This window comes from Shewanella decolorationis (assembly GCF_004354305.1).
GTDB lineage: Bacteria > Pseudomonadota > Gammaproteobacteria > Enterobacterales > Shewanellaceae > Shewanella > Shewanella decolorationis.
Genome location: NZ_CP037898.1, coordinates 1,038,086 through 1,153,428 on the forward strand (window position 1 = coordinate 1,038,086; position 115,343 = coordinate 1,153,428).

Here is a 115,343-nt window from a genome sequence, read left to right on the forward strand (position 1 = left end):
TTCATACATTGAAACGCTAATTATTGCAATTTTGCACGGATCATAGCGCCGATAGCGCCCATGTCTGCACGTCCTTGAACTTTAGGTTTTAATGCTCCCATTACTTTGCCCATATCCGCCATGGAGGATGCGCCTATTTCAGCAATAGCGGCATCGATGAACGCAGCAATTTCCGCCTCAGAGAGGGGAGTCGGCAGGAAAGTTTCAATAACTTGAATCTCTTCTGCTTCTGCTGCGGCCAACTCGCTACGACCCGCTGCTTCATATTGAGCAATCGAATCGCGACGTTGTTTCACCATTTTGGTTAAGACAGCTATAACCTGCTCATCATTCAGAGTTTCGCGGGTATCCACTTCAATCTGTTTGATGGCTGCAAGTGCCATACGAATAGTGCTCAATCTCGCCTTCTCTTTGGCGATCATGGCCTGTTTCATATGGTCTTTTAGCTGATCAATTAGGCTCATAAGAGATTAGTATAAACGTACGCGACGTGCGTTTTCGCGAGAAAGCTTTTTAGCTAAACGTTTAACTGCAGCTGCTTTAGCGCGCTTACGTGCAGTAGTTGGCTTCTCGTAGAATTCACGAGCACGCACGTCAGCTAAAATACCAGCTTTTTCACAAGAGCGCTTGAAACGACGCAGAGCTACGTCGAATGGTTCGTTTTCACGTACTTTAATAATTGGCATACGCCATCACCCCTTAGGTGTAGGTTGTGTGGTTCAATTGCTTGAACCAAGTGTATTTAAAATGGTGCGGAATTTTATACCGAGACAACTAGGCTTGTAAAGCCCTAATCCTTTGTGGCGGGTTTTGCCACGGGAATATGATGATCGGCGACTGGAGTAATTGCCATCATACAGGTAGAATTAGCGCCCTTTGGTAATTTGGATATGAGGCACCATGCGGGTTCTAGGTATTGAGACATCTTGTGACGAGACAGGTATTGCCGTCTATGACGATAAGCTGGGATTGCTCTCCCATGCTTTATATAGTCAGGTTAAGTTGCATGCGGATTATGGTGGGGTTGTGCCTGAACTGGCTTCCCGCGACCATGTGCGCAAAATTGTCCCGCTGGTCCGCCAAGCGCTGAAAAATGCCAATACCGAGATTGCCGATTTAGATGGGATTGCCTACACCAAAGGCCCAGGCCTTATCGGTGCTTTATTGGTGGGCGCCTGTGTTGGTCGCTCACTTGCCTTTGCTTGGAACAAACCTGCCATCGGTGTGCACCATATGGAAGGGCATCTGCTGGCGCCAATGCTGGAAGACGATGCGCCTGAATTTCCCTTTGTGGCACTGTTAGTGTCTGGCGGCCACTCCATGTTAGTAAAGGTCGATGGTATCGGCCTTTACGAAGTCTTAGGTGAGTCGGTGGATGACGCCGCCGGTGAAGCCTTTGATAAAACTGCTAAGTTAATGGGACTTGATTATCCTGGCGGCCCACGGCTTGCAAAACTGGCCGCCAAAGGTGAGCCAGCAGGTTATCAATTTCCGCGGCCAATGACCGACAGACCCGGACTCGATTTTAGTTTCTCAGGCCTGAAAACCTTTACCGCCAATACCATTGCCGCCGAGCCCGATGATGAGCAAACCCGCGCGAACATCGCCCGCGCCTTTGAAGAAGCGGTCGTCGATACGCTCGCGATTAAATGTCGCCGCGCGTTAAAACAAACCGGCTATAACCGTTTAGTGATTGCCGGTGGCGTGAGTGCCAACACGCGCTTACGTGAAACCTTGGCCGAGATGATGACCTCTATCGGTGGCCGAGTTTATTATCCTCGTGGTGAATTCTGTACTGACAATGGTGCCATGATTGCCTTTGCTGGCCTGCAGCGTTTAAAGGCGGGGCAACAGGAAGACCTGGCAGTCAAAGGTCAACCGAGATGGCCACTTGATACCTTACCGCCAGTCGAATGAGTTATCGCCAGCCAAATAAGCAAATAAAAACAGCGCATTATGCGCTGTTTTTATTGGTCACTTGAATGCTAGTCCCTCGAATGAGTTATCAAGCCATTTCTCTGCGTTGCGATGGTATTGCGCGGCTAGGGGGTTTTAGGACGTTTTTTACGTGACACTTTAGACTCCTCGCCTTTCAGCAACCGCTGAATATTTTCTTTATGACGGATGATAATAAGCGTTGAGAGCATGGCGACAGGAATCGTAAATCTATCATCCAGCCACCAAGTATAAAGTGGCGCTAGTAATGCGGTAATTATGGCTGCAAGGGAAGAGTAGCGGCTGATCAGGACTAAGACGACCCAAGAAGCCATCAAGCAGATGGCTAAGTCATCACCAATCGGTGCCATAGCACCAAAAGCGGTAGCCACGCCTTTGCCACCTTTAAAACCAAAAAATATCGGATAGATATGGCCAAGACAGGCGGCGATTGCGATCAAACCGAGGGAAATGGCGTCAATTCCCATTAAATAGGCAAGATAAGTGGGTAAGGCGCCCTTAAGCATATCGAAAAATAACACCATGGCAGCCGAGCTTGCGCCGCCAATGCGCAGCACATTGGTGGCTCCAGGGTTGCCTGAGCCTTGCGATCTTGGGTCGGGTAGGCCTCTCATCCTACACACTAGCACAGCACTTGAGACAGAACCGGCTAAATAGGCGGCCACAATCATCAAAAGTGTCAGTGTTAATTGACTCACATTGGTTTCCTTACACGTCTTAAGGTATTATCGCGCCACAATTAAACAGCCTCTTGGCAAGCATTCAGTCATAAGCGATAGCGATAACGCGACTTATCAAGTTGCGATAGTTTCTGAACGAACAAATCCATTTGGGCGTTATCCTACTTCGGATTGGTCCGAGTAGAAAGTAAATTAGTCGTTCCATCGAACGGCGGATTATACAGACTCTATCGCGTTTAGCTTATCAGACCTCATTGGCATGAGTTAGTAGGAATTAGTATGGATAAAGTGCTTATTCGACAATTACGTATTGATACTGTGATTGGCGTCTATGAATGGGAAAAGAAAATCCAGCAGAGCCTGTTTTTGGATCTCGATATGGCTTGGGATAATAAAGCCGCCGCGGCAACCGACGACTATCAATACGCGCTTTGCTATGAGACGGTTTCAAACCGTCTGACTCAGCTCGTCACCGAAAAGCCCATTGAGTTAATCGAAACTGTTGCCGAGCGAGTGGCCGAATGTGTGCTCAACGAGTTTAAGGTCAATTGGGTGAAAGTCGTGGTGATGAAACCCGGCGCGGTGCCTTCGGCTGCTGCCGTTGGGGTTGAGATTGAACGCTCACGCTAATCGTTACTGTAGATTCGGGTTTTAGCTTAGTTAGGCAGACGGTTCGGACATGGGTATGGCACGTATATACATTAGTTTAGGCAGTAATATAGAACCTTCTCGCTATCTAAAGGCGGGTTTGCAGTCATTACGAGAGCACTTTGGTGCACTGCAACTTTCCTCCATGTATGAGAGTGAAGCCGTAGGGTTTGATGGCACTAACTTTTTAAACATGGTGGCCTGTGCACAAACGAGCCTGAATATTGCTGAGGTAGTTGCGCAGTTTAAGCAAATCGAGCAAAATCACGGCCGGTTGGTGGGGGCCAAAAAGTTTAGTCCAAGAACCTTAGATATTGACCTATTGCTTTACGATGATGTCGTTTGTCAGACACCAGTCGTCCTGCCCCGCGCCGAAATTGTCACTAATGCTTTTGTGCTTTGGCCTTTAGCGGAAATCGCCCCTAATTTGGTTCACCCATTGCAGCAGAAAACCTATGCCGTAATGTGGGATGAATATGATAAGGCGTCGCAGAAGCTGTGGCCGGTAGCCTTTGAATGGCCTCATGGGCTCACTTTTTAATTGATAGGATTGTAATGGATACGTTTCAGGTAATTATTTTAGCGTTAATCCAAGGATTAACAGAGTTCCTCCCCATTTCAAGTTCGGCGCACCTTATCCTACCCGCACAGCTTTTAGGCTGGGAAGACCAAGGCTTATCCTTCGATGTTGCCGTGAACACGGGCTCATTATTCGCCGTTGTGATTTATTTTCGCAATGAACTCTGGGCCATGTTCAAGGCCTGGATTGCCAGCATGGTGAAAGGTCAGCATTCCGATGACAGTAAGTTAGCCTGGTGGATCATTCTTGCCACTTTACCCGCAGTGTTTTTTGGCTTTATGGCCAAAGACTTTATCGAAACCCATCTGCGCAGCGCCGGCGTGATCGCCGTGACGACTGTGGTCTTTGGTTTACTGCTTTGGTGGGCGGATAAGATGTCACGCCGTGACTTAACGGTTTATCAAACGGGTTGGCGCAAGGCGCTATTAATTGGTTTTGCTCAGGCGCTAGCGTTAATTCCTGGTACTTCACGCTCGGGCGCGACGATGACTGCCGCGCTGATGTTAGGTCTTAGCCGTGATGCCGCTGCGCGTTTCTCGTTCTTAATGTCTGTGCCTGTCAGCTTGGGCGCGGCTATTCTAGTGGGTAAAGATTTGGCTGAAAGCCCGCTTCCTATTGATTATCAAGCACTAACACTCGGCACAGTGATTTCATTTGTGGCCGCTTATCTGTGTATTCACTATTTCTTAAAAATCATCAGCCGTATGGGTATGACGCCATTTGTGATTTACCGCCTCATCCTCGGTGCTGTGTTATGTGGATTTATCTTCCTATAATGCAGGGGCGCCATGGCTAAAAAAATCGGGTCTAGTACCCGATTTTTGTGTTTTTAGGTGCGGATTTTCGTTAACGGAGTAAGTTATGGGCCTTCAATTTCAATGTCCTACCTGTGGTTTGGCACTGATGCAACATCAGGCATCCCAAGGTTTTTACTGTGCGAATAAGCATCATTTTGATAAAAGCGAAGCGGGTTATTGGATTTTCACTAAACCAGCACGACAGAAGCCGACTGGCGACTCCCGTCAGCAAGTGCGTGCAAAGCGTTTCTTGCTTGAGTCGGGGATTTTTTCACCTTTAGTTGAAAAAATGGCGGTGATGATCGCTCCCCATTTGAAAGCGGATGATTGTCTATTGGACTACGAGTGCGCTGACGGCTTCTATTTGCGTGCTTTAGCTTCTGCGCTATCTAATCTCACAAACGAGCTAAACGTCCAGTACAGTGGCGTAGCGGACGCAGAAAATACTATTTTTGCTGCGGCCAAAGCGCAAACCCCTGCAACACTGTGCTTAAGCACCTCAAAAGTGCTGCCTTTTGCTGACAATTGCATTGACCTTATCACTGTGGTCGATAAGCCGTTGAAGGGGAAGGAATGCGTTCGGGTACTGAAAGATCAGGGCTTGATGTTACAGGTAATCCCGGGGGCGCGGCATTTGTGGCAAATCAGGGAGTGTATTTATCCGGAACTGACTGAAAAAACTCCCCAAATTAATTTGCCTTCAGGATTAATTGTCAAAGAGCAGCAGCGATTGCAATTTAGTTTGTCCGTTACGGGTGAACAAGCGCTTGTCTTGCTGGATATGACTCCCTATGCGTGGCGAGCCTCTGAACAAGTCAAACACCTTATTCGGATGAAATCCTTCGATGTGCTGGAAATTGATTTTGTATTGGTCTTAGCGCAAAAGACTTTTATTGAGTCTTAACGGGCCAAAATATCAAATATAATAGGATGTTTTTTAGTCTATTCATTGACTTAGGGGAAGTGTTTTTTGATGCTTAAATAGTTGTAGTTTTGCAAGTATATGATACTAATCGAGCTTTTTATGTTGTTTTAATGTAAATGCGAAACTACCCGCCTCAAACTTTATCTTTATTGTTCTTCATTTGGTTACAGATATAACTTATTTGTTGCCTTAGTCGCCTAAATAGCCTTGATTTTAGGTTATTGCACTTTCTTTAAAATGCGAGTTAAAAGATTTTATAAAAAATAAAGTTTTCAGCGAAAATTTGGGAAAGGATTAAACAACTAAATGAGCGGTTTTATTGCAGAGATAAAATTTAAAAAACATTATAAAACTATCGCGTCCTTTTCTTGCGCTAAAAGTTAATCTCGACCTGTTGTGATGAAAGTTTTATATCGAGGGGAAATCCAGAAATAGCAGAAATTGGCATGCCGAGCGATAACGTTAGTCTGTTTCTAAAGGGCGTAATTTGTCAAACGTTAAATATAGGCCATAAAAAAAGGCTTGGATGGATGTGCTATTCGCTTTCATCTCTCTCAAGCCTTTTATCTTAACCTACTGAATTGTAGGTTAATTACCTATCATTACTTCTTGTAACGAGAAGCAACGTTGTCTAGACGGTCGTTAGCGCGTTTAGCTTCTGCTTGTGCGTCCATAGCTGCTGCTTTAGCATCTTTAACGTCTGCAGACAGTTTGCTTTGCTCTGATTTCAGAGAGCTAACATCAGCTGACAATTGATCAACTTTGTTGCCCAGAGTTGCAACGCTTTCTTCCAGAGCAGTAGTGTTTGCACAACCACCTAGTAGGGCAGTCATTGCTAAACCAGCAATCATCAGTACTTTTTTGTTCATTGTAAAAAATCCCTTAAAATAGGTTGGATTTGAATGTTTCGTCACTTTGGAATCGAAACTGCCTAATTATGACATAGCTATTTTAATTTGCTACGAATATTAATGCGTTTAACCACTATAGACATATAAATTTTTTTTAAAAGCGTTTTTTCACGGTTATATCGGCCTTTTTCATCGAAAAATGGCACTGTATTTACCAGAAAGTGCGGCCGCATTTACAAAAACATTACAATTTTATGGCGTTTGTTTGGCTTCGGATTGCTGCCAGTTGAGTTTCAGTTGCTCAACGACCTCTATCCGCTTCGAATTGAGCGCCTGTTTTATCTGTGCACCTTGAAAACCTGCCGCAATAATAGCCTTTACATCGACCATATTGGCGGCTAAAAAACAAGCAGAAAGATAATCGCCTTGTGGATAGGCATGATGCTCGAATCCGGTTCGGCCACGCATATCGGCGATGCAGGCTAATAGTAGTTGCTCCAGCCGTTCTGGTTTACGCCAAAAATCGGCTTTATCGAAGAGCTTGATGATGGTCTCGGCCCTCAACTCAAAAGCTTGGTGCACATTCTGATGCTGATCGCTCACTAAGAGCGCCAGATCGCGATATTCGTTGGGGATCCGCAAGCGTTCACACAGACTTTTTATGACGGGTAAGCCCTTCTGTCCATGACCATGGTGTTTAGGCCAATGCTCTTTAGGGCTTAATGCTTTACCCAAATCATGCACTAAGGCAGCAAAGCGCACGGCTTTTTCCTCTGTCAGAGAGCTGGCTTGGGCTAACACCAACATAGTATGTAACCCCGTGTCTATTTCTGGATGCCATTTTTCCGGTTGTGGCACACCAAAAAGCGCCCCAATCTCAGGGAATAGAATATTCAAGGCGCCACATTGGCGTAGTACTTCGAAAAAGACTTCTGGGTGAGGGCCGCCAAGACTCTTATCGACTTCTTGCCAGACGCGCTCAGGCGTCAGCGCTGTTAATTCCTCGGTTTGGCTCATGTGCTGCATTAACGCCATGGTTTCAGCGGCAATCTCGAAACCTAAGTCATGAAAACGTGCGGCAAAGCGGGCCACCCTTAATACTCTGAGCGGATCTTCAGCAAAGGCGGCCGACACATGTCGCAGCTGACGCGCGTTGATATCTGCGATGCCATGGTAGGGATCGTACAAGTTACCCGCCTCATCTTGGGCGATGGCATTAATGGTTAAATCGCGTCTCAGCAGGTCTTGCTCTAGGGTGACGTCCGGACTGGCATAACAGCTAAAGCCGCCATAGCCGAGGCCGACTTTGCGCTCCGTTCGCGCTAAGGCATATTCTTGTTGGGTTTTAGGGTGTAAAAAGACGGGGAAGTCTTTACCCACCTGGCGATAGCCTAACTGCTGCATTTGCTCAGGAGTGGCACCGACAACCATAAAATCTTTATCTTTTATTGGGAGATTGAGCAGGCTGTCTCGTACAGCGCCGCCCACTAAATAAATTTTCACAGGAATATTTTAGCTAGTGTGTCATAAAGCTAGCTTAACATGATGAGGCGATGGCGAGGCGAATTTGGATGCAGATATTTATTGGGATGTCACATCCATGTTGCGGATGTTTTGACAATATCCCTGGGACGTTTTAACGTGGGGCGTTATTTTTAGCTTAGGATGATTGGTGGTATGTACAAGGCCTTTTATGGACTCAGTGATAACCCTTTTTCGATTGCACCCAATCCCCATTATTTATTTTTGAGTGACAGGCACAGAGAGGCCTTAGCCCATTTGACCTATGGACTGGGAGAAACTGGGGGCTTTGTGTTGTTGACGGGGGAGGTCGGCACGGGGAAGACGACAGTATCTCGTTGTTTGCTTGGGCAATTACCCGATCATACCGATACGGCGTTTATCTTAAATCCTTCGCTGACGGAGTTGGAATTACTCGCCACACTCTGTGATGAATTGAAGATTAGCTATGGTGAAAATCCAACCCTTAAACAGCTCACTGACCATCTGAGTCGTTTCTTACTGGCCAATCATGAGAAAGGCCGTAATACGGTACTCATCATCGATGAGGCGCAGCATCTGCGCCCCGAAGTATTAGAGCAGTTAAGGCTGCTCACCAATCTTGAGACCGATACTAAAAAACTGCTGCAGGTGATCTTAATTGGTCAGCCTGAGTTGCAATTGTTGCTTAAACGGCAAGAGCTTAGACAGTTAGCCCAGCGTATTACCGCTCGTTATCATCTATTGCCTCTTAATGAAGATGAAATCGCACTCTATGTGTTGCACCGTTTACAGGTGGCGGGTCGTTTTGAACCGCTATTTACCCGTAAAGCCATTAAAGTGCTGCACAAATACAGTGGCGGCATTCCGCGGTTAATTAACTTGCTGTGTGAACGTGCTTTGATGGCGGGTTATGCACAATCTAAGGTGCCAATCGATCACCATATGGTAAGACAAGCGGCGGCCGAGGTGCTCGGCGAAGAAGAACCACAGCCAAATAAACTCTTGTGGCCGAGTGCTATCGCGGCGGCATTGGTTGTGGCTTTCGGTGTGTCTTATTGGTTATTTACCGAAAGTCCAGCGGTTGCCAATGTGGCCAATTCGCCTGTGACACTAGCGAGCCAAACGACACCAGAAGTGACTCAAGCATCGATTCAAGAGAAGAGTATTCAGCCTGAGCAAACACTGGCTTCGATACCTAGTGCGTCAGTGACTAGCGAGCCGCAAACGCTTGCAGCGCCGGATCCGAGTGTGCGGGTGTTGCAGGAGGCCATTAAACAAAGCCGCAGTATCGATACCGCCTTTGCAGGCCTCTTTAATGTGTGGGGAAAAGTCCCTTTCAAAGGTCTTACCGCATGTCAGTCTGCCCTTGAACAAGGACTTTCCTGCTATCAACAGCAGGGCAATTGGATGTCGCTCACAAGGCTCAATTACCCCGCGGTTGTGTATTTAGTGGATGATAATCAACAAGATTTTTATGGCGCCGTGATAGCTGTCGATGGTGATCAGCTATTGATGCAGTTGGGCGAGCAGCAGCTTTGGGTCGATAGGGCTTGGTTCAATCAACACTTTAGCGGCACCTTTGAAATTCTCTGGCAGGCGCCTAATTTACCTATGCTGGAAATCAGCCAGAAATCGAGCCCTGGGCAATTACAATGGCTTGAAAACGCCCTTGCCCATGTCGCTAACCGACCTTCGCGCCGTGTGTCTCAATTCGATCTGAAATTAGAGAACGATCTGAAAGCCTTCCAAAGCCAACATGGTTTAAAGGCCGACGGTATTGCAGGTAATCAAACCTTAGTGAGACTGAATTTGTATTTAAGCGATCAGGGACCGCGCCTCACCGATAAGGGAGCGCAGAGTTAATGTCCATTTTACTCGATGCGGTAACCCGTAATAAGCAGCAACAAACCTCGCCCTTACCGGATGCGGTATTAACACCAAGGGCAAGTTATCCTACGGCGCGTAAACCTGCATTCCCCGTGGCCAAGTTATCCTTACTCGCCGTTGCTGTGGCGCTGGGTGTGGGCGTGGCGTGGGGCGTGGCGAATTGGCAACAGCAAAATGCGATGTCGATAGTGAATGCGGCGCCTAGCACTATCAATTCAAGCATGGCTGATAGAAAGGCTGAAAACTCGCCACAGACAGCCTCTATTGTGCAGCCATCTGCCGACGGTGTTCGCGCCTTATCAGGTGTAGTTACTCGCGCTGCGTTGCAAGCAGGTGTATCAGAGCATACCTCTGCAGAATCGTCAGGATTTCGATTAGCGGGCAAAGTGGCACTGCCAAGAGAGCAGGTATTAAATGAGGTGCCTGCAAACGTGCAGCCTTATCTGAACTCGAACATGAGTTCGACTCAGGCTGCTACGGCATCCGCTTCTGCGAGTGCGGACCCGAGCTATGACGACTATCTGGCAACCTCTGCCGCCTTAGATGAAACGAACCGAACGCAGCAATCCTCAGTCGAAAACGTTGCGCCACAGGATACGAGCGAGTCAGAGCCTATTATGCTGGGCGCTAATGCAAATCGTCAGGGCTTAGCGACACTCGAGGCATTGCGTGAGCAAGTCAATGCAGCGGCGGCCGATGTGGGCTTAGAGACGGCGCAGAGCCGCAAAGAGGATGAGTTAGTCGCGAATTTCCAGGATGCGCTCAAGGATGTGGAATATGTTAAAGCAGCTAAGACGCCGGTAACAGAGCCCAAGCTTGATCCTATTCCTAAGGTCGAAAACGACGACATTCCTAAATATGGGCAACTGCCTGCAGGGTTGCAGCTACAAGTGCCTGAATTTAATATTGTTGCCCACGTTTATTCGACGGATGCGAGTCAGCGTTGGTTGAATGTCGATGGCGCAGAGTTACAGGAAGGTGACCAGATTGGGGGCAAGTTAAAGATTATTGCGATTCGTCCACGGGATGTGGTGCTTGAAATCCAAGGTACACAGTTTAGAGTACCTGCGATTTAACTTGCTCAGTTACCAATATAAAAGGCGCCGATGGGCGCCTTTCGTTTATGGCTTAAGATAAAAGCTTAAGCGAAGAAGTTGTAAGCTAGGAATAAGGTCAGGGCGTAACCCACGGTGTAGCATAGGAACAGGGCTGGCACATATTTCAGGTAGCTTACGAAAGTCAGCTCTTTTACTTTGCTCATGGCGACGATACCCGCAGCCGAACCAATCACTAACAACGAACCGCCTACGCCCACACTGTAGGTTAAGCCTAACCATTCTGGGGTGTTGAGTACTGGTTCTGCTTTAAGCAGCGCAGCCGTCAATGGCACGTTATCGATCAGGGCTGAACCCATACCTGTAACGAAGTTAGAGATGTTTGGATTAAACAGGCTGTAAGCTTCGGTCAGCATATCTAAGGTGCCGATTTCTTTAAGCATACCCACCAGCAGTAAAATCCCTAAGAAGAACAACAGGGTGTCGTATTCGACTTGGCGAATATATTCGAGGATCTTGATTTCTTCTTTATCACTGCGGGTGGTGTGGCCGATAAGGAACATAATCGACAGACCAGTTAGGAAGGTCAGTACCGGTGGAATACCGAAGAGAATGTTCAGCAGCATGGTCATCAGAATTGTGCAGAAGAACACTAAGGCAATTAGCAGATCCACGGTTTGATAGCTGTGCTTAATTGGAGTGGTGGAAACCACGCCTTCAGCCTTCAGCGAAAACAGCGTCGCCAGTAAAACTACACTCACGGCAGATGGGATAAACAGCATCAACAGTTCGGAGATGTGCACGTGGCCGCCTAAGAAGATCATCAGGGTGGTAACGTCACCGGTGATCAGAGCCACACCGCCAGAGTTGACGGCGAAAATAATCAACACTGCCATTCTGCGGCGCATTTGCTTTTCGAGCTTAAAGGTTGTTAACAAGCCTAAAGACACTAAGGTCGCGGTGACGTTATCACAGAAAGCCGACAGGATAAGCGCGAATAAGGCCACTTGGATCATTAACAAGCGTACAGAAACCTTCTGCGGAAACAGCTTCTGCACCATGATTTGGATCATACCTTTGGCGTTAAGATAGGCCACAAAGGTCATTGTCGACATCAAAAACAGCCACAGGGTGGCAATTTCTAGCAAGTTTTCATTGAGTTGATGGGCAACGAGTTTTTCGTGGTTAGCATCTCCGGCTGCCATAAAAAGTGCTACCCAGGAAATACAGCCAAAGAATAAGGTGGTTTTTGCTTTATTAAGATGGGTGACTTCTTCGAAAATAATACTGAGCAATGCGAGCACCGCCAGTATGATCAGAAAGGTATATAACATAACTGCAATTCCAACTGCTGTTTTAATGTCGTGGCAAGCCAAAGGCGAGCTATTGAGTGGCATTATCAAGGCTAAATTAAGCTTGCCGTGTTAACGCGTGCGGATCAGAACATAATGGGGCGAATAACGCAACTGTTAGCTGTAACTCGGTTTTGCGTCATTTTGTGATATTGCTCTCAGTGAAATTGGTTTGATTTTAGCGTTAACCGCTGTTTTTATTTTGATTGCTAGTTAATTATCTTGTTTGCTTGAGATTGCCAAAGGACTGTAAAGTAAGATCTACGATTAAAGTCTAAGCAGTTATTTTGCCGATCCCGCAATTAATTTTTCTTTATGAAGCAAATCTTGAACGAAAATGCAGTCAATCAAGTAAAGGATTGGATTTCGTGCTGATTACGGAGCTGTGTACGGGAATCTCTAGCCGTGTCACAAATATGACGTAGTCAAAAGATTGACTGAGCATAAAGTGGGCGGTATCTTGTGTCTCTGAAATGTTTTAGACACTGGATGTTGTATTTTGAGGATGATGCAAAATGAACTTTGTACTCCGGAGTCTCTTACTATTAGGCTCTTTAGTTTGGCTGATCTACAGCGGGAAACAATTACTTGCTTTGGGAGTATTCCATAATCCTAGCTTAGTTATTGATCACCTTACGTTAACTCTACAGGCTTTAGTCGCAGCGATTATATTTAAGTCTGCTTTAGGCTCAAAAAAGTCTGATAGCTATTAACGGGGGCTATGTTTCCCCATACGGCATTTAATACGATTGGTATAAAAGCTAAGCAATAAAAAGGGACGCTAATGCGTCCCTTAGTGTTTTAAGCTCTCGCTTACATTGCCGCTTTCATACGACCTAATACACGGTCCGCCGCTTCTAGCGTGAGACGCAGTTCTTCTTCGCCATGGGCCATCGACAGGAAGCCTGCTTCATAGGCACTCGGCGCTAAGTAAACGCCTTCATCTAACATGCCGTGATAGAAAGTACGGAAGTGTTCAATATTGCACTTAGTCACTTGGTCGAAGCGCGTGATCTGCTCTTGCTCGGTAAAGAAGAAACCGAACATGCCACCGACATAGTTGATGGCCATTGGAATACCGTGTTTATCGGCCGCGGCTTTAAAGCCTTCGGCGATACGTTTGGTTTTCGCGCTTAGCGCTTCGTACAGACCTTCTTCACACAGGGCTTCCATTTGCGCTAGACCCGCTGACATCGCAATGGGGTTACCTGACAGGGTACCTGCTTGGTACACTGGACCCGTTGGAGCGATAAACTGCATCACATCTTTACGGCCACCAAATGCACCCACAGGCATGCCGCCGCCGATGACTTTACCCAGTGTGGTTAAGTCAGGAGTAACGCCATAGTGGCCTTGAGCACCGCTTCTTGATACACGGAAACCTGTCATCACTTCGTCGATAATGAGCAGCGCACCAAACTCATCACACAGGCTACGCAGACCTTCGAGGAAGCCTGGGATAGGTGGGATACAGTTCATGTTGCCAGCAACAGGCTCGATGATGATACAAGAGATTTCGGTCGGATATTGTTCGAACAGGCTACGAACAGAATCAAGATCGTTATACACAGCGGTTAAGGTGTGCTTGGCGAAATCTTCTGGGATACCTGGAGAGCTTGGTTGGCCTAAGGTCAAAGCACCAGAACCAGCTTTAACTAATAGGCAGTCCGCGTGACCGTGGTAGCAGCCTTCAAACTTTAAGATCTTGTCGCGATTGGTAAAACCACGCGCTAAACGAATTGCACTCATGGTGGCTTCAGTGCCTGAGCTTACCATGCGTACTTGTTCGATAGAAGGCACCATGGCGATGACTTTCTCAGCCATTTGCACTTCCAGCTCGGTTGGTGCACCAAAAGACAGACCATTGTGCACCGCAGCTAATACGGCTTCACGGATCTTCGGATGGTTGTGGCCTAAAATCATCGGGCCCCAAGAGCCAACATAGTCGATATACGCTTTACCATCGGCATCGTAAATATAAGCGCCATCAGCTTTTTCAATAAACAGCGGCGAACCACCTACACCGTTAAATGCACGAACCGGAGAGTTAACACCGCCGGGGATGGTTTTTTTAGCCTGTTCAAATAGCGCTTCGGAACGGGTCATGTTAAGTCCTTAAAGTAAGTAGCCGATTAGCGATCGGCTTTACGTGAATACCAATTAACGGGACACTCATATTTTTCGAGTTGCGAGTCAACCCCGAGTGTCAATGCAAACAGTGCCATACGAATTAGCAGTCCATTGTCCGCCTGTCTGAAGATGGCGAGATTAGGATGGCTGTTCAAATCATTATCTAACTCATTAGCTTGCGCACGCGAATCCCGTGGCAGCGGGTGCATGATCACAGTGTTAGATTTGCAATGTTGGGTGTAAATACTGCGATTCAAACGGAATTTACCGCGGTATTTGTTCGCTTCTTCCTGGGATGGGAAGCGCTCTTCTTGAATGCGTGTCAGATAAAGAATGTCGGCTTTATCTAAGTGGCCTTCAAGCTGGTCTGTTATTTTGATGCTATGGCCAGCATTTTCAATGTCGGAGATCACATAGTCAGGCATTGCTAATTCAGTTGGCGAAATCAGTGTGAAGCTGATGTTCTTATACATGCACAGCAGGCGCGACAGAGAATGAACAGTACGACCAAATTTTAAGTCGCCGACCATAGCGATATGCATGCCATCGATACCGCGGCCAGCATGGCCTAACTCTTTTTGAATGGTGAATAAATCGAGCAGGGCTTGAGTCGGATGCTCGTTTGAACCATCACCACCGTTGATTACCGGCACGCGGCTACCTTCAGCAAACTCTTTCACCGAATAAGAGTCGGGGTGGCGCATCGCAATCACATCGGAATAGGTTGAGAGTACACGCGCGGTATCGTACAGTGACTCGCCCTTAGATAAGGACGAAGAGGCCATGCCTGTGGTTTCACGCACATGGCCGCCGAGTAAGTTAAAGGCACAGCCAAAACTTACGCGGGTACGGGTACTAGGCTCGAAAAACAGGTTACCTAAAATGGCGCCTTCGAGCACCTTAGTGCGCTTCTCACGAAGTGCATAGGGCATCATACGATTGGCAACATTAAAAATAGTTTGGATTGAATCAAGATCTAACTGGTTTACGGAGAGGATATGAGATCCTTCGAACTGGTTCATCAGCCTGTTTTCCAATTGCTAGGGGGCGTTAAAGTGCAATGTCGCGCTTTGTGCCCTGATGTATATGTAGGGTGGCTGAGGCGCGATTGTAACAGATGCACAGGGGCAGCGAAATAGTCGCCGTGCCCTCCCATGGATTTTTTAAGCAGCTAATACAGGATTTTGTGAATCTAAGCCCATCTTTGCAGGGCTTAGACTTGGCCGGAGCGAATTTCCTGTTGTAGGTTCGACCAACTGACTACTCCCACCACATTGTCTGGGGTGTCTTGGTAGATAAATACCTCACCGCTGCGCTTGGGCGACAACAAGTTATACACCTCATCGAGGGTTTTAGTGTCACTCAAGCCCTGCATCGGATGGCGCGAGAGGGTGATGTTGTCATCGTAGGATTGCATCTCGAGGCTGAGCATTTCAATCACCCCATCGGCGTTACGCACTAACACTGGGCGACCTTCGGCGCGTTTTAACACTTCGAGCAGCAGCTCGTCGTTGTTGTTGACGATAACAAAGCGCTTATCCATCAGGGCGCGCACGCCTTTTTTCTGTAGCGCTAGATTTACCGGGGCGACTTTATAGCCTAAGCCCATAATCTCTAACTGCTTGAAGAAAATAGAGTTGGTTTTAAACCCTTGATAGGCAATCAAGAAGGCGGGAATGGTCACAAACATTGCCGGCAGAATGATACTGGCATCGTTGGTCATCTCAAGTAGCGCCACTAGGGCGGCGAGCGGCGCACTGAGGCAAACCCCCATCATCGCTGTCATGCCGATAACCGTATAGAGGCCAACATAAGGCGCAATCGAAGGGAATAGAATGGCGCTAACTAAAGCTAAGATGGCACCGATCAAGGCGCCAATGCCGTAGAGCGGACCAATCAAGCCGCCCGGGATCCCAAGTCCGATTGCCGCTATGGTGGCGATAATCTTGGCCGCAAGCAGGGCGATGAGTAGTAATAAACTAGGGTGCTCGCTAATGGCTTCACTGATGGCCAAATCCCCAGTGCCGAGGGCTTGGGGCAAGATTAAGCCAATCAGTGTAGTGATACTGCCCGCCAGTAATAGCCGATAAATCAGTGGCCAGTTTTGCCCTGTTGCGGTGACTTTAAGGAGCGCGTAGTTGAAGAAGGCGGCGGCGCAGCCCAGTGCAATGCCGCCCAAGGCTAAAATGGGATAGTGATCCAATGGAATATGGATTACTTGAATACGGTCAAACTCGTGCACATTACCAAAAACCAACTGGCTGGAAACTGCGCCACAAATCGCGGACAGCATAATCGGGAAGAAGTAATGCACCTTGTACTCGCGCACTATCACTTCGAGTACAAATATCACTGCCGCGAGCGGTGCGTTAAAGGTGGCGGCAATCCCAGCGGCAATGCCGCTCGCGCACATTATCCGCACACTATTATCGGGAAGATTAAATTTTTCGGCCAAAACGCTGGCACTTACGGCGCCAAGGTGAATGGCTGGCCCTTCGCGTCCTACCGAGAAATTGGTGCCTAAGGCAAACAGGGCTTGAAAAAATTGCCCTGTGGCAGATTGCAGCGGAATTTTGCCATAGTGCAATTTAACTCTATGTAATACATAGGCAATCCCCATACGCTTGTAACGTTTGGAGCCGAGTTTGGCGACAATCCAGATCAACAAGGCACCAAAAAGTGGCAACAGGGCTCGCCAGTCGGCGATGTTACCCGTAAAATCCAGCGTCTCGATTTGGGTGTAATGGTTCGCCCACAGGAGCAAGAGTCGAAACAATAGGATCACGCAGGAGGCGAAGATGGCGAATAGCAAGGCCAGTAAGCACAACTGCGCACTGATCTTGGCTTGGGATAAATGATCGCGCAGCTCGTTAGTTAAGTACTTTTTAGCTGTGCTGATGGCGTCTTGAATCGCGGCTTTATTTATCGTTAATTGCACTGCATTGGCCTGAGTTGTATTGTATCGAACTCGTTCTTGAGTTGATTGTATTTTATATAAGGGGCTGTTACCTAATGCCAAATTATCATCGTTGGCTAGATCGGCTGCAAGTCATGGATTTAAAGTATCGTCCATCGACCAAGTATTTATTGTCGTTAGTCTTAGTGGCATTTCTATTAGGGGCTTGGGTGAGCTTTATTGTGCTCAACAGTGACGAGCCCGTCGTAAAGCATATTGGCGGCGGTAAGCTGCAACGTGTTACCGCCGAACTTGAGGCGCAAACCCAGGAACTTGCAACACGCAATTTAGAATTATCTGTCGAGCGCGAAGCCAATGCGCAAATGCAAGATATGTTTGCACAGCAGATGAAGAAGCAAAAAGAGCTAGAGCACGAATTAGCCTTTTATCGCAGTATTATGTCGCCGGATGACAATGCCGAAGGGGTGGCTATCCACGGTTTGGAGATGACACCGGGTGCCTTGGCAGACGAGTATAATTTCAAACTGATTTTGACTCAGCTGCAAAAGCGTAAGCAGGCGATTCAAGGTCGTACCGAAATCACCCTTATCGGTGTGCAAGACGGAAAATCCGTTGAGCTAAGTGTGAACAAACTCACGGGTTCTAAGCTCGAATTTGATTTTCGCTATTTTCAGGTCATAGATACCAAAGTTACTGTGCCTGCAGGGTTTAATGTGGTGCAGGTCAAAGTCAAAGTGGTGGTGCCTTCGAGCCGTTGGACCAAAAATTCGCAGACAGAACATGTCTATAGTGTCCCTGAGCTTTTACAGGGTGAAAAAGAACCGCGGGTAATACTTGAACAAAATAGTCAGGTAACGGATAATTTGCCCCAGAAAACTGATGTAAGAGGTAGTAATGACTGATCAAGCTGACGCAGCAATGCCTATCAAATTTACCGATGCGGCAGCCGCTAAGGTAAAAGGCTTGTTGGAAGAAGAGCAAAATCCTGCACTTAAGCTACGTGTGTACGTGACGGGTGGTGGTTGTTCTGGATTTCAGTACGGCTTTACCTTTGATGAAAAGGTCAACGAAGGCGACTTCACCGTTGAGAAGCAAGGCGTCCAATTGGTCGTCGATCCCATGAGCTTACAATACCTCGTTGGCGGTGAAGTGGATTATACTTCTGGCCTCGAAGGTTCGCGTTTCTTTGTGAAGAACCCAAATGCGACAACAACTTGTGGTTGTGGCGCAAGTTTCTCTGTGTAAGTTTGTTCTACGAATGTAGTGAACTGATATAGAAGATAAAAAAGCCGTCGAGATGACGGCTTTTTTGTTGGTCTTGCAAGCGTTGCAAGTATTGGCAAAGCAAGGCGTAAGCGCGTTGCTTTGGAGTTAATTCATAATATTCAGATTAAGCTTAGGTTTAAACCAAGCCTTCACTTTCTTATCGAATGCCACCCACACCTGCAATAAAGATAAGACAATTAACACGATAAAAATCACGTAATCGGGTAGCTTTTCTTGCCACTCGCCAAGGTGCACTGTGGTTGGCCCTGCGACTAGGTTATCAGGATCATAAAGGATCACAGGTAACATGCTGACTAGCGCCAATTGCACTAAGGTGTAACCCCTTAACATAATCAACCCTGCCTTTTGGCGACCGATAATCCCGAGCACCATCAATAGGGTTAACAGGCAGAAAAGTACTCCTTGTTTAGCAATTAAGCCGCTAACCGATGCTGCGACATAGAGTAGCAGTAAGGCAATTAAGCGTTTAGGTAAACGGGCTTTTGCCAAGGGCGGCGTAGCCTGTGTTGCCAAAGAGGATTCTTGCTCGTTCAGCGACATTGTGGTTTGCCCTTATGGATTAGTGGCTTTGTTTAGTGACTAAACGTTGATCTAATTCATAGGGTGGAATGACCACACCTAGGTCATCTTGTACTGGGAATACGGCCACAAATAGATCGTCTTCTTCCATGCCAGGCACCCATCTTTCATGCCATTCATCATAGGGAATCGCTAAGGTTTGGCAGTCACTCCAGTCATCGACGGCCCAAGATTCGGCCGCTTCTTCGGTTGGCCACATTGGGATGCAATCTTCATCTTCTGTGGTCAGCATGACGCAACCATCTTGGTCCTGTAGTGTCCATAACACTTTGTGTTGTTTAACTTGTTCAACGAGGTAATCGTAACGACCTTCTGGAGTCATGCCAGCGGCTTCTGCAAAGGTTTTAACAGTCTTGCTCATGAAAATATCTCTTATGCGTGAATAGGGCGAAGCCTGTTGTGCCACTCATGTATAGCGTCAGCACAGCAAAACTCACCAGTTGGCAAGATAGTAACATTAGAGCGGGGTTTGAAAAAGCACAACAGCGCCGCGAAGGCGCTGTTGCTAGCGGGGAATTACTCAGCTGCGTTGAAATAACGGTAAATCACACCAGCGAGAATAGCGCCTACGATAGGAGCAACCCAGAAAATCCACAGTTGTGATACGGCCCAATCGCCGACAAAGAGCGCAGGGCCAGTACTGCGGGCAGGATTCACTGAGGTGTTTGATACGGGAATACTGATCAAGTGAATAAGGGTTAAACATAGACCAATTGCAATCGGCGCAAAGCCTTTAGGTGCGCGCTCATCGGTCGCCCCTAAAATCACCAATAAGAAGAACAAGGTCATCACGATTTCACAGATCAACACCGACATCATGCTGTAACCACCGGGGGAATGTTCGCCAAAGCCGTTAGAAGCAAAGCCCGCCGCGAGACTAAAGCCTTCTTGCCCTGAGGCGATTGCGTACAATATTCCCGCGCCGACAATACCGCCCGCCACTTGGGCAATGATATAAGGCAGCAGTTCCGAGGCTGGAAAACGTCCGCCAGCCCAGAGTCCAAAGGATACGGCGGGGTTTAAGTGGCAACCTGAAATATGACCAATGGCAAACGCCATGGTCAGAACCGTTAAACCAAAGGCTAACGCTACCCCGAGTAAGCCTATTCCGACTTCCGGAAAGGCCGCCGCGAGCACAGCGCTGCCGCAGCCGCCGAGAACGAGCCACAGAGTGCCCAAAAATTCTGCCGCCATTTTTTGTGACATATTCATTGATTGATTTCCTATTCAGACGATTTATGCGGACAAACGCTTCACGCTTTTTGCATAAACCCTTGTTTATCTTGCTAGTTAAGTTGAGCTAGATAAATAACCACTCCCTTAATTGATATGTTTGTGCGCCCAGAATGTGCAGGCACGAGTTGGCCTTCACAGTGAGTCAGTTGTGTATTTACTGCTTAGTTAACAATCACTTTAGCGAGTTTAGATGACACAACTGTGATCAAGCATAGATGGGTTTTTATATTGTGCATTTTTGAGCGAGTGTCATTGGCGCTATTTAAAGCATTTTTAGGCATAGTCTCTGTTGTTTTGTTATGCCTTATCTTGTCACTGTTCGGTAAAAGTACAGTGGTTCTCTTACCACCCAACGAAGATTTTTTCGCATATTCAATAGTCGATTTATTCTCTTTGTTTATCTTTAATATATTGAAAATAAATGAATAGATATTTAATAGATATAAAACGGGGAAAGAAACGAGGGACAGATGATTGCCGCTCTTCACTTGGCAAAGTACAAGGTCTTGGTTGCTGAAATGTTAATTGTGTTTTTGTGGTGTTGCTACCTCATATTCAAAGAACTTGATGGATTAGAAAAACACTGTTAGCGAGACGAAGTAACAGCTTTAAATAACAACAAGAATGGCTTGCGCTGTAAAAGTGAAGGTGGGAAGGATGAAGAAGAAATTATTGACCTTGGCAATCCAAGCTTCGATGTTTGGTATTGCTCCTTCGGTAGCTTGGGCTGCCGATCCAATTGAAGTGAATGCGGTGAATGAGAGCGCTAATCGGGTTGAAGTCGAGGTAGCGGATAAGCAAGACAGCATTGAAAAAGTCACTGTCACGGGCTCGCGGATTAAGCGCGACAGCTTTTCCCTTAGTACTCCATTACAGGGCTTAGATGCCAAGGATATCGCTGATAGCGGTATTGGTTCATTGGCGGATATTTTAGTTGATCAAATTCCTGCCTTGGCCGAAGGGGTTAGCAGCACCAATAGCCAATCGAGTGTGCAAAATACCGGCCTATCAACCATTGACCTACGTAACTTAGGCACGGATCGTACCTTAACCCTTATCGATGGTCGTCGTGTTGTTTCTAATAGTTATAGTGGTAACTATGTCAGCTTAAGCACGATTCCTGCCGCTATGGTCGATAAGGTCGAAATCATTACCGGCGGGGCGTCGGCTGTGTATGGTTCGGATGCTATTGCAGGTGTGGTCAATATTATCACTCAGCAGAATAAGACTGGGTTTGAGATTAACGCCCGTGGCGGCGAAACCACCGAAGGTGGTGGCCGAGAAACCACAGTCGATGTAGGTTATGGCACTGATTTTAATAGCGATAAAGGTTATATCTTTGCCAGTGCGACTTACGATAAGCAGCATGGGTTATTTGCAACCGACAGGGAAAGAGCCCTGTATGAGTCAAGTTTTGCCTACGACGAAAAGCAAATGTGTAATACCATGAATACCGCCGATGGTTATCAGTGTATGCGGGATATTACTCCAGAAGATTGGCGTGAGCGCAGCAACGATATTGTCGGTGGCCGTTTTAAATCGAACTCTTGGTGGTACGATGGCTCTGAGCTTAAAACTGACTTTAAAGAAGAGCGCGATGGTTATAACGGTTATACCACAGGCTTATTAAAGGTTCCCGAGGATACCTTAGCCGCTGCGGTCAAAATAAATTATGACCTTAGTGAAAGTGTTCGTGCGAATGCACAAGTTCAATTTAGCCGTAATACTGCGTTTCGTCGTACCGATGCTGAAGGCCAAGACTATAACGACGCTGAGCTGTATATCGATCCCATCACTGGATTACCTGGGATGATTGATGCGGGCAGTATTTTAGCCAATAACCCTTATATACCCGCTGAAATTGCTGCAACAGCAGGCAAGAGCATTACTTGGGACCGTCGCTTCGAAGAAGTGGGGCCAGTTGAAAGTGACAACGAGCGTACCACGTTACGTACTTGGGCGGGATTACAGGGGGATTTGTTTGAAACTTGGACTTGGGATGCCTCACTGGGTTACGGTAAGTTTGAACAGCGTCAACGTCGCAGCAATGAGATCAGCATTCGTCGTTTAAGAAATGCCTTGAATGCCGTATATGCCGCCGATGGTGTCACGATTCAATGTGCCAGCGAAGCCGCCAGAGCCGAGGGCTGTGTGCCCGTCAATATCTTTGGTGAAGGCTCCATCAGCAAGGAAGGAGCGGACTATATTCGCGCAAATCCCTATATCAACACAGATATCACGCAATTTAATGCCCTAGGATTTATCTCAGGAGAATTATTTGAATTACCTGCGGGTGGTGTGCAATCGGCATTTGGGATGGAGTATCGCCGAGATACCCAAGCTGTGGATACCGATAAGGCGATGCGTGGTGATGCGATTACTTTTAACGATGTTCCTCCCTTCGAAGGTGATGTCACTGTCTGGGAAGCCTTTGGTGAGGCGAGTCTTCCGTTATTAAGAGATGCGAGTTTTGCCAATAAACTTGACCTTGATGTGTCATTACGTCTTGCGGATTACAGCCAGAAAAACATCGACTTAATGTCGAGTTATCGCGCAGGTCTACTTTGGGAGCCTATCGCCAACTATGCACTGCGTGCAAACTACTCTCGCTCACAACGTGCGCCAAATATCACAGAGCTTATTTCTCCCCCCCGTGGTGATTACGACAGTATTCGCGATATTTGTAATGGTGTAACGGCAACCTCAACAGGCGCTGGGCATGATAGTTGCCGTCTCGATCCTGGGATTGCAGCGGCCATTGCTAGCACTGGCATTTTCAAAGCGGTAAGTGGTTCAAAGTATTCTCCTAACGCGGGTAATGAAAACCTGACCGAAGAAACCGCAGATACCTATACCTTAGGCTTTACCATGGCGCCAGCCTTCCTTGAAGGTTTCAATCTGGCGGTTGATTACTACGATATCAAAGTTGCCGATGCGATTGGTTCATTAAGTAACGAGGATATTCTGGCCGAATGTTATAACTCGAGTAACCCTTATGGAGCTGATAATGAGTACTGTCAGGATATCACTCGTGATACTGAGGGCCAAATCACCCAGGTTATTCAGCAGGAATTGAACTTAAATGACATAGTCACTCGTGGTATCGATTTCGCCATGGCCTACGAGTGGCAATTAGACGGATACGGTGAACTCAGCTTAAAAACTAACTGGACCCATGTGTTGGAATACAGCTCAAGTTACTACGGCGCTGATGGCTTAGTGGAGGAGGATTATGTGGGTGAACTTGCCAGTGGAATTTTTGAAGACCGAGGTGCAATTTCATTAAGCTGGAGTAACGATGATTGGCGTGTGCGTTGGAGCGCGAGGTATAAGAGCGCCATGGTTGATAGTCATGACCGAGTTGAAGAATGGAATGTGTTGAAAGCCGAAAACCAAGCCAAACTTGATGCGGGTGATGCCAGTGCAGTGGCGAACCCAGAAACGCCAGAGTTCTTGTTCTATGGCTCGTATATCACTCATGATTTGTCGGTGTCTTACACTATGGACGTGAGTCAGGCTGAATTACGTTTATACGGCGGTGTGCGTAATATTTTCGACAATCAGGGTCCTTGGGTGGCCGATACTGGTGATTTAGTCGAAACCGGTAACGGTAACTACAGCAGTGCCTATGGCGGTGGTGTAGGGCGCTATGCCTACTTAGGTGCAGAGCTTAAGTTCTAATATCATTGAACTGATACTAATCACTTAAGTTTGCTCAACCGCATGTGGTTCTCTGCATGCGGTTTTTTATTGCCATTATCCGCAAGATATTCACATCAATAGGTTTGTCGCAATAGGTTAGGCACAATCATCAAGCCTTTATTGGATAGTCTGATACAGACCTTTGATACTTCCTCTCTAGAGAAGCGCTTAACGTTAACTCTTTCAGCCAGAGCTTGAATAAGTGCTGACTTGAAGTGAGTAGCTAACGGGGAATAGTAAAAAGGCAAAGCTTCGGCGTAATAAGTTAGAGGGGGATACTTTCTTAAATTGAACAGAGTGTATAGGGCTCAGTGATAGCAGTAACTTGTTAAGCGATTGGCGACTTATTATGCCGCCAATCATCTGATGATGTGTTCTTGTGGAATGCTAAGCGCTGATTTTTACAGGTTCGTGGTCGGCAGATTTGCCTTTAAGAACTGGCTTTGTTCCCAGAGCAAGTGTTCTAGGGATTCCTTAGCCGCATAACCGTGTCCTTCAAAGGGCAAGATAACTAATCTTGCTTTACCGCCAAGGCCTTGAATGGCATCGAACAAACGCTCCGATTGTAGCGGGAAAGTGCCTGAGTTTTGATCCATCTCGCCATGAACTAATAGCAAGGGCGATTTGATGTTATCAGCATAATTAAATGGTGACATTTGCTGATAAATATCATTGGCTTGCCAGTAGTAACGCTCCTCATTTTGAAAGCCAAAAGGCGTTAGACTGCGATTATAGGCACCGCTACGGGCAATGCCTGCATAGAATAAGTCCGTATGGGCGAGCAAGTTTGCCACCATAAAGGCCCCGTAGGAGTGTCCGCCTACGGCGATTTGTTTGCGATCGGCAATGCCTAAATCGACCAAGGTATCGACAGCCGCCTGCGCGTTGGCGACGAGTTGTTCGCGAAAGCTGTCATTGGGCGCTTTATCCCCTTGAGCGATGATGGGCATAGAGACTTTATCAAATACCGCAAAGCCTTCGGCGACTAAAGGAATTGGGCCCCTTGGGCTGATGCTGGGATATTGATTGGCGCTAAAGCTGATTTGGCCCGCGACATCGGGATCGTTAAATTCCCGCGGATAAGCCCACATCAACACGGGTAAGGTGCCTTGCTCCTTGGTGTAATTAGCGGGTAAGTAGAGAGTGCCTGACAGGGGCACGCCATCGGCTCTTTTGTAGGTGATCAGCTGCTTCTGCATCCCCCGATACGCACTCAGTTCATCGGCCTGTTGGTAGAGCACTCGTTCTTTGGCGCCATCGATTAAGACAAGACTCGGTGCTTCAGTCGGGCTTTCACGGTTGATAATCAGTTGTAAGGGCTCAATATTGAGCACGTAGCGCACCGACTCTAATTGGTTGGCTGCAGATTGCCATAACAGTGAGGATTCTCCTGTAGCGAGTGAGGTGTGTTTTAAGAATGGCTTATCGCCTTGAGGCGATGCCCCCTGGCCGTAGTGCATAACCCCTGCGGTTTGTGCCTGCACGCGGATCACTTGCCCTTTGCCTTGGGTATATTCTCTGGGGAATGTTCCAAGCTCTTGATATTTATCGCGCAGATTACGCTCGTTCAAGGTATACAACGAAGTTTCCCCAAGCTGGGTGTCTAGGCGACTCAGTCGCAGTAACTGTGCTTTGCTATTGCGCTGGCTCACTAAGGCGATGTTATTTTCCGCCCAGTCGATATCGATGATCCGCCAAGGGGTTTTGGCGATGAGTTTGGCCTTTTGGGTAAAGGGCGCATCAAGTTGCCATAGGCTATCCCGCAGCGGCGCCTCTTGCTGGCTATCGCCCTGATCTAAAGCCTCGGTAAAGGCTAAGGTTGCGCCTTGCCCTTGAACCCAATGGAACATGCGAGGGCCGGGTAAAACAGAGTCTTTTCCTTGAGGTTTGGATTCACCACTTTGGCTGTGATGTAACTGAGCAATCCTTTGCCCCTTGAGATTATAAACCTCTATTAAAGTTGGAAAATCATAATACTTTACTTGGGTTGAAAACGGCGTGGTGAGCTGATGGGTTAAGATATATTGACCATCTGGCGACAGCGAAAAATCCTCAAAGATACCCGGCGCGGCGATATTTGTCAGCTTGCCATCTAAATCCACAAGTGCCAGTTGACTGGTCGTCAGTTGGCTAAAGCGTTGTTTGTCAGCGCTGGTTTTCAACAAGTCTTGATAGGTGCGTTGCGGGCTTTGTTTGCCGGAGGTTTCCTTGGTTTTCGGTGCGTAAACGGTAGGAGCTATGCTTGCGTTGGTATTGGGGGCAATGACAAAGCGAGCAAGCAGACTACTATTATTAGCCCATTGATAATCAAGGCTAATCGTGCCATTTAATCGGTTGTCTGACAGGCGCTTGTGGCGGTCTTGAGCGATGTTGTATACATATAAGTAACCGCCCACTGGCGTTAGGCTGACATAGGACAAATAGCGACTGTCGGGGGAAAATTGCACTTCGGTGATATCGTGGCCACCTGGCAAGCTTATCAGCCGCTGTCGATTATCCTGAATATTAATCAGCCTGAGTTGGTGGTAGCGTTGGGTGATACGGCTCGGTAAATATTGCTCGGCGGCGATGCGTAATCCTGCCAACTTCTGCTCAGGCTGGGCTAGCGTGGCAATACTCGGTGCTGCAATGGGGCTGAGTAACGCCAGCCACTGATGATCATTTGAGAGTCGAGTCGTGAGATCCGCGTTATGCGCAATGGTTTGTTGCAGTGCGGGGGAAGGTTTCTGGTAGTCCTGCGCGAAGGTGTTGGGGATAAAAATCAGGCATAGCATAGTCCAGATGCCAATTAAGGTTAAGCGAAGCATACTTGGGTTCCTTGCAAAGAAACTACCCCTGCTGAGATGAGTTGACCGCAGGAGTAAGGCTTTGACTCTTATGTTGTTATTGGTCAATCAGTTGTAAGTAATCTGTTGCCGTATCGCAATCTATCTTGGCTCGTTTCTATATTGTTTAAATCTCTATTTTAGATTTGTTACTTACTAATCTTTTGAATTTTAAATAGTTAGTTGAACTCATTCGTTTGCTAACTAGGCTCAGTCTTAGGTAGTATCTAGCCTGATGATGTACTCATTCCCGTAACCATAAAAAGACGAATAGCGAAGGTGTGAGAAAAATGAAGGATAAGAGTAAGTTGGGTTTCAGCTTGGGGAGTTGCCATATTGACCCTTCCGATAACTCAATTTTATTTCAAACGCAGGGGGATGAATCATCCTCAAATGAATCGGCTAAAGTGTCGCTTCAACCTAAGTTTATTGAAGTACTTAGCTATCTCGCCCTGCGTTATCCTAATGTGGTTACCCGCGATGAGTTGATAACTCAAGTGTGGGAAGGCAATGCCTATGTTGGCACTAAGGCGCTCACCAACGCGATTTGGCATTTACGGCAGCAATTATCGCCTCTAGATGTTGAGGGAGGTGTGATTGAGACAGTGCGTAAGGCTGGCTATCGTCTGTTGTTACCGCCTATCTACGATCAACTCGACGATACCGAAGAAGATTTACTGCAGACCACTGAGACTAAATTGCAACATGCCAATCAGCGTTTGCGCTTAACGGCGATGGTGCTGGGTGCTGTGGCTGTTGTCGGTTGTTTATTTATAGGTATGCATTTATATCAAGATAAACGGCGGATGACGGATACCCAAATGACGGTGCTGACTCGAGATCCGGGTTCGGAGCGTTATCCAAGGTTATCCCACGATAGGCGTTGGCTTGTGTATGGGGCGAGTCGTCCTGGGGTGACATCTAGTCTGTATCTTAAAGATTTTAAACGTGAAGATGTGCCCGCCCGTCAGTTAACCCCTTCCTCCTCATCTGAGTTGCGTGCTGTGTGGAGCTTAGATGATACCAAGTTGTTTTTTGCCTCCCGCAGCCATGCGACGGGAAAGTGCACCATTACCCAATTGACTTTAGCAACCAATGAGATGCTAGCCCTAGCCCCCTGTAGCACTGATATGGCGGCGATAGATATTTCCCCCGATGGTCAATATCTTGCTTATATCTCCTCTCATGAGACGGATAAAGTGGGTGGTATTTACCGCTTACCTTTGGCAAAAGCAGACGCTAAGTCTGAAAGATTATCCTGCGAAAGCCAGTGTAATTATGAAGATAGAGATTTAGCCTTTAGCCCCGATGGTAAATGGCTTGCGATAGCGAGGCGCTTTAGTAATATCTCTGAGGATATTTTTATTCGCGACTTAGCCAATGCCAATGAAACACGCTTAACCCAAGGACTAGAAGATATTCGCGGCTTAAGTTGGACGCCCAACAGCCAGGCGTTAGTGTTTGCTACGGAAGACTCTGGTAGTCGCAATGGTTTTACTATCGATATTGAAACTACTCAGATTCGGCCGCTTGATGTGGAGGGTATGAGTTATCCCAGTAGCGTATCCGATGAGGGCGAGTTGGTTTATCACCAGTATCGCCGGCAGTTCCAAATGGCGTATTTTTCCCTCGGGGATAAAGTGCCGGGCAGTTTGTTTCCACTGTTATATTCGGGCGTGAGTCACCGTAATCCCGATTATTCCCCTGAGGCGGGGCGAATCGTGTTCGTCTCTAGCGATACTGGCTATAACGAGATTTGGACCTCGGATATCAAGGGGCAAAAACTTGAGCAACACACTCAGCTTAAGTCGCGTGTTGCTTATCCGCGTTGGTCACCCGACGGTTCTAAAATTGCTTTTATCGCCCCCGATGATCGTAATGAAGGCAATCGCATTTTTATTTTAGATTTAACCAATAAGAACATTACCGCCTTAGCCTCGAGTTACCACAACCATGGTCGCCCCTGCTGGAATTGGCAGGGTACAGCCGTATTGGCATCGACCAGCGACGGTATCACCGAGTTTTATTTAGATAACAGTGCGCCCAAGGTGATAAGCCCTCTGAGTATGGCGGTGGGTTTTGCCAAGTCGGCAACTGAATTGGTGTTTAGTCGCTATGGGGGAAATGGACTATGGCAGCTTGATCTGACTCAGCCTGAGCAAGTTGAAGAATTAATCTCCAGCAAAGTATTCCGCGCGGGCAATAACTGGGTGCTTACGGCGGACGGGGTGTATTTCAAATCCAGTAATGGTAATGAGCAGCGATTGAATTACTGGGAGGCGAGCAGCCAGCAAGTCACGCCACTCCTCAGGGTGCCACGCTCGAGCCTAAGCGGGTTTGGCTCTATGACCTATATTCCGGAGTCAAACCGCTTAGTGATGACGCTCGATGGCTTTCCGCAGCGGGATATCATCTTACTTAAACACAAACTACTTAAGTCGTTTTGAGTTTTACTTGGCGCTAAAGCGTCCGCCTAATACAGCTTCGCGGGAGGCGCCTGTGACTGCTGGCAGGTTGGCGGGCAAACCTAAATGGTGGCGCATTGCGAGCCATGCAAAGGCGATGCCTTCGGCCCATTTAGGGTCGACGCCTAGTGCAGAGGTGGTATCGATGTGATAATCCGGTAGTAGCGCCGCTAAACGCTGCATCAACTCGGTATTAAAGGCGCCGCCACCGCAGACAAATAATTCCCCAGCTTGGGCGAGTCCAAGAATGTCGCGGGCGATGCTGTGGCAGGTTAAATCGAGTAACGTTGATTGGATGTCTTCTTCATCTAATTGATTAAATGGAGATAATTGCTGTTCTAACCAAGCCTGATTAAATAACTCGCGCCCCGTGCTTTTAGGATAGGCGAGGGAGAAATAAGGATGCGACAGCAATTGCGCCAGCAGCTGTTGATCGGTTTTGCCCGAAGCGGCCCATTCACCGCCTTTGTCATAGGGCTCATTTTTCACTTGCTGGATCCAAGCATCAATCAGCGTATTGCCAGGCCCAGTATCGAATCCTAAGACCTCTTCACGATTCCCAGTCAGATAGGTGATATTGGCAATGCCGCCGATATTGAGGATCACGCGCTTTTTACCCACTTGGGCAAAGGTTTGCTGGTGGAAGGCGGGTACTAAGGGCGCGCCTTGGCCGCCTAAGGCAATGTCTTTACGTCGAAAATCGGCAATCACATCGATGCCAGTCTCGGTTGCTATGGTATTGGGGTCGCCAATTTGCAGGGTAAAACCCACCTCAAGGTTTGGCATGTGGCGCACGGTCTGGCCATGGCTACCAATGGCAATGATCTCTTCTTTGGCTATCTGGGCTTTGGCGAGCAAGTTGTTGACCGCAAGAGCAAATAATTTACCGACACTACGATCGAGACGGCCAAGGCGGTTGATTTCATCATTGCCGGGCAGGCACAAGCGTTGCAATCCCTTAAGCAAATGGCTGGGGATCGCCTCGGTATGCGTTGCGATAAGCTGTGGCTGCTCGCCCGCAAAGTCAACTAACACCGCATCGACGCCGTCCATGCTGGTGCCAGACATCAGTCCAATATAATAAGCCTTGTTCATGTGAGGGGATCCGTCCGTCGTTATTGCATCGCCAATTGGGTTTGCTTGTTCTGTGAAATGCTGGCCATCAACTGTTTGCTAAGCGCATCGAATTGTGGCTTTTCTTTACGGGCAATCGATTCGGCCTTAGGTAAATCAACCGTTCTTGGATTACGGTGTACGCCATTGACGATAAATTCATAGTGTAGGTGAGCGCCTGTGACGCGTCCTGTCTTACCTAAGGTGCCGATAATTTGCCCCTGCTTAACGCTGGCCCCTTTACTGACGTTGCGTTTGGTCAAATGCAAATATTTAGTCGTGTAGGTATCGTTGTGCTTAATGAACACATAGTTACCATTAAATTGATTGTAGCCGGATTCGATAACTCGGCCATTACCCGCCGCCTTAATGGGGGTACCAATGGCGGCAACATAGTCAACGCCGCGGTGAGCCTTAACTTGCCCCGTCACAGGGTGTAAGCGTTTGGGGTTGAAGTTTGAGCTGACATATTTAAAGTCAACCGGTGAGCGCAGGAAGGCCTTACGCATGCTGGTGCCGTTTTCGGAGTAATAGTTGCCGTCGGTATAGCGAATCGCGGTATAGCGCTCATCTTGGTTGATAAACTCTGCGGCGAGGATATTGCCGTTACGTAAAAACTCGCCTTCGGCATATTCCTGCTCGTAGATAATGGCGAAGCTGTCGCCCTCACGTAAATCCAAGGCAAAGTCGATATCCCAGCCAAACACGGTCGATAGCTGCATAATTTGGTTCGCGTTTAAACCCGCATCAACAGCGGCATTCCAGAAGTTACTCTTGATTTTCGCGCTGGTGAATTGAGTGCGGATTTCAATGTCTTTTTCGGAGATTTTCTCGGAATACTTATCCTGATCCTTAGTGATCACTAAGGTCGATACCGCATCGACACGGTAGCGTACTTCGGTTAAATCACCCTTGGCATCTTTCGATATCACAATTTCTTCGCCGGGGATGATTTTTAACAGATTCTGTTTGGCGAGTGGCAGCTGGGTAATTTCGTACACATCTTTGCTGGTGAGTCCCGCGCGCTCAAAAACTGCGGCTAAGGTATCACCATTTTTCACATTAAAATGTTCAACATCTTGGTGATGGGCGCTCTCTAAGGTTTCGCTGGCGGGCACATTGCCTGCGGCTAAGGCATCGGCCGAAGATAATGGCGTGGTGTTGGTGGATGAATCTTGCGATTGGCCCTCAACCCCTTCAGGACGCTCTGGGGAGCGAAAGGCTAAAGGAACATCGTAACGGGTATTAACTTGGGCTTGGTTTGCAACACCTTGAGTTTGTCTTGAAGCTTGGGCTTCTTCAGAGGGAAAAAGCAAGGTTATCGTAGTGATAACAGAAAGAATGCTGAGGAGAATTTGATGCTTTTTAGGCAACAATTTAAATAACGTTATAACCTTTCCCATGTGACGCCGATACCGATTACCTAAGGCCTGAATAATCCATTAGTTTACACACTTTCAATTGTGGTGGCTAACAAGTAACATAAGTCTCCTCATTTTATGATCATGGCCTTAGGAGTCCCCGCCGAGATGGCTGATTTAGACCAAGTATTAGCAGAAATTAGACGTGGTACCGATGAGATCCTACTCGAATCGGATCTGCTGGAAAAACTCAAAGAAGGACGTCCACTTCGTATCAAGTTAGGCGCTGATCCTACCGCACCGGATATCCATCTTGGACACACAGTAATTTTAAATAAATTAAGATTATTCCAAGAGTTAGGTCATGAAGTCATTTTCTTAATTGGTGACTTTACCGGTATGGTGGGTGATCCAAGTGGTAAAAACAGCACGCGTCCACCACTCACCCGTGAGCAAGTATTAGCCAACGCTGAGACCTACAAAGAGCAGGTCTATAAAATTTTGGATCCTGCAAAAACCCGTATCGAGTTCAATTCGAGCTGGTTAGAGACATTAGGCGCGGCGGGGATGATTCGTTTAGCCTCGCAGCAAACTGTTGCTCGTATGATGGAACGTGACGACTTTAAGAAGCGTTATGCTTCGGGTCAGTCGATTGCTATCCACGAATTTATGTATCCACTTTTACAGGGCTATGACTCTGTAGCCCTGAAGGCTGACGTTGAATTAGGGGGAACCGACCAGAAGTTCAACCTGCTGATGGGCCGTGAGTTACAAAAAGCCGAAGGCCAAAAGCCACAAGCCGTGATTATGATGCCCCTGCTTGAAGGTTTAGACGGCGTGAAGAAAATGTCTAAATCGGCGCACAACTACATTGGTGTGAGTGAGCCCGCCAATGAAATGTTTGGCAAGATCATGTCGATTTCTGACGAATTAATGTGGCGCTACTTTGAGTTGCTGTCATTCCGTCCTTTGGCCGAGATTGAACAGTTCAAACAAGATATCGCCAACGGTGCTAACCCTCGTGATACCAAGATTGCCCTCGCGAAGGAAATCATCGCGCGCTTCCACGATCAAGCGGCAGCAGAGAGTGCTCATCAAGCCTTTATCGACCGTTTCCAAAAAGGCGCTATCCCAGATGATATCCCTGAGGTTGAATTAGCGGCGGGTGAAGGCTTAGCGATTGCTAACTTACTTAAAGATGCTGACTTAGTGGGTTCGACTTCCGATGCGATGCGTATGATTAAGCAAGGCGCGGTGAAGATGGACGGTGAGAAGGTTGACGATAGCCGCATGACCTTAAGCGCTGGCACGGTTGCCGTATTCCAAGTCGGTAAGCGTAAGTTCGCGAAAGTGACTCTGGTTTAATTCGAACTATGTTAGTGCCGCTTGTGAGTGCTTATAAGGGTTAATAAGCACTTACCAAGCAAGTAAAAGAGCGCCTAAGGGCGCTCTTCTTATATCTGCATTTTATCTAGGCAATCGTTTAAGGTGCTGTGCTGGCCTCATGCTTGCCGATATTGCATCTGTCGGTACCGAAATGTTGGCTATCGCGACACTTCCACGCCAACTGAGCGGAATCCACTTGCCAGCGTTGGGCACTTTTCTTAAGCGACAGAATTAACAGCATTTGTGGATGTTGCTGTGATAGTTCGCTCACTTGATAGGTAAATACCCCATCCTTGGTGGGCTGAGTGCGGACAAGGGTAAACTTTTTCCCCGCATATTGGTTGCTGATGGCGGTGGGGTCTTCGCTCCAGGCTTGATGTTGTTCCTGGGCGGCCCGCAGTTGCTGGTTGAAATGGCTTACGGGTTGCACCGCGTAGGATACAATAATCGGCTGCTGCGCCTGTGCGTAGGGCGCGAGCATTAGGCCATTCAGGGCGAGTAGGGCAATCGGTCCAAACAACTTCATACAAACCTCATTGAAACGAAACGACCCGTGGGCAAAGGATGCCGCACCTCAGTCGTATTGACTCATTGCAGGTTTCGACTCGTTTTGAGGGCTCAAGTTTCAATAAAAGCTAAATTTTGTGACTACTGCATCGCTAATTGGTCTGACATAGTCTGGTAATCAATCAGATCCACATGCTCTGTGACCCTGTGATTACGCATATCGAGCTTAAGGCTGGTGACTCCAGGAATGGCGACATCAATAATTTTTCCGGGTTTACCAAACTGCTCGCCGGGTCCCTTAAAGTGATAGTTACCAATCATCACCACGAGGGAGCCAGCGTTATACATATGCTCGATATTGAAATCATATTCGAGCACACCTTCGTGAGCGCGCTCAAAGAAGTCGATAATAAACCGCCCCCCGGTGTATTTACGATTGGCGGTTTTATCGAAGAAGACGGTATCACGGTTATAGAATTTGCTGAGTGTCTGATAGTCGTGCTCTGTTAGCGCGTTCATGTATTTTACGGCTAACTGCTGTTCTGCAGGCATTTCCCCTGAGTTAGCGTGTACTGACGCAGGAAACAAGGCCGGAACCCAAATAAGACAGACTAAAAGACACAATATTCGCAAACTATTCCCTCTTGGTTTTGAGATCAAAGGCGGGTAACGACAAATGCCATTTGATGGCGCATAGACGAATAATTAAAGCGCTAGTCATAGCTAAAAATAGTGCCGTTTTTTCGCCCATACCGAAGGCTAAGCTTACGGTATAACCTATGCCACCAATAATTGAAGCCGTGGCATAGATTTCTGTGCGTAACACCATAGGGATTTGTCTGCACAGTAAGTCTCGAATAATGCCTCCTCCTACGCCTGTGATCAAGCCCATCACGACGGCAATCATGCCGCTGAGTCCCATATTGAGGGCTTTTTCAGCACCAATCACAGTGAACAGGGCCAAACCTAAGGCGTCGGCGACAGGTAGCGTATATTGTGGCATCTTGCGGGGACGGCGTACTAATAGCAAACAAGCCAATACTGTGGTGAGTATCACTATGATGTAGTTTGGGTCGCGGATCCAAAACACCGGCGTGGCGCCTATCAGCGCATCGCGAATACTGCCACCACCCACAGCTGTTACCGACGCGAGCACGATAACGCCAAAGGGATCCATACGGTGACGCCCAGCGGCTAAGGCGCCGGAAAGGGCAAATACCGCCGTACCACATAAATCGAAGAAGTAAATCCAGTGGCTCATTTACTCATCTCTTTGATGTGGATGTTCAGCGCGTCCACGGAGATACGAATTTCTATCACAGATAAAATCAGTGAATAGAGTAGCAGTAACAAGCTGGCACCGAAGATCACCGAGCCTGTTTTATTAAAACCAATATAGATAAAAATCATACAGAGTACGCACAGGGCAAAGCTGGATACGCCTGCCTCCTGCATGCGGCGAATAATTCGGATCCGTTGGCTTAAGTTTTTAATCTGATCCTTATGCACGGGTTTATCGCCGTTACTGAGCTGACGTATCAGTGCCGCCAGCGCAAAGAAGCGGTTGGTATAGGCAAGTAATAACAGTGAGATTGCCGGAAATAGCAAAGCGGGAGTTGTTAATGAAACATGCATGTTTTCGAACAAGATAAGTCAGCCTTTAACCTAATGTTAAGATTAAAGGCATCATATCACAGGGTTTGTAGCCAGCGTAAACCCGCCCAAATGATCGGAAGTAAGGTTATAAAGCTAAACCAGATAGCACAGGCCCGTGAGGTGAGTTTTACCGCAGGAGCAATCATCTCATGGCGAGGCTGTGGGCCATAGACTATCTTTGCCACATCAATGCGTTGCCCCGAAAACTTCTGCGGCCCACCCAATTCAATCCGTAAAATATTCGCCACTAAGGACACGCTCATCACATAACCCCGCAGGGCTGGATGATTTTTAGAGGTGCGAAACAATAATACCAAGGCTTTAGGGCCGCCCTGAATCGCAATTGATAGGCTCCATAACCAGGCGGGGATCGCCAGCAGCGCTGTGGAGATTAGGTGCACCGAACTGCAAAAGTGTTGGTACTTAGGTTGAATGGGCGGCCAACTGAGTTCGAGCTGTTTAATCATTCTGACTGCCAGCACCATAGGGGCGCCTGCGATCGCAAAGAAGAAGATAGTCGAGGCTGTGCCATAAATCGGCGCGGTAGCGAGCTTTTCTATCGTAGCCTTGGTTAAGCCGACTTCCGACAGATTATCCGTGTCACGGACAACCCACGGCTGTAATAGCTTTTTTGCGCTGGCATTATCCTCGCGCTTCAATGCCTTAGCAATTTCATCGGCGACTTGGCTAAAGCCTGCGTCACTTAAACACAGATACAGGACTAAAAATTCAAAGAACCAAGGGAAGGCGGCAAGTTCAAGTAAAAAAGTAATAATCGCCCAAAAAGGGAACACCAATAGTAACATGGCTAAAAAGCCCGCAGTTGCCTGTTGACTAGGCGCGCGCCCAGGGCGGTTGACTTTAGCGGCGAGCTGTTTGGCTAAGTGACTAAACCAAATTAGTGGCTGCATTTCCCTTGGCAATGGCGCTAAACGCGCCAGCAATAAAGCAAAGAAAAGTACCAAGAAGCCCTCAAACAAAGCGCCATCAATTTCGACAAGTTGTTGATAAAAAGAACTGTGCATCAGGTACTTTCCGCAATCATGCTTTAACCAATTACTTTACTGAGTTTGGATCTAATTGCTCAAGCAGCAACATCACCATTAGTGCCGAATGGTAACCTGCCTTCACAATGTAAGAATCGAAGTCGACTGGTGAGTCGTTGTTGGCGTTATCAGAGAGCGAGCGGATCACCACGAATGGCACGCCAAACTGATGACACACTTGGGCAATTGCCGCGCCTTCCATCTCGCAGGCCGCCATGGTTGGGAAGTGTTCCAACATGATCTTGGTGCGAACTGGATCGCAAATAAAGCTATCGCCAGTACAGATTAAGCCTTCAATCGCTTTCACTTCACCTAATTGTGCGATCGCCTTATTGGCGGCTTCGACTAAGTATGGCGCAGGAATAAACGCCGCGGGTTGCTGCGCCATTTGGCCAATTTCGTAACCAAATGCAGTGACATCCACATCATGGTGGCGCACTTCAGATGAAATCACGATATCGCCAATTGACAGTGAATCGACAAAACCGCCCGCAGAACCTGTGTTGATTACCGCATCGGGGGCGTATTTTTCAATCAGCAGTGTGGTGGCAATACTGGCGGCGACTTTGCCAATACCAGAGCGTGTTACCACTACGTCTTTGCCCGCTAAGGTGCCAGCGATAAATTCAATGCCTGCAATCGTTTGCGAAGAGGCGTTTGTCATAGCCGCAATAAGATGGGCAACTTCTGGCTCCATTGCGCCAATAATACCAATTTTCATGGGAGACCCTTTTGATTCTACTGAATGTGTGATGCCACTAAAGCGTGGGATAACAGAATGGCGGCTAATATACCACAGTTATGCTTTGGCGTTATTGTGGGATTGCGATTGCTTGATTGGGATAGGATAAAACGCAGGGCGGGCAAAAAAATGCGCACCCTAAGGTGCGCCAAAATTCACAAGCAAACGGTGGACCCGTGGGTACGAGTCCGAGACTCACAGGTACAGCGGTACAACAAAAAACCATTAATCTAAGTAGTTAAGAATACCTTGCGCCGCATCACGTCCTTCGGCAATTGCGGTCACAACCAGATCCGAACCTCGGACCATATCGCCGCCAGCAAATACCTTTGGATTGGTGGTCTGGAATGGGTTATCGGCCTGTTTGCTGGCTTTTACTCGGCCCCATTGGTCGAGTTCAATGCCGTAATCGGCAAACCAAGGCGCAGGGCTAGGTTGGAAACCGAAGGCGATAATTACCGCATCGGCGTCGAGTAACTGCTCGCTGCCTTCAATCGCTTCGGCACGTTGACGGCCGCTGGCATCGGCTTTACCCATTTGGGTTTCAACGCATTCCACGCCCACTACTTTGCCATCCTGGGTTTTAATCGCCACGGGTTGACGGTTAAACAGGAAGTTCACGCCCTCTTCACGGGCGTTTTGCACCTCGCGGCGTGAACCCGGCATGTTGGCTTCGTCACGGCGATAGGCGCAAATTACACTGCTGGCCCCTTGGCGAACTGCGGTGCGAACACAGTCCATGGCGGTATCACCACCACCGAGGACCACAACGCGCTTACCGGCAAGATTGAGGTAAGGGGTGTCAGGATTACTGCTGCCCATCAGGTGATGGGTATTGCCAATCAAGTAGGGCAGGGCTTGGTACACGCCTTGGGCATCTTCGCCCTCAAGGCCCGCTTTCATGGCGGTGTAGGTGCCCATGCCGAGGAAGACGGCATCGTATTCCTCAAGCAGTTGGTTAAAGGCGACGTCTTTACCGACAGTTACGCCCAGCTTGAACTCGATTCCCATGCCTTCTAACACAGTGCGGCGAGTTGCCATCACGGCTTTATCCAGTTTAAAGGCGGGAATACCGTAGGTCAGCAGGCCACCAATCTGGGGATACTTATCAAACACCACAGCCTTAACCCCATTACGGGCAAGAATATCGGCACAGCCTAAACCAGCAGGGCCTGCGCCCACAATCGCGACCTTTTCCTTGCGCGGCGTGACTTTACTCATATCCGGACGCCAGCCTTGGGCGATGGCGGTATCGGTAATGTATTTCTCCACATTACCGATAGTCACTGCGCCAAAGTCGGCGTTTAGGGTACAAGCGCCTTCACAGAGTCTGTCCTGTGGGCAGACGCGGCCGCAGATCTCGGGCAGGGTATTGGTCTCATGGACTAAATCCGCAGCTTCCATGATCCGCCCCTGCTGCGCCAGTTTCAGCCAATTGGGAATATAGTTGTGCAGCGGACATTTCCACTCACAATAAGGGTTACCGCAATCGAGGCAACGGTCCGCCTGTTCAGTCACCTGAGCTTGAGCAAAGGGCTGATAAATCTCAATAAACTGAGTCGAACGCTTTGCTGCAGGGTGTTTAGTTGGGTCTTTGCGACCCACTTCAATAAATTGAAAATCGTTACTCATCTGCTATTACCCCGCTTTAACTGCTAGTTCCGGGCTCGATTGCTCTAATTTGAGCAGATCTGCAACGGCGATATTTTTCGGTTTCACTAAAACAAAGCAATCTAACCAGTTGGCAAAGTCGCTTAAGATCATCTTCGCGTGCTCACTGCCAGTCTCGGCCACATGCTCTTCAATTAAGCCTTTCAAATGCTGTTGATGAATCGGTGACTCGAGTTTTTGGGTATCGACAAGCTCGTTATTCACACGGCGGTTAAAGCGGCCAAATTGGTCGAAAACATAAGCAAAACCGCCTGTCATCCCCGCACCGAAGTTGACCCCAGTTTTGCCGAGCACGACTACGATACCGCTGGTCATGTATTCGCAGCCGTTATCGCCTAAACCTTCGACTACGGCAATGGCGCCCGAGTTACGTACCGCAAAGCGTTCACCTGCTTGACCCGCGGCGAAGAAGCGTCCACCCGTCGCGCCATATAGACAAGTGTTACCGACAATCGCGCTGCGCTCGCTCTGGAACGGACTCCCTAGCGGTGGATAAATCACAATTTTGCCGCCCGACATGCCCTTACCGACGTAGTCGTTGGCATCACCGCAGAGCTTAAGTTCAAGGCCAGGGCTGTTCCATACCCCAAAGCTTTGGCCAGCACTGCCGTTAAAACTGAGTTTAATTGGGGCCTTAGTGCCTTTAACACCAAGAGTGGTGGCGATATAGCCCGATAGACGTGCGCCCACAGAGCGGTCGGTGTTGTTGATACTGTAAGCAGCATCGAAACACTCGCCCTTATCGACCGCACTCTGGCACTCGTTGAGCAGATGTTGGTTGAGTAAACCTAAATCCGCTGGTGGATTGGTTTCCTGCCACGTACGAGCCGTACTGGCTCTGACCTTAGGCTGATACAGAATTGGCGCTAAATCGAGTCCACGTTGTTTATCGGTCTGGCCTTCTAAGGTGTGTAGCCACTCACTGCGGCCCACTAAGTCTTCGAACTTGCTGACCCCTAGGGTTGCCATCCACTCGCGCACTTCCTCGGCGACAAATTCAAAGTAAGTCATCACTCGCTCTGGTAAGCCGTGGTAGTGGTTATCGCGCAGTTTTTTGTCCTGAGTTGCAACACCGGTTGCGCAGTTGTTTAGGTGGCAAATACGCAGGTACTTACAACCTAAGGCAATCATAGGTACAGTCCCGAAGCCAAAGCTCTCGGCGCCGAGTAAGGCTGCCTTGATGACGTCGGTTCCGGTTTTTAGGCCGCCATCGACCTGTAAGCGGATCTTATGGCGCAGACCATTTTCTACCAGAGATTGATGTACTTCAGCAAGGCCGAGCTCCCATGGACTGCCAGCGTATTTCACCGAGGTGATAGGGCTCGCGCCTGTGCCACCATCGTAGCCAGAAATAGTGATCATATCGGCGTAGGCTTTTGCTACACCTGTGGCGATAGTGCCGACACCAGGCTCAGACACTAATTTCACGGAGATCAGTGCCTTGGTATTAATTTGTTTTAAATCGAAAATCAGCTGGGCTAAGTCTTCGATAGAGTAAATATCATGGTGTGGCGGTGGTGAAATCAAGGTTACACCTGGGCGCGCGTGGCGCAGCCCTGCAATTTCTACACTCACCTTATGGCCTGGCAGTTGTCCGCCTTCACCGGGTTTTGCGCCCTGGGCAACCTTAATCTGCAACACATCGGCGTTGACTAGGTAATGGGCGGTTACGCCAAAACGTGCCGAGGCAATTTGCTTAATCGCCGAGTTACGCTCGGTGTTAAAGCGACGCGCATCCTCACCACCTTCACCTGAGTTAGAGCGGCCACCTAAACGGTTCATGGCAATGGCTAATGCCTCATGGGCCTCGGGGCTTAGGGCGCCGATACTCATGGCCGCACTGTCAAAGCGCGGGAATAAGTGGCTGGCTGCTTCAACTTTATCCAGTTCAATCGCAGCTTGGTCAGCCTTAATGCCAATCAAATCCCTTAGGGTGGCGACTGGGCGGTTATCGACTAATTCGGCGAACTTCTTGTAGGTCGCAAAATTCTTGTCGATTAAGGATGCCTGCAGCGTGTTGACCACATCTGGGTTGAAGCAGTGGTACTCACCGCCATCCACGTATTTGAGTAAACCGCCTTGTGGTAGTGGCACATGGGCGCGGTAAGCGGCCTTATGCAGCAACGCTTGATCTTGAGCGATATCCTCAAAGCTGGCGCCTTCGATACGGCTCACCACGCCTTTAAAGCAGAGTTCGATTACATCACTGGCAATACCAATGGCCTCAAACTGTTGGCTACAACGGTAGGAGCCGACGGTGCTGATCCCCATCTTGGACATGATCTTACGCAGGCCCTTTTCGATGCCGTAACGGAAGTTCAGCATCAGTGCCGTGGTGTCGGTCAGTTGATGGCGTTTCGCCAGATCTGAGATTGACTCATACACTAGATACGGGTAAATCGCCGTAGCACCAAAGCCGAGTAACACTGCAAAGTGGTGCGGATCCCGTGCCGATGCGGTCTCAACAATAATGTTGGTATCGCAGCGCAGGCTCTTACTCACCAGCATTTGTTGTACTGCGCCAACCGCCATGGCCGCCGGTATCACCTGCGCCGATTTATCAATCGCACGGTCTGATAAAATCAGCAGTGTAGTGCCACTGCGGGCTAAACGTTCGGCTTCCGAGGTGATGCGGCGAATCGCGTGTTCTAAGCCTTCCTTCGGTTCGTAGTTTAAGTCGACGATATTGGCGCGATAGTAAGTACTATCTAATCCGAGTAATTGATTGAAATCACTGAATAATAATATCGGTGAGTTAAACATCACCCGATAGGCATGACCAGTGGTTTCATTGAAGAGGTTTTGCTCGCGGCCGATACAGGTCGCCAGAGACATCACGTGCTTTTCACGCAGCGGATCGATAGGCGGGTTAGTGACTTGAGCGAATTTCTGTCGGAAATAGTCATAGAGCGAGCGTGATTTTTTCGACAATACGGCCATTGGCGTATCGTCGCCCATGGAACCAGTCGCTTCTTCGCCTTGTTTTGCCAGCACCCAAATCACTTGTTCAAGCTCTTCACGGGTGTAGCCAAATTGCTTTTGGTATTGCAGCAGTTGCTCTGGGCTTAATTCGCTAGCGCCATGTTGCTCCGTTGCCAACTGCTCGGCTGGGACCAAAGTACGACTGTTTTTGGCCATCCACTCTTTATAGGGGTGGCGACGCTTAAGGTCGTTATCGATTTCGAATGACTGGTACAGACGGCCATTGAGTGTATCTAACACTAACAGCTCACCCGGGCCGACACGGCCTTTTTCAATCACTTCATCGGCGGCGTAGTCCCAAATGCCCACTTCGGAGGCGAGGGTTAAGATACGATCTTTAGTGATCACATAACGTGATGGACGCAGACCATTACGATCCACCGCGCAAGCGGCGTGGCGGCCGTTGGTCATGACGATACCCGCTGGGCCATCCCAAGGCTCCATATGCATGGAGTTAAAGTCATAGAAGGCTTTTAGCTCATCATCCATCTCTGGGTTACTTTGCCATGCTGGCGGAATAAGCAAACGCATCGCGCGGTATAAGTCCATACCGCCTGAGAGCAACATCTCGAGCATATTATCGAGAGAGGATGAGTCGGAGCCTGTTTCATTCACAAAGGGTGCCGCCTGTTGTAAGTCGGGCAGTAGTGGTGAATTAAACTTGTAGGCACGGGCACGGGCCCATTGGCGGTTACCAGTAATAGTGTTGATCTCGCCGTTATGGGCAAGATATCTAAAGGGCTGAGCGAGTGGCCATTTAGGTGAAGTATTGGTTGAAAAGCGTTGATGGAATAAACAAATAGAGCTCTTCAAACGGATATCGGCAAGGTCGGGATAGAATGCGGGCAAGTCGGCAGGCATCATCAAGCCCTTGTAGACTATGACTTGGCCTGAAAGACTCGCGACATAAAAGTCTTTATCGTCAGTAATTTGTTGCTCTAATCGGCGGCGGGCCATGTAGAGGCGACGCTCAAGATCTTTCTCACGCCAGCCAATCGGGGCGTTGATCAGTACTTGATAGATTTGCGGCAGGCTCGATTTACCAATCTCACCCAATACCTCTGGATTGACGGGGACTTTACGCCAACCAGCAATACTTAAGGTTTCACGCTCAAGTTCGCGTTCGAGAATAAACTTGGCTTGGTCGGCCAGTTCTTCATCTTGGCTTAAAAACAACATGCCCACGGCGAATTTGCGGCTCAGGTGCCAGTCATTTTCCGCGGCAACGGCTTCAAAAAATTGCAATGGTAGCTGCATTAATAAACCACAGCCGTCCCCAGTTCGACCGTCAGAGGCGATACCGCCACGGTGTTTCATGCGATCGAGGCCATGGATGGCGGTGCGCACGATACGATGGCTGGCTTCGCCATCCATTTGTGCTATCAAGCCAAAACCACAATTGTCCCGCTCAAAACTGGGATGATATAAGCTCATACAAAAACCTCCCTTGACCTCAACGAAATTACTACTCGGGGAGAAATGTAAAGACTTTCTATAGATATGCACCCGAACCACCCAAATTATCCTGAGATTAACCAAAGGTCAAACCAAAAATTTGCATAAAATATGGGTATTCATTCATGTTTCATACACAAAACACAATTACTTGACGTTAACGTCAACTGATTGAAGTGCTGTATAACATTATGAATAAAAAGAATTTTAAAAAATGAAAAACGATGGGGTTACTAAAATGTAACATTGAGGGCGATTGTTTTTGATTTAGAAATAGTGATTTTTATTGCAAATACAGTGCGTGTATAAAAATATAAAATAAGTGAATTGTTATTCTGTTTGCTTGTGAGTGAAATCACGGAGTGTAAAGACGCTGTGAGCAATGACTCAGGTTTTGAGCTTTGATGCTGTGAATCTAACGGGAGTTTGATTTACCACCAAGAAATCAATGCTCGCTTTGTTTATCATGAGTTTTTTCATCTAAACACACGTCTTTAGTCCTTCTTTTTTGTGATTTTATCTTGGTTAATTTTAATGAAACGATATGAAATTTGGCAGGCGAGCTAATGGGGCTCGATGCATACGTAAACACATTCGGTGCCGTGTGTAAGGCTAAATACGGCGAGCGCTTACGCAAGCTGACTATCGATGCCAAATTCACTTGCCCTAACCGCGATGGCACTCTGGGACGTGGCGGTTGTACCTTTTGTAATGTGGCGTCTTTTAGCTATCAACAGGCGGAAACGCTTAGCATCAGTGAGCAGCTAGAACAAGGTAAAGCCCGATATAAAGAGGCGAAACCTAAGCTGAATGCGGACAAGTTTATTGCGTATTTTCAGGCCTATACGAGCACCTATGATGAGTATCAAGTGTTAATGGCCAAATACGATGAAGCGGTCAAAGACAGTGAGATTGTAGGTTTGTGTGTCGGTACGCGTCCCGACTGTGTGCCAGACAAGGTTCTCGATTTATTAGCCAGCTACCAGCAAAAGGGCGTCGATGTCTGGTTGGAGCTTGGGCTACAAACCGCCAACGATAAGACCTTGCATAAGATTAACCGCGGGCACGATTTTGCCTGCTATTGCGATACGGTTGCACGGGCCAGAAGCCGAGGCCTAAAAGTCTGTACTCACCTTATCTTAGGCTTACCCGGTGAAACTCACCTCGATTATATGGCGACACTGCAAGCAGTGCTGGCGCAGGGCGTCGATGGCTTAAAGCTACATCCATTACATGTCGTCGAGGGTAGCTCGATGGCGAAAGCTTGGCGAGCAGGACGCTTACCTTTGCTCAGTATCGAAGAGTATGCTGCTTGTGTCGGCGAGCTAGTTCGCCATACACCTAAAGAAGTGATTTTTCATCGGGTGACCGCCTATGCGAAAAAACCAATACTACTCGCGCCCGATTGGTGCGGTTATCGTTGGAATGGTTTAGTGGCGATAGTTGAAGATCTTAAGCGTAAGGGTGGACAAGGGGCTGCATTAGCGCGACCATAATAGCCATATAGCATGAAGGGATTCATTTGCTATCGATTTATCGCTGAGAGTGTTTGATATAGTTGATTTTTTGTTAAATAAAACTTCTTTTGACCACAAATGCTGCTATAAGTTGCACTGACAATTTTAGTGGGTATCATGTCATAAACTTGTTTTAAGCATTGGACTACTTAAGGGAGGCCTAGATGGCCACAGTTGAATTAGAAACAATCCTAGATCTCAATACGTTAGAACAGTATTGCAGTGCGATTGGTGCCGGAACTCTGCTAAAAAGCGTGGTATTATTTGAGCAATTAATGCCTGAGTACGTAGGAAATCTAGTCAAGGCTAACGAAGCTGCTGATAAGGATACTTTATGCTCTGAAGCCCATAAGTTTAAAGGTGCTGCAGGTTCCGTTGGTTTAAAACGTATTCAGCAAATTGCCCAGTTACTCCAACATGGCGAAGAAGCGAGCTGGGAAGCTGAACATGGGACTTGGGTTGCGCAAATTGTTGAATTTGCAAGTGCCGATCTCCAGCAATTAAAGCAATTCCTACAGGCTAAAGCCTAGTTAGTATAATAGAGGTGCAGCTTTGGGTTGCACCTCGATAACCTCAGTTCCAGTCTTTATCCCCTCCGTTTGTTCTCAGTAAGCGCTATCTTACGTTTTCCTTTGATTGAAAATCGATTTTGCTCACACAATTGAGCAATTTAGCCGCGTTTTTGTTGATAACTTATGCTAGAGTTGATTAAATTTATTAATTCATAATCTTAGTGGCAATCGATTAAATGAAAAATTTACCTAGCCTCAAAAATCTATACTACTTGGTGAATCTTCATCAGGAGCAGAATTTTAACCGCGCCGCTAAGGTGTGTTTTGTTAGCCAATCTACGCTGTCGAGTGGGATCCAGAATCTTGAAGAGCAACTTGGTCACCAGTTAATTGAACGTGATCACAAATCCTTTATGTTCACCGCAATCGGCGAAGAAGTGGTGCAACGTTCTCGAAAAATTCTTACTGACGTGGATGACTTAGTCGAATTGGTGAAAAATCAGGGCGAACCCATGACGGGGGATATTCGCTTGGGTTGTATTCCAACCATTGCGCCGTTTTTATTAAGCAGCGTAGTCAAACAATGCCAGCAAGCCTATCCGGCGATGAGTCTATTGCTCAAAGAAGATACCACAGAGCGTTTGCTCGATGCCTTAGGTAAAGGGGAGTTGGACTTACTCATTCTCGCCTTACCCGTGGATACCAGTGGTTACCACAGCATGAAAGTGGGAATAGACCCCTTTAAGATGGTGATCCATAAAGACTTAGTGGGTGGTATTCATCAACCTATCGACTATCAGACACTGCCCGATGAGAGTATCTTCCTGCTGCAAAGTGAACACTGCATTACAGGGCATGCGATTACGGCTTGTCAATTGGGTGATAGCGCGAAAGTGAACCCCTTTGCCGCGACGAGTCTGCACACTTTAGTGCAAATGGTGAATAGTAAATTGGGGACTACCTTTTTACCGCAAATGGCGATCGATGCGGGCATTTTAAATGATACCGACCTTGTGGTGATGACACCGCCCGGTGAAGCGCCCTATCGCGATATCGGCTTAGTTTGGCGACAAACAACCAGTCGGATTTTGACCTTCCGTACCTTAGGTTTGCTTATCCAAAAGCTCTTAAGCAAAGAAATGGAATAATCGTTGTAATTTTTACGAGTGAAAATAAAGAGTTCAGCAGGTTAAAACAGAGAGTTTAACGAGGGGAAACACCAAACACTTCAATCGAGTGTTGTTTCCCCTTTAGTTTGACTGGACCCAAATTGGTTAAGCGGTATTCGCTATTGGGATTGTCGAGCCTACCCGCCAGCGCACCAGAGATCAGCATGCGTTGCCCCAAAGGATTACACTGATCTTGAAGTCTGGCTAAGGTATTTAGCACATCACTAAAGAAGCTAATTTCTTGTTTTTGCACCCCAACAACTGCAGCAACCACTTGTCCACAGTGCGCCGCCGCCTTAAATTTAGGCACAAACCCATAGTGCTCTTCAAAGTAACGTCGCTGCCAATTTAACTGCTGGCTAAATTCAAAATAGATATTCATGCAGCGGTCGTGCACCACGCCTTCTTCTAACGGCCAGTGGATCAATACGGCATCGCCCATATAACGGTAAATTTCGGCTTCGTTATTGGTTACAGTATCCGACAGTAGGCTAAAGCTGTCCTGAATAAGACGACTAAAACGATAATCACCTAGGGACTCAGCGTGGGTTGTCGAGGCGACCATATCTAGGTAGAGGAATAAACGTTGTTCGTATCGTGGTTTATGGTACTTACCTAAACCAATGTTGAGCAAAATACGTGGCCCAACCAAGAGTGCCATTTGTTCGACAAAGGCTAAACTGACACGCACTACGACTAAATAGACGATTAGTGCTTGGAAGGAAGGACTATAGAGAATATGCGCCGTGAGCATTTGTCTTAGGGTCGACATATGGTTTTCAATGGCCCACATATTCAGGAACTGTGTCATATAGGCTAAGGTTGTTGCGCCAAGCAATAGAAATAAGCCTTTAAAAATGACTGAAAAAATATAAGGGAGGCGATTAATGGCGCTAAAGTCTGTGATTAGGTTAGACATCCAATGTAAGCTGCCAAAGATGATGCCCATGTAGACGGCAAGCGTCGCGAGATCGGCCGAACCAACAGCCCATTGTGGTAACTCTGGCGACTGTGCATATCGGAAAAAAACGAATGCAGCCATGGCTATCGCCCAAGCTAATATCGCAAAAAGAAGTTTTTTCGCTTGTCTACGTGCTCTCACAACGGGTTTTGTATCCGAATACGACGGTATAATTCAGGATGCCGTAGTTTATAGAAAATCATCACTAGAGTGCCAGTGATATTTGTGATCTGGATCAATCCAACGTTATATAGCTACGAAAATTTAACCAAATACCTTATTTAATAGCATGGCGGTAAAAGCGGTCTTTAAATAGAAACCCCGTGGATTGGTCATTTTTAAGCTGCCGTCTTCGGCAATACTTTGAGTTAACGCCTTACTGTTGGCGGCTTTAGGGCGCAGTTGCAACACTTCGCCATGCCTTGCGGTGAGTTTTTCCACTTTACCTAAGGCGATAAGTTCCATTATCTCCTCCCAATCCTGTTGCAGTAATCTTTGTTCTTGGAGATCGGGTTCCCACAATATGGGGGTGCCCACTCTACGATCTCCCACAGGAATATGCCGCTCACCCTCAACGGGTACCCAGAGTACACGCTGCAACTTGTGACACACTAAGCTGTCTTGCCAGGTTAAGCCTTCGATATTAGTTAGCGGCGCCACACACACATAGGTTGTTTCTAGTGGCTTGCCTTTGCTATCGATGGGAATGGTTTTTAGCTCAACACCGAGGTGGAGAAAATCCTGCTCGGGTTTTGAACCCGCAGTCGCACCCAACTCCATTTCAATGAGTTGTCCGACCCAACCCTTATCTCGCTTCAGATCCTTAGGCACAACAATCCCACGGTGAGCAGCAATTTGAGCCAAAGAGATGCCGGCCATCATATTGGCGCGCTCGAGCAGTTCGCTCAAATTTTGAGGGGGGATTATCGGTTTCATAGGCGAATTTTACTGGAAAATAGGTGCTTAGCAAATAAGGTTAAAAATTGGGCAGTTAAAAATGGATAAATTTATTCAGAGATGGTTTGGTTTAACTTATTGATTTTTAAGTTGGTTAATGGGTTTTGGCCAAATTAACCTTAAAGTGTCCAAAGTTACTCTCGGCTTTCCCTTGCGTTTCTCACATATTTATCCACAGATATTATGGATAACTTGCAATTCTGTGGGCTTTAACCGATTGAAAATCGTGAGTCAATGGTGAAATGTGGCATTTTTTCACGGTAATGTGGGTAATTTAGGGGGTGCTCTGTGTATAACATTTTAGTGTTACTAAGAGGGAATGGCAGATTTTATTTTTGGTTAAAAAGTAATCTTTTGTGGTTTTTGATAGTTTTCCTTAAATAAAAATAATTTCAACTATATGATATTTTTATTTTTAATTTGTTTTTAGGTTAATTGGGGGGAGAGAGATACTTGCTACTTTTTAAACGATATACCCAGTTTACTCGGGTTTCAAACAGAGATATCCACAGAAAATGTGGATATCCCCAAGTAAAAAGTACGCGGATTGTTGATAAAAGAATAAGTAGGGGGAATTTATCCAAAAAATAGCTGTAAATAGAGGTTTGCTGAGAGACTGGCTTTGTGAAACAATCAGTTTATTAAAAGTTATCCTTATTTGGAGTCCATGTGATTGATAGCGACGGCTTTCGCGCAAATGTGGGCATAATAATTTGTAACAGATACGGTCAAGTGATGTGGGCCAGACGATTCGGACAACATTCATGGCAATTTCCTCAGGGCGGTGTAGATGATGGTGAGTCGGCCGAAGAGGCGATGTACCGTGAATTGTATGAGGAAGTTGGCTTAAGACCCGAGAACGTCACTATATTAACTTCGACCCGTTCTTGGTTGAGGTATCGCTTGCCCAAACGCTTAGTGAGGCAGGACAGTAAGCCTGTGTGTATTGGTCAAAAGCAAAAGTGGTTTCTGTTACAACTCAAAAGCCAAGATAGTGCGATTAATTTAAGTTCTTCAGGCCACCCAGAGTTTGACGATTGGCGTTGGGTAAGTTATTGGTATCCCGTGAGGCAGGTTGTCTCATTTAAGCGTGATGTTTACCGTAAGGTCATGAAAGAGTTTGCGGTAACGGCATTGTCATTCCAGACCCAGGAAATTCCAAGGAAGCGGGTAAGACAAAAGGCAACGGGCTGATTTTCAAAAGAGGATTGAAAACAGTGTTAAATACGCTCAGGGATATTACACAAGCTGTGGCATCCGCCCACAGCTTAGAGACCGCATTAGAAGTCCTAGTTTCATCGACCAAGGCGGCGATGGAAACTCAATGTTGCTCAGTCTATATCCTAGAGCAGCAAGAACTCGTTTTATCCGCAACCGATGGACTTGAAAAGACTGCCGTTGGCCGTGTACGTATGCCGCTAACTCAAGGCTTGGTTGGCTTGGCCGCCGAACGTGAAGAAGCAGTAAATCTTGCCGATGCCCGTTTGCACCCACGCTTTAAACTCTTCCCCGAAGTCGCTGAAGAAGAATACCGTGCCTTTTTAGCTGTGCCCATAATTTACCAAAAAGCCGTCGTCGGCGTAATTGTGGTACAGCAGGCCAGCGCGCGACAATTTAGCGAAGGCGAAGAAGCCTTTTTAATGACCTTGGCCGCGCAGCTCGCTATGGCGATTCGAGGGTTAAAGCAAAAGGCACAGGTCAGCTCGCTGCATCAACAGATTTTATTTCAAGGCACCTCAGCATCCAGCGGTATCGCTATTGCCCACGCTTTGGTACTCGGTGGCGAGATTTCCCTAGAGCAGCCCGATGTACGCTGTGAGGATATTGCCCTCGAATCCAACCGCTTAGTGGCGGCGATGGGACGTTGTAAAGAGGCTATTGGTGCCTTATCCCAACGTTTCGACCGTGAGCAGGATGAGGAAGTTGCCTCAATATTCAACGCTTTGCAGCTGCTGCTTGATGATGCCAGCCTAGGTGGCGAATATGCCCGTGAGGTGCAGCAGGGCTGGGAAGCCGAATCGGCGATCAGCCGGGTTTCGCTGCGTTATATTCAACAGTTTTTGGCGATGGAAGATCCTTACCTCAAGGAGCGGGCGAGTGATATTCGTGACCTTGGGCAAAAGGTATTAAGGCAGTTAATCGAACCCGAGCGTTTAGAGCTTGAACCCGATAAGCCGGTGATTCTAGTGACCCGGGAAGCGGATGCCACCATGCTCGCCGAATTCCCTCGACAAAAATTAGCCGGGATTGTCACTGAACTTGGGGGCGTTAACTCCCATGCGGCCATTTTAGCGCGCGCACTGGGCGTTCCTGCGATTACTGGCGTCGAGCAGTTGTTGTCGGCCGATATTGACCAGAAGCTGTTAGTGGTCAATGCCAGCCGTGGGCAATTAATGGTGTCGCCATCGCCTGCAATTGTTAGCGAATACCGCAGTTTGATTTCGGCGCAAAAGGCATTGCAACGCCAATATGCGCAGGAGTTAGCCCTGCCGTCGGTTATGCTGGATGGTGTGCGTATTCGTTTGTGCCTTAACGCTGGGTTACTGAGCGGTGTCGCCTCTGAAATTGCCGAAGGTGCCGATGGTATCGGGCTGTATCGCACTGAAATTCCTTTTATGTTGCAGCAGCGTTTTCCGAGTGAGTCCGAGCAGGTAAAAGTCTATCAGCAGGTGTTATCGGCGGCATCGGGACGCCCTGTGGTGATGCGTACCTTGGATGTGGGGGGCGATAAGCCGCTGCCTTATTTCCCGATCAAAGAAGATAACCCCTTCTTAGGCTGGCGTGGTATCCGTTTATCATTGGATCATCCGGAGCTATTCCTCGTGCAGTTAAGAGCAATGTTACAAGCGGGCGCAGAGGGTAAGCAGCTCAGTGTTTTACTGCCTATGGTCAGTAACTTAGATGAAATTGACCAAGCTTTAGCCTATCTAGAGCAGGCCTATGTTGAACTTAAAAACGATGTAAACAATCTGATTGAAATGCCGCGCATTGGCATTATGCTCGAAGTTCCAGCGCTCTTATATCAGTTAGATGAAGTGGCAAAACGCGTCGATTTTGTGTCGGTCGGTAGTAACGATTTGACCCAATATTTACTCGCGGTTGATCGGAACAATCCACGGGTAAGTTCCTTGTTTGATAGTTATCATCCTGGCATTCTTCGGGCACTGCACCAGGCTCGGCTCGATTGCGATTATCATCAACTCGATATCAGTATTTGCGGTGAATTAGCTGGCGAGCCCATGGGGGCTATTCTGCTGGTGGCGATGGGATACGATCAATTGAGTATGAACCAAGGCAGCTTAGCGCGGATTAATTACCTGCTTCGCCGAGTGTCCCGCGCCGATTTGACGCAGCTCTTATCGCAGGCCTTAAGTCTGTCGAACGGTTTCCAAGTGCGTGAGTTGGTTAAAGAATATTTAACGCAGCAGGGATTAGCCACAATTCTTAATTAACTAATCGCGCCTTTTGCTTTAAGCTAAGGCTTCACTTAATCACGCTGTAGGTACCCGTGTGGATAGTTTGCTGTCGGTGTTCTTTATTTGCTTGGCTTTAGGCGCGTTTGTCGGTTTTATGGCGGGGTTATTGGGCATTGGTGGTGGCTTAATTGTCGTGCCCGCACTGCTTTATATCTTACCTTCGGTTGGCATCACTTCGGCTCAGTTACCCCATATTGCGATTGCCACATCTCTTGCGGCGATTATTTTAACCTCGATTTCTTCTGCCAGAGCGCACCATAAACGCGGTAATGTGCCCTGGGGATTGTTTCGAACCATGTTCCCGGGGATTATTCTCGGCGCCTTAATGTCAGGCTTTATTGCTGAACAAATCCCTGCGGCGACCCTCAGACAAGGGTTTGCGATATTTGTGATGTTAATGGCGATTCAAATGGCATATCCCTTTAAAACTGAATCGAACCGAGAACTGCCAAACTCGATGATTTTGTTTGTGGTGGCCGTGATTGTTGCTGCGATTGCAGGATTAATGGGGATTGGCGGCGGCGTCTTGTTAGTGCCTTTTTTAACCTATTTTGGTTTACAGATGCGCCTAGCGGTGGGATTTTCAGCTGCGACCGGATTATTAATCTCCTTGTCGGGCAGCTTAGGGTATATAATCGCGGGCTTTAACGCGCCGGATCTCCCTGAAGGTACCTTAGGGTATATCTATTTACCTGCGCTGTTTGGCTTAATAATAACCTCAATTTTAATGGCTCCAGTAGGCGTTAAGGCGGCAAGCACTTGGCCTACCTCAGTCCTTAAAAAAATATTTGCACTTTTACTCCTGTGTGTCGGTCTCAAATTAATTCTGAGCTGATGTTTAGTGTTTAGCCCTCGATTTGAGGCTGTTGATGGATAAGTTATGGCATTGAATTTTCCCAATATCGATCCCGTGATCGTGAAGTTTGGTCCCTTTGATATTTTTGGACAAACCTTTGAACCCGCCCTGCGTTGGTATGGATTTACTTACCTAGTTGGCTTTGTCGCCGCCATGTGGTTACTCAATCGTCAGGCGGACCGCTCCAATGGTTTATGGTCGAGGGAACAGGTTTCCGATCTGCTGTTTTACGGCTTTTTAGGGGTGATTTTAGGTGGCCGTATCGGCTACGTGCTCTTCTATCATTTCGATTACTTCCTCGCTAGCCCAATGTATTTGTTTAAGATTTCAGAAGGTGGCATGTCTTTCCACGGTGGTCTCATGGGGGTGATTACTGCCATGATTTATATTGCCTGGAAGCAAAAGCGTACCTTCTTTGCGGTCGCAGATATGGTGGCGCCCGTGGTGCCCATTGGCTTAGGGGCGGGTCGTATAGGTAACTTTATCAATGGTGAGTTGTGGGGCCGTGTCACCGATGTCCCTTGGGCCATGGTGTTCCCAAGTGGTGGACCAGAACCTCGTCACCCATCTCAACTCTATCAATTCGCCCTTGAAGGGGTGGCATTATTCCTGCTCCTCTATTGGTTCAGTAAACGAACGAAGAAAGTCGGCGCAGTATCTGGCATGTTCTTACTCGGATACGGGATTTTCCGTGTGATAGTTGAAACCGTAAGACAACCCGATGCGCAGTTAGGTCTCTACTGGGGCTTTATGACGATGGGGCAGATCCTCTCTGTGCCGATGATCCTCTTCGGTTTATATTTAATTCTTCGTCCAGAGGGTAAGCAGTAATGCAACAGTATTTAGACTTGATGAAGCACATCTTAGCCGAAGGTGTGGATAAATCAGACCGCACCGGCACCGGCACTCGCTCGGTATTTGGTTATCAAATGCGTTTCGATTTGAGTAAGGGCTTCCCCTTAGTGACCACCAAAAAGTGCCATATGCGCTCGATTATTCATGAGCTATTGTGGTTCCTAAAGGGCGACACCAATATTGCTTATCTGCGTGATAATAAAGTCAGTATTTGGGACGAATGGGCCGATGAAAACGGCGATTTAGGCCCAGTTTATGGCGCGCAGTGGCGCAGCTGGCCGACCCAAAGTGGCGATGCTATTGATCAAATCGCTCAGGTGATCGCACAAATCAAATCTCAACCCGATTCACGTCGTTTAATTGTGTCGGCATGGAACGTGGGTGAACTGGATAAAATGGCGCTGGCACCTTGCCATGCCTTTTTCCAATTCTATGTTGCCGATGGCAAATTATCCTGTCAGCTGTACCAGCGCAGCTGTGATGTGTTCTTTTTATCCGACACTGAAAAAACTGCACAGTCCGTACTACATTAACATCAAGATTACAACACCTAACAGATATTTTTCCGACAGTTGACAACTGCACATTCTGCACTACTATGGATTTCGAATCCTTGGAGGCTGCAAAATGTACAGAGCGACAATCAAACAACAAACCATTGATTTAAGTAAGTCTTTGCTAAACGAAGACCTGCGGAAGCCGTTGACAGGGATTGTTGAGGCTACTGGTTCAGTCGTTCTTGACGAAAAATTTCGGCTTTTTCCTATAATTTCTGATTTTTTGTCTTACAATCTCAAAAATGGAACGCATTCAAAGCCAACTGTTAAGACCTATTCAACTAATCTCATAAACTTCATTACTTACATCAAATCTCTTCCACAATACGCTCATGACAAGCTTGATGAAGCTGTATTGCACGTTACTAAAACTGACATACAAGCGTATTTAAACCATCTACGAGATGAAGTTGGGTTGTCAGGAAAGACTATTCGAAACCGTGACGCAACATTGATGTCGTTTTTCAATGATTTTCTGTGTATTGAGCGAGGGACGTTTGAAGCTTATCGAATAGATAATCCTTATGAAGACGGACTAATGTCTCCTGCTGCCCACTCTAAGCAAATTATTGCTTACAATCTCGAAGAAGTTAATAAACTTATTGAATCGTCTAATTACGAAAGAGAAAGATTAATTATTCAATTTATGTATGATTCTGGGCTACGTGTATCTGAAGTTGGCAGAGTTTCTAAACAAGAAATTGATGAAGCTTATGAAAGCACTCGTAAAGAAGTTTTTGTAGATGGCTCAATAATCAGAGTTCCGAAAGAATATGCACCAGTATTTGTTAAAGGTTCAAAAAGTCGTACTCGTGAATATAAAGAGCGATATACGCTAGTTTCAAAATCAACATTAGAGCGTATACGAAAGTATCACTCATCACCATTATATAAAGCAAAAGCTAGAAAATTTACGAATGAAAAACCTGCATTCTTAAACTCAAATGGCGATCAATGGACAGAAGTTTCACTTGGTAAAATGATTGAGCGACTTGCTTTATCATCTGGAATTGGCAAAAGCGCACATAAATTGAGACACGGTTTTGCATATTCTGTTCTTCGCTCTGAGGACATGGGAAATAGCTATTTAGATCGGCTTGTTATGCTTCAAAAGTGGCTAGGTCACAACCATATCAAAACTACTGAACGATATAGCCAAATTCCTTTTGAAGCTTTAGATGAATACATTTGTTTAGAAGATGGAACTATATCGACAAGGAGCGAGTTGATGAAATCTCTTACTGATAAAACCCAGTTAAGGATTAAACTGGGAGATAAAAAATGAAAGCAAATTATGATTATGATTCCATTGAAATTAAAATGTTAGAGTATGTAAAATATTTAAAGGAACATCCTCAAAAACTTTGGGATCTCGAACTATATCAAGGTCGATTAAATTTAAGTTATTTTGCTAGAAAATTTGGCATGAACGAAATAGGCTTTTTTAACAATATACCGAAACGTTATGAAACTATCGTTGTTCCAATAAATAACATGCTATTATCAGAAGGAGTAGCATTGGAGAATGAAACTGATGGTGGAGCAAATATTCGAAGAAAAATTTTAATTTGGTGGAATTCGTTAACTACAAAAGAAAAATTAGCTTTACCTGTTCACGGTAATAAACTTAAACTCACTGGGTCATTATTTAAGAATGTTCCTGAAGCTAAAGGTGGAATGCGTTATAAGTGCGTAGTAAACTTAATCTCTGATATTGACTCTGAACTAAGAGAGCTTGGTTTATTTAATGATTCTTATTTGAATGTTAAAGATCGTACTGCTGCTAGAGATTCTGATTTTCAATCTAGAGCTACAGCAGAGAAAGAACGATGGTATAATCTTGGTGAAAATCCTATAAATAGTACAGATGATTTTATAGAGCCAACGGAAGAAAACCATTATCTTCAAATTGAGCAAGCATTTAGTTGGAAGGCTCGTGATATTAAATCAGAGTCAGGCAAGAATAACTTTAAACAAGCCTGCAATTTTTTCATTAACTTTATCAAAAACGAGGGCTTTGATAGCCTTGTTAAATGGAACGATGTTCTTAGTGAATATACACTTCTTCATTTTAGAAGTTTTCTATACGCATCCGATTATGCATCAAAAGCAACTACATTAAGTTCCGTAAGAAACACATTGACCAAACTTAAACAAGTTAAAGGTTTGGGATTTGATGGGTATCATCCTGCACCAGCACTAAAGCAAGACGATAGAGTAACAGATGCATATACTCCCATTAAAAGAGAGTATAGACAAAAACTCGATGATGCTATAGAAACTGCAATTTCAGAAACGTTTGAATTAAAAGGTTCTTCAAAAATCTTTCCCTACTTACTGAAATTAATGCGTGAAGTAGGTTTGAACAAAGAAGTTGTTGTTGAACTTGAAATTGACGACTTTGAGAGGAATCATCACCTTACAAATAAACCATGTTTGCGATATTGGAAAGACAGGTCAACAGGGGATAAAGAGCTTCATTTAGATATCTTTAAAGCCAACTTACAATGGTTGTCCGTTAAGCAATCAAAGGCTGTTAGTGAAGTTTATAACAAAGTTTTGGAACTTACTAAGAATATCAGGCAGAATGCTCCAGAAAATATCAAAAATAAATTGTTTATATACGAATCTGATGGTCAAAACTCATTAGGTAAGATATTTCAACTGAACTCACATAGGTCAACAGTTGCATGTAAAGCTTTTCAAAATAAATATATTGATGGTTTTACATTTGAAGTTACTCAATTGCGTTCTACATTAGTATCAGAATTGCTCGAATTTGATGCAAGCATTCGTGATATTCAATTGCTGTTAGGACATGCTTCAATTGAAGTAACAATGAAGTATTTAGATCGTCTTGATTTCAATGTAACTGCTAGAACTAAGCTTAATGAAGCTTTAAAGCAAATACATTTATCCTCTTTGGAAGAAAATGATACTCCTGAAGTAGAAGTTAAAAACGATGAGATTGATGATAACGGAATTATTTTCAAAACATCATTAGGTGGATGTAAGAACATTTTGAATCCACCTAATAATGTACGTTCAATAGATTACATAGAAGGTTCGCCATGTGGTCAATTTAATAAGTGCCTTTCGTGTAGCAATGTCATTATTACAAAATCTCATTTACCTGAATTATTTGCTATGCAAAGAGACTTTCTTAAAATGCTCACTAATGATTCGATAAAAAATACTCCATATTCCAATGTTGTCGAAGAAAATTTATCGGTTTTAAACTCAATTCTTGATGAGGATAATTCAGAATTTGATAAGTCAGAGTTAGAGATTGCAAAGCAAGCTAGTACATATATTGATGTTTCAGAATCATTAGGGATGATGTAATGAGCTTTTTTCAAGAAAACAAATTAATTTCGCAAGTAGCTGAGCATAAAAATTTACTAATGCTGTTTGTGTTGAAATCTAATAATACTATAAGTAAACAGATAGGTTTTGACCAAACTATATTAGAGACATATGACTCTATTTGTAATTTGAAAATATCTTCAACTTCTAAATTCTCTGACCCAGTTTGGGACTTTAACGAAGAACTAAAGGGTAAGGTTGCACGTTCTATCGTTGGAGCAAAACTTAGAATGGAATTTGAAAAATACGATTCTATACCTGAGTATGTATTGTTTGAATTAAAATGTATTATATACACTTTGCTTACTATACCCACGACTATAAGGCCAAGCAGTAAGAAACTTAAAGTGAATACTATTTTTGGTGATTATAAAGAATCTCTGCTATTTATAGATTACCTATTCAAATCCATTAGTGTAGAATATGGCGATGAGTATATTCAAACCCAAACACGAAGCTTGTCAGAAATATCTGAGTCGGATTTTAAGAAAGCCGCTGAAACATACCAAAATGTATTCTCACATGGCATTGAAAAAATGCTTAATGACATATCTACTATTTATGTAAAACAATCGATTTTGTCAAAATCAATTAGTGCCGATTTAAAAAAATTAAAATGGCGAAATGTTAGAGCTAATGGAAAGGAAGCTGTTAAGCAAGTATTGCCAGATTTTATATTTGAGCGTTTATCTTTGCACTCCACTCGAATGGTTGTCGAATTTTTGGATATTATTGGATTAGATGTAAAAGATACCTATTCTAAAAAATTCCAAGTAGTCAAATCGAAATGGTTAGGCTTAGATAAGGCGCAACTAGAAATATATAAAGCTATAAGGTTGCTCTCTAAGGGTTTTCCCAAAGAAGAAGTTGAGCTTAAATGTCAAGATTTACCTGATTACGCATTTAATTCAAATCAATTACTTCATGAAAGAACACTAAGAAAATTGCTTCGAAATAATATTGGATGTGAATTGGAGCAATTAAAAAGGTACATTAATGAAGTTTATTATTGCTGCACATACATAGTTGCACAATATACGGGTATGCGTCCTTCAGAACTAGCAGAGATAATAGTTCAAGATGAAAAATGTCTTGATGTTGATATAAATGGTTTTACGGTAATTAGAAGTACGGTTCGTAAAAAAGAATTAAACGAGTTGTCACTGTTTGATGATTTATGGGTTGCTATACCAATTGTTGTGGACGCAATCAAAGCTGCGTCTTATATATCTGTCATTAAAAACAATCCTTTTTTATATTCAAATATGGATACTGTTGCCTACAACAACGAAGCTCAAAGTATGGCTTCTGGTTTTAAGAATCAAATGGACAGCCTGATATCCAAATTATTTACCGAGGAAGAACTTGCAGGATTTTCATTTAACCAATATATGACCAGACATACATTGGCCTATCAATTATTTAAAGCTGATGTTGGTTTAGCTGTAATTTCTCACCAATTAAAGCATTTTGTTGATGGTATAGAGAGATATACATCAGTATCTAAGACAAGCAAGGTTACGTTGGGATATGGTGGTATTGGTGATATGCTGATGAAAGGGGAACGAGGGAATCAAAACATCTCTTTGAGAAAGAGGGCAGAGAGAGAAGCTATAGTTTCATTAATGAATCCTGATGGTAATTATGCTGGTGTTCAAGGTAAAGAGCATAAAGCTAAACTACAACGAGTTTTTGAAGGTTATGCTGCTGATGGTTACACAAAGGAAAATGTCTATGACGCAATGCTTGATCAGGGAATTGGCATCGTCAATGTAGGTACTGGCTTTTGTTATGGTGGTGAGCGTGAGGATTTTGATAGTAGCTTGCCTTGTATTGGTACATTGAGATGCAACCCTGTACGGTGCAGCAATGCCATTGTAACAAAGGCTCACGCAGCCAAATGGCGTGAGGTGTATCTAACCAACAAAGCTAATCTTTCAAACCCAGATTACGAAGATAATCATAACCAGATTCGTGAAGCTATGAATGAAGCAGAAGCGGTGCTTAAATTATTAGGAGAACCACTTTCAGCATGAAAAATAATAAAAACAATCACTTTGATGCAGTCAACCAGGAACGACATGATAAAAATACGGTTGAAATACAAAAAGCATTACAGAGAATTCGAGATGATTACACGTTAAAACCTACTGTAAAGGTTTTGTCTGATCTATCTGGTATGCATCGAAACAGCTTGAGGAATCGGAAATGGCCTATAGAAGAGCTGGACAGAATTAAAATTGAGAGAAATAAAAATATTGTTTCAGATGTTGCAAAAGAAAAATCAAAAGTAACGTCTTTGGAGGATATTTTGGATAATGCAAAAAATGAATTAATATATTGGTTCAATATGGCAAAAGATCTGGAAAAGCAAAATGCACAGTTGCTTATAAAATTAGATAGAATATCTAGCTCAAGAGATTATTATGAAAATGCATATAAGGAAGAAATTAATAATGTCAAAGATTTAAAAGAACAAATTAAACTGTTAGCTGAAAAATAGAACTGTAGGATATTTCAATCTTATCTAATTAGTGCTAAAATGAAAAACAGTATTATTAATAAACTAAGGAGTATACGTTAAATGAAAAGTTATTTAGATTTACTAAAAGATATTCAGGAGAATGGTCATGTAAAAAATGATAGAACTAAAACTGGTACGAAATCTGTTTTTGGTCGTCAAATTCGTCATAATTTGCAAGACGGATTCCCATTGCTGACTACTAAGAAATTGCATTTCAAAAGTATTGCAAATGAATTAATTTGGTTTCTAAACGGTGATACAAACACCAAATGGTTAAAAGAAAATGGTGTTTCGATTTGGGATGAGTGGGCAACTGAAGATGGTGATTTAGGACCGTTGTATGGCGCACAGTGGACTAATTGGCCTACAAAGGATGGTGGTTCAATTAATCAAATAGAATACGTTGTAAATCAACTTAAAAACAATCCAGACTCTCGTAGAATTCTATTTCACGGATGGAATGTAGAATATCTTCCAGATGAAACTGTTTCTCCTCAACAGAATGTTAAAAATGGAAAGATGGCTTTGCCTCCATGCCACTTGCTGTATCAGTTCTATGTTGCTGATGGTAAATTATCTGCACAGTTATATATTCGCAGTTCGGACAGTTTTTTGGGTTTGCCATATAATATCTCGTCCCTTGCGCTATTGACCCATATGTTAGCCCAGCAATGTGATTTAATTCCGCATGAAATTATTGTAACTACTGGTGATAGCCATATTTATAGCAATCACGAAGCACAGGTTGAAGAACAGCTATCTCGTGATGCAAGACCGCTTCCAACATTGAAGATTAATCGCAAGCCAGATTCAATCTTTGATTATAAGTTCGAAGATTTTGAAATTGTTGGATATGATGCACATCCAAACATTAAAGCTCCAGTAGCGATTTAAAATTAGAGGCAAATGTCATGCTCAACGGACAACAGAAATCAGAGTTAAATGTCCTGAATTTTGAAAGTTGGGTCGAGAGCATGACTGACTTTGAGCTTTTAAAATGGTCTATTGAGGACTGTTCAGTAATATTAATGCATCAAAGGCAGAATCCATTCTCTACACAATTTAAAGGTTGGTCAATAAAATTTGCTGGAGGATTATACTTTGGCTTATCAATAAGTAATGGAGTATATAAATACTCCAAGTCCAATACTAACGTTATCAGTAAAATTCGTGTGGGAAACTTTTAATTCAGAGGTTATCATGGTTGATAGTGTTAAGTTTGCATGGGGTATTAACTCTGTTGGACAGTTCAAGCATGTATCTGAGGTTCCTAATGGAAATGACTGTTTGTGTTATTGTATCCAATGTGGAGGTGCGTTATGCGCTAAAAATAAAGTACAAAAAGTAACAGCACACTTTTCTCATCAAGTTGATTGTAATTGTGTTGGTGAAAGTATTATTCATGTACTAGCTAAGAAGATCATAGAGGATGCTGCAAATAATGGTGATAGATTTTATCTACCAGAAATGAAAGGAGTCGTTGAATCTCTTTGTGACCTAGATGAAATTCATTCTTTGGAGTGGAATTATGGGAAAAAGTACCTAAGTAATTACAAAGCGCAGCAAGAGGTTCGTTTAGGTGATTTAATCACAGATGTCCTTTGTATCGATGTTGATACTAATGAACAGTATGCTGTGGAAATTTATCGAACTCATAAGAAAGATGATAAATCAATTAAAATTTTTAAAACCCAAGGGATGATGGCGGTCGAGCTAGACCTAAGTGATTTGCGACTGGATATTTCTAGAGAGGAATTAGTCTCACAGGTTCTCGTAAATGCACCTAGACGATGGCTAAATAATACTAAACAAAAAAGTTTGATATCAGCGACAAAAAATGAGCTTGATAGTATTGTGAATCAATGTAACTCAAGGTCTTATAGCGACTTTATAAAATGGTTTAGAGAGCAAGATCTTAACGGCATACTTAGTAAATTGAAATTAACCGATTTGCGTCATGTCGAGCGTAGTATTGATATTACTGGTAAAAGTATTTCTTATCCACTTCGTCAAGAATTTAAAATAACAGACATATCCGAGATTCAATACCCTAGTAAGCATGATGATTATTTAGCAGCTAAGATTCAAATTAATGAAAAAAGTTGGTTTGATATTGTGTTTATAATTGGTAAAAAGGCAGATTATTATACTCTTGATATTAAACGCCCTTATGTTATTTCTGAAATAATAAAAGATGATTTTAATGATTATATGTTTTTTTGTGAAGCAAAATCAATAGATAAGTGGACAATTGAATTAAAGAGAAGGGCGCAGCGAGAGTTAAACTTTATTATAAGTAACAAAAACAACTATATTGAAGTATTTCAGAATATAAGTGATCAGCAACGCATAAATATGTTGTGTCATAAAATTGGTGTGCCCTCACCAACAATATCAGGCAGATATTCTGTATTTAAACCTCATTGGAATACTTGTGAATATGTATGGAAGGCATTGGTTTACTTGTATTTTATCTGTAAGCACAATGATATAACCACATCTTCCATAGCTGAAAATGATTGGTTTAGTGCTCTTTTGGATTTACCCAATGATGAACGTTCATCTGTACAGCGTTCAAAAGATATTTACTACTGGTTTGATAAACGCCTTCGCCCAACAGGACTTGTTTTTCGTAGACGTAGATTGAAGTTTGAAGTGAATGACTTAAGTCCATTATACAAGAATATTAGAAAGATTGAAGATATCCTGTAGTCGAAGTTTAAACAATGCAAATCTGCACAAATATCTTCAAGGAAACCAGAGTTTAACTAAATCCGCAGAGTGGCATTTTAACTTGCTTGGAACGTTACGAAGTGGCATTTTTGGTTAGTCGAAAATGGTCGGTGCTATAGATAGTTTAACTGCTTATTTAACAATATGGTGTGTGCATTTTTTATGCACAGTACGTAACCATTGCTTTCAAATGCTTGATAAATGTCTGGTTGTGCAAAAATTTTGTCTGATAAATGCCCTAGGCTTACCTTTCAACATCGCCAGTTATGCGCTGCTGACCATGATGGTGGCACAGCAATGTGATTTAGCTTTGGGTGACTTTGTGTGGACGGGTGGCGATACCCACTTGTACTCCAACCATATGGAACAAACGGCGTTGCAGCTAAGCCGCGAGCCAAGACCGTTACCCACCATGACTATCCTGCGAAAACCTGCTTCTATTTTCGATTATCAATTCGAAGATTTCGAGCTAACTCACTACGATCCACACCCGCATATCAAAGCCCCTGTCGCCGTCTAATGGCGAATTAATCGACTAACACCTCGGAATTACCGAGGTGTTTTGTCGAAACTATCGATTATACTTGTTTTTTTTCTTCGTCTACACTCAGTCAATTATGATTTTTTGGAGTGCAAGATGGAAAAAGCAATTAGAAATTTTCTGAGCCAGGAATCGGCTGGCGGCATCCTGTTATTGGTTGCAGTTGTCTTAGCCATGCTGATGGCCAATTCTCCTCTAGCGGGACTCTATCAAGGTTTTCTCGGTACTGAAGTACAAGTGCGTGTCGGCGCGCTCGATCTGCATAAGCCACTGTTGCTGTGGATTAACGATGGCCTGATGGCATTGTTTTTCTTACTAATTGGCTTAGAGGTGAAGCGTGAACTGTTAGAAGGCGCCTTATCCAGTGTGGCCCAGGCTTCACTGCCAACCTTCGCCGCGATTGGTGGTATGTTAGTGCCGGCTGGCATCTATCTGCTATTTAACTACGGCGATCCTGTGACCCAAGCGGGCTGGGCCATTCCTGCGGCCACCGATATTGCGTTTGCACTCGGCATCATGGCTTTGTTGGGTAGCCGCGTGCCAGTGGCATTGAAGGTCTTCCTGTTGGCGCTTGCCATCATTGATGACTTAGGCGTGATTGTGATTATTGCGCTCTTCTACAGCAGCGATCTCTCAACCATTAGCTTAATTATTGCCAGTATTGCGATTGTCGGTTTAGTGGCCTTAAACCGTAAAGGCGTGACTGCATTAGCACCCTATGGCGTGTTGGGACTCGTCCTGTGGGTCGCGGTATTGAAGTCAGGCGTCCACGCTACTTTGGCTGGGGTGATTATTGCCTTCTGTATCCCACTGCGGGCAAAGGATGGTAGTTCACCCTCTGAGCATTTAGAGCATAGCCTGCACCCTTGGAGCACTTTCCTTATCCTGCCTGTCTTTGCCTTTGCCAATGCGGGGGTGGCCATAGGTAATATGAGTCTAGATACCCTAATTTCCCCTGTACCCGTTGGGATTGCATTGGGGCTCATGCTAGGCAAGCCGATTGGTGTGATGTTGTTTAGTTATGTGGCCGTCAAACTGAAGTTGGCAAAATTACCGGATGGGATCGGTTGGAAGCAGATTGCGCCTGTGGCGGCAATGTGTGGTATTGGTTTTACGATGTCGATGTTTATTGCTTCGCTGGCATTTGAGCAAGCAGACCCTATTTATGGCGACTTAGCGCGCCTTGGCACCTTGATAGGCTCAATTCTGGCGGCCTTGATCGGGTATTTCTGGTTATCAAAAGTGTTACCTAAAAAAGGAGTATAACTATGATAAATATGAAATTAGTAGGAATGGCAGCACTGTTAACACTTTCTTCAAGCGCAATGGCTTCGCAGATTGATGCCTGTAACAAGGATGTCGCATCACAAACCTGTCAAAGCTACCTTGAGGGCATAGTCGATGGCGCGTTAATGTTTAAATCTGAGGCATTAGGCGCGCGGCTTGAAACCAATGGCTATGAGTCTAGGGCGCTTAAGTACCGCGGCGGTAAACGTTTCCAAGAGGCGAATCGTATGTATTGCGCCAACCGTATTCCGGATAGAGACAGTTTAGTCTCCGGCGTAACGGAAGCGGTTAGCACTGGGACGGCAGCCGATTTAGAACAGTTGCAGGGAATAGTTGTTAACTTATTGGATTGTCAGCGTTTAAAATAGCGCGATCGACTCATCATTTGTTAAGCTGAGTCACTGCGATCCGACATGCCGCAGCCCTTGAGGCTGCGGTATCCATTAGAGGAAGCTCACTGGCGATGCTGCATCTTAATTACAACCATCTTTATTATTTCTGGATGATCAAAAAGAAGGGCTCTGTGGCTAAGGCGGCCGAAGCCCTTTGTCTGACGCCCCAAACCATCACGGGGCAAATTCGTGCCCTCGAAGATCGTCTTAACGGCAGTCTATTCAAACGTGTTGGACGTAATTTAGAGGCGACAGAACTCGGTGAGCTGGTATTTCGCTATGCCGATAAGATGTTTTCCCTCAGTTATGAGATGCTCGATTTACTCAACTATCAAAAAGATGATGCCCTTTTATTTGAAGTCGGTATTGCCGATGCCTTGTCTAAGGCCTTGGCGAGTCGCGTACTACTTTCTGTTGTGCCGAATGACGGCTCCATGCACCTTGCTTGTTATGAAGCGACCCACGAAAGTTTAATGACTCGTTTACGCGAGCATAAACTGGATATGATCCTCTCGGACTGTGCGGGTGAGTCATTGAAATACCCTGAGATTTTATCGAAAAAACTGGGTGAGTGTGGCGTAAGCTTTTTCTCCGCCGAAACCTATAGTGCCGATTTTCCCGCTTGTTTAGAGCAAGGACAATTGCTGATCCCAGGCCGAAGAACATCGCTTGGGCAACAATTATACCGTTGGTTTGATGAGCAAAATCTTAAGGTCAGCATCTTAGGTGAGTTTGATGATGCGGCGATGATGAAGGCCTTTGGCTACCTGAAACGCGGGATCTTCGTCACGCCGTCGGTCTATCCGCAAGAAGTGATTTCCCACGGCATGCATTTGCTTGGCGAAACTTTAGATGTGAAGGAAGAATACCATGTGATGTTTGCCGAGCGGATGATCCAACATCCAGCGGTGAAACGTTTATTAGAGACGGATTTCAGTGATTTATTTGCCGGATTAGACAGCCAAGTTCAGCGGTGCTAAACCGAGTTTCAATACGGCTTGCATCGACACTCTGCTGCGTGAACTGGTAAACTAGGGCTAAATTTGTTTTGGGAGAATTAACTTGGAGTTAATGAACATTGCACGGGTCCGCTGGGCATGTCGCCGCGGAATGCTCGAATTGGACGTCTTGTTCCAGCCTTTCGTCGAAAATGTTTATCAGGATTTGTCGGATGACGACAAGGCCCTGTTTATTCGTTTACTCGAGTGTGAAGACCCTGAATTATTTGCTTGGTTTATGGGTCATGAAGCCTGTCCCGATACAGAGCTTGCCCGCATGGTAGTGCAAGTCCGTGGCAGAGCGGCGCCATAGTTTTAGCGTAAAAGCCTCTAGCGACCAGCGACTCTCGTTGGTCGTTTTTGTTTGTGTCTGCAGTACCTCTTTACTTATCTGGCCTGAAACGGACGTCGTATTTTGGCTTATGCTTAAGTTGGTGTTCGCCGTTTTAATCCTCGGATTCTTGGGCTATCAGTTATGGCGACTGAGAACTTGGCATTGCCGTTTTGAGCTTAATGGAAAGGGGGAAGGCTGGCTCTCGACGGGAGAGGCGTTTCATGTGCTCCCGAAAACTTGGGTAACGCCCTTTGTCTGCTTAATGTACTATCAGTCCGCAGATAAGTTGCATCTGTTGCCCCTGTGGGCCGATATGTTTAGCGATACTGATTACCGCCATTTATGCCGGCTATTACTTAAAGTTAAAACTCAGACGACGAGCCAACGCGAGTCCTTGTAATTTATATCTAAAATGCTTCCTTCAGCCTAAATAAAACGGGCTAAATCTGAGTCGATTTAGCCCGTTAAAAGTGTCCCTTAAGCAACGCGGTTATTTTTCAGGTTGCAGAATCGTTGGTTGTGGAGAGTCAACTTTCTCTGGGTGGTCGATATTATAGTGCAGACCACGGCTCTCTTTACGATCCATAGCGCAGCGGATAATCAGCTCCGCCACTTGCACTAAGTTACGCAGTTCCAGCAGGTTATTGCTGACCCTAAAGTTGCTGTAATACTCTTGGATTTCCTGCTGTAACATCAAGCAGCGGCGCAATGCACGCTCCAAGCGTTTATCTGAGCGGACGATCCCCACATAGTCCCACATAAAGAGGCGCAGTTCGTGCCAGTTGTGGGCAATCACCACTTCTTCATCGGAGTTGGAAACTTTACTCTCGTCCCACGCCGGAATTTGCCCAGGTAATGGAATTTTGTGCATTTGGCTCTCAATATCCTGCGACGCAGCGCGGGCAAATACCAAACATTCGAGCAGTGAGTTACTCGCCAAACGGTTCGCACCATGTAAGCCAGTATAGGCGACTTCGCCGATGGCATAGAGGCCGTTGAGGTCGGTTTGACCGTGCAAGTCCGTCATTACCCCACCACAGGTATAGTGGGCGGCAGGCACCACAGGAATGGCATCCTTAGTGATATCAATACCCAGTTCCAAGCAGCGACTATAGATCGTTGGGAAATGCTTGATGATAAAGTCGCTGTCTTTATGGCTGATGTCTAAGTAGACACAATCGGCACCGAGACGTTTCATCTCATAGTCGATGGCGCGGGCAACGATGTCGCGGGGCGCGAGTTCTGCGCGCTCGTCAAAGTCAGGCATAAAACGGCTGCCATCGGGGCGACGTAAATAAGCCCCTTCACCGCGCAGCGCTTCTGTCAGTAGGAAGTTACGCGCATCGGCATGGTAAAGACAAGTTGGATGGAATTGATTAAATTCCATGTTGGCTACGCGGCAACCTGCACGCCACGCCATGGCAATGCCATCACCACTCGCCACATCGGGGTTTGAGGTGTATTGGTAGACCTTAGAGCTACCGCCCGTGGCTAATGCGACAAATTTTGCCTTAATGGTTTCAACCTGCTCGGCATTACGGTTCCACACATAGGCGCCTAACACGCGATTGCCAGGGCGATTTAATTTACGGGTGGTGATGAGGTCGATGGCGTTGTAACGTTCTAAAACTTGAATATTGGGGTGGGCGAGGGCTCGTTCTTGCAGTGTGGTTTGCACTTCTTTGCCCGTCGCATCGGCGGCATGAAGAATGCGTCTATGGCTGTGGCCGCCTTCGCGGGTCAAATGATAAGGTGCGTCTTTGGCATTATCGCCAGCGGTTTCTTCTTTATCAAATGCCACGCCACATTCAATTAACCATTGCATAGCGCTTTTGGCGTTTTCAGCGGTAAAAGTTACCACTTCCTTATCGCACAAACCGGCACCAGCCACTAACGTATCGGCCACATGGGATTCGATGGTGTCACTTTCATCGAATACTGAGGCGATACCGCCTTGGGCGTAGTATGTTGACCCTTCCGAGAGTGGGCCTTTTGAGAGCAGAATTACGTTTGCTTTTTCAGCAAGATGCAAAGCTAGTGTCAGACCTGCGGCACCGCTACCTATGACTAATATGTCAGATTGGTGTTCAACTACTTGTTTCATCGGGTATCATGCTATGACTGAGAGTGCCATCTATGGTAAACCAACTCACCGATTATGGGTACTTTCCTTTTAACCTTACTTTTTTTGTATAATTCTTAGAACTTTTTCAAAGCACGCTAGTCTACATAAGTGAATATGATTCGAGCGACTGAGAAATCAGCATTTTAGATTTGGGAGAAGTCGGCTCGGATGAGTGGACAAATAAGTGATCAACAATTAGTTGAGCGCGTACAACGGGGAGATAAAAACGCTTTTAACCTGTTGGTGCTTAAATATCAGAGTAAAGTGGTGAGCTTGATTTCACGCTATGTGCGTAACCAAGCCGACGTTACCGATGTGGCACAGGAAGCGTTTATCAAAGCTTATCGAGCTTTGCCAAACTTTCGCGGAGAAAGTGCGTTTTATACCTGGTTGTACCGCATAGCCGTAAACACGGCTAAGAATTACCTCGTGTCACAGGGGCGCAGAGCGCCTGCAAATGATGTGGATGCCGAGGATGCCGAATACTACGAAGGCAGTGATGCGCTAAAGGAGTTTGCCTCCCCAGAGCGACTAATGTTATCGGACGAAATCAAAAAAGTGGTTTTCGAGACATTAGAAACCTTGCCGGAAGAATTACGTATGGCGATTTCGCTGCGTGAACTCGATGGGATGAGTTACGAGGATATTGCCATCATCATGGATTGCCCTGTGGGTACTGTAAGATCTCGTATCTTCCGCGCCCGTGAAGCAATCGATAAAAAACTCCAGCCATTACTGGAAGAGTAACACCCTTAAATTTAGACAGGTGAACAATGGATAAATTAGGTCAAGAATGGGTATCTGCCGCTGTCGATGGAGAGACAGATCTGCAGACTATGGCAGAACTTGCTGCCGATACGCATTCACATAATAAATGGCGTAACTATCATGTGATAGGTGATGCTATGCGGGGAGAGTTGCCCCAAACTATGGCGTTAGACCTTTCCGCCAGTATTGCGGCTGCAATCGAACTTGAGCCTGCCATTGTCTCGCCTCAAGTGAGCGCGCCAGAAGTCACAGCAGCTCCACAGCAAGTGGCTGTAAATGCTGGCCAAAGCCGTGTTGTGCTCTTATTCAAGCAGTTTGGTCAGTATGCGATTGCCGCAACTGTGGCTATGTTCGCCATCGTAGGCGTACAGAACTTTAACCAAACCGCCGATGATGCCGCGTCGCCATCGCCTGTGCTCATCACCCGTCCTCTGGTCGGTAGTGCGTCGCCAGTGAGCTTACAGACAGGTCCAGTGCAGCAAAATCAGAGCTACACTAACGACCAAATGAACGAGCAACGTCGCCGAATTAATACGTATATTCAGGACCATATGTTGCAACAACGATTGAATACGGGTGCCGTTGTAGAAGACAATAGCGAGGTTATTCCCGTTCCTGTCAATCAGTAGTAAGGAGTTAGCTTGCGTCTAATCCTGTTGGCTTTGTTAGCCTTGGTATTCCCTGCAGTGGCGCAGGAAGATATGCCAGCCAAAGTCTGGCTTGAGAAAATGAGCCAGGCTTTAAAAGAGAAAGAGTTTAAAGCATCGATTATACAACTTCAGGCCGATCATATTCGGCCTTTGGTTTATCTTCACGGTAAGGTGAATAATCAAGAAGTTGCGTTTCTTGAGTACCTCAATGGCCCACCAAAAAATGCGGTCAGAGTGGGCAATCGAGTCACCTTTATCGAACACGATCAACCCGCCTATAGTATCCTTTCTAATCATATTCAGGGCGTATGGCCTGCGGCTTTCTCTTCAAAGATGAGTGATTTAGAAGTGGGGTATCAGTTTGTACTCGGTGGTCGAAGCCGTATTGCGGGACGTCCCGGTCAAATGATCCGTTTATTACCAAATGATGAGTACCGTTACGGTTTCCAAATTTGGCTTGATATGGACACCTATCTGCCTCTTAGATACGACATGCTGACTCAAGATAAACAATTACTTGAACAGCTGATGGTGATTGAGCTAATTGAGTTAAAAGAGCCGCCATCCATTCTGCAGGAAGCTTATAAGCAAGAATGGCCAGCGGTTATTGATCAGGCTGAGCGCCAAGATGGGCAAAATTGGCAGTTTTCTTGGTTACCAGCAGGATTTAGCGTGGTAGTGCGTGATCACCACCGTTTAATTGGCAGTCACGAAGCGGTTGAATATATTGCGTTAACAGACGGTTTAGCCAATATTTCTGTCTATGTTGCACGGGCTGGCTCGACGCCATTACCCGAAGAGTTGATCACTCGTAATGGTTTGTCTTTGGTGTCTGAAAAAGTGGGTAATGCCGAAGTAGTTGCCGTGGGTAAAGTGCCGACCGAAACCTTGGCCCGTATCGCGAAAAGTCTGATGTTAGAATAAGGCTCCTTATCATGATGGAAGAAGTGGCGCGGGTTGTCGCCTGCGATAATCAAGGTTGGCTGACCGTCGAGGTAGAGCTTAAAAGTACCTGTAAGAGCTGCAGCAGTAGCGAGTCTTGTGGTACGTCGGCGGTGGCTCAGGCTTTTTCAGCAAAGACACAACAATTCTCCATTCAAAGTGAACGCCCATGTGAAGTTGGTGAACTGCTAAAGCTCGGTTTACCAGAGAGCGTGATCCTGAAAGCGGCGGCCTTAGTTTATTTGACGCCGCTGCTCGGATTATTCGCTGGCGCCGTATTTGGCCAGTTTTTCGCAGGTTTGTTGGAAATCAATTCGGATCTCAGTGCGATAGCTTTTGCTGCCTTAGGCGCTATAGCCGCGTGGTTCTTTGGAAAGCACAAGGCAAAACAACTCGAAGTTGATTCGCAACCTGTCATTTTGGCTTATTTAGGCTCAGGGATCAGTTTAGAAAAATTACCCGTTTAATTTCATGTTGTTATTGATTTTAATCTGGCAATAAACTCCAGCTGAGAGCCACATTTCCCTACTTAAAGAGAAGGATGAGTGAATCTGATTGGTATTGAAACCGCAATCAGGTACAATTTCGCACCTTTGAACCGTATCCATTTTTCAGTATTAGTCATAGCAGCATAATGAAACACATTAGAAACTTCTCAATTATTGCCCATATCGACCATGGTAAATCGACGCTATCAGATCGTCTTATTCAGGTTTGTGGCGGGTTAAGCGACCGTGAAATGGATGCGCAAGTTCTTGATTCTATGGATCTAGAACGTGAGCGCGGTATCACGATTAAGGCCCAGAGCGTCACGTTGGAATACAAAGCCAAAAATGGCGAAACTTACCAACTTAACTTTATTGATACCCCTGGCCACGTTGACTTTTCCTATGAAGTATCTCGTTCATTAGCCGCCTGTGAGGGTGCGCTGCTCGTGGTGGATGCGGGTCAAGGCGTTGAAGCTCAGACGCTCGCTAACTGTTACACCGCGCTGGATATGAATCTGGACGTGGTACCTATCCTGAACAAAATCGACTTACCCCAAGCCGATCCTGAGCGCGTAGCCGCTGAGATTGAAGACATCGTGGGTATCGATGCGATGAACGCTGTGCGTTGCTCGGCCAAAACCGGCGTGGGTATTGACGAAGTATTAGAAGTCATCGTTGATCAAATTCCACCGCCAGAAGGCGACCCAGAGGCGCCGCTACAAGCGCTGATCATTGACTCTTGGTTTGATAGTTACTTAGGCGTTGTTTCTCTCGTACGTATTAAAAACGGCGTGCTGAAGAAAGGCGATAAGTTTAAGGTGATGTCTACTGGACAAAACCACACCGCAGATCGCGTAGGTATTTTCACGCCTAAACAAACTGATAAAACCGAGTTGAAAACCGGTGAAGTAGGTTTTGTTATCGCGGGTATTAAAGAAATTCATGGTGCACCTGTGGGTGATACCTTGACGCTGGCGAAAAATGGAGCAGATAAGCCATTACCTGGCTTTAAGAAAGTGAAGCCTCAGGTATACGCTGGTGTGTTCCCGATTTCTACCGATGAATATGAAAACTTCCGCGATGCGCTCAACAAACTCAGCCTCAACGATGCGTCATTGTTCTTCGAACCTGAAAGTTCATCAGCCCTTGGTTTTGGTTTCCGTATTGGCTATTTAGGCTTGCTGCACATGGAAATCATTCAAGAGCGTTTAGAGCGTGAATACGATCTTGACCTTATCACGACGGCGCCTACCGTAGTGTATGAGGTGCTGTTGACCAGTGGTGAAACCATCTATGTTGATAACCCTGCAGACTTGCCGGCGATTAACAACATCGAAGAGATGCGTGAGCCAATCGTTGAAGCTAACATCCTGGTGCCAAAAGAATACTTAGGTAACGTGATTACCCTGTGTATCGAAAAACGCGGTACCCAAGTGAACATGGTTTACCACGGCAATCAAGTGGCCGTAACTTACCACCTGCCAATGGCTGAAGTGGTGATGGACTTCTTCGACCGCTTAAAATCGACCAGTCGTGGTTATGCATCGTTAGAATACAACTTCATCCGCTTCGATCCTGCTGACATGGTGCGCTTAGACATCTTAATCAACGGCGATCGCGTAGACGCATTGGCGATGATTATTCACCGTTCAAACATTCGTCACCGTGGTTTGGCGCTGGTTGAGAAGATGAAAGAGCTGATCCCACGTCAGATGTTTGATATCGCGATTCAAGCCGCTGTTGGCAGCCAAATTATTGCCCGTTCTACCGTAAAAGCCTTACGTAAAGACGTAACGGCTAAGTGTTACGGTGGTGACGTTTCCCGTAAGAAGAAACTCTTGAATAAACAAAAAGAGGGTAAGAAACGGATGAAACAAGTGGGTAACGTTGAGGTGCCACAAGAGGCGTTCTTAGCGGTACTTAAGCTAAACGAGTAACACTCGAGATAACACAATTTAGCTATTATTGCGCCGCAGTTTGCGGCGCTTTACTTAGCTTATCGTATGTTTTGTGGTGTTTTTTTAGAAATACGGTAAGTTAACTAAAGTTCGCGAGTCGAAATACAATAGTCGCTGAGTTTAGATCTTTACATTTCAAGGCAGGAGTTCAATAAGCAATGGCAGCCTATTTTTCCATTATTTTAGTGCTAGTCACCCTGATTTCTGGGTTGATCTGGTTAATCGATGTGCTGGTATTTGCGCCTAAACGCCGCGAAAGCTTAGCCTTAGCCAAGGCTTCGCAGGCTAATTTAACCGAGGAAGCCGAATATAACATCATCCGCGAACCCACAGTGGTTGAAACCGCGCACTCCATCTTCCCTGTAATTGCCTTCGTGTTGATCCTGCGCTCGTTTATTTATGAACCCTTCCAAATTCCCTCCGGCTCTATGATGCCAACCCTGTTAGTGGGTGACTTCATTCTGGTGGAAAAGTTTAGCTATGGCCTAAAAGATCCCGTATGGCGCACTAAACTGATTGAAACGGGCGAGCCGAAACGTGGCGATGTGATTGTGTTTAAATACCCTGAAAACCCTCAGATTGACTACATCAAGCGCGTAGTGGGTTTACCGGGCGATCGGATTATCTACCGCAACAAGCAGTTAATGATCCAAAAGGCCTGCGGCGTAGAGCAAACAAATTGCCCTGAGCCAGAACTGGTGGCGCGTACCGAAATTAGCCGTGGCGACTTCGACTTCGATGGCGTGCCTTTAATTCGTTATAAAGAGCAACTCGGTGAAGTGGCCCACGATATTTTAATCAATCCAAGCCGCCCCGATATGATTGGATACTTCAAGCGTGAAGGAAATTTACCAGCGGGTGAGTTCCTTGTGCCAGAGGGCCATTATTTTGCGATGGGCGATAACCGCGATAACAGTACCGACAGCCGTTTCTGGGGCTTTGTCCCTGAAGAGAATCTTGTCGGCAAAGCGGTCGCTATTTGGATTAGTTTTGAGTTTGACCGTTCTAAAGCCGACTTCCTACCCACTTGGGTGCCAAGTGGCGTGCGTTTTGAACGAGTAGGTGGAATTCACTAGTATGGAACCGATTAAAAATTTGCCACGTTTGTGTCGTACTTTGGGTTATGAGTTCAAGAACGTTGAGCTCCTCACCCAAGCATTGACCCACAGAAGTGCGGCAAATAAGCACAACGAGCGGTTAGAGTTTTTAGGCGATTCGATTTTATCGATTGTGATCTCAGACGCCTTATATCATCAGTTTCCTAAGGCGACCGAGGGGGACTTGAGCCGGATGCGCGCCACCTTAGTGCGTGGTGATACGCTCACTTTGATTGCTAAGGCCTTTAAGCTTGGGGATTATTTATTCTTAGGCCCCGGCGAGTTAAAGAGCGGTGGTTTTAGACGTGAGTCCATCTTGGCCGATGCGGTCGAGGCGATTATCGGCGCAATCTACTTAGATTCCGATCTCGAAGTGTGCCGTAAGTTATTACTGCATTGGTACGCCGAGCGTTTGGCCGAGATCCAACCCGGCGTGAATCAAAAAGACGCGAAAACCTTACTGCAAGAATATTTACAAGGGTTAAAGAAGCCGCTACCCGATTACCAAGTAATCAACATAGAAGGCGATGCCCACGATCAAACATTCACCGTTGAATGTCGTATAGATGACTTGAGCGAAAGCGTGATTGGCGTAGCGAGTTCGCGCCGTAAAGCCGAGCAGATTGCTGCGGCTCAAGTATTGGAGTTACTGAAGAAATGACCAAAAAAACAGACTTGCCAGCTGTCGATGCCGCTAACGCGAGCAATGAGCCGAGCTTAGATGAATTACTGGCAAGGATGAATGCAGCGAGCGCGGCGGCGCCGTCTGTTCACTATGATGTGACCTACTGTGGCATGGTGGCCATTATTGGCCGTCCTAACGTGGGTAAATCGACCCTGCTGAACCGTTTGCTTGGGCAAAAGATCAGTATTACCTCGAAAAAACCGCAAACGACGCGTCATCGCATCATGGGGATCCATACCGATGGTCCACGCCAAATCGTGTTTATCGACACACCGGGTCTGCATATTGAAGAGCAGCGTGCAATTAACCGTCTGATGAATCGCGCGGCGGCGAGCTCGCTTGCCGATGTGTCTATGGTGATTTTTGTGGTCGATGGTATGACTTGGACCGCTGATGATGAGATGGTGTTAAGCAAACTACGCCGTGGTGGTGAAGAGCGTAAAACCGTGTTAGCCATCAACAAAGTCGATAATATCAAAGACAAAGAGGCTCTTTTCCCTTATTTGGAAGACGTGGCCAAGAAGTATCCCTTCGATGAAATCCTGCCGATTTCGGCCAGTAAGGGTACCAACGTTAAACGCATTTTAGAGATGGCGGCGGAGTCTCTGCCCGAGAATCCCTTCTTCTTCCCAGAAGATTATGTGACCGACCGTTCGCAGCGTTTTATGGCCTCTGAAATTGTTCGTGAAAAACTGATGCGCTTCCTCGGCGATGAATTGCCCTACGATGCGACGGTTGAAATCGAGCAGTTTAAGATGATGGAAAACGGCGTTTATCAAATCAACGCCCTGATCTTGGTTGAGCGCGAAGGCCAAAAGCGGATGGTGATTGGTAGCAAAGGTGAGCGCATTCGTACCATCGCCACGCAAGCGCGCCTCGATATGGAAACCTTGTTTGATAACAAAGTGTTCCTCGAAGTGTGGGTGAAGGTCAAATCCGGTTGGGCCGATGATGAACGTGCCCTGCGAAGCCTAGGCTACGGTGACGATTAATCGTTACTGATAATAGGCCGAGCCTGACCATGAACGAGCGCGCAGACCGATGAAACGGGGGTATGTTTTGCATCATCGCCCTTACCGGGAGTCTAGCGCGCTGGTCAATCTCTTGGTTGACGGGATTGGTCGTGTCGATGCCGTCGCGAGAGTCGGGAGCGGTAAACGCTCCATCAAAAGTATTCTCCAACCCTTTCAGCCGCTGATTTTTGAATTTAGCGGCAAGTCTGAACTCAAAAACATCAGCCAAATTGAAGCGGCCGCGCCAGCCGTGCCTTTATCGGGTTATAGCCTGTATGCCGGCATGTATATCAATGAATTGCTGATGCGCACCCTGTCGGTTCACCATAATGCCGAGGCGTTATTCCTCATCTACCATCAAGCCTTGGTCGGGCTCGCGGCGCAATTCTGTGAGTCGAAGCTGCGCTATCTTGAGTTGGCGCTTTTGCGGGAACTCGGGGCAATGCCATCTCTTATTCGCGATACTCAGGGCGAACCGCTGATCCCTGAACATTACTATCAGCTTGTGCCAGAACTTGGCTTTCAATTTGTGTTGAACAGCAGGGCAAAGCATACCTATCAAGGTGCAATGTTAACTGCACTTAACGATAATCAATTGTTGCAAGAGCAGTTTTTAGATGCTAAACGGTTGATGCGGTCTATGCTGCAACCCCTGCTCGGAAATAAGCCGCTGGTGAGTCGGCAGCTATTTATTCAAGCGACCGTCTCAAGCAGAGATGGGAATAATTAGCCCTAGCTCCTGTTTTTTACTGCCTGTCCCAGTACAATAGGGCGCAAATCAGCGTTAATTCTAGCCTTACAAACATAAAGGAGTTCCCGATGAGCCGTATCTTATTGGGTGTTAATATCGACCATATTGCGACCCTGCGTCAGGCTCGCGGCACCAGTTATCCTGATCCTGTCCATGCGGCCGCAGTCGCCGAGCATGCGGGTGCCGATGGTATCACTATTCATTTACGGGAAGACAGACGTCATATTATCGACCGCGATGTGTATCTGCTGGCGAAAACCTTAAAGACGCGGATGAACTTTGAGTGTGCCGTGACAGAGGAAATGCTCAACATCGCCTGCGAAGTTAAACCGACCTACGTTTGCTTAGTCCCTGAAAAACGCCAAGAAGTGACGACTGAAGGTGGTTTAGATGTGGCTGGACAATTAGATAAAATCACTGCCGCGGTAAGCCGTTTAGCCGCCAATGGTATTCAAGTGTCACTGTTTATCGATGCTGATAAGACACAAATCGATGCCGCTGTCGCCTCTGGTGCACCACTTATCGAAATTCATACCGGTTGCTATGCCGACGCTAAAACCGCTGAAGAAGAAGCCAAAGAGCTTGCACGTATCAGCGAAATGGCTAAATACGCCCATGGCAAAGGCTTAGTGGTGAATGCGGGCCACGGGCTGCATTACCACAATGTTAAGCCGATTGCGGCGATCCCAGAGCTGTATGAGCTCAACATCGGTCATGCCATTGTCGCGCGTGCGGCCATTGATGGCTTAGCTACAGCGGTTAAAGACATGAAAGCGCTTATGTTAGAAGGTCGTCGAGGCGAATAATGGCAATCGTTGGGCTTGGCACTGATATAGTTGAAATCGAGCGTATCACGGCCCATGTGGCGCGTTCCGGCGATAAGCTGGCAAAACGTGTACTGACAGAGGCTGAGTTCGATATCTATCAACAGCATAGCCAACCGAGCCGCTATTTGGCTAAACGCTTTGCCGCTAAAGAAGCTGCTGCTAAGGCCTTGGGGACGGGTATTGGTCGAGGGGTATCTTTTCAGCATATCCACATTGGGAATACGCCCGATGGTGCGCCGACGATTGATTTTACACAAGGAGCGCAGCAGCGCTTAGCTTTGCTCAACGGTGTGGTCGGGCACATTTCAATCGCGGATGAAAAATCCTACGCTATTGCGACGGTTATCCTCGAATCACGCTAGTCTTTTAACCGTTACTATAAAGGGAGCCTTAGCTCCCTTTTTTATTGCCTCAAAATACCTAGCAATATTTTTGTTACTTTTCACTGTTCAGTCTCGCGTTTTTGGGCTAGGTTAGGTCAAAAGTGGTATTTAAACAAAAATTTGCAGGGACTGAGTAAAAGGAGCCCAAGATGAAATCCGCCGTAGAGCAGTTATCCACCTATAAGAGTGTGCATTTAAATCCGCGCAATATTCGAACCCATTTCGTTGGTATCCCATTGATTATATGGTCTGCTTTCCTATTGCTGGCGACTATCCGAATTCCACTTGGCAGCGCGGGTGATGTGAGTTTAGGTGTGATTTTAGGGGCAGGTGTGCTGGTTTATTACTTTCGCTTACATGCAAAGTTAGCGATTGGCCTAGCTTTATTTATCGCCCCCGTCGTATATACCACTGAGTTAATGGCAGATTCTCCCAGCGCCTTTTGGTTGGCTATATCGGTATTTATCGTGGGATGGATTTTTCAGTTGATTGGCCATCAATACGAGAAGGCCAAACCCGCTTTTGTGGACGATTTAAACCAACTACTAATTGGCCCGTTCTTCTTAATGGCCGAAGTGTATTTTCTCTTGGGGCTTGAAAAAGAGTTAGATGCCGAGATTACACCTATCGCTATCGAAAAGCGCCGAGCACTCGAAGCTCGTCTCAAGACGCAAAGCGTTAAATAATCTCTTGGGGGAGAAGAAAATCGGCTGAATTCCATTTGGATTCAGCCGATTTTTTATCTAGATAAAGTTAGCGTGGAGACTGATAATGCTGCGGAATGATTCGTACTGTTTTGACCATATTATCCGCGACTTCAATCACTTCTAATGGGTAACCCGCTAGGCGAAGGCTAGTGTTCTCGGCGGGGATATCCTCTAAATACTCTAAGATCAAGCCATTGAGGGTTTTAGGGCCATCGGTTGGGAAATCCCATTTCATTTCTTTATTCAAATCACGGATAGTGATACTGGCATCGACTAAGTAGCTTCCATCCTGTTGGGCAGTAATATCTTCACTCGGTGTGGCCAACATGGAGGTGGTGAAGTCACCGACAATTTCTTCGAGAATATCTTCGAGTGTCACCAATCCTTGGATATCACCGTATTCATCGACCACTAGGCCGATGCGCTCTTTATTGTGCTGAAAGTTGGCTAATTGCACATTGAGCGATGTTCCTTCGGGAATAAAGTAGAGTTCTTTTACGGCGCGTAGCAATGAGGATTTACTGAACTGCTCCTTTGATTGCAGGCGCAGTGCGTCACGCAGATGAATAAAACCAACGGCATCGTCAATGGTATCGCGGTATACCAACACTCGAGTATGCGGGCTTTGGATCACTTGGCGATTGATAAATTTAAAGTCATCGTTGACGTTAATCGCGTAGATATCCGAGCGCGGCACCATGATGTCTTCAACGGTCACTTTTTCTAAATCGAGAATCGATAACAGCATCTCTTGGTGGCGTTGGGGGATCAAGGCACCAGCTTCGTGTACGACCGTCCTTAATTCTTCTTGGCTAAGTGCATCGCTGCTACTGATACTTTTAATACCAAAGAGACGCAGTATGCCTGTAGTGATCCAGTTAACACTGCTGACCACGTAGGCAAAAATCGTTGATAAGCCAATAAGCAAAATACTCGATGGGAAGGCAATACGTTCCGGGTTCAAGGCGGCGATAGTTTTTGGGGTGACTTCGGCAAAGACCAAAACGACCAAGGTCAGTACCCCTGTGGCGACCGCGACGCCTAAATCGCCCCAAAGGCGCATCCCAATAATGGTCGCAATGGCTGAGGCGAGAATATTAACGAGGTTATTACCTATCAGAATCAAGCCAATTAAGCGGTCAGGACGTTCGAGTAGCTTGAGGGCGCGTATCGCACCTTTATGGCCGTTTGAGGCGAGATGCCTTAACCGATAGCGGTTAAGGGTCATCATGGCGGTTTCAGAACCTGAAAAGTAGGCAGAACAAAGGATAAGCACTAGTAAGAAAATGAGGAGTGCGCTTGTCGATATAGCGTCCAAAAATAGGCTCCAATCAGGCCGATAAGGTTAAGTTGATACCGAGAAATAAACGGGGTGTCAAGTCAGCTTAGGGAATTAGCGCCTAAGCTGACTTGAAATTATTAACTAAGAATTAACTCTTTGACAATCCGAGCGCCAAAATAAGCTAAGGATAACAAGGTCGCGCCGGTTAAGGTGTAAATGACCGCGGTGCGAATTTTACAGCCGACCCAATACTGCTGCCATAACATGGCGATATACACAAACCACGCGACGATAGACAGAATCGCCTTATGGCCTTTGCCATCGGCAAACATATCATCGAGGAAGATAAACCCAGTGGCGAGGGATAAACTCAGTAAAATCACCCCAATAATCACAAGATGATAGAGCTGTTTTTCTACCGTCATCAGCGGCGGAATGCCTGGGCTTAGCATTAATTGTTTCTTCTTGAGTTTATTTTGGATCATCGCCAGCTGAATCGCGTACAGGGCGGCGATCATCAGGGCGCTGTATGCCATAAGAGAGAGCACTACGTGGGCCAAAACCTCAGGGTACAGCTCAAAGTGAGTAATAAACTTAGGTGGCAATAACCAGAGTAGGGCTACAGAGAGCACAGAACAGGCGTAAACCACTGGCACAACCACAATCACTTTTAGCCTAAACATCATCACGGTAAAGGTGAAGGCGATGATCCAGTTCACTAACGAGATCACATTAGTGAGGCTGAAGTTTTGTCCATCGGTCGTAAAAATCGCTTGAGACAGGGCGGCAGCGTGTAAAATCACGGCGATGGCGGCGACACCTGCAACGGCCTTACGATTAGGACCTTCAGGATGGAACAGTCGACTTGTCACTAATACCAATGCGATGCAATAAAAAAACATGGCTGAGGCAGAAAAAATGACCATGGGTAATTAACCTATTCGTGTTGTTAATGGTGCCTTAAAAGCGGGGCATACAGATCAATATTTTGCCTAGAATAACATGAGCCGTCGGCAAATGGGCAGTGACATAAGTTGCAAAATTTAGCAGATTCTTATTGTTAGACGTAAATAGTCGTAGGCGAATCGCAAAATATGGCCTAAAGCAGGTTAGTTGCCGAAGTTAACGCAAGTAGGGCATAGCAGTAGCATAATGCGCCCGCATCGTTATAATACAGCCCATTAATCGAGATCCTAAAGGTATAGAGCAGGACGATGTTTGAGAATCTAACCGACAGACTGTCACGCACGCTGAAAAATATCAGTGGCCGTGGTCGCTTAACCGAAGAAAACGTTAAGGAAACCCTGCGCGAAGTGCGTATGGCGCTGCTGGAGGCCGATGTTGCCCTGCCTGTGGTGCGTGAATTCGTTAACAATGTAAAAGAACGTGCCGTTGGTCAGGAAGTGGCGAAGAGCTTAAGTCCTGGTCAAGCCTTTATTAAGATTGTTCAAAGTGAACTTGAAAAATCCATGGGCGAGGCCAACCAAGCTCTGGATTTAGCCACTCAGCCGCCAGCCGTGGTGATGATGGCGGGTCTTCAAGGTGCGGGTAAAACGACCAGCGTTGCCAAACTGGGTAAATTGCTGCGTACGCGTCATAAAAAATCGGTTCTGGTCGTCAGTGCAGACGTTTACCGCCCTGCGGCGATTAAACAGCTTGAAACCTTAGCGACCGAAGTCGATGTAGAGTTCTTCCCATCGGATGTGAGCCAAAAGCCAATCGATATCGCCAAGGCGGCCATTGCCCACGCTAAGCTTAAATTTATCGATGTGGTGATTCTCGACACCGCGGGTCGTCTGCACGTCGATGAAGCCATGATGGATGAAATCAAGGCGCTACATGCGGCGGTTAAACCGATTGAGACACTGTTTGTGGTCGATGCTATGACGGGTCAAGACGCGGCAAACACGGCCAAAGCCTTTAACGAAGCGCTGCCGCTCACTGGTGTGATTTTAACTAAGGTTGACGGTGATGCGCGCGGCGGTGCGGCATTATCGATTCGCCACATTACCGGCAAGCCGATTAAATTCCTCGGTGTTGGCGAGAAGACCGATGCCCTAGAGCCTTTCCATCCCGACCGTATAGCCTCACGTATTCTTGGTATGGGCGACGTATTATCGCTTATCGAAGAAGTTGAGCGCGGTGTCGATAAAGACAAGGCGATGAAGCTGGCTTCTAAAGTGAAGCAGGGCGGCAGTTTTGATCTCGAAGATTTCCGCGAGCAGCTACAGCAGATGAAAAACATGGGCGGCATGATGAGCATGATTGAAAAGCTGCCCGGTGTGGGTCAATTACCACCCGATGCCCTAGCGCAAATCCAAGACGGTAAAATGACCCGTCAAATGGAAGCCATCATTAACTCAATGACGGCCAAAGAGCGCAAAAACCCCGATTTAATCAAAGGCTCACGTAAGCGCCGTATCGCTGCGGGTTCTGGCACACAAATTCAAGACGTGAACCGTTTATTGAAACAGTTTACCCAAATGCAAAAGATGATGAAAAAGATGTCGGCCAAGGGCGGCATCCAGAAGATGATGCGCGGAATGCGTGGTATGATGCCTGGCGGCATGAAATTTCCGGGCCGTTAATTCTGGCGATTTTCATCAAAGTTGATGTTTTATCAGTTGGTTGATTCTATTTGAAATGAGGCGGGCAATCCTAAGGCAGGTTTAATAATCGCCAGATTTGGTTGCATTCGTTGAAAAGTCAGGTAAAATCTTCCGGCTTTCTATCTGGGACTCTTCGCGAACACGGGGTTCCAGTTTTTATTTTTGCTTCAAGCAAATCATTAGAGGATTGAAAACGCATGGTTACCATTCGTTTAGCTCGTGGTGGCGCTAAAAAGCGTCCATTTTACAACATCGTTGTTGCTGACAGCCGTAACGCTCGTGACGGTCGTTTCATTGAGCGTGTTGGTTTCTTCAACCCATTGGCTCGTGGCCAAGAAGAAACTTTACGTTTAGACCTAGCTCGCGTTGAGCACTGGGTTGCGAACGGCGCTGCGACAACTGATCGCGTAGCAAAATTGATCAAAGACGCTAAAGCAGCTGCTTAATAGCGTTAAGGTATAGATTGATGAGCAGTAACCAACAGCCAGTCGTACTGGGGAAATTAGGCTCCTGTCATGGCATTAAAGGTTGGCTGAAAATCACCGCCTATACCGATTCTGTTGAAGGTATCTTTGACTATTCACCTTGGCTTATTAAAGAAAATGGTGAATGGCGCGAAGTAAAAGTCATTCAGTGGCGTTACCAAGGCAAGGCGGTTGTCGCCGAGCTTGAAGGTGTCACCACGCGGGAGCGAGCACAAATGCTCACCAATTGCGAAATTGGGATCCTGCCAGAGCAGATGAACGATTTGCCAGAAGACGAGTTCTATTGGCGTGACCTCATCGGTTGTGAAGTGATTAATACCAATGGCTACAACATGGGTGTTGTCGATCAAATCGTGGAAACCGGTTCGAACGACGTGCTTTTAGTGAAAGCCAACGCGAAAGATAGCTTCGGCAAAGTGGAACGTATGCTTCCCTTTGTCCCAGGGCAATTCATCTTAAAGGTGGATGTCCAAGGTAAACAGATTTTAGTGGATTGGGATCCTGACTTTTAAGTCGAGGTACAACATATGTGGTTAGGGGTAATAACCCTGTTCCCAGAAATGTTTCGTGCCGTAACAGACTTTGGGGTTACGGGTCGTGCCGTGAAGAACGGTCTGCTTGAGTTGCACACGTGGAATCCTCGCGATTTCACCCATGATAGACACAGTACGGTGGATGACAGGCCTTACGGCGGTGGTCCTGGTATGTTGATGATGGTGCAACCCTTACGCGATGCCATCCATGCTGCGAAAGCGGCGGCAGGCGAAGAGGCAAAGGTGATTTACTTGTCACCTCAAGGACGCAAGCTGGATCAGCAAGGCGTCACTGAGTTGGCTGAATCATCCCGGTTGATTCTGGTGTGTGGTCGATACGAAGGTATTGATGAACGCATCATTCAAACGGAAGTGGATGAAGAATGGTCGGTTGGGGATTACGTGCTTTCGGGCGGCGAATTACCTGCAATGACCTTGATAGATGCAGTATCGAGATTGGTTCCTGGCGTGCTAGGAAAACAAGCTTCGGCGGAGCAAGATTCTTTCTCCGACGGTTTACTGGACTGTCCTCATTACACGCGCCCTGAAAGCTTAGATGGACTCGATGTACCCGCAGTACTGCTAAGTGGCAACCACGAACAAATTAGACTCTGGCGTTTGCAGCAAAGCCTTGGTAGGACTTTTCTAAGACGGCCAGAATTATTTGAAAATCTAGCTCTGACTGACGAACAATCGACTCTTTTAGCGCAGTTCGTTGAAGCAATGGACAAGAATGCTTAGTCGTAGCTCAGTTAATTCTAGAACGGAGTAAGTTATGAACAACATCATTAAAATGCTCAACGATGAGCAAATGAAACAAGACGTACCTGCGTTTGGTGCTGGTGATACAGTAGTAGTTCAGGTTCGTGTTAAAGAAGGTGATAAAGAGCGTTTACAGGCTTTCGAAGGCGTTGTAATTGCTAAACGTAACCGTGGTCTGCACTCTGCATTCACAGTACGTAAAATCTCTAATGGCGAAGGTGTTGAGCGTGCATTCCAAACGCACAGCCCTCTGATCGCTAGCATTGAAGTTAAGCGTCGTGGCCGCGTTCGTCGCGCCAAACTGTACTACTTACGTGATCGTTCAGGTAAATCTGCACGTATCCGTGAAAAGCTGGCTACTAAGTAATAGTACCCGCTACAGAAAACAAGACGTAGTGTTCGCACAGAAAACCGCCCTCGTGGCGGTTTTTTGTTGCCTAAAGTTTATCTTTTTAGCCATTTCGAGTGCGTTTAAGGCTTTCTACAGACAACCACTACCACTATGCCTTCAAGTCTTCGCCTTGTCTAAAGCGCGTTTAACTCCCGCTGAATGAACAGATAGTTAATGCGATGGGTATAAATGCTGAATTTGTTAAATTCTTCCTTGATCTTCTGCCAATTAATAGGCATATTGGTCACTCGTTGTAATGGTGTATCATTACGATATTACATTATGGCCTCGGCTATTTATTCTTCCCCGCAGCGGTTTGAGATCCAGACTCCTGAGCAAATGGGGATATGACTTCAGTTTTAGGTGGTAAGCATGCAACAGGATACGATCAATAACGTACACATCAGTTCAGAGAAAGTCCTTATTACACCGCAGGAGCTAAAAGCGACTCTGCCACTCTCTGAGCACGCGTATCGTTATATCCTCAATGCACGCAAAACCGTGGCGGATATTGTCCATAAGCGCGATCACCGCGTGCTTATCATCACAGGACCTTGTTCTATCCATGATATCGATGCCGCCAAGGAATACGCTTTAAAGCTTAAAAAGTTACACGATGAACTCAGCGATGAGTTCTACATCTTAATGCGAGTCTACTTTGAGAAGCCACGTACCACAGTGGGTTGGAAGGGGATGATTAACGACCCCGATATGGATGAATCCTTCGATGTCGAAAAAGGCTTAAAGATGGCGCGTGAGTTGATGATTTGGCTCGCCGAGCTTGAGCTGCCCGTCGCCACCGAAGCGCTCGATCCTATCAGTCCGCAATATATTTCGGAGCTAGTGACTTGGTCAGCTATTGGTGCTCGCACGACTGAATCGCAAACCCACAGGGAAATGGCGTCGGGTTTATCTATGCCCGTTGGTTTTAAAAATGGCACAGACGGAAAGCTAGATGTAGCCATTAACGCGCTGAAATCGGCGGCCAGCAGCCACAGATTTATGGGGATTAACCAACAGGGCCAAGTGGCGTTATTGCAAACCGCGGGTAACCCAGATGGGCATGTGATCCTCCGCGGTGGCGCAACGCCAAACTACGATGCTGCAAGTGTGGCTGAATGTGAGGCGCAGCTTCATAAGGCCAAACTCAATGCTCGTCTTATTATCGATTGTAGCCATGGTAATTCCTCTAAGGATTACACCAGGCAAGTCCCCGTGTGCGAAGATGTGTTTGCCCAGATCTACAACGGCAATAAGTCCATCATAGGCGTGATGTTAGAAAGCCATTTAAACGAAGGTAATCAAAGTTGTGATAAACCATTAAGCGAATTGGCCTATGGGGTTTCTGTGACAGACTCCTGTATTAATTGGGAAAAAACCGAAAGCGTTTTACGTGCGGGCGCATCGAAGTTATCTTCGGTATTGCCAACGCGTTTTGATATGCTCAAAGTGGCCAATGCTTGAGAGCAAATCTTAAGTGCCTAACGTTTAAACACCTTCCTTTTAGGTGGGTAGTGGACCGATAAGATGAACGAAAAAACCACAACTGAATTAGAACACCTTCGCGGACTTATCGATGGTGTCGACCAGCAATTGCTGCATTTACTGCGTAAACGGCTAGATTTAGTCGCGCAGGTGGGCACAGTTAAGCATGCTGCAGGCCTGCCGATTTATGCGCCGCAACGTGAAGCTGCAATGCTGGCAAAACGCCGCGAAGAAGCCAAAACCATGGGTATTGCGCCGCAACTGATTGAAGATATCTTGCGCCGCTTGATGCGTGAGTCCTATCTCAACGAGAAGGATGTCGGCTTTAAGCAAGTCAAAAACGATCTCGGCTCGGTCGTGATTGTGGGTGGTAAGGGTCAGCTTGGTGGATTGTTTCAACAAATGCTGTCGCTCTCGGGTTACCAAGTTAAAGTGCTGGATAAAGACGACTGGCAACAAGCGGAAACCTTATTTGCCGACGCTGGCTTGGTATTGGTGACTGTGCCTATTGCGATCACCTGCGACATTATCCGTGAGAAACTGACCCAATTACCGCAGGAATGTATCTTAGCCGACTTAACCTCGATCAAGACTGAGCCTATGAATGCCATGTTGGCCGCTCATAAGGGGCCCGTTGTCGGGTTTCATCCCATGTTTGGCCCCGATGTCGGCAGTTTGGCTAAACAGGTGGTGGTGGTGTGCCATGGGCGTGAAGCCGATAAATACCAATGGTTACTCGAGCAAATTGAAATTTGGGGCGCACGGATTGTCGAAGCAGAACCTGAACGTCACGACAATGCGATGCAGCTGGTACAGGCGATGCGCCACTTCTCAACCTTTGTGTATGGTTTGAATCTTTGCAAAGAAGAAGCGGATATCGAAACCCTGCTGCAATTTAGCTCACCTATCTATCGCTTAGAACTCGCCATGGTCGGGCGTTTGTTTGCCCAAAGCCCAGAACTCTATGCCGATATTATTTTTGCCCAGCAGGATAGCCAACATGCGATTGGTGATTATTTGGATAACTATCGCGAAGCATTAGAGTTGTTAAAACGGGGCGATAGGGACGCGTTTATCAGCCAGTTCCAAACGGTGGCAAAATGGTTTGGTGATTTTGCACCTCAGTTTCAGCGTGAAAGCCGCATGATGCTGCAATCGGTAAATGATATGAAAACAAACTGATAATGAATAAGTTACCCATAAAATGCCCATCTTTGATGGGCATTTTTTATGCTTTTTGTGCTGGTTCAATTGTATTAATTAGTAATTGCTTAAGGTGATCTCCCTCTAAGAATTGACATACAAAGAAAGAAAACACTGTCGCTTATTTTCGCTTTCGGTAGACTATTTTTAAACATGCAAAAATAAAGCATGAATTTAAATTAGGAGTCTATCCATGTTTTGTATTCAGTGTGAGCAAACTATTCGTACCCCAGCTGGCAATGGTTGTAGCTATGCCCAAGGCATGTGTGGCAAATTGGCCGCGACCTCAGATCTGCAAGACTTGTTAATCTATATGCTGCAAGGTGTTTCAGTGTATGCGACTAAGGCGCGTGAACTGGGCGTCATTAACCCTGAGGTGGATACCTTTGTTCCTAAAGCTTTTTTCTCGACCTTAACCAACGTCAACTTCGATGATGAACGCATCATCGCCTATGCTAAGCAGGCGGCTGAGTACCGTGAAAGTTTAAAAAATGCCTATGAAGCGGCGTGTGAAGCCGCGGGTAAACAGGCTGAATCGCTCCCGCCTGTGGCACAATTTGTATTGGGCACCAGCAAGCCTGAAATGTTGTCTCAAGCACCTGTCGCCTTACTCAATAAAGATAAAAATGAGGTCCACGAAGATATCCTTGGGCTGAGACTACTGTGCTTATATGGCCTTAAAGGGGCTGCGGCTTACATGGAACACGCCCGTGTTTTAGGTAAAACCGATGCTGAAATTGCTGGTCGCTTCCATGAGATTATGGCGTTTCTCGGTGAGCCGAGTGTCGATGCTGACAAACTGTTCACCACGGCCATGGATATTGGTCAACTGAATTACCGCATCATGGCCATGCTCGATGCGGGCGAGACCGAAGCCTTTGGCCATCCTGAACCGACCGTTGTCAACACTAAAGCCGTTAAAGGCAAAGCGATTCTGGTTTCTGGCCATGATATGAAGGACTTAGAGCTTATCCTCGAGCAAACGGCGGGCAAAGGCATCAATGTTTATACCCATGGCGAAATGCTGCCCGCGCTGGCGTATCCCGCCTTTAAAAAATATGCCCATTTAGTGGGTAACTACGGCAGTGCCTGGCAGAACCAGCAAAAAGAATTCGCTAATTTCCCTGGCGCCGTAGTGATGACCTCAAACTGCATTATTGACCCGAATGTGGGCCAATACAGCGACCGTATCTTTACTCGCAGTATCGTGGGTTGGCCTGGTGTGACCCATGTAATTGGGGACGATTTTTCAGTTGTGATCGACAAGGCGCTCGCACTCGATGGCTTCCAATACGATGAAATCCCTCACAATATCACCATCGGTTTTGCCCGTAATGCCTTAATGGCCGCAGCGCCGACTGTGGTGGAAAACGTGAAAAACGGTTCTATCAAACACTTCTTCTTAGTCGGTGGTTGTGATGGTGATAAGTCGGAGCGGAGTTATTTCACCGATTTAGCGAAATCGGCGCCAAAGGATTCCGTCATCCTGACCTTAGGTTGTGGTAAGTACAAATTCAACAAGCTGGAATTTGGCGATATCAACGGTATTCCGCGCTTACTCGACATTGGCCAATGTAACGATGCCTATTCTGCTATTCAGTTGGCTATCGCGCTATCACAAATCTTTGAATGCGATATCAATGAATTACCATTGAATCTTGTGCTTTCATGGTTTGAGCAAAAAGCCATTGTCGTGCTGCTGACACTGTTGTCACTCGGGGTGAAAAACATCCGTACCGGCCCAACGCCGCCGGCGTTTTTAACAGCCAATCTTGCCAACATTTTGGAAGAAAAATTTGGTCTGCGTAACACCACCACAGTTGAAGCCGATCTGAAGACCATGCTGAACGTGGCCTAGGCTGATTGATGTATGGAGTCACTGCGGCTTTGTGCTAAAGCCGCAGTGTTATGGATACAAAGACGATGAATATCAGTACTATGCAAAATATCATGCCAAGTTCCGTTTTATCTTCTGCGCCTGCAAGTGTTGTGGGCTTTAGCCAGTTAGTGTGTGTGGAGCGCTGGAACGAAACCGCCAATGTGGTGAGTTTTCGCTTTCAAGCCGGTGAGCCGATGAAGTTTGATTATAAGCCTGGGCAATTTATGACCTTAGTGCTAGAGATCAACGGTGAGCAGGCTTGCCGCAGTTATACCTTGTCCTCAACCCCTTCGAGACCCTATTCCTTAATGTTAACCATTAAGCGAGTCGATGGCGGACTGGTGTCGAATTACTTGATTGATCATTTACAACCGGGGCAAACGGTACGAGTCCTGCCGCCAACAGGGCAGTTTAATCTGTTTGATATTCCTGCCAAAAAATACCTATTTTTGAGTGCAGGCTGTGGGATCACGCCCATGTATTCGATGTCGCGTTATTTAACTGATAGCCAAATAAATGCCGACATTGCCTTTGTGCACAGCGCTCGTACACAGGCCGATATTATTTTTAAAACCTCATTAGAGACCATGGCTACGCGCCATCGAGATTTTAAGCTGCGCTACATTATTGAGGATGTCACCGCTGACACGGCTTGGCATCCCGAGGCGGTATTGCATGATGTCGGCCGTTTAAGTGCCGATAATCTACGATATTTAGTGCCCGATTTTGCCGAGCGAACCGTGTTTTTGTGCGGCCCAGAGCCTTATATGCAGGCGGTCAAAACGATTCTAGCTGAGCTTAACTTCGATATGACTCAGTTGTATCACGAGAGTTTTGCCACAGCGGTGAAAGAGGCGCAATCCCGCGTAAAACAAGCCGAAATGCAGGCTGAAGCTCCTGTGAGTGGCAGTAACAGCTTTATGTTATCCATTGGCGATAAAAAGCGGGCTTTAACGGCCGAGCAAACTTTACTCGAGGGGATTGAAGCCGAAGGCTTGCCGATAATTGCGGCTTGCCGTTCGGGCGTATGCGGCGCGTGCAAATGCCGAGTGCTCGAAGGGGAGACTGAGTCCACAAGCAGTATGACCTTAACGCCTACCGAAATCGAAGCCGGATATGTGTTAGCTTGCTCGACTAAACTCAAGTCAGATGTGACGCTATCTTTGACCTGACATTAGGGCGTGTTTACGTTTCAGGGTTATTTTTGCAGCAATTTGGCTGGCTTTTATGCAAGGCAAAGTCCGTGCAGTGTAGTTATTCTACATAAACGGACGATAACGCGGCAGAAAAGCCAGCCAAATGCTGCCCGAAGGGTTCGTCTGGCAAGCCCTTGCTCTTACTTTCTGGCATAAGAGCCGCTCGTCATTTGAGTAGAATAACTACACATCATTCCTCGTTTCGCGAGCACGTGCTTGCCAGAACGAACAAAATCTAATCTCGAAACGTCAACACGCCCTAGCCTTTGAAGGGCATAGGTTGATTCAAAACATCGGTGGTTTAAAAGATCTCGCGTGGAAATATTTTTGCGCCTTAGTTGCGATTATGTCTACGAGAACGTAAGGTTAAAGACGAGGGCGGAGTAAAGCCCTGTCCCATAGTCTGGCTGGAGTCTCTCAATGACAACGACAACCACATATGCCGCAAAAATTGAAGATCGCAGCTTAGGCCATTTGCTTTACGCCTTAATGTCAGGCTTTCCGCTGTTACTGCTGCCGGTATTGTTGAGCCTATTTATCAACTTGTCTCAACGACATACGCAAGGTAATGCCTTGCTGGCATCACATCTACGCTGGCAGCGTCACTCCAATGTGATATTTCTTGGTCTGTTAGTGTTGGGCTATTGTCTGCCCATCACTTGGCTCAGTCTTTCGATTTATCTCTTTGGTATTATTTGGTTTTGCCATCGGATTATTAAAGGCTGGTTAAGCCTGTTGGATGGTTTAGAAGTCTAAAACTTGTGCTAGAGTCTCTTCATCTTAGGGTGATTAGAGACTCTTATGACTAGTTATCAAATTCTCTGTATTCTCTGTGCGTTAGCCTTAGTCACGTCTGTGGCATCTTCGCGTTTGCATAAGCTGCAAGAAACCGTCGCCATTACCGCATTAGCCTTGGGAATGAGCCTGTTGCTTTTACTGGGTGGTAAAGCGCTTGGCGGCCATGTTTATGGTTACTTTGTGGCGGGGCTGGAGAAGCTCGACTTTCAGGCGCTATTGCTCAATGGCATGTTAGGTTTTCTCTTATTTGCCGGGGCATTGCAGATCCGCTTAAAAATCTTAAGGCATCAGAAATGGGAAATTCTCATTCTTGCCTTTGTCAGTACCTTACTCTCGACTTTTATCGTCGGTGGTTTGTTTTATTACATCGCTCCCATGCTGGGATTACCCTTGGCCTTAAGCCATTGTTTGCTCTTTGGTGCCTTGATTTCACCCACAGATCCGATTGCTGTGTTAGCCATTCTGAAGAAGATGGGCGCGCCCGAAGATATTGCTATTCAGGTAGAAGGGGAGTCGCTCTTTAACGATGGTATAGGGCTAGTGATTTTTGTGGCCATTTCCCATCTGGCTTTTTCAACCGAGCCGCTGACCTTCTCGCAAATTTCGCTATTGTTTGTTCAAGAGGCGCTCGGTGGCGTCGTTTATGGCGCGGTCCTCGGCGTATTGCTGCACCATTTCTTTCGCTACTGTGAGGAAGAAACCCAGTTGATGCTGGTCACTTTGCTGATCCCGACGGCGGGTTATGTCATAGCAGAAGTGTTAGGTGTGTCGGGGCCGCTGGCGATGGTCAGTGCGGGAATGATTATCGGCAACTTCAGCGTGCCTAAGTATTTTGTGCGCCATGAGCGGGTGAAACTCTACACTTTTTGGTCACTGATTGAGTCCTTCTTTAATGCGTTGCTGTTCCTTCTGCTGGGATTATTACTCTTGCTCGTCACCTTTAAGGCGCCATTATGGTGGTTTATGTTAGTGGCTATTCCATTGGTGTTAACGGCGCGGGCGGTGAGTGTATTTTTGCCCTATATCGGATTTAGGTTGGTGAAGTCTTACAATCCCTATGCCGAGTCGATACTCATTTGGGGTGGGCTCAGAGGCGGTTTAGCCTTGGCCATGGCGATGAGTTTACCCGAGGGGGTGATTATCGATTCACAAAGCGGTGTCGAGCTGCGAGAGCTACTGCTCGTGATGACCTATGCCGTGGTGGTGTTTTCCATCCTAGTGCAGGGCTCGAGTATGACGGGGTTAATTCGCCGCAGTAATGCGGTGGCAACAGATACCAATAGCCAGATTGCGCCTGAACGAACCTAGCCCTGCTGCGTTTAAGCTCGAGACCTAAAATCCTAAAAGCCCTAAACAATACAGCCACGATGTCTGTGGCTGTATGTTCCTTAGTATCCTTATACGCTCAAATTAACGATACAACTCCCTCACGACGTCGGCCATCAATGCTAATGAATCATGTTCTTTATCTTCTTCGAGGGGGCAATTCAGCACTAGGCCATCGGCTCTGAGCTGTTTAATCCCTTGAGTTTGCAGTGGCAGCGCATCTTCGCTGATGGCATAACAAGGGTTAATCACTATGGGGAGATGACTGTGGGCCTTAATTTGAATAAGGCTTGCTAAATCCAAGGTGGGTAAGTTGGCATTGTTATAGGTACGAATGCCAGAGTCACATAGGATAAGCTGTTGGTTACCTTGACTTAAAATCGTCTCCGTTGCTGCCATAAACTCCTCATAACTGGCCATATCGTTACGTTCGAGGAATAGCGGGATCGGCAAGGTGCCTGCCTGAGTCAGCAAAGCCTGATTAAACATTTGTTTGCCCGTGAAGAACAGCATGTCGGCATTATCAGTCGCCAATGGCATATCCGTCGCCTGTTCGATGGCGATAACACAAAGCAAATCATACTGATGCAGGGTTTGGCGCAGCTTAGGGATGATAGCTTCGGCCGAGGCAAGTGAGTGGCATCCGTCTAAAATTACCGCTTGAAAACCCGCTTCTTTTAGCTGTTTTACTCTGCGCTCAAAGGCGGATAAGGCGGCCTGTGACGACTCTAGTTGCAGCAGGCTTTTGCTCAGCGTGATCTTGGCAATGGCACCAATATGGCCTGCGCCAATGGTAAAGGGGCCGCAGTGAATTTCACTCGCCTGCGCCTTGTACGCCTTACTGAAACGATAGGGGGACGGGTCAAGGCTCACCGTACTTATCACCTCCGCTTTTGAGGTGCTCGGCTCGATAAGTAATTGGCTATTACTGAGTTGTGTCGGTTTGACGGTTTCACAGGGGTAACATCCTAATACTTTGATAAAACGCGTGATCCTCTCGAGCTGCTTGAGCCCTTGCTGCATGGCTTCGCTGGAGATATTGGCGTCGATATCCAGATAGAACATTTCTTCCCACGGCGTACCAGGAATAGGGCGAGATTCGAGTTTGCTCATATTCAGCTGATGCGCCTTAAGCACCAATAGGGCTTCAACCAAGGCCCCTGCCTTTTGGCCAGTAGCCATGATCAGGGTGGTTTTAGCGGGTAATTGCTCGGGTACGGCTACGGCTTTTCGAGCCACCACGATAAAGCGGCTCTGGTTAATTTTTTGGTTTGCCAGACCCGACTCAATCGACTCGAGTTGGTACAGCGCGCCACCTTCTGTGCTACCAATTGCAGCGGCGCTATTGTCGGCAGATTGATTGACCTTCTCCATTGCTTCGGCGCTGCTAGAGCAATATTCCAGTCTTAAGTCTTTGTGCTGGCTCAGATAACGGCTGCACTGACTAATTGGCTGCGGATGGGCATAGACGGTTTTGATATCGCTTAGTTTGCTGCCCGGTTTACCCAACAGGCAATGGCTGACTTCGATAGTCGTCTCGCCAACGATGGAGAGGCTCGTATGTTGCAGCACGTCATATACTTCGTTGATAGAGCCGGACGAAGTGTTTTCAATCGGCAAAAAGCCATAGTCGGCGTGGCCTGACTCAACCGCTTGGACAATCTCATCGAAACTTTGGCAGCCTAAATCGAGCATCTCAACCTGACGACGTTGGCAATAGCGTGAGGCGGCCAGGTAAGAGTAGGAGCCGCGGGCACCGAGGTAGGCGATGCAGTATTGTTGTTTTTGCGTTTCTGGATTGGCGCGGCCGTGGAGATAAGCCTGCTGGTTGAGGACAGAGTCTTCGATAATGCTTTGATACAGGGAGATCACGTAATGGGCATCTAAACCTTTTTCTCGGCCAGCGGTAACTAATCTTGCCAGCAGTTCTTTTTCCCTTTGGGTGTCGCGAATGGGTCTCACATCCACTTCTTTACTGCGGGCCACTTCAAGGCTTAGGCGTCGACGTTCGGCGAGTAACGAGAGAAGCTCATTGTCGAGGTGAGTAATTTGTTCTCGCGTTTGATTTAAAGGCTGTGGTTTTTGCATTCTGACCTCATTTGCCACCGTATTATCGAGCGTTTAAGACGAAAAAGCCTCCCAGTGGGAGGCTTTGGATTTTTACTTTCGTTTTTACACAGTAAATCCGCCTCCTAGAGTGGGGGTGTAAAAAAGAAAGTAAAAAAAGCTGCGGTATTTGTTTTCATAGGGAGTAAAACTAAAGGGCGAGGGCGTGGCTGTCAATCAAAAATTATTCAATCGCGATTTTCTTTCCTCTTCTCGTTGCTAGGCTGCAATTATTCCTGAGCTAATCGTCATTTCGCCTTCGAGCCAAATAAAAAGGCGAAGAAATTCTTCGCCTTTTCAGCCTTGTTAGCGATTATTCGCCTAATTCTACGCCAGCACGATTGATCAGGAACTGAGTTAAAATTGGCACAGGGCGACCGGTTGAACCTTTATTCGCGCCACTGTTCCAGGCAGTCCCCGCCACGTCTAAGTGAGCCCAGTTGTACTTCTTGGCGAAACGAGACAGGAAACAAGCCGCAGTAATCGCGCCCGCTGGACGACCACCGAGGTTGGTCATATCGGCAAATGGGCTATCGAGCATATCTTGGTACTCATCCCATAATGGCATGCGCCATGCGCGGTCACCACTTTGCTCACCTGCATTGAGCAGCTCGTGTGCCAGAGGGTTGTGTGATGAGAACAGGCCTGAGGCATGTTTGCCTAAAGCAATCACACAGGCGCCCGTCAGTGTTGCCGTGTCGATCACCAGCTCTGGATCGAAACGTTCAACATAGGTTAATACGTCACACAGTACCAGACGGCCTTCGGCGTCGGTGTTCAGAACTTCAACGGTTTGCCCTGACATGGTGGTTAAAATGTCACCTGGGCGGTAAGCGTTGCCCGATGGCATGTTTTCACAACCTGCGAGAATACCGACGACGTTGATAGGTAGCTTCATCTCACAAATGGCTTTCATGGTGCCGATCACACCAGCAGCGCCACCCATGTCGTATTTCATTTCATCCATGGCTTCGCCCGGTTTTAATGAAATCCCGCCTGAATCGAAGGTCAAGCCTTTACCAATCAATACGATAGGTTTTTCAGTGCTGTCGACGGCACCTTTGTATTCCATCACTGTCATAATGGATTCATTGGCGCTGGCGCGGCCAACGGCAAGGTAAGAGTTCATGCCGAGTTTTGCCATTTGCTCTTCGCCCACAGTCGTGACATGCAGGTTTTCGTGAACTTCGGCCAATTGGCGAGCTTGAGAGGCTAAATAGGCTGGATTACAGATATTTGGCGGCATGTTAGCCACATCGCGGCATAAATGCATACCGGCAGACACTGCCATGCCGTGCTCAATCGCACGCTCACCTAAGGTCAGTTCGCGACGAGTTGGGACATTAAACACTAACTTGCGCAGCGGACGACGAGTCTCACCTTTACGGGTTTTGAGCGCATCGAAGCTATATAAACTGCTATTGGTCGTTTCGACTGCTTGGCGAACTTTCCAATAGGTATCGCGACCTTTCACGTGTAACTCGGTCAAGAAGCACACAGCTTCCATTGAACCTGTTTCATTTAAGGTGTTGATGGTTTTAGTGATGATCTGCTTGTACTGGCGTTCGTCTAGTTCTCGTTCTTTGCCGCAACCGACTAACAGCACTCGTTCACTCAATACGTTAGGAACGTGGTGCAGTAATAACATTTGGCCTGGCTTACCTTCTAAATCGCCGCGACGCAGTAGATTACTGATATAACCTTCGCTAATCTTGTCTAATTGCTCGGCGATGCCAGATAGACGGCGGGGTTCATAAACACCGACAACGATGCAGGCTGAGCGTTGTTTTTCGGGGCTACCGCTCTTTACGCTAAACTCCATGAGCACTCCTAGATTCTTAAAGACAAATTTTTATATTTATTGGATAATGTCTGCTTGTCCCGAAAAGGGCCTAAGTTATTACTCCAAAGGTGATTTATTCTCGGCACTTGAGTCACGTTTTTGTGAAATATCCGTGACATTTATCGTTTGCCAGGAACCCCTGAAGCTGGTCAGAAAACTACCAAAAGTAAACAGTTTACATGAAAGTTAGTCTGTTACCAGCAAAAAGATAAGTTTAGAGACCGGATCCTACCTGTGATTGTATTTAGATACCTTATTCGAGAAGTTTTAAAGGCGCAAATTGCAGTACTTTTTGTACTGTTAACTATTTTTATTAGCCAGCATTTCGTGCGCATATTGGCCGACGCCTCAGACGGTGAATTTCCTGCTTCTCTTATCGCTACCTTGATAGGCCTCAACTTACCCTATCTGGTTGTTCTCGTTTTACCTTTAAGTTTGTTCCTTGGGATCCTTATGGCCCACGGCCGCATGTATGCCGAGAATGAAATGGTCATTCTCCACGGTGTTGGCGTAAGTGAATGGTATGTTACCCGAGTAACTTTGATCCTTGCCGTTATCAACATGTTGTTTACTGGCTATTTATCCCTCTATGTCGCGCCTTGGGCCGAGGAGCAACAAAACCAAGTGCTCGAAAAAGCCCAATCCGAGGCGGGCCTTGCCGCGTTAGTGCAAGGGCGTTTTCAGGCGAGTCCTAACGGCCGTGCTGTGCTGTTTGTTGAGCGTATCGGCAAGGATAACGACTTGGATAAAGTGTTTGTTGCCCAGTTACCCGACCCAAATGACGAAATTGGTTTAACCAATGTGGTTGTAGCTAAAGGGGGGCGTGTCATTGAAGATCAAAACGGCTCGCAGCAATTACAGCTCAATGATGGGGTACGCTATCAGGGCAGCCCACAACAGAAAGACTACCAAATGATTGAATTTGGTGGCTATAAGATGCAAATCAAAGAGCAACAGGTCGATGAGCGTCGCCGCAAACTCTCAGCCTTACCGCTGACTGAATTGATGAAAGTCGAAGGACCAGAAGCCGTGGCCGAGTTCCATTGGCGTTTAGCGATTCCGCTGGCGATTCCTATCATGACACTCATTGCCGTGCCGCTGGCGCGAGTCAATGTGCGCCAAGGAAAATTTGCCAAAATGCTTCCCGCGGTGCTGTTATATCTTGGCTATTTTGGCCTGATGGTCGCGGGGCGGAAAGCGTTGCAAGATGGTGTTATTCCACAGTATTTGGGGATGTGGTGGATCCATTTATCGGCACTGATTATGGGGATTTTGCTCCTCGGTAAAGACAGACCTTTATTTGCCCGTTTATCGGCGGTAATGGCGCGTAAAAAGGTGGCCGCATGAAGATTTTAGACCTTTATATCGCCAGAGTTTTATTGAGCACCTCGGCGTTATGTTTACTGGTGTTGACAGGTTTGTCGGGCATTATTAAGTGGGTGGACCAACTGCGACTAGTAGGTCGTGGTACTTACACTATGATGGATGCGGGGATTTATGTGTTATTCCTCGTGCCCCGCGATATTGAAATGTTTTTCCCGATGGCGGTGCTGTTAGGTGCCTTGATCGGTATGGGGATGCTGGCCTCTAATTCGGAGCTTGTCGTCATGCAAGCATCGGGCATGTCGCGGTTGCAAATCACCTTATCCGCGATGAAAACCGCTGTGCCGTTGATGTTGCTGGTGATGGCATTGGGAGAGTGGGGCGCGCCAGTGGCCGAGCAAAAGGCCAATGAACTCCAAGCCATTAAACTCTCCGGCGGCAGTTTGATTAAATCCCACCGAGGCATTTGGGCTAAGGACGGTGATTTGTTTGTCAATATTGGCGAAGTCGCTGATATCGATAAGCTAAACAATATTACTTTATATAAGTTTAACAGTGAGTTAAAACTAACCAATGTGGTGCATGCTAAAAGCGCATTTTTTAGCAAAGACAGTTGGCATCTCACAGATGTAAAACGCACAGATCTTAGTTATGACGAGGTTAAGCTCGAACATTTAGATGAAGATATTTGGCGTTCAAGCTTGACGCCCGACAAACTCAGCGTGGTATCGGTCAAGCCCGAGGCATTATCGATCCGCGGCTTAATGGGGTACTTAGAGTATCTTAACAGCAATAGCCAAGACCCAAGCCGCTACGAATTAGCCCTTTGGCGTAAGGTGATGCAGCCTGTTACCGTTGGGGTGATGATGCTGGTGGCCTTATCCTTTGTGTTTGGGCCGCTACGGACAGTCACTATGGGAGCGCGGGTGTTGCTCGGCGTGGTGGCAGGGTTTAGCTTCTATATCAGTAACGAGATCTTTGGTCCCATGAGTATGGTATATGAGTTGCCCGCCTACGTGGGGGCCATCGCGCCGAGTCTGTTATTTACTGGTATTGCCTTCTACTTTATCCGGCGGTGATCACTCACGGGGAATAAAAAACGACGCCATGGCGTCGTTTTTTATTGGGGCAATTTTACTAGGGATCAGTAGTGAGATTTAACTGCAAAATTTATGCACCATGCCAGTTGCGCATTTGGTTTGCTTCCTTAGATAACACAACCACTTCTGAGCGGGTCATCATATCCTGTAATGCGAGTTTATCGTCGTTGATCAGCACCCACAAATTACCAATGCCGAGTAATGACCAGACGATGCGTGCATAGGCGGTGATCATGCTTAGGTTTTGGCCGTTTGGATGTTGGATCTTAAGGCGCCAGGCGCGCATCCCGAGGGTTTGACCGCCCTTACTCCAAAAAAGCGCATAAAAAGTGCCTACGCATAGCACTAACCAAAGTTGATAAATCCCATGGTAAATCGGCGTGCCATTGAGGGCGTCGGACACATGTTCAAAGCCATTCATGCTAATCAGGCCCGAGGCTGTGAGTCCGAAGAAAATACCAAAGCCGATGGCGCCAGCAAACATATACACGGCTACTGCGAGCAGCAGGTCATAGATCATTGCCCCTAAACGGCGGAAGAATCCTGCACGGGGAAAGTTAGCATGTTCAGCGTTTAACATCTGCAATCCTAATTCTAAATGGATAAATGACGATAAGGCTTAGGCCTCGGGTTCTTCATCACGTACAAAGTGGATATTGCTAAAACCAAAGCGCGCAAATTCGACCTTGCGATAGTCTTTTTCAGCCTTGGCACCTTTGCGTGAGGTCATGGCAATTTGTTGTTCCATCGCGAGAAACTTGGTTAAGTCAATGCCTTCGGCCTCGGCCACAGCTTCGTATAAATCGCGGTGTTTATCATAACTAAAGGCGATAGTTTTCGTCTCACCTTTGAAGGTGTAAGTCACTTGACGCGCCATGGTTTTCTCCTGAAAAAGTCCTGAAATAAGTCTGGAATTAGTTAAATTCGCTTCTAAAAATAAAATACACCGCACCGAGGATACACAGGCCCGCCCAGAGATAGTCGAGTTTGAGTGGCTCCTTCATGTAGAAATAGGCGAAGGGCACAAACAAGCTTAAGGTGATGACTTCCTGCAGGATTTTTAATTGGCCGACATTCATCACTGTGTAGCCGATGCGATTAGCGGGCACTTGCAGTAGGTATTCAAATAGAGCGATGCCCCAACTGACTAAGGCGGCAATAATCCAAGGCTTTGAGCCTAGGGATTTTAAATGGCCGTACCATGCGAAGGTCATAAAAATATTGCTAAGACAGAGTAAACCAATAGTCGTTAGGGTGGGGTTCATCATTCTTCTCGATGATTAAGCTTATAAATCATATACATTGCATCGTCGGTATAGCTGCCAAGACATTTCTCTATGGCCTTAGGTTTAAAGCCCATTTTACGCCAGTAGCTATCGGCACCCTGTACCGCGACCAGAGAGAGGGAGCTCAAGTTAAAGCGATCCGCGAGCTGCTTTAAGCGCATTAGGGCCTTGGAGCCAGCGCCTAAGCCTTGGGCCTTTACCGAGATGGCAATATCGTGCAGATATAAGGTATCGGCCTTAGGTAACTGAGTGATGGGCTCATACAGTGCGGGAGGCATATTGGTGGTCCAAGGGTGGGCGAGGCAATAGCCCACCACCGACTCATTCACCTCAAACACAAAGCAGGATTGGGGTGAGACGTGCCACTTGCTTTGCAATACATGCAGGGGTTCAGGATCCAATTGGGAGTAACATTCTTCCTGGATCTGTAAAATAGCATCCCAATCCTGTGGGGTGATTGCACGCAGTAACATGGTCGACTTTTTCCGTCCAAAACAGTGTGAATAAATAAGTTGGGGATTATATACCCAAATCGCAGCAAAAGCTTTGAAACTCGCCAGTGCTGCGATTATCTAGGCGGTTTACCGCGTTTATCCCAAATAACGTTGCTTCAAATGTTCAGCAAGATATTGGCTATTGAGCGGTTCGCCAGTGGCTTGAATGATGAGCTCATCCGTTGTCAGTAATGAGCCTTTGGACCAAATGTGGCTGCCAAGCCAGTCAAATACTTGGGATAACTGGCCGTTATCGATGAGGTTTTCAATCGGACCTAAGCTTCGCTCCAGCGCAAAACGGCATTGGGCGGCATACATAGCGCCTAAGGTATAACTTGGGAAATATCCCAATTCACCCACGGCCCAATGGATATCCTGCATACAACCATCGCGATAGTTACCCTCGGTATTGATCCCAAGCAGTTGTTGCATCTGGCTTGACCAAAAATCGGGGAGGTCATCTACGCTCAGGCTGCCGTCTATAAAGGCTTTTTCGGCCTCAAAGCGCAATAGAATGTGGCAAGGATAAGTGACTTCATCGGCATCGACACGGATAAGCCCCGGATTGACGCGGGTATAGTGTCTTGCCAAGTCTTGGGCGCTGTACTCGCGGTCCAAATGCTGTTTAATCAGTGGTTGCAGTTGGCGTAAAAACGCGGGATTGGCACCGAGTTGCATTTCACAAAATAAGCTTTGGCTCTCATGGACGCCCATCGAGCGAGCCAATCCTGCGGGCTGACCGCGCCATGGTTTTGGTAAGCCCTGTTCATAACGGGCGTGGCCAGTTTCATGCACTATGCCCATGATAGCGCTACTAAAATCGGCTTCATTATAACGCGTCGTGATGCGTACATCGCTAGGCACTCCACCACAAAATGGGTGACTGCTGATATCGAGCCTGCCATGGTTAAAATCAAACCCTAAATAGGCCATCACCGCTTGGCCGAGGGCTTGCTGTGCCTTGATTTCGAAGGGGCCATTAAGGGAAAGCTTGGGTTCACTGGCTTGTTTTGCCAGCACATCTTGAATAAGAGAGGGTAACCAAGTCTTCAAGTCGCCAAAGGTTTGTTCGAGCTTGGCCGTGGTCATGCCGGGCTCAAATTTATCGAGCAGGGCATCGTAGGGGGAGATGTTAAGGGCCTGCGCGCGAATTAAGGCTTCTTCCCTCGCGAGGGAAATCACCGCTTTTAGATTCGGTTTAAAACCTTGCCAATCATTGTTTTTGCGTTGCTCGCGCCAAGCATTTTCACACTGGTAGGCCATTTTCGTTTTGGCCTGTACTAGCTCGCCGGGCACTAAGGTCGCCTGTTGATACTTATATTGCATTTCCCTCAGATTGGCCTGTTGCTCTGGGCTCAGCACCTCTTGCGAGGCTTGTGCGAGGTTATCGCCAAGCTCTGGCGCCGTTTTAAGGCTATGGATATGTAATGCCAGTTCTGCCATTGCATCGCCACGCTCGCTGCCGCCACCGAGGGGCATCATGGCGGCCTGATCCCAATCACCTAGCGCACTAAAATGTTCAAAATGCGAAATTTTCTGGAAATGGGCCGTGAGTTTATCGTAACTTGGCGTAGGTTCTTTGCTGTTCATAGCGGTATCCATAGACTCAATCTTAAGGTGCTGTCGTTATCTATTAGCACGAAAAAATAACAATAACAGGATGATAATATCATGCAGCCAAAATCACATCACACTAAACCCCTAAAAGTCATAAGCATGGCGTTGTTGGTCGGTTTATCCAGTGCCGCCCATGCCGGAGCCGAGAGCTTTGCGCCTGGAACCGCCATCCCCGAATTTGGTCAAGTGGCTAAGGTCGAAAGTACTCTTGCTATCCCTGCAGGGATGAAGTTTAAGGTGGCCTTCGATATGAGCAAGGCGGCCGATGTCGGTCAAGTGAATCGTCAGCTCGACAGCCTTGCCCGTTTTATCAATATGCACGTGGCGGCTGGCGTTAAAGAAAGCGATATTGAGCTAGCGATGGTGGTGCATGGCAGTGCCGTTGGCGATTTAGCCGATGATAGTTTTTATGCCAAGCAGTACAACGGAGTGCAAAACCCCAATAAAGCCTTAGTGAAAACCTTAGTGGCCCATGGGGTAAAATTTTATATCTGTGGTCAGAGCGCCGCTTATTTTGACTTACGCAACGCCTCTTTGTTACCGGGTGTCGATATGGCTCTGTCTGCGATGACGGCCCATGCGATTCTGGCGCAGCAGGGATTTAGTCAAAATCCGTTTTAGGGTAAATTTTTGTTTGGAAACTAGGCTCACCTTGCTATTCTGTCACTCGTAAGTTGATAATTACAGTGAAGTAAATGGAATGCTGTATCGTTCAAGGAGATGACTATGTGGGCGTTTTTAGTTGAACAGCCTAACCTACCTTACACTATTGCCTTCGCCTGCGTGCTTGTCCTTGGTGTGTTTGAAGCCTTAGCCCTAGTCATAGGGCTAAGCATGATGAGTGCGCTCGACCAATGGGTTCCCGCCGATGTGGATTATGATGCCGAGATTGGCGGCACTGGCCTGACGGGGATTGCGGGCTGGTTGTGTCTAAATCGATTACCCTTGCTTATCTGGTTTGTGCTGGCACTGACTAGCTTTGCGCTTGTCGGTTATATTGCAAATTACCTGAGCTTGCTATTCACGGGCGTCTTGTTACCCCAACTCTTTACCTTACCGATTGCCGTGGTTGGTAGTGCGTTTGCCTGTCGCTATCTCGGGCGGATATTGGCCGATCTGCTCCCTAAGAATGAGTCTACTGCCATATCCCTCGATGATTTAAGCGGTTATGTCGGCACTATCACCCTAGGCTGCGCCATGAAGGGCATGCCATCGGAAGCCGTGGTGCGCGATAAACATCAACAAAAACATTATGTATTAGTCGAACCCGAAACCTCGGGGATCGAGTTTGCCAGTGGCACGCAAGTGGTGCTGCTAAAACGAGAAGGAAGAGTCTGGTCTGCGACTCGCTTTGATAATTAATTTTCCAAAGCCATTAACGAAAAAGGAAAGCAAATGGATGTGTTAAACGATGTAACCAGTTCGAGCAACTTCGTGTTGTTAGTTGCCGGAATGGTATTGATTGGCCTGATTGTGATTGGTCTGATTTTCGCCAAGTTATATAAACGTGCAACGAAGGAAATGGCCTTTGTACGTACGGGTTTTGGCGGCGAAAAAATTATTAAGGATGGCGGCGCAATAGTCCTGCCCGTGCTGCATGAAACCATCGCAGTAAATATGAATACCCTGCGTATCGAAGTGGAGAAAACCCAAAAAGATGCGCTGATCACTAAGGATAGAATGCGCGTCGATGTGAAGGCCGACTTCTATCTGCGTGTGGCGCCTAATGCTGAAGGCATTTCGATGGCGGCACAAACCTTAGGTACCCGTACCACGCGCGTGGAAGAGCTGAAAAAGCTGATGGAATCGAAGTTTGTTGACGTGTTACGTGCGGTCGCGGCGGAAATGACCATGACCGAGATGCACGAGCAGCGCGCCGATTTTGTCCAGAGGGTACAGAATAACGTTGCTAACGACCTCGAGAAAAACGGGCTAGAGCTCGAATCAGTTTCGTTGACGGGTTTTGACCAAACTGACCTGCAATTCTTCAATGAGAATAACGCGTTTGACGCCGAAGGTCGTGCGCGTTTAGCTAAGATCATCGAAGAAAAACGTAAAGAGACCAACGATATTCAGCAGGAAAACCGCATCAAGATCGAGCAGCGTAACCTCGAGGCTGAAAAAGAATCGCTGGAGATTGAAAAGGCCGAAGAAGAAGCACGCCTCATTCAGCAGCAGTCGCTCGAATTTAAGCGTGCTGAGCAAAAAGCGGAAATTATTAAGCAAAAAGAAAACAAGGCCCGTGAAGAACGCGAAGCTGAAATTGCCAAAGAGCGCGCAATCGAAACTGCGGAAATCGAAAAGACCAAAGACATCGAAACCCGCGAGATTGAAAAGCGCAAATCTATCGAGCAGGCGCGTATTCAGCAGCAACGTGATATCGAAGTTGCCGAGCAAGAAAAACACATCGCGGTAGCCGCGAAGTCGGAAGAAGAGTCTGCTGCCCGCGCCCGCGCCGCCGAAGCGGAAAAGACCAAGGTAGAGAAAGAAGAAGCGGTTATTACGGTGCGCCAAGTGGCAGAGGCGAATCGTCGTAAAGAGATTGAAGTGATCGACGCTCGCAAAGAAGCGGAGCGCGATGCGGTAGGGGTGACAGTGCAAGCCGAGGCGGAAAAACGTGCCGCCGAAGACAGATCGAGCGCGATTCTGATTGAAGCCCGCGCTAGTGCCGATGCCAAGAAACTGCAAGCCGAGGCCGACGAGAAGGTCTATGCGGTTGAAGCGGCGGGTAAACAAGCTCTGTACGAAGCCGAAAACGTGCTGCGTGATGAGCAAATTGCGCTGCAAAAATCACTCGCTATCTTAAAAGCACTGCCTGAGATTGTCGCGCAGGCGGTTAAACCACTGGAAAACATTGAAGGCATTAAAATCCTTCAAGGTTATGGCGCTGGTAATCAATTGGCATCGGGAGCTGATGGCGCGGTCGCGCATCAAGGCGGTATCGCCGAGCAAGTGACTAGCGCAGCGTTAAACTACCGCGCCAATGCGCCAGTGGTCGATGCCATGCTGCGGGAGTTAGGCTTAGTGCAATCGGAATCAGGCACTTTAAATGACTTACTCAATGGCAATAATGCCTTAACCACCGAAGCCTTAAATGTCGTCAAGTCGGCAAATAGCGGATTAAATGGTTATAGCCAGCAACATACAGTGATAGAGCCTAAGATAAGTAATTGATATTGATAGTTTAGTGTAAAGCGCCTGCGGGCGCTTTTTTTATGCCAGTAACCGCAGCGCCAATATGTAGTATTCCACTATTACCCTAAATTTAATGGTCGGAGTAGAGTGAAATCCGTTGTAGCGTTTCCCCTGACTAAGTAAAAGGAGTTTTTTATGGCCAATATTTTGATTATCGCTGGTGATTTTGTTGAAGATTACGAGCTAATGGTGCCGTTCCAAGCCCTGCAAATGGTGGGTCACAGCGTAACGGTTGTTTGCCCTGATAAAGTGGCGGGGCAAACCATTAAAACGGCTATCCATGATTTTGAAGGCGATCAAACCTATACCGAAAAACCAGGACACTTATTTGCCCTGAATGGCAACTTTGCTGGTACCAACGCCAGTGATTTTGATGCGCTGCTGCTTCCCGGTGGCCGTGCGCCCGAGTATTTACGCCTAAACCCTGCGGTGATTGCCTTAGTGGCGGAATTTTCAGCCCAAGATAAACCCATTGCGGCCATTTGCCATGGGGCGCAGTTACTGACGGCGGCAGATGTAGTGAGAGGCAAGAAAGTGTCAGCCTATCCAGCTTGTGCGCCAGAGGTGAAACAAGCGGGCGCCGAGTATTGCGAGATTGAGGTGACGGCGGCAATCACCGATGGCAAGTTAGTGACGGCGCCCGCATGGCCTGCACATCCTGCATGGTTGGCGCAGTTTAACAAGTTATTGAATTAACGATATTCATCTAACGTTATTTATGGCATAACAGTTCGGGTAGGGCTTAATACCAATCGTATTAAATATCTGTTCATTCAGCGGGAGTTAAACTTAGACAAGGCGAAGGCTTGAAGGCATAGTAGCGCTCTGTCGAAAGCCTTAAACGCAGTATAAAGCCCGTTCAACACCGCCCTTCGGGAGCCTCACAGGCATCTCACTCCGGTGTTACATTGACTTAAAAGGGAATAACCATTTCTTCGTCAATGCGCCTTGGATTGAGATGCTTGTGAGGCTCTGAACTGATTAGATATTTAATGTGATTGGTATAAGTTGAGTATTCGCTTGGGACTTAAGCTAAGCGCAATGCTGGAACAAAGCGCAATCGCCGCTTGGGGAGTGATATTGTGTGTGAAATCTATTCCGGTGCCGAACCCGAACTGTTTGAACTCAAAACCCGCTCTATTCGAATCGATGGGGTCGTGACGAGCGTGCGGCTCGAGGCGATTTTTTGGCAGATTATTGAAGAGATTGCTGAAGATGCCGAGCTGAGTGTGGCGGTGTTTTTAACCCGAATTTACCGAGAGGTGTTAACTCGCCACGGAGAGGTGGCTAACTTTGCCTCTTTGTTGCGGGGGGCCTGCACTACCCATCTTAATCAGGGGCAGCGTTTGGTGTTAAAGCCTAAGGTTGCGCTAAACGCCAAATCCTCTTGAATATCCATTTCATCTCTACGATTTGAAAAGACCAAGCTAGCTACGTTAGTGCAGAACTAGTTTCTTGTGAGCACCTAAAAACATGAGCTTTTTCGCTTTAGCTCGCAAAGGCTTGGGTATATTTCTGGATAATCTGTTCCACTTTCCCATTGGCTTTTAGCTGCGCTATCGCGTGATTGAGGGCGGGCAGTAAATCGGCATGTTCTTTACGTAGCCTTAGCACCAGCACCCCATCGGAGTGCACTGCGGCTAATCCTACGGGGATCTTAAGCTTATTCGACCAATATAAGGCGGGATAGTTACCCGAGATAATCGCCGTGATGCGGTGTTTATCTAACGCCTTAATCAGCTCTTGCTCCGAGGTAAAATCGACACGGATAAACTCCTTGTCGTCATGGTACAAATATCCCCTGACTGTACCGATTTGCTTGCCTTTAATCTCACTGATTTCTTTAAAGGATTCAACATTTTCGGGTCTGGTCACCACGTATTCTGTGATCGGCATGATGGGATCGGATTTAACAAATAAGGGACCCAAATCTTGGTTTTCAAACCAACTGGGGCTGACCACATCAAAATCTAATTGACCCGTTTCAAGGGCGTTGTTTGTCCGTTTGGGCGGCAAGGAAAGGTTTTCGCCCTCAATATTCGCTAAGGATAAAATCTGCGGGATTAATTCAGTAATCATTCCCGGAGCATCGGGTTGATTGGCAATAAAATACGGATACCAAGAATACGAACCAGTAATGTTGTACTTGAGTTGTTCTGCATAGGACTGAGGGATAAACAAAATCAGTAACAAAACGCCTTTAACGAGCCAACGATAGAGAATACTTCCTTTACCCATCTAGTCCTTCACTCCTTGGTTGATCGAGCTTAGTAATTACTACGCTACATTGTATTCTTTCGTTGTGAAAAAATTGTTATCTGTAGCGCAGTTTTCCTATTCAAGCAGTTTTCAGTCCTTAAACCAAGAGTTGGCACAATGCAGGTAGCTGATTTTTAGGGTAAACTTGATAGGTCTTATGGTGTTTAATCAGGCTAGTTTTCTTATTGCCCAGACTTATCAACAAACCATGGGAGAGGGCGACTTGAGTCAACAGCTGCTCATCGGCGCGAACATACAAGTTGATGGGCTTGATAAGCTGATTGTCTTGAATATGTTGAGTAAACTCTTTTACATCAATCACTAAGCTCGATTGGCCATCGGCGTCCAGCTTGAGTTTGGTGTTAATTTCAGTGTCGGTAAACACTAGCCATTCGAGTTGGGTTAACTCGGCAATCATAGCGTTTAATGCCGTACCTAACTCCACGTGTGAGTTTTCAACACTCTCATATTGATGAACAATTCTCTCCAATAATCGCTTAAGTTCGGCGCCAGCACCTTGACTGCGAGCCATACGGATCCATGCCGTGAGATCGTTGGCCACCAGTTTCGAGAAACGCTTTTCTTTGAGCGCCTCAACCATCCAGTTACACAGAAAATGACTCTCCTGCGCGGCAGTTCGTTGGGCTTTTTTAGCTTGGGCTGAGGCGGTTAAATCCGCAAGACCCGCGCGGGCGAGTTCGAGTACGGCTTGGTTATAGGTTTGAGAATTCATTGTGGCTCCGCCGCGGGCTAAAGGATTGATCTAATGGAACGTGTGGTATCGATTGCGGCCAAGCTAGTTTAGCAAAGCAGCCGCTAAATCGATAACGATTCTTAGCGGCTGCTTAGATGAGGGATAGATTATTCTGGCGAACCCACGAGGCTGGCGGCCAAACATGTTCCCATGGATTGGGTGGCTGAGGCTGTGCAACAAACTGGCAGGGCATAACTTCGAACCCGTCGTTTCCCTGCAGAGCAAGCTGTTTGGTTGGTTCTAGGCATTGGTTTGATGCGTAACCGCTCGATTCAGCAAGTCTGTGATACGCTCTCACTGGCCTTTCCCGACGCCAAGGGGGAGCTCCCGCCACTGGCGACCAGTAGCATCATCAAAGCCAAAGAAAAGTTGGGTTCAGAGCCCATGCGTTATCTGTTCAAAACAACCGCTGCACAGTGGGAAACACAGTGTGAATTTGATGAGATAGCNGGATTGAAATTGCTCAGTGTTGATGGGACGTATTTTAAGACGCATAACACTGAAGAAAACCATCACTTTGGCTTTGCACAAAGCACGGCTTCTTTTCCTTCTGTGCTGGCTGTCACCTTAATGTCTACTCGCAGCCACTGACTTTCTGATGCGGNTTTCGGGCCTGTTACCCACNGTGAAATTCACTACGCACAGCAATTGGTTGGCTCAGCTCCCGAGCATTCGCTCACGTTGTTTGACCGTGGGTTTATGTCTGCCGAATTGCTCATCAGCTGGCAAGGAAGCGGGACTAACACCCATTGGTTAACCCCGATAAAGTCTAAGACCCGCTATAGCATTATCGAGTCATTCTCAGAGTATGACCATCTGGTTGAGATGCCGGTATCACCCCAAGCTAAACAACAAGCGCCTTATCTGGGGGAGNGCTGGCAAGCCCGCCTTATCCTTATNCCATCACCCAAAGGTGATATCAAAGGGTTTATCACGTCCTGCCTATGTCCCGACACTTATCCAGTGAACGATTTGCTCAAGGTGTATTGGCAGCGATGGGAGATAGAGAGGGNTTNTGGTGAGCTGAAGCAATATCAACTGGAAAATAAACCTGTCCTGCGCAGTAAGAAGAAGGATGGGGTGTATCAAGAATNATGGGGGATCTTGACGACCTACAATATTGTTCGGCTAGAGATGGCTGCCATGGCAGTGCAGCATCAAGTTGAGCCACAGAGAATAAGTTTCATTAATGCCCTGTTTTTAATCCANGATGAGTTTGGTTGGAGCGACAGAGGGAGTCCNGGAGCGATCCCACAGCACTTAAAACGACTGAGGGAAAATGGCAAAAGGTTGATTTTACCCCCGAAGAGGAAGCGGCCCAGCTACCCGCGTGTGGTGCTCAAGAAAACGGTGAAATATCCAAGTAAAAATGCCACTCGCTCTTAAGCGAGTGGCATTATGTAAAATACAGCCCTTTTTAGTGTAGATGCCGTGATTAGGCTTCTAACTTAGCAAACTCGGCTTTTTGCTCTTTTAGTTTGTCCATATCGCGGGTCAAATCGGCCATCTTAGCGCGCTCTTTATCAATGACGGCTGGCGGTGCTTTCGCCACGAAGCCTTCATTCGATAATTTACCTTCGATACGAGCAATCTCTTGAGTCAGCTTCTCAAGCTGCTTGTCGATGCGAGCTATTTCAGCAGCCACATCCACCAGACCTGCCATCGGAATTAATAATTCCATTTCGCCAATCAGACCTGTGGTCGACATAGGCGCCGTTTCACCTTCGCCAAGAATCGTCATGCTCTCTAAGCGCGCAAGCGTTGTGAAGAAGGCTTGGTTAGCTTCAACACGGGCTTGGTCTTGGGCACTCACGCCACGCAGCAGGGCGTTTAATGGCTTAGAAGGCGCGATATTGAGCTCTGCACGGATATTACGTACTGCAACAATCACTTGCTTAACCCACTCTAGGTCGGCCATCGCGGTCGCATCTACTTTGGCGGCATCATAGCTTGGGAATGGTGCCAGCATGATGGTGTCGCCTTGGGCGCCAGTCAGTGGTTTAACGCGTTGCCAGATGGTTTCAGTGATGTATGGCATCATTGGGTGCATCAGACGTTGCATCGCTTCTAACACATTGACCAACGTATGGCGGGTGCCGCGCATTTGCGCTTCATTGCCGTTTTGCAGTACTGGCTTAGTTAACTCTAAGTACCAATCGCAGAACTGGTTCCAAGTGAACTCGTACAAGGTGTTGGCTGCGAGGTCGAAGCGGTAGTTTGCCATGTGGTCGTCGTAGGTTTTTACGGTTTGGTTGAATAAACCGATGATCCAGCGATCCGCCAGTGACAGTTCCATCTCACCGCCTTGGTAATCCGGTGAGTTCGGGCCGCAATCTTGGCCTTCGGTATTCATCAGCACGTAACGTGATGCGTTCCAAAGCTTGTTACAGAAGCTGCGGTAACCGTCTAAACGCTTCATATCCCAGTTGATATCACGGCCAGTTGATGCCATTGCCGCTAGAGTAAAGCGCAGGGCATCAGTACCGTGGGCTTCGATACCATTTTCAAACTCTTTACGGGTGCTCTTTTCAATCTTGGCGGCCAGTTGTGGCTGCATCATGTTGCCAGTACGTTTTTCAACGAGGGCTTCTAGATCGATACCGTCAATCATATCCAATGGGTCAAGTACGTTGCCCTTAGATTTTGACATCTTGTTACCCGCTTCATCGCGGATAAGGCCGGTCACATAAACGGTTTTAAAGGGCACCTGTGGCTTACCGTCTTCATCTTTGATAAAGTGCATGGTCATCATGATCATACGGGCAACCCAGAAGAAGATGATGTCAAAACCCGTTACCAACACGTCGGTTGGATGGAAGGTTTTTAAATCTTCAACATTGTCAGGCCAGCCTAAGGTCGAGAATGTCCACAGGGCAGAGCTGAACCAAGTATCCAGTACGTCTTCATCTTGGCGCAGGGCGATAGCATCATCGATATTGTGCTTAGCACGCACTTCAGCTTCTGTGCGGCCGACATAGACCTTACCGTTGGCATCGTACCAAGCAGGGATGCGGTGACCCCACCATAATTGGCGAGAGATACACCAATCTTGAATGTCGCGCATCCAAGAGAAGTACATGTTTTCGTATTGCTGTGGCACGAACTTAATATCGCCATTTTCAACGGCTTCGATTGCGGTTTTGGCCATAGGCGCAACGGCAACGTACCATTGGTCGGTCAGCATTGGTTCGATAACCACGCCTGAGCGGTCACCGTAGGGCACTTTTAGGCCGTGTGGCGCGATTTTTTCGAGCAGACCTAAAGTTTCAAACTCTGCCACAATGGCATCACGGGCTTTGAAACGATCTAAACCTGCATAACGCTCTGGCAGGCTGCCATCTAAGCTAGTATTGATTGTGCCATCAGTATTGACGACTTCGGCGGATGCACGAATGGCTGCATCTAAGGTCAACACGTTGAACATAGGAAGTTTGTGACGTTTACCGACTTCATAGTCGTTAAAGTCGTGGGCAGGGGTGATCTTCACACAGCCTGTACCAAACTCCATGTCTACATAGTCATCGGCAACGATAGGGATGCGACGATTAACGATAGGCAGCAGAATAAATTTGCCGATCAGTGCTTGATAACGCTCATCGTCTGGATGAACAGCTACTGCGCTATCACCCAGCATAGTTTCAGGACGCGTGGTGGCGACTTCGAGGTAATCTTTACCGTCTGCGGTCAGCTCGCCGTCGGCTAATGGATAACGCAGATGCCACATGTGGCCTTGCTTTTCTTTGTTTTCCACTTCGAGATCTGAAATCGCGGTGTGCAGCTTAGGATCCCAGTTCACTAAGCGTTTACCACGGTAAATCAAATCGTCTTCATAGAGACGGACAAACACTTCTTGAACGGCTTTAGACAAGCCTTCGTCCATAGTGAAACGCTCACGGTCCCAATCCACAGAGGCGCCCATACGACGTAGCTGCTTAGTGATGGTGCCACCCGATTGCGCTTTCCATTCCCATACTTTTTCCATAAAGGCATCGCGGCCAAGGTCATGGCGGCTCTTGCCTTCTTCGGCTTCAAGCTTACGCTCAACCAGCATTTGAGTCGCAATACCCGCATGGTCAGTACCGACTTGCCATAGGGTGTTTTTGCCCTTCATACGTTGGTAGCGGATCAGGGTATCCATGATGGTATCTTGGAAAGCGTGGCCCATGTGCAGGCTACCCGTCACGTTGGGTGGCGGGATCATGATGCAATAGTTGCCCTGTGAGGCATCGCCGTGGGGCTTAAAGTAACCTTGCTCTTCCCAGTTTTGGTAAAGAGCCTGCTCAATGGACTGAGGATCGTATGTTTTTTCCATGGGAACGTATCTGTCTCAAGCTAAATTAAGTGGATGTGTTGCTAAATTCTGGGTTGTTAATTCAATCCCTAAGCCACGATATTGACGGTAGCGTTCACGTGCTATCGCTTTATGTTGGTCGTCATTAGCCACAAAATCGAAGATTTGACCAAAGTTTACCGCAAACGGAGGCACTTGGTCTGCAAGATTAATCAGAAGTTGGCGACTTTTGTTTGGACCGAGTCTGTCAAAACCGATTTCAACGGGTGAGCCTGTGGTGGGGCCTTCACCTTTGAGGTTATGGGGGACAAATGCACTGGGTTCAAACTGCCATAGTAACTCGTCGATTTCAAAGGCGATGTTCTTGTCCTGACAGTGAATATAGACCTGCTGCTGGTTTATAAATCCCTGTTGGGCTAGGCGGCAAGCCAATTGATACATGTCACTAAGGGCCGTGTTCTCGCCCATCGGCGGTAGTAAATAAAACAGCGCTTGAGTCATGATTTCAATGCCTTGCTTTAAGTTATAGACGAACGGGTTAGTCTACACTAAAACTTGTGCTGGGTTAACGTTTAGCTCTGGGGTTTTTCGCGGGAGATTGAGGGATGGGGAGTTGGCTTAAACCTTTACTGTGGCAACTAAGCACAGCTTAAGCATAAGGCTAGAGCTTATATGTGAATGGTTAAACGATTATGGGAGCTGGGGATATAAAAGCAAAGCGCACCCGAAGGTGCGCTGGTTGAAAAGCTGGTCAAACAAACTATTCCTCCTAGGTTATTGAGCATTGTTATTAAAGGATTTATTGACGCTTTGTGAATAAACAAACAGATATCACATTAGATTTTGCTTATTCAGCAGTTAACTCACTATTTCAACTTACTATTACACTTCAGAATATAAATAAAGGAATCTGGCCTATATTAGTACTCAAAAAGGTACTGGGTATTTTGCTGTTAAGCAGCTCGCCTTGTTCCGTGTTATCTAAATTCTTTTTTACACACTACTTGCTACTTGTAATATGCCTACTTGCTCATATTACCGATAACGCTATTAACCTCCTCATATTGTTTGACTGTTAAGAAGCTAATTCACCTAAAATGGTCTTTCATGGAACCTATGTGTTTCTATTGCTAACGTCCTCCTCTTGATTGTTACATTCGGGCTTGAAGAGTGTGTAAGACTAAAACTGGCAATACGATGTAGTAGGTTACTCCTTAATGATCGACTCGTGTGTTAACACCCATTAGTGCGTTTATCGTTAGTTGTTGGTTATCTGTCTCTACTTTTTAGTAACCTCGCATCTCATTGATAATCAGAGGGAAAAACGCATAAATATTACAGCTTGGCGTTACCGAATTTATGTGGCCGTCTTAATATGACTGCCCTAATGTGACTGTCTTAATGTAACTGTCTTAATGTAACTGTCTTAATGTAACGGCCTGTGTCACTGTTTTTGAGTGTGAGTTTAGTGTGGCGGCGTACTCCTTCTTGTGGTGATATTTAACTGTTTTAAGTTGAAATTCACATCACTTCGATTCTGCTGTCACTTAGTAAAGTGTAGTAGTTATTTAAAGGTTCACACTCTTTTTACTGACCATTAGGATGGTCTATCAAACTTTTGCTAAAAAATGTGACCTATTAAACCTTATCTACTTTATGCTCTCGAAGTGATGTGGTCTCGCACTAACATCGAGTAACTTAAGCTGCATCTTCCTCCTCGTAATCATCCTCGACATTAACAGCATCTTCGGGATGAGCAATGGATGCGAAACGTTGTGCTTCAGGCTTATGGGTTAATCGATTGAGTTGTTTCTCTAATTTTTGACCCATGGCTGTAATGGCTGCATAAAGATTGTCGTGTTTTGCTTGAGCAAAAAGTTCTCCATTTGGGATACCAACCGATGCTTCAATTTTGAAACCAGGTTTCTCCTCTGTGATGATGACATGGGGATTAATCAACTGCACATCGTGCCTAGAAAGTTTATCAAAGCGGCTTTCAATGCGTTCACGGATTGGGGCAGTGACTTCTAGTTGTTTGCTCGTAATCTTTAGCATATGTTGCACCTTCTATTTGTTTCCTTCGATTTCAGATTACCAATCTACACCCTTAAAAACGAGATCTAAATCACATTTTTAGCCCTGTTTAGTTCTGTTCGTTGGTTATTTGATCGCTTAGACAAATCTCGCGGATTCTTGGTCGAAAAGGCTTGTATTGGCTATCGGAACAGGCCATATTTGATGGGATAACTACGCAGTCTTTCCTATCATTTACTTATCTTTACTTTAAGTTTTTCATTAGATCCCGATAAAATACCTTCACTTATTTCATTGTTCAGTCGAGTGGCAGGTATTATGGAAACCGAACATATCAAAGTTAAAGTCTGGGATTTACCCACACGCTTT

General features: G+C 46.6%; 101 protein-coding genes, 4 pseudogenes and 1 other annotated feature (1 of these 106 cut by a window edge). Of the genes and pseudogenes, 65 read left to right on the plus strand and 40 right to left on the minus strand.

Features of this window, described 5'->3' with window-relative positions; all coding sequences use genetic code 11:
* Positions 1-20 precede the first annotated feature (20 nt).
* Together EYR25_RS04570 and rpsU are read right to left on the minus strand one after the other, a co-directional pair.
* Positions 21-464, minus strand: coding sequence for a GatB/YqeY domain-containing protein (locus EYR25_RS04570; protein WP_011717923.1), 444 nt, complete (start codon positions 462-464; stop codon positions 21-23).
* Positions 465-470: 6 nt separating this feature from the next.
* Positions 471-686 (minus strand): 30S ribosomal protein S21, encoded by a 216-nt coding sequence (rpsU, locus tag EYR25_RS04575; protein WP_006080725.1) that lies wholly within the window; start codon positions 684-686, stop codon positions 471-473.
* 214 nt (positions 687-900) lie between these two features.
* On the opposite strand from rpsU, the gene tsaD reads away from it, so the two are divergent.
* Positions 901-1,917: a tRNA (adenosine(37)-N6)-threonylcarbamoyltransferase complex transferase subunit TsaD gene (gene tsaD / locus EYR25_RS04580; protein ID WP_133178672.1), complete on the plus strand. Its 1,017-nt coding sequence runs from the start codon at positions 901-903 to the stop codon at positions 1,915-1,917.
* A gap of 125 nt (positions 1,918-2,042) precedes the next feature.
* On the opposite strand, the gene plsY is transcribed toward tsaD, so the two are convergent.
* The gene (gene plsY / locus EYR25_RS04585; RefSeq protein ID WP_011623653.1) at positions 2,043-2,654 is read right to left on the minus strand and encodes a glycerol-3-phosphate 1-O-acyltransferase PlsY; all 612 of its coding nucleotides are present in this window, start codon (positions 2,652-2,654) and stop codon (positions 2,043-2,045) included.
* A 261-nt stretch (positions 2,655-2,915) separates the two neighbouring features.
* Here plsY and folB point away from each other — a divergent pair, with 261 nt between their 5' ends.
* From folB to EYR25_RS04605, 4 genes are all read left to right on the plus strand, one after another.
* Complete coding sequence (gene folB, locus EYR25_RS04590) at positions 2,916-3,266, plus strand: dihydroneopterin aldolase (RefSeq protein ID WP_133178673.1); 351 nt, start codon at positions 2,916-2,918, stop codon at positions 3,264-3,266.
* Positions 3,267-3,321: 55 nt separating this feature from the next.
* Complete coding sequence (gene folK / locus EYR25_RS04595) at positions 3,322-3,825, plus strand: 2-amino-4-hydroxy-6-hydroxymethyldihydropteridine diphosphokinase (protein ID WP_039977968.1); 504 nt, start codon at positions 3,322-3,324, stop codon at positions 3,823-3,825.
* Between the two features lie 14 nt (positions 3,826-3,839).
* A complete protein-coding gene (locus EYR25_RS04600) occupies positions 3,840-4,640 on the plus strand; it encodes an undecaprenyl-diphosphate phosphatase (protein WP_011717919.1) in 801 nt (266 codons plus the stop codon).
* A gap of 85 nt (positions 4,641-4,725) precedes the next feature.
* Entirely contained in the window at positions 4,726-5,565 is an 840-nt protein-coding gene (locus EYR25_RS04605) for a putative RNA methyltransferase (protein WP_133178674.1), read from the plus strand.
* 623 nt (positions 5,566-6,188) lie between these two features.
* Here the strand turns inward: EYR25_RS04605 and EYR25_RS04610 are convergent.
* Both EYR25_RS04610 and EYR25_RS04615 read right to left on the minus strand, forming a co-directional pair.
* Positions 6,189-6,455 (minus strand): Lpp/OprI family alanine-zipper lipoprotein, encoded by a 267-nt coding sequence (locus EYR25_RS04610; RefSeq protein ID WP_011623648.1) that lies wholly within the window; start codon positions 6,453-6,455, stop codon positions 6,189-6,191.
* A gap of 234 nt (positions 6,456-6,689) precedes the next feature.
* Positions 6,690-7,940, minus strand: a complete 1,251-nt coding sequence (locus tag EYR25_RS04615) for a multifunctional CCA addition/repair protein (RefSeq protein WP_133178675.1) — start codon at positions 7,938-7,940, stop codon at positions 6,690-6,692.
* Positions 7,941-8,114: 174 nt separating this feature from the next.
* Between EYR25_RS04615 and EYR25_RS04620 the strand changes: the two genes are divergently transcribed.
* The gene (locus EYR25_RS04620) at positions 8,115-9,803 is read left to right on the plus strand and encodes an ExeA family protein (protein ID WP_133178676.1); all 1,689 of its coding nucleotides are present in this window, start codon (positions 8,115-8,117) and stop codon (positions 9,801-9,803) included.
* Complete coding sequence (locus EYR25_RS04625) at positions 9,803-10,903, plus strand: general secretion pathway protein GspB (protein WP_133178677.1); 1,101 nt, start codon at positions 9,803-9,805, stop codon at positions 10,901-10,903. Before EYR25_RS04620 ends, EYR25_RS04625 begins: the two co-directional genes overlap by 1 nt.
* A 65-nt stretch (positions 10,904-10,968) precedes the next feature.
* On the opposite strand, the gene nhaD is transcribed toward EYR25_RS04625, so the two are convergent.
* From nhaD to EYR25_RS04650, 4 genes are all read right to left on the minus strand, one after another.
* A complete protein-coding gene (nhaD, locus tag EYR25_RS04630; protein WP_039977926.1) occupies positions 10,969-12,216 on the minus strand; it encodes a sodium:proton antiporter NhaD in 1,248 nt (415 codons plus the stop codon).
* 831 nt (positions 12,217-13,047) lie between these two features.
* A complete protein-coding gene (gene hemL / locus EYR25_RS04640; protein WP_133178678.1) occupies positions 13,048-14,340 on the minus strand; it encodes a glutamate-1-semialdehyde 2,1-aminomutase in 1,293 nt (430 codons plus the stop codon).
* A gap of 26 nt (positions 14,341-14,366) precedes the next feature.
* Positions 14,367-15,386, minus strand: a complete 1,020-nt coding sequence (locus EYR25_RS04645; protein ID WP_133178679.1) for an aspartate carbamoyltransferase — start codon at positions 15,384-15,386, stop codon at positions 14,367-14,369.
* Positions 15,387-15,577: 191 nt separating this feature from the next.
* Entirely contained in the window at positions 15,578-17,302 is a 1,725-nt protein-coding gene (locus tag EYR25_RS04650; protein WP_133178680.1) for a chloride channel protein, read from the minus strand.
* Between the two features lie 74 nt (positions 17,303-17,376).
* Here EYR25_RS04650 and EYR25_RS04655 point away from each other — a divergent pair, with 74 nt between their 5' ends.
* A complete protein-coding gene (locus tag EYR25_RS04655; protein ID WP_011717910.1) occupies positions 17,377-18,183 on the plus strand; it encodes a DUF6776 family protein in 807 nt (268 codons plus the stop codon).
* Positions 18,176-18,526 (plus strand): iron-sulfur cluster insertion protein ErpA, encoded by a 351-nt coding sequence (gene erpA / locus EYR25_RS04660; protein WP_011623639.1) that lies wholly within the window; start codon positions 18,176-18,178, stop codon positions 18,524-18,526. The genes EYR25_RS04655 and erpA overlap by 8 nt, the downstream gene beginning before the upstream one ends.
* A gap of 126 nt (positions 18,527-18,652) precedes the next feature.
* On the opposite strand, the gene EYR25_RS04665 is transcribed toward erpA, so the two are convergent.
* From EYR25_RS04665 to aqpZ, 3 genes are all read right to left on the minus strand, one after another.
* Positions 18,653-19,108: a hypothetical protein gene (locus tag EYR25_RS04665; RefSeq protein WP_086903120.1), complete on the minus strand. Its 456-nt coding sequence runs from the start codon at positions 19,106-19,108 to the stop codon at positions 18,653-18,655.
* 19 nt (positions 19,109-19,127) lie between these two features.
* Positions 19,128-19,508, minus strand: a complete 381-nt coding sequence (locus EYR25_RS04670; protein WP_011717908.1) for a DUF2750 domain-containing protein — start codon at positions 19,506-19,508, stop codon at positions 19,128-19,130.
* Between the two features lie 155 nt (positions 19,509-19,663).
* Positions 19,664-20,359 (minus strand): aquaporin Z, encoded by a 696-nt coding sequence (gene aqpZ, locus EYR25_RS04675; RefSeq protein ID WP_133178681.1) that lies wholly within the window; start codon positions 20,357-20,359, stop codon positions 19,664-19,666.
* Positions 20,360-21,040: 681 nt separating this feature from the next.
* Between aqpZ and EYR25_RS04680 the strand changes: the two genes are divergently transcribed.
* Positions 21,041-24,064: a TonB-dependent receptor domain-containing protein gene (locus EYR25_RS04680; protein ID WP_133178682.1), complete on the plus strand. Its 3,024-nt coding sequence runs from the start codon at positions 21,041-21,043 to the stop codon at positions 24,062-24,064.
* A gap of 422 nt (positions 24,065-24,486) precedes the next feature.
* Here the strand turns inward: EYR25_RS04680 and EYR25_RS04685 are convergent, their stop codons facing one another.
* On the minus strand, positions 24,487-26,892 hold the full coding sequence (locus EYR25_RS04685) for a S9 family peptidase (RefSeq protein ID WP_133178683.1): 2,406 nt from the start codon (positions 26,890-26,892) through the stop codon (positions 24,487-24,489).
* 308 nt (positions 26,893-27,200) lie between these two features.
* Between EYR25_RS04685 and EYR25_RS04690 the strand changes: the two genes are divergently transcribed.
* Positions 27,201-29,357 carry a winged helix-turn-helix domain-containing protein gene (locus EYR25_RS04690; RefSeq protein WP_133178684.1) on the plus strand — a complete coding sequence of 719 codons (2,157 nt, stop codon included), beginning with the start codon at positions 27,201-27,203 and terminating at the stop codon, positions 29,355-29,357.
* A gap of 3 nt (positions 29,358-29,360) precedes the next feature.
* On the opposite strand, the gene EYR25_RS04695 is transcribed toward EYR25_RS04690, so the two are convergent.
* Both EYR25_RS04695 and EYR25_RS04700 read right to left on the minus strand, forming a co-directional pair.
* Positions 29,361-30,470 (minus strand): anhydro-N-acetylmuramic acid kinase, encoded by a 1,110-nt coding sequence (locus EYR25_RS04695; RefSeq protein ID WP_133178685.1) that lies wholly within the window; start codon positions 30,468-30,470, stop codon positions 29,361-29,363.
* Between the two features lie 20 nt (positions 30,471-30,490).
* Positions 30,491-31,891, minus strand: coding sequence for a peptidoglycan DD-metalloendopeptidase family protein (locus tag EYR25_RS04700; RefSeq protein ID WP_133178686.1), 1,401 nt, complete (start codon positions 31,889-31,891; stop codon positions 30,491-30,493).
* Positions 31,892-32,017: 126 nt separating this feature from the next.
* Here EYR25_RS04700 and tyrS point away from each other — a divergent pair, with 126 nt between their 5' ends.
* Positions 32,018-33,214 carry a tyrosine--tRNA ligase gene (gene tyrS / locus EYR25_RS04705; protein WP_133178687.1) on the plus strand — a complete coding sequence of 399 codons (1,197 nt, stop codon included), beginning with the start codon at positions 32,018-32,020 and terminating at the stop codon, positions 33,212-33,214.
* Positions 33,215-33,332: 118 nt separating this feature from the next.
* Here tyrS and EYR25_RS04710 read toward each other — a convergent pair whose 3' ends face one another.
* The 8 genes from EYR25_RS04710 to gltB all read right to left on the minus strand — a co-directional run bounded on the left by EYR25_RS04710 (position 33,333) and on the right by gltB (position 43,273).
* Positions 33,333-33,761, minus strand: coding sequence for a hypothetical protein (locus EYR25_RS04710; RefSeq protein WP_133178688.1), 429 nt, complete (start codon positions 33,759-33,761; stop codon positions 33,333-33,335).
* 122 nt (positions 33,762-33,883) lie between these two features.
* Entirely contained in the window at positions 33,884-34,375 is a 492-nt protein-coding gene (locus tag EYR25_RS04715) for a nuclear transport factor 2 family protein (RefSeq protein ID WP_133178689.1), read from the minus strand.
* A gap of 1 nt (position 34,376) precedes the next feature.
* Positions 34,377-35,003 (minus strand): trimeric intracellular cation channel family protein, encoded by a 627-nt coding sequence (locus EYR25_RS04720; RefSeq protein ID WP_023266770.1) that lies wholly within the window; start codon positions 35,001-35,003, stop codon positions 34,377-34,379.
* Positions 35,000-35,377, minus strand: a complete 378-nt coding sequence (locus tag EYR25_RS04725; protein WP_011623626.1) for a DUF2721 domain-containing protein — start codon at positions 35,375-35,377, stop codon at positions 35,000-35,002. The genes EYR25_RS04720 and EYR25_RS04725 overlap by 4 nt, the downstream gene beginning before the upstream one ends.
* Positions 35,378-35,433: 56 nt before the next feature.
* A complete protein-coding gene (locus EYR25_RS04730) occupies positions 35,434-36,423 on the minus strand; it encodes a cobalamin biosynthesis protein CobD/CbiB (RefSeq protein WP_133178690.1) in 990 nt (329 codons plus the stop codon).
* Positions 36,424-36,454: 31 nt separating this feature from the next.
* Positions 36,455-37,165 carry a 5'-methylthioadenosine/adenosylhomocysteine nucleosidase gene (locus EYR25_RS04735; RefSeq protein WP_023266772.1) on the minus strand — a complete coding sequence of 237 codons (711 nt, stop codon included), beginning with the start codon at positions 37,163-37,165 and terminating at the stop codon, positions 36,455-36,457.
* Between the two features lie 246 nt (positions 37,166-37,411).
* Positions 37,412-38,818 carry an FAD-dependent oxidoreductase gene (locus EYR25_RS04740; protein WP_023266773.1) on the minus strand — a complete coding sequence of 469 codons (1,407 nt, stop codon included), beginning with the start codon at positions 38,816-38,818 and terminating at the stop codon, positions 37,412-37,414.
* A 6-nt stretch (positions 38,819-38,824) separates the two neighbouring features.
* The gene (gene gltB, locus EYR25_RS04745; protein ID WP_133178691.1) at positions 38,825-43,273 is read right to left on the minus strand and encodes a glutamate synthase large subunit; all 4,449 of its coding nucleotides are present in this window, start codon (positions 43,271-43,273) and stop codon (positions 38,825-38,827) included.
* 587 nt (positions 43,274-43,860) lie between these two features.
* Here gltB and mnmL point away from each other — a divergent pair.
* The 3 genes from mnmL to oxyR all read left to right on the plus strand — a co-directional run bounded on the left by mnmL (position 43,861) and on the right by oxyR (position 46,471).
* Complete coding sequence (mnmL, locus tag EYR25_RS04755) at positions 43,861-44,790, plus strand: tRNA modification radical SAM protein MnmL/YtqA (protein WP_133178692.1); 930 nt, start codon at positions 43,861-43,863, stop codon at positions 44,788-44,790.
* 185 nt (positions 44,791-44,975) lie between these two features.
* Positions 44,976-45,341 carry an Hpt domain-containing protein gene (locus EYR25_RS04760; protein WP_023266776.1) on the plus strand — a complete coding sequence of 122 codons (366 nt, stop codon included), beginning with the start codon at positions 44,976-44,978 and terminating at the stop codon, positions 45,339-45,341.
* A 218-nt stretch (positions 45,342-45,559) separates the two neighbouring features.
* Positions 45,560-46,471 (plus strand): hydrogen peroxide-inducible genes transcriptional activator OxyR, encoded by a 912-nt coding sequence (oxyR, locus tag EYR25_RS04765; protein WP_023266777.1) that lies wholly within the window; start codon positions 45,560-45,562, stop codon positions 46,469-46,471.
* Between the two features lie 55 nt (positions 46,472-46,526).
* Here oxyR and EYR25_RS04770 read toward each other — a convergent pair whose 3' ends face one another.
* Positions 46,527-47,594 (minus strand): adenylate/guanylate cyclase domain-containing protein, encoded by a 1,068-nt coding sequence (locus EYR25_RS04770; RefSeq protein WP_023266778.1) that lies wholly within the window; start codon positions 47,592-47,594, stop codon positions 46,527-46,529.
* 123 nt (positions 47,595-47,717) lie between these two features.
* The gene (gene mutH / locus EYR25_RS04775) at positions 47,718-48,389 is read right to left on the minus strand and encodes a DNA mismatch repair endonuclease MutH (RefSeq protein ID WP_133178693.1); all 672 of its coding nucleotides are present in this window, start codon (positions 48,387-48,389) and stop codon (positions 47,718-47,720) included.
* A 690-nt stretch (positions 48,390-49,079) separates the two neighbouring features.
* Between mutH and rppH the strand changes: the two genes are divergently transcribed.
* From rppH to EYR25_RS04860, 17 genes and pseudogenes are all read left to right on the plus strand, one after another.
* Complete coding sequence (gene rppH, locus EYR25_RS04780) at positions 49,080-49,604, plus strand: RNA pyrophosphohydrolase (protein ID WP_039977936.1); 525 nt, start codon at positions 49,080-49,082, stop codon at positions 49,602-49,604.
* A gap of 23 nt (positions 49,605-49,627) precedes the next feature.
* A complete protein-coding gene (ptsP, locus tag EYR25_RS04785; protein ID WP_133178694.1) occupies positions 49,628-51,862 on the plus strand; it encodes a phosphoenolpyruvate--protein phosphotransferase in 2,235 nt (744 codons plus the stop codon).
* A gap of 58 nt (positions 51,863-51,920) precedes the next feature.
* Positions 51,921-52,721: a sulfite exporter TauE/SafE family protein gene (locus tag EYR25_RS04790; protein ID WP_023266782.1), complete on the plus strand. Its 801-nt coding sequence runs from the start codon at positions 51,921-51,923 to the stop codon at positions 52,719-52,721.
* 45 nt (positions 52,722-52,766) lie between these two features.
* Entirely contained in the window at positions 52,767-53,573 is an 807-nt protein-coding gene (lgt, locus tag EYR25_RS04795) for a prolipoprotein diacylglyceryl transferase (protein WP_011717885.1), read from the plus strand.
* Positions 53,573-54,085: pseudogene (locus EYR25_RS04800) on the plus strand (thymidylate synthase); the annotation flags it as partial. The gene lgt and the pseudogene EYR25_RS04800, both read left to right, overlap by 1 nt.
* A 139-nt stretch (positions 54,086-54,224) precedes the next feature.
* Complete coding sequence (locus tag EYR25_RS04805; protein ID WP_133178695.1) at positions 54,225-55,439, plus strand: tyrosine-type recombinase/integrase; 1,215 nt, start codon at positions 54,225-54,227, stop codon at positions 55,437-55,439.
* Entirely contained in the window at positions 55,436-57,499 is a 2,064-nt protein-coding gene (locus EYR25_RS04810; RefSeq protein ID WP_133178696.1) for a site-specific integrase, read from the plus strand. The genes EYR25_RS04805 and EYR25_RS04810 overlap by 4 nt, the downstream gene beginning before the upstream one ends.
* Positions 57,499-59,556 (plus strand): site-specific integrase, encoded by a 2,058-nt coding sequence (locus EYR25_RS04815; protein WP_133178697.1) that lies wholly within the window; start codon positions 57,499-57,501, stop codon positions 59,554-59,556. The genes EYR25_RS04810 and EYR25_RS04815 overlap by 1 nt, the downstream gene beginning before the upstream one ends.
* Entirely contained in the window at positions 59,553-60,023 is a 471-nt protein-coding gene (locus tag EYR25_RS04820; RefSeq protein WP_133178698.1) for a hypothetical protein, read from the plus strand. The genes EYR25_RS04815 and EYR25_RS04820 overlap by 4 nt, the downstream gene beginning before the upstream one ends.
* A gap of 81 nt (positions 60,024-60,104) precedes the next feature.
* A complete protein-coding gene (locus EYR25_RS04825; RefSeq protein WP_133178699.1) occupies positions 60,105-60,938 on the plus strand; it encodes a thymidylate synthase in 834 nt (277 codons plus the stop codon).
* 306 nt (positions 60,939-61,244) lie between these two features.
* Entirely contained in the window at positions 61,245-62,756 is a 1,512-nt protein-coding gene (locus EYR25_RS04830) for a hypothetical protein (protein WP_133178700.1), read from the plus strand.
* Positions 62,757-63,012: 256 nt separating this feature from the next.
* Positions 63,013-63,297: pseudogene (thyA, locus tag EYR25_RS04835) on the plus strand (thymidylate synthase); the annotation flags it as partial.
* Positions 63,298-63,414: 117 nt separating this feature from the next.
* Positions 63,415-64,584 carry a Na+/H+ antiporter NhaA gene (gene nhaA, locus EYR25_RS04840; RefSeq protein WP_133178701.1) on the plus strand — a complete coding sequence of 390 codons (1,170 nt, stop codon included), beginning with the start codon at positions 63,415-63,417 and terminating at the stop codon, positions 64,582-64,584.
* A 2-nt stretch (positions 64,585-64,586) separates the two neighbouring features.
* Positions 64,587-64,973, plus strand: coding sequence for a hypothetical protein (locus EYR25_RS04845; protein WP_023266792.1), 387 nt, complete (start codon positions 64,587-64,589; stop codon positions 64,971-64,973).
* A gap of 95 nt (positions 64,974-65,068) precedes the next feature.
* On the plus strand, positions 65,069-65,977 hold the full coding sequence (nhaR, locus tag EYR25_RS04850; protein WP_023266793.1) for a transcriptional activator NhaR: 909 nt from the start codon (positions 65,069-65,071) through the stop codon (positions 65,975-65,977).
* A gap of 82 nt (positions 65,978-66,059) precedes the next feature.
* Positions 66,060-66,308 carry an FAD assembly factor SdhE gene (locus EYR25_RS04855; RefSeq protein ID WP_133178702.1) on the plus strand — a complete coding sequence of 83 codons (249 nt, stop codon included), beginning with the start codon at positions 66,060-66,062 and terminating at the stop codon, positions 66,306-66,308.
* The gene (locus tag EYR25_RS04860) at positions 66,289-66,729 is read left to right on the plus strand and encodes a protein YgfX (RefSeq protein WP_133178703.1); all 441 of its coding nucleotides are present in this window, start codon (positions 66,289-66,291) and stop codon (positions 66,727-66,729) included. Before EYR25_RS04855 ends, EYR25_RS04860 begins: the two co-directional genes overlap by 20 nt.
* 90 nt (positions 66,730-66,819) lie before the next feature.
* Here EYR25_RS04860 and nadB read toward each other — a convergent pair whose 3' ends face one another.
* Positions 66,820-68,433: an L-aspartate oxidase gene (gene nadB, locus EYR25_RS04865; protein ID WP_086903302.1), complete on the minus strand. Its 1,614-nt coding sequence runs from the start codon at positions 68,431-68,433 to the stop codon at positions 66,820-66,822.
* A gap of 189 nt (positions 68,434-68,622) precedes the next feature.
* Between nadB and rpoE the strand changes: the two genes are divergently transcribed.
* The 12 genes from rpoE (at position 68,623) to EYR25_RS04925 (ending at position 78,702) form a co-directional block, all read left to right on the plus strand.
* Positions 68,623-69,201: an RNA polymerase sigma factor RpoE gene (gene rpoE / locus EYR25_RS04870; RefSeq protein WP_011623604.1), complete on the plus strand. Its 579-nt coding sequence runs from the start codon at positions 68,623-68,625 to the stop codon at positions 69,199-69,201.
* Between the two features lie 26 nt (positions 69,202-69,227).
* Positions 69,228-69,851: a sigma-E factor negative regulatory protein gene (locus tag EYR25_RS04875; RefSeq protein WP_133178704.1), complete on the plus strand. Its 624-nt coding sequence runs from the start codon at positions 69,228-69,230 to the stop codon at positions 69,849-69,851.
* 12 nt (positions 69,852-69,863) lie between these two features.
* Complete coding sequence (locus EYR25_RS04880; protein ID WP_039977946.1) at positions 69,864-70,796, plus strand: MucB/RseB C-terminal domain-containing protein; 933 nt, start codon at positions 69,864-69,866, stop codon at positions 70,794-70,796.
* A gap of 11 nt (positions 70,797-70,807) precedes the next feature.
* Complete coding sequence (locus EYR25_RS04885; RefSeq protein WP_133178705.1) at positions 70,808-71,281, plus strand: SoxR reducing system RseC family protein; 474 nt, start codon at positions 70,808-70,810, stop codon at positions 71,279-71,281.
* Between the two features lie 167 nt (positions 71,282-71,448).
* Entirely contained in the window at positions 71,449-73,239 is a 1,791-nt protein-coding gene (lepA, locus tag EYR25_RS04890) for a translation elongation factor 4 (protein WP_023266798.1), read from the plus strand.
* Between the two features lie 179 nt (positions 73,240-73,418).
* Positions 73,419-74,336 carry a signal peptidase I gene (gene lepB, locus EYR25_RS04895; RefSeq protein WP_023266799.1) on the plus strand — a complete coding sequence of 306 codons (918 nt, stop codon included), beginning with the start codon at positions 73,419-73,421 and terminating at the stop codon, positions 74,334-74,336.
* 1 nt (position 74,337) lies between these two features.
* Entirely contained in the window at positions 74,338-75,018 is a 681-nt protein-coding gene (gene rnc, locus EYR25_RS04900; protein ID WP_133178706.1) for a ribonuclease III, read from the plus strand.
* Positions 75,015-76,034, plus strand: a complete 1,020-nt coding sequence (era, locus tag EYR25_RS04905; RefSeq protein ID WP_088585903.1) for a GTPase Era — start codon at positions 75,015-75,017, stop codon at positions 76,032-76,034. Before rnc ends, era begins: the two co-directional genes overlap by 4 nt.
* 49 nt (positions 76,035-76,083) lie before the next feature.
* Positions 76,084-76,785, plus strand: coding sequence for a DNA repair protein RecO (gene recO / locus EYR25_RS04910; protein ID WP_133178707.1), 702 nt, complete (start codon positions 76,084-76,086; stop codon positions 76,783-76,785).
* An 89-nt stretch (positions 76,786-76,874) separates the two neighbouring features.
* A complete protein-coding gene (gene pdxJ, locus EYR25_RS04915) occupies positions 76,875-77,612 on the plus strand; it encodes a pyridoxine 5'-phosphate synthase (RefSeq protein ID WP_133178708.1) in 738 nt (245 codons plus the stop codon).
* Positions 77,612-77,995 carry a holo-ACP synthase gene (acpS, locus tag EYR25_RS04920; RefSeq protein ID WP_011623594.1) on the plus strand — a complete coding sequence of 128 codons (384 nt, stop codon included), beginning with the start codon at positions 77,612-77,614 and terminating at the stop codon, positions 77,993-77,995. Before pdxJ ends, acpS begins: the two co-directional genes overlap by 1 nt.
* Before the next feature lie 170 nt (positions 77,996-78,165).
* Positions 78,166-78,702, plus strand: a complete 537-nt coding sequence (locus EYR25_RS04925) for an Mpo1 family 2-hydroxy fatty acid dioxygenase (protein WP_133178709.1) — start codon at positions 78,166-78,168, stop codon at positions 78,700-78,702.
* 67 nt (positions 78,703-78,769) lie between these two features.
* On the opposite strand, the gene EYR25_RS04930 is transcribed toward EYR25_RS04925, so the two are convergent.
* On the minus strand, positions 78,770-80,041 hold the full coding sequence (locus tag EYR25_RS04930) for an HlyC/CorC family transporter (RefSeq protein WP_133178710.1): 1,272 nt from the start codon (positions 80,039-80,041) through the stop codon (positions 78,770-78,772).
* A gap of 101 nt (positions 80,042-80,142) precedes the next feature.
* Entirely contained in the window at positions 80,143-80,931 is a 789-nt protein-coding gene (locus EYR25_RS04935) for a cytochrome C assembly family protein (protein ID WP_133178711.1), read from the minus strand.
* A gap of 288 nt (positions 80,932-81,219) precedes the next feature.
* Between EYR25_RS04935 and ffh the strand changes: the two genes are divergently transcribed.
* From ffh to EYR25_RS04995, 11 genes are all read left to right on the plus strand, one after another.
* Positions 81,220-82,593, plus strand: a complete 1,374-nt coding sequence (gene ffh / locus EYR25_RS04940; RefSeq protein ID WP_011623589.1) for a signal recognition particle protein — start codon at positions 81,220-81,222, stop codon at positions 82,591-82,593.
* A gap of 218 nt (positions 82,594-82,811) precedes the next feature.
* Positions 82,812-83,060, plus strand: coding sequence for a 30S ribosomal protein S16 (gene rpsP / locus EYR25_RS04945; RefSeq protein WP_011071566.1), 249 nt, complete (start codon positions 82,812-82,814; stop codon positions 83,058-83,060).
* 20 nt (positions 83,061-83,080) lie between these two features.
* Positions 83,081-83,611 (plus strand): ribosome maturation factor RimM, encoded by a 531-nt coding sequence (rimM, locus tag EYR25_RS04950; protein ID WP_011717865.1) that lies wholly within the window; start codon positions 83,081-83,083, stop codon positions 83,609-83,611.
* Between the two features lie 15 nt (positions 83,612-83,626).
* Positions 83,627-84,373 carry a tRNA (guanosine(37)-N1)-methyltransferase TrmD gene (gene trmD / locus EYR25_RS04955; protein WP_011623586.1) on the plus strand — a complete coding sequence of 249 codons (747 nt, stop codon included), beginning with the start codon at positions 83,627-83,629 and terminating at the stop codon, positions 84,371-84,373.
* A 34-nt stretch (positions 84,374-84,407) separates the two neighbouring features.
* Positions 84,408-84,761 (plus strand): 50S ribosomal protein L19, encoded by a 354-nt coding sequence (rplS, locus tag EYR25_RS04960; protein WP_006080791.1) that lies wholly within the window; start codon positions 84,408-84,410, stop codon positions 84,759-84,761.
* 396 nt (positions 84,762-85,157) lie between these two features.
* Positions 85,158-86,249: a 3-deoxy-7-phosphoheptulonate synthase gene (locus tag EYR25_RS04965; RefSeq protein WP_133178712.1), complete on the plus strand. Its 1,092-nt coding sequence runs from the start codon at positions 85,158-85,160 to the stop codon at positions 86,247-86,249.
* A 63-nt stretch (positions 86,250-86,312) separates the two neighbouring features.
* Complete coding sequence (tyrA, locus tag EYR25_RS04970) at positions 86,313-87,452, plus strand: bifunctional chorismate mutase/prephenate dehydrogenase (protein WP_023266808.1); 1,140 nt, start codon at positions 86,313-86,315, stop codon at positions 87,450-87,452.
* Positions 87,453-87,666: 214 nt separating this feature from the next.
* Positions 87,667-89,331 (plus strand): hydroxylamine reductase, encoded by a 1,665-nt coding sequence (gene hcp / locus EYR25_RS04975; RefSeq protein ID WP_133178713.1) that lies wholly within the window; start codon positions 87,667-87,669, stop codon positions 89,329-89,331.
* A 50-nt stretch (positions 89,332-89,381) separates the two neighbouring features.
* Positions 89,382-90,524: an FAD-binding oxidoreductase gene (locus EYR25_RS04980; protein WP_165953464.1), complete on the plus strand. Its 1,143-nt coding sequence runs from the start codon at positions 89,382-89,384 to the stop codon at positions 90,522-90,524.
* A 444-nt stretch (positions 90,525-90,968) separates the two neighbouring features.
* Complete coding sequence (locus EYR25_RS04990; RefSeq protein ID WP_011623581.1) at positions 90,969-91,304, plus strand: hypothetical protein; 336 nt, start codon at positions 90,969-90,971, stop codon at positions 91,302-91,304.
* 45 nt (positions 91,305-91,349) lie between these two features.
* Positions 91,350-92,654: a cation:proton antiporter gene (locus tag EYR25_RS04995; protein WP_133178714.1), complete on the plus strand. Its 1,305-nt coding sequence runs from the start codon at positions 91,350-91,352 to the stop codon at positions 92,652-92,654.
* 102 nt (positions 92,655-92,756) lie between these two features.
* Here the strand turns inward: EYR25_RS04995 and EYR25_RS05000 are convergent, their stop codons facing one another.
* Together EYR25_RS05000 and pepA are read right to left on the minus strand one after the other, a co-directional pair.
* Positions 92,757-94,760, minus strand: a complete 2,004-nt coding sequence (locus EYR25_RS05000) for a chorismate mutase (protein ID WP_133178715.1) — start codon at positions 94,758-94,760, stop codon at positions 92,757-92,759.
* Positions 94,761-94,797: 37 nt separating this feature from the next.
* Positions 94,798-94,916, minus strand: a sequence feature (Phe leader region).
* Between the two features lie 175 nt (positions 94,917-95,091).
* Positions 95,092-96,600: a leucyl aminopeptidase gene (gene pepA, locus EYR25_RS05005; RefSeq protein ID WP_011626868.1), complete on the minus strand. Its 1,509-nt coding sequence runs from the start codon at positions 96,598-96,600 to the stop codon at positions 95,092-95,094.
* Positions 96,601-96,855: 255 nt separating this feature from the next.
* Between pepA and lptF the strand changes: the two genes are divergently transcribed.
* Both lptF and lptG read left to right on the plus strand, forming a co-directional pair.
* Positions 96,856-97,968 (plus strand): LPS export ABC transporter permease LptF, encoded by a 1,113-nt coding sequence (gene lptF / locus EYR25_RS05010; RefSeq protein ID WP_023268196.1) that lies wholly within the window; start codon positions 96,856-96,858, stop codon positions 97,966-97,968.
* On the plus strand, positions 97,965-99,023 hold the full coding sequence (gene lptG, locus EYR25_RS05015; protein ID WP_133178716.1) for an LPS export ABC transporter permease LptG: 1,059 nt from the start codon (positions 97,965-97,967) through the stop codon (positions 99,021-99,023). The genes lptF and lptG overlap by 4 nt, the downstream gene beginning before the upstream one ends.
* 91 nt (positions 99,024-99,114) lie before the next feature.
* On the opposite strand, the gene EYR25_RS05020 is transcribed toward lptG, so the two are convergent.
* The 5 genes from EYR25_RS05020 to EYR25_RS05040 all read right to left on the minus strand — a co-directional run bounded on the left by EYR25_RS05020 (position 99,115) and on the right by EYR25_RS05040 (position 102,414).
* Positions 99,115-99,624: an RDD family protein gene (locus tag EYR25_RS05020; protein ID WP_023268194.1), complete on the minus strand. Its 510-nt coding sequence runs from the start codon at positions 99,622-99,624 to the stop codon at positions 99,115-99,117.
* Positions 99,625-99,663: 39 nt separating this feature from the next.
* Entirely contained in the window at positions 99,664-99,921 is a 258-nt protein-coding gene (locus EYR25_RS05025) for a DUF2960 domain-containing protein (RefSeq protein ID WP_011626864.1), read from the minus strand.
* A 37-nt stretch (positions 99,922-99,958) separates the two neighbouring features.
* On the minus strand, positions 99,959-100,309 hold the full coding sequence (locus EYR25_RS05030) for a DMT family protein (RefSeq protein ID WP_037415674.1): 351 nt from the start codon (positions 100,307-100,309) through the stop codon (positions 99,959-99,961).
* Entirely contained in the window at positions 100,309-100,803 is a 495-nt protein-coding gene (locus tag EYR25_RS05035) for a GNAT family N-acetyltransferase (RefSeq protein WP_133178717.1), read from the minus strand. Before EYR25_RS05035 ends, EYR25_RS05030 begins: the two co-directional genes overlap by 1 nt.
* Positions 100,804-100,920: 117 nt before the next feature.
* Complete coding sequence (locus EYR25_RS05040; RefSeq protein ID WP_133178718.1) at positions 100,921-102,414, minus strand: carboxypeptidase M32; 1,494 nt, start codon at positions 102,412-102,414, stop codon at positions 100,921-100,923.
* 81 nt (positions 102,415-102,495) lie between these two features.
* Here EYR25_RS05040 and EYR25_RS05045 point away from each other — a divergent pair, with 81 nt between their 5' ends.
* From EYR25_RS05045 to EYR25_RS05065, 5 genes are all read left to right on the plus strand, one after another.
* The gene (locus EYR25_RS05045) at positions 102,496-103,062 is read left to right on the plus strand and encodes a DsrE family protein (protein ID WP_133178719.1); all 567 of its coding nucleotides are present in this window, start codon (positions 102,496-102,498) and stop codon (positions 103,060-103,062) included.
* 105 nt (positions 103,063-103,167) lie between these two features.
* A complete protein-coding gene (locus tag EYR25_RS05050) occupies positions 103,168-103,803 on the plus strand; it encodes a YqiJ family protein (protein ID WP_023268190.1) in 636 nt (211 codons plus the stop codon).
* A 33-nt stretch (positions 103,804-103,836) separates the two neighbouring features.
* Positions 103,837-105,615 carry a flotillin family protein gene (locus tag EYR25_RS05055; protein ID WP_023268189.1) on the plus strand — a complete coding sequence of 593 codons (1,779 nt, stop codon included), beginning with the start codon at positions 103,837-103,839 and terminating at the stop codon, positions 105,613-105,615.
* Positions 105,616-105,771: 156 nt separating this feature from the next.
* Positions 105,772-106,332: a DJ-1/PfpI family protein gene (locus EYR25_RS05060; RefSeq protein ID WP_133178720.1), complete on the plus strand. Its 561-nt coding sequence runs from the start codon at positions 105,772-105,774 to the stop codon at positions 106,330-106,332.
* 386 nt (positions 106,333-106,718) lie between these two features.
* On the plus strand, positions 106,719-107,027 hold the full coding sequence (locus EYR25_RS05065) for a ribbon-helix-helix domain-containing protein (protein WP_133178721.1): 309 nt from the start codon (positions 106,719-106,721) through the stop codon (positions 107,025-107,027).
* Between the two features lie 97 nt (positions 107,028-107,124).
* Here the strand turns inward: EYR25_RS05065 and EYR25_RS05070 are convergent, their stop codons facing one another.
* Together EYR25_RS05070 and EYR25_RS05075 are read right to left on the minus strand one after the other, a co-directional pair.
* A complete protein-coding gene (locus EYR25_RS05070; RefSeq protein WP_133178722.1) occupies positions 107,125-107,874 on the minus strand; it encodes a substrate-binding periplasmic protein in 750 nt (249 codons plus the stop codon).
* Positions 107,875-107,992: 118 nt separating this feature from the next.
* On the minus strand, positions 107,993-108,628 hold the full coding sequence (locus EYR25_RS05075) for a DUF2913 family protein (protein WP_133178723.1): 636 nt from the start codon (positions 108,626-108,628) through the stop codon (positions 107,993-107,995).
* Positions 108,629-108,856: 228 nt separating this feature from the next.
* Between EYR25_RS05075 and EYR25_RS21260 the strand changes: the two are divergent.
* Positions 108,857-109,240, plus strand: a pseudogene (locus EYR25_RS21260) (transposase domain-containing protein); the annotation flags it as partial.
* Between the two features lie 18 nt (positions 109,241-109,258).
* A pseudogene (locus tag EYR25_RS21265) lies at positions 109,259-110,035 on the plus strand (IS4 family transposase); the annotation flags it as partial.
* Between the two features lie 49 nt (positions 110,036-110,084).
* Here the strand turns inward: EYR25_RS21265 and EYR25_RS05085 are convergent.
* The 3 genes from EYR25_RS05085 to hpf all read right to left on the minus strand — a co-directional run bounded on the left by EYR25_RS05085 (position 110,085) and on the right by hpf (position 114,995).
* On the minus strand, positions 110,085-112,961 hold the full coding sequence (locus tag EYR25_RS05085) for a valine--tRNA ligase (RefSeq protein WP_133178724.1): 2,877 nt from the start codon (positions 112,959-112,961) through the stop codon (positions 110,085-110,087).
* A 15-nt stretch (positions 112,962-112,976) separates the two neighbouring features.
* Positions 112,977-113,441 (minus strand): DNA polymerase III subunit chi, encoded by a 465-nt coding sequence (locus tag EYR25_RS05090; protein ID WP_023266576.1) that lies wholly within the window; start codon positions 113,439-113,441, stop codon positions 112,977-112,979.
* A 1,197-nt stretch (positions 113,442-114,638) separates the two neighbouring features.
* The gene (gene hpf, locus EYR25_RS05095; protein WP_011621920.1) at positions 114,639-114,995 is read right to left on the minus strand and encodes a ribosome hibernation-promoting factor, HPF/YfiA family; all 357 of its coding nucleotides are present in this window, start codon (positions 114,993-114,995) and stop codon (positions 114,639-114,641) included.
* Between the two features lie 297 nt (positions 114,996-115,292).
* On the opposite strand from hpf, the gene EYR25_RS05100 reads away from it, so the two are divergent.
* Positions 115,293-115,343: the 5' portion of a cytochrome b/b6 domain-containing protein gene (locus EYR25_RS05100; RefSeq protein WP_133178725.1), read on the plus strand. 639 nt of this gene lie beyond the right edge of the window; the window shows 51 of its 690 coding nt (coding positions 1-51); its start codon is at positions 115,293-115,295; its stop codon lies off the right edge, out of view.

Coding starts and splice junctions, on each gene's coding strand:
- EYR25_RS04720 (WP_023266770.1), bottom strand. CDS start 35,003: ATGAGCCACTGGATTTACTTCTTCGATTTATGTGGTACGGCGGTATTT.
- mutH (WP_133178693.1), bottom strand. CDS start 48,389: ATGAAACCGATAATCCCCCCTCAAAATTTGAGCGAACTGCTCGAGCGC.
- EYR25_RS05020 (WP_023268194.1), bottom strand. CDS start 99,624: ATGTTAAACGCTGAACATGCTAACTTTCCCCGTGCAGGATTCTTCCGC.
- lgt (WP_011717885.1), top strand. CDS start 52,767: ATGGCATTGAATTTTCCCAATATCGATCCCGTGATCGTGAAGTTTGGT.
- EYR25_RS04685 (WP_133178683.1), bottom strand. CDS start 26,892: ATGCTTCGCTTAACCTTAATTGGCATCTGGACTATGCTATGCCTGATT.
- EYR25_RS04965 (WP_133178712.1), top strand. CDS start 85,158: ATGCAACAGGATACGATCAATAACGTACACATCAGTTCAGAGAAAGTC.
- EYR25_RS04725 (WP_011623626.1), bottom strand. CDS start 35,377: ATGCATGTTTCATTAACAACTCCCGCTTTGCTATTTCCGGCAATCTCA.
- EYR25_RS04610 (WP_011623648.1), bottom strand. CDS start 6,455: ATGAACAAAAAAGTACTGATGATTGCTGGTTTAGCAATGACTGCCCTA.
- aqpZ (WP_133178681.1), bottom strand. CDS start 20,359: ATGAATATGTCACAAAAAATGGCGGCAGAATTTTTGGGCACTCTGTGG.
- folB (WP_133178673.1), top strand. CDS start 2,916: ATGGATAAAGTGCTTATTCGACAATTACGTATTGATACTGTGATTGGC.
- pdxJ (WP_133178708.1), top strand. CDS start 76,875: ATGAGCCGTATCTTATTGGGTGTTAATATCGACCATATTGCGACCCTG.
- EYR25_RS04925 (WP_133178709.1), top strand. CDS start 78,166: ATGAAATCCGCCGTAGAGCAGTTATCCACCTATAAGAGTGTGCATTTA.
- rpoE (WP_011623604.1), top strand. CDS start 68,623: ATGAGTGGACAAATAAGTGATCAACAATTAGTTGAGCGCGTACAACGG.
- trmD (WP_011623586.1), top strand. CDS start 83,627: ATGTGGTTAGGGGTAATAACCCTGTTCCCAGAAATGTTTCGTGCCGTA.
- tsaD (WP_133178672.1), top strand. CDS start 901: ATGCGGGTTCTAGGTATTGAGACATCTTGTGACGAGACAGGTATTGCC.
- gltB (WP_133178691.1), bottom strand. CDS start 43,273: ATGAGCTTATATCATCCCAGTTTTGAGCGGGACAATTGTGGTTTTGGC.
- rnc (WP_133178706.1), top strand. CDS start 74,338: ATGGAACCGATTAAAAATTTGCCACGTTTGTGTCGTACTTTGGGTTAT.
- EYR25_RS04990 (WP_011623581.1), top strand. CDS start 90,969: ATGACAACGACAACCACATATGCCGCAAAAATTGAAGATCGCAGCTTA.
- tyrS (WP_133178687.1), top strand. CDS start 32,018: ATGGCTGATTTAGACCAAGTATTAGCAGAAATTAGACGTGGTACCGAT.
- EYR25_RS05070 (WP_133178722.1), bottom strand. CDS start 107,874: ATGGGTAAAGGAAGTATTCTCTATCGTTGGCTCGTTAAAGGCGTTTTG.
- era (WP_088585903.1), top strand. CDS start 75,015: ATGACCAAAAAAACAGACTTGCCAGCTGTCGATGCCGCTAACGCGAGC.
- EYR25_RS04875 (WP_133178704.1), top strand. CDS start 69,228: ATGGATAAATTAGGTCAAGAATGGGTATCTGCCGCTGTCGATGGAGAG.
- EYR25_RS04665 (WP_086903120.1), bottom strand. CDS start 19,108: ATGTCGCTGAACGAGCAAGAATCCTCTTTGGCAACACAGGCTACGCCG.
- lptG (WP_133178716.1), top strand. CDS start 97,965: ATGAAGATTTTAGACCTTTATATCGCCAGAGTTTTATTGAGCACCTCG.
- EYR25_RS05055 (WP_023268189.1), top strand. CDS start 103,837: ATGGATGTGTTAAACGATGTAACCAGTTCGAGCAACTTCGTGTTGTTA.
- EYR25_RS04815 (WP_133178697.1), top strand. CDS start 57,499: ATGAGCTTTTTTCAAGAAAACAAATTAATTTCGCAAGTAGCTGAGCAT.
- EYR25_RS04810 (WP_133178696.1), top strand. CDS start 55,436: ATGAAAGCAAATTATGATTATGATTCCATTGAAATTAAAATGTTAGAG.
- EYR25_RS05025 (WP_011626864.1), bottom strand. CDS start 99,921: ATGGCGCGTCAAGTGACTTACACCTTCAAAGGTGAGACGAAAACTATC.
- EYR25_RS05045 (WP_133178719.1), top strand. CDS start 102,496: ATGCAGCCAAAATCACATCACACTAAACCCCTAAAAGTCATAAGCATG.
- EYR25_RS04760 (WP_023266776.1), top strand. CDS start 44,976: ATGGCCACAGTTGAATTAGAAACAATCCTAGATCTCAATACGTTAGAA.
- EYR25_RS05040 (WP_133178718.1), bottom strand. CDS start 102,414: ATGAACAGCAAAGAACCTACGCCAAGTTACGATAAACTCACGGCCCAT.
- EYR25_RS04625 (WP_133178677.1), top strand. CDS start 9,803: ATGTCCATTTTACTCGATGCGGTAACCCGTAATAAGCAGCAACAAACC.
- folK (WP_039977968.1), top strand. CDS start 3,322: ATGGCACGTATATACATTAGTTTAGGCAGTAATATAGAACCTTCTCGC.
- EYR25_RS04600 (WP_011717919.1), top strand. CDS start 3,840: ATGGATACGTTTCAGGTAATTATTTTAGCGTTAATCCAAGGATTAACA.
- hcp (WP_133178713.1), top strand. CDS start 87,667: ATGTTTTGTATTCAGTGTGAGCAAACTATTCGTACCCCAGCTGGCAAT.
- EYR25_RS04825 (WP_133178699.1), top strand. CDS start 60,105: ATGAAAAGTTATTTAGATTTACTAAAAGATATTCAGGAGAATGGTCAT.
- EYR25_RS05075 (WP_133178723.1), bottom strand. CDS start 108,628: ATGAATTCTCAAACCTATAACCAAGCCGTACTCGAACTCGCCCGCGCG.
- EYR25_RS04845 (WP_023266792.1), top strand. CDS start 64,587: ATGATAAATATGAAATTAGTAGGAATGGCAGCACTGTTAACACTTTCT.
- EYR25_RS05050 (WP_023268190.1), top strand. CDS start 103,168: ATGTGGGCGTTTTTAGTTGAACAGCCTAACCTACCTTACACTATTGCC.
- EYR25_RS04670 (WP_011717908.1), bottom strand. CDS start 19,508: ATGAGCAAGACTGTTAAAACCTTTGCAGAAGCCGCTGGCATGACTCCA.
- EYR25_RS04570 (WP_011717923.1), bottom strand. CDS start 464: ATGAGCCTAATTGATCAGCTAAAAGACCATATGAAACAGGCCATGATC.
- rpsP (WP_011071566.1), top strand. CDS start 82,812: ATGGTTACCATTCGTTTAGCTCGTGGTGGCGCTAAAAAGCGTCCATTT.
- EYR25_RS04620 (WP_133178676.1), top strand. CDS start 8,115: ATGTACAAGGCCTTTTATGGACTCAGTGATAACCCTTTTTCGATTGCA.
- pepA (WP_011626868.1), bottom strand. CDS start 96,600: ATGGAGTTTAGCGTAAAGAGCGGTAGCCCCGAAAAACAACGCTCAGCC.
- EYR25_RS04645 (WP_133178679.1), bottom strand. CDS start 15,386: ATGAACCAGTTCGAAGGATCTCATATCCTCTCCGTAAACCAGTTAGAT.
- acpS (WP_011623594.1), top strand. CDS start 77,612: ATGGCAATCGTTGGGCTTGGCACTGATATAGTTGAAATCGAGCGTATC.
- rpsU (WP_006080725.1), bottom strand. CDS start 686: ATGCCAATTATTAAAGTACGTGAAAACGAACCATTCGACGTAGCTCTG.
- EYR25_RS04605 (WP_133178674.1), top strand. CDS start 4,726: ATGGGCCTTCAATTTCAATGTCCTACCTGTGGTTTGGCACTGATGCAA.
- tyrA (WP_023266808.1), top strand. CDS start 86,313: ATGAACGAAAAAACCACAACTGAATTAGAACACCTTCGCGGACTTATC.
- nhaR (WP_023266793.1), top strand. CDS start 65,069: ATGCTGCATCTTAATTACAACCATCTTTATTATTTCTGGATGATCAAA.
- EYR25_RS04935 (WP_133178711.1), bottom strand. CDS start 80,931: ATGGTCATTTTTTCTGCCTCAGCCATGTTTTTTTATTGCATCGCATTG.
- EYR25_RS04980 (WP_165953464.1), top strand. CDS start 89,382: ATGGATACAAAGACGATGAATATCAGTACTATGCAAAATATCATGCCA.
- oxyR (WP_023266777.1), top strand. CDS start 45,560: ATGAAAAATTTACCTAGCCTCAAAAATCTATACTACTTGGTGAATCTT.
- EYR25_RS05030 (WP_037415674.1), bottom strand. CDS start 100,309: ATGAACCCCACCCTAACGACTATTGGTTTACTCTGTCTTAGCAATATT.
- EYR25_RS04695 (WP_133178685.1), bottom strand. CDS start 30,470: ATGAACAAGGCTTATTATATTGGACTGATGTCTGGCACCAGCATGGAC.
- rplS (WP_006080791.1), top strand. CDS start 84,408: ATGAACAACATCATTAAAATGCTCAACGATGAGCAAATGAAACAAGAC.
- EYR25_RS04735 (WP_023266772.1), bottom strand. CDS start 37,165: ATGAAAATTGGTATTATTGGCGCAATGGAGCCAGAAGTTGCCCATCTT.
- nadB (WP_086903302.1), bottom strand. CDS start 68,433: ATGAAACAAGTAGTTGAACACCAATCTGACATATTAGTCATAGGTAGC.
- EYR25_RS04820 (WP_133178698.1), top strand. CDS start 59,553: ATGAAAAATAATAAAAACAATCACTTTGATGCAGTCAACCAGGAACGA.
- EYR25_RS04690 (WP_133178684.1), top strand. CDS start 27,201: ATGAAGGATAAGAGTAAGTTGGGTTTCAGCTTGGGGAGTTGCCATATT.
- EYR25_RS04885 (WP_133178705.1), top strand. CDS start 70,808: ATGATGGAAGAAGTGGCGCGGGTTGTCGCCTGCGATAATCAAGGTTGG.
- EYR25_RS04740 (WP_023266773.1), bottom strand. CDS start 38,818: ATGAGTAACGATTTTCAATTTATTGAAGTGGGTCGCAAAGACCCAACT.
- recO (WP_133178707.1), top strand. CDS start 76,084: ATGAAACGGGGGTATGTTTTGCATCATCGCCCTTACCGGGAGTCTAGC.
- EYR25_RS05085 (WP_133178724.1), bottom strand. CDS start 112,961: ATGGAAAAAACATACGATCCTCAGTCCATTGAGCAGGCTCTTTACCAA.
- EYR25_RS04710 (WP_133178688.1), bottom strand. CDS start 33,761: ATGAAGTTGTTTGGACCGATTGCCCTACTCGCCCTGAATGGCCTAATG.
- lepB (WP_023266799.1), top strand. CDS start 73,419: ATGGCAGCCTATTTTTCCATTATTTTAGTGCTAGTCACCCTGATTTCT.
- EYR25_RS05000 (WP_133178715.1), bottom strand. CDS start 94,760: ATGCAAAAACCACAGCCTTTAAATCAAACGCGAGAACAAATTACTCAC.
- nhaD (WP_039977926.1), bottom strand. CDS start 12,216: ATGTTATATACCTTTCTGATCATACTGGCGGTGCTCGCATTGCTCAGT.
- EYR25_RS05090 (WP_023266576.1), bottom strand. CDS start 113,441: ATGACTCAAGCGCTGTTTTATTTACTACCGCCGATGGGCGAGAACACG.
- erpA (WP_011623639.1), top strand. CDS start 18,176: ATGACTGATCAAGCTGACGCAGCAATGCCTATCAAATTTACCGATGCG.
- rimM (WP_011717865.1), top strand. CDS start 83,081: ATGAGCAGTAACCAACAGCCAGTCGTACTGGGGAAATTAGGCTCCTGT.
- ffh (WP_011623589.1), top strand. CDS start 81,220: ATGTTTGAGAATCTAACCGACAGACTGTCACGCACGCTGAAAAATATC.
- hpf (WP_011621920.1), bottom strand. CDS start 114,995: ATGCTAAAGATTACGAGCAAACAACTAGAAGTCACTGCCCCAATCCGT.
- EYR25_RS04655 (WP_011717910.1), top strand. CDS start 17,377: ATGCCAAATTATCATCGTTGGCTAGATCGGCTGCAAGTCATGGATTTA.
- EYR25_RS04830 (WP_133178700.1), top strand. CDS start 61,245: ATGGTTGATAGTGTTAAGTTTGCATGGGGTATTAACTCTGTTGGACAG.
- nhaA (WP_133178701.1), top strand. CDS start 63,415: ATGGAAAAAGCAATTAGAAATTTTCTGAGCCAGGAATCGGCTGGCGGC.
- EYR25_RS04730 (WP_133178690.1), bottom strand. CDS start 36,423: ATGCACAGTTCTTTTTATCAACAACTTGTCGAAATTGATGGCGCTTTG.
- EYR25_RS05035 (WP_133178717.1), bottom strand. CDS start 100,803: ATGTTACTGCGTGCAATCACCCCACAGGATTGGGATGCTATTTTACAG.
- lepA (WP_023266798.1), top strand. CDS start 71,449: ATGAAACACATTAGAAACTTCTCAATTATTGCCCATATCGACCATGGT.
- mnmL (WP_133178692.1), top strand. CDS start 43,861: ATGGGGCTCGATGCATACGTAAACACATTCGGTGCCGTGTGTAAGGCT.
- EYR25_RS04700 (WP_133178686.1), bottom strand. CDS start 31,891: ATGGGAAAGGTTATAACGTTATTTAAATTGTTGCCTAAAAAGCATCAA.
- EYR25_RS04995 (WP_133178714.1), top strand. CDS start 91,350: ATGACTAGTTATCAAATTCTCTGTATTCTCTGTGCGTTAGCCTTAGTC.
- EYR25_RS04805 (WP_133178695.1), top strand. CDS start 54,225: ATGTACAGAGCGACAATCAAACAACAAACCATTGATTTAAGTAAGTCT.
- EYR25_RS04680 (WP_133178682.1), top strand. CDS start 21,041: ATGAAGAAGAAATTATTGACCTTGGCAATCCAAGCTTCGATGTTTGGT.
- EYR25_RS05060 (WP_133178720.1), top strand. CDS start 105,772: ATGGCCAATATTTTGATTATCGCTGGTGATTTTGTTGAAGATTACGAG.
- hemL (WP_133178678.1), bottom strand. CDS start 14,340: ATGACCCGTTCCGAAGCGCTATTTGAACAGGCTAAAAAAACCATCCCC.